This is a genomic window from Paraburkholderia sp. DHOC27 (assembly GCF_003429005.1).
Lineage (GTDB): Bacteria > Pseudomonadota > Gammaproteobacteria > Burkholderiales > Burkholderiaceae > Paraburkholderia.
In genome coordinates this window covers 512,482-613,708 of the sequence record NZ_QVQV01000001.1, presented here as the reverse complement: position 1 = coordinate 613,708, position 101,227 = coordinate 512,482, and the positions used below count along the sequence as shown (strand labels likewise).

The following is a 101,227-nucleotide window of genomic DNA, read 5'->3' as shown; positions in this document are numbered from 1 at the left end:
CTTCGGCCATCCGGTGTACACGATCTCCGATCCGCGCAACAAGGTCATCAAGGAAGTGGCGAAGAAGCTCTCGAAGGAAGCCGGCAGCACGAAGCTCTTCGACATCGCCGAGCGGCTCGAAACGGTGATGTGGGACACCAAGAAGATGTTCCCGAACCTGGACTGGTTCAGCGCCGTGTCGTATCACATGATGGGTGTGCCGACCGCCATGTTCACGCCGGTCTTCGTGATTGCGCGGGTCGCGGGCTGGAGCGCGCACATCATCGAGCAGCGCATCGACAACAAGATCATCCGGCCGAGCGCGAATTACACCGGTCCAGAGAATTTGAAGTTCGTGGCGCTAAATAGGAGAAAATAGCGTCCGCTGTGCGCTTTCCGAGGCGCGTGGTTCGATCTTGACGGCAGCGCAAAGACGCCGCCGTGCAGTGCTCAACTCATATTAGATAGAAAGGTTCTCTCCATGAATAAATTGCTGATCGCCGCCGTTGTCGGCGCCCTGTCCACCACGATGCTGGCCACCGCGACCGATGCTTCCGCGCAAACGACGACGACCACCACGGCAACCGCCAAGAAGGCTGCGCCGAAACGGCCGGCTCCGAAGCGCCTGATCAAGCGCAAGCCGAATCCGGCCAAGGAAGCCAAGGTCGATCCGGTGCCGGACGGCGCGGTGAAGTGGGCGTGTAACGAAGGCCTCTCGTTCGACCTGAAGGGCGACATGAAGCGTGACCAGATCGTCACGGTTCACTGGGCCAACAAGAACTACAACCTGCCGCGCGAAGCCACCACGACGGGCGCAGACCGCTTCCACGACGCCGCTTCGGGTCTGGACCTGGTCGTGATCCCGACCAAGGCCATGCTGTTCTCGGACAACGACGGCTCGCGCCTCGCGGACGAGTGCAAGACGCCGGAAATGGTGCAAGGCGCGCCGGCTCCGACGCAATCGAACGAGCTGATCAAGAACCCGCAAAACTGATTTTTGCCGGCTCATTCTCACTAGGGAAGCTTCGATGTCCGCTCCGATATCCAACGTAAGGCCCGCCCCGGACGATGTCCTGGTCGCGATCGCCGATTACGTGCTGGATTTTTCGATCGACAGCACGCTCGCGCTGGAAACCGCGCGTCACTGTCTGATCGATACGCTCGGCTGTGGACTCGAAGCCCTCACCTACCCGGCTTGTACCAAGCTGATGGGACCAATCGTGCCAGGCACGATCGTCCCCAACGGCGCCAAGGTACCCGGCACGTCGTTTCAACTGGACCCGGTTCAGGCCGCCTTCAACATTGGCGCCATGATCCGCTGGCTGGACTTCAACGACACGTGGCTTGCCGCTGAATGGGGCCACCCGTCGGATAATCTCGGCGGCATTCTCGCTACCGCCGACTGGCTGTCACGCACGGCCATCGCCGCGGGTAAAAAGCCGCTGACGATCAAAGACGTCTTGATCGCTATGGTCAAGGCGCATGAAATCCAGGGCTGTATTGCGCTGGAAAACTCGTTCAACAAGGTTGGGCTCGACCACGTGTTGCTGGTCAAGCTGGCTTCGACCGCTGTGGTCGGTCAGATGATCGGTCTTACGCGCAACGAGCTGATCAATGCCATTTCGCTCGCGCTCGTGGATGGCCAGGCGCTGCGTACCTACCGTCACGCGCCGAACACGGGCTCGCGCAAGTCGTGGGCAGCGGGCGACGCCACCTCGCGCGCCGTGCGGCTCGCGCTGATCGCCAAAACCGGCGAGATGGGCTACCCGTCCGTGCTCACGGCGAAAACGTGGGGCTTTTACGACGTGCTGTTCAAGGGCAATGCGTTCCAGTTTCAGCGCCCGTACGGCTCGTACGTGATGGAAAACGTGCTGTTCAAGATTTCGTTCCCGGCTGAATTCCACTCGCAGACTGCCGTGGAAGCGGCCGTCACGCTGCATGCGCAACTGCGCGCGGCGGGCAAGACGGTGGACGACATCAGCAAGATCACGATTCGCACGCATGAAGCGGCGATTCGCATCATCGACAAGCAGGGGCCGCTGCATAATCCGGCCGACCGCGATCATTGCATCCAGTACATGATCGCGGTGCCGCTGATCTTCGGCCGCCTGACGGCCGCGGATTACGAAGATGAGGTCGCGCAGGACCCGCGCATCGACGCGTTGCGCGACAAGATGATCTGCGTAGAAGACCCGCAGTTCACGAAGGATTATCACGATCCGGAGAAGCGTTCGATCGCCAATGCACTGACGGTCGAATTCAACGACGGCTCGACATTCGACGAGGTCATCGTCGAATACCCGATCGGACACAAGCGCCGCCGTGCAGACGGCATACCGTTGCTGGTCGAGAAGTTCAGGACCAACCTCGCGCGCAGGTTTCCGGTCAAGCAGCAACAAGCGATTCTCGATGTGTCGCTGGATCAGGCAAGGCTCGAAGCCATGCCAGTCAATGAATACGTCGATCTGTATGTCATCTAGTTCAGTACTGTAGTTCCGCGATCAAACCAAGGAAAACACCATGGCCCACAACCTCCACAAAACGCTCAAGGAATTCGACAGCGGCTCCGGCAAAGGCAAGTTTTATTCCTTGCCGCAACTCGGCAAGGCGCTGAACATCAAGATCGACCGCCTGCCGGTTTCGATCCGTATCGTGCTGGAATCGGTACTGCGTAATTACGACGGCAAGAAGATCGCCGAAGAACACATCACACAACTGGCAAACTGGAAGCCGACCGCAGCGCGCGTCGACGAAATCCCGTTCGTCGTTTCGCGTGTCGTGCTGCAAGACTTTACCGGCGTGCCGCTGCTCGCCGACATCGCAGCCATGCGCGGCGTCGCGCAACGCGCCGGCAAGAACCCGAAGTCGATCGAACCGCTGGTCCCGGTCGATCTGGTGGTCGATCACTCGGTGCAGATCGATTACTTCCGTCAAAAGGACGCACTCGACCTGAACATGAAACTGGAATTCCAGCGCAATAACGAGCGCTACCAGTTCATGAAGTGGGGCATGCAGGCATTCGACACGTTCAAGGTCGTGCCGCCGGGCGTAGGTATCGTGCACCAGGTGAACCTCGAGTACCTCGCACGCGGCGTGCACAAGAAGGCCGACGGCAGCGACACCGTGTACTACCCGGACACGCTGGTCGGCACGGACAGCCACACGACCATGATCAACGGTATCGGCGTGGTGGGCTGGGGCGTGGGCGGCATCGAAGCGGAAGCGGGCATGCTCGGCCAGCCAGTGTACTTCCTGACGCCGGACGTGGTGGGCGTCGAACTGACGGGCAAGCTGCGCGAAGGCGTGACGGCAACCGACCTCGTGCTGACCGTCACCGAACTGCTGCGTAAGGAAAAAGTGGTTGGCAAGTTCGTCGAATTCTGCGGCGAAGGCACGCGTACGCTGTCGCTGCCGGACCGTGCGACGATCGGCAACATGGCGCCGGAATACGGCGCAACGATGGGCTTCTTCCCGGTCGACGAAAAGACCATCGACTACTTCAAGGGCACGGGCCGTACCGACGCCGAAATCGCCGCCTTCGAAAACTACTTCAAGGCACAAGGCCTGTTCGGTGTGCCGAAGGCTAGCCAGATCGACTACACGAAGCTCGTGAAGCTCGATCTCGGTACGGTGGCACCGTCGCTGGCAGGTCCGAAGCGTCCGCAAGACCGTATCGAAATCGGTCACGTGAAGTCGACCTTCAGCGATCTGTTCTCGAAGCCGGTCGCAGAAAACGGCTTTGCGAAGAAGGTTGCCGATCTGGACGCGCAATACACGACGACCAACGGCGTGAACGTGAAGAACGGCGACATCCTGATCGCCGCCATCACGTCGTGCACGAACACGTCGAACCCGAGCGTCCTGCTGGCTGCCGGCCTGCTGGCGAAGAAGGCCGTGGAAGCTGGCCTGACCGTGGCACCGCACATCAAGACGTCACTGGCCCCAGGATCGCGTATCGTCACCGAATACCTGACGAAGACCGGCCTGCTGCCGTATCTGTCGAAGCTCGGTTTCGAACTGGCCGCTTATGGCTGCACGACCTGTATTGGTAACGCGGGCGACCTGACGCCGGAACTGAACGACGCCATCACGAAGAACGACATCGTCGCGGCCGCTGTATTGTCGGGCAACCGTAACTTCGAAGCGCGTATTCACCCGAACATCCGCGCCAACTTCCTGGCTTCGCCGCCGCTGGTGGTGGCGTACGCGATCGCCGGCAACATCACGCGTGACCTGATGACCGAGCCGGTTGGCAAGGGCAAGGGCGGCAAGGACATCTACCTGGGCGACATCTGGCCGACCAGCGACGAAGTCAACGACCTGCTGAAGTTCGCACTGGACGCCGACGCGTTCCGCAAGAACTACGCGCAGCTCACGAAGAAGGGCGATTTGTGGAGCAAGATCGAAGGCGAAGAAGGTCAAGTCTACGACTGGCCGAAGTCGACCTACATCGCCGAGCCGCCGTTCTTTGGTAGCGACTTCTCCATGAAGCCGGCCGATAGCATCGCAGCGGTCAAGAACGCGCGCGCGCTGGGCATCTTCGGTGACTCGGTCACGACCGACCACATCAGCCCGGCAGGCTCGATCAAGGAAGACTCGCCGGCAGGCAAGTGGCTGAAGGCAAACGGCGTGCAGAAGGCCGACTTCAACAGCTACGGCTCGCGCCGCGGCAACCACGACGTGATGATGCGCGGCACGTTCGCCAACGTGCGGATCAAGAACCTGATGATCCCGGCGAAGGCAGACGGTACGCGCGTGGAAGGCGGTCTGACGATCCATCAGCCGAGCGGCGAGCAAGAGTCGATCTATGACGCAGCGATGAAGTACATCGACGCCGGCACGCCGACCATCGTGTTCGCGGGCGAAGAGTACGGCACGGGTTCGTCGCGTGACTGGGCGGCCAAGGGCACGCAGCTGCTGGGCGTGAAGGCCGTGGTTGCACGTAGCTTCGAGCGGATCCACCGTTCGAACCTCGTCGGCATGGGCGTGCTGCCGCTGCAGTTCAAGGGCTCGGATAGCGTGCAGTCGCTGGGTATCACCGGCGAAGAAACGTACGACATCGAAGGCCTCGGCGCCGACTTCAAGCCGCAGCAGGAAGTGACGCTGGTGATTCGTGGCAAGGACGGCAAGGAAAAGCGTGTTGCCGTGCTGCTGCGTATCGATACGCCGATCGAAGTGGACTACTACAAGCATGGCGGGATCCTGCCGTTCGTGCTGCGTTCGCTGCTCGCCGCTTGATTTCGTTTGTGGCGTTGAGCTGAACGAAGGTGTTTTTGCAGGTGCTGCGTCGTTGTGGAAATGACGCAGCTCATTTGAAAAGCCCGACTTTGTCGGGCTTTTTTTTCGTGTTTTTCGCGCTTTTTTAGTTTGCGTTTCGGACGCTGCGGGCTAGTTAGTCGCGCAGCGGTTCGGGTGCGGACGTGTCAGTGCCCATGCTTGCAATGCGTGCGTGACTTCTTCGATCACTGGCGTCCAGTCGTTGAAGCGCGTTTGTCGAAACAGACGCATGGTCTCGGGATACCAGGGTGAATCCGCTCGGTCTGTCAGCCAGCGCCAATCCGTATGGAACGACGGAAGCAAAACCCAGCACGGCTTTCCAAGCGCGCCGGCAACGTGGGCCACCGCTGTATCCACGCAGATCGTGAGGTCGAGTTGCGCAACGATAGCCGCTGTGTCTGCGAAGTCTTGAATCTCCTCGCCGAGCGGAGTGATGTACTGTCCGGCAAGGGGCTGCCTCGCGTCCTGTCCCGCGTGATACTTCTGCAAGCTGACGAACGTGATGCCTGGAATCGACCACAGCGGCGCTAGCGTTGCGAGCGATGGCAGAGATCGGTGGACATCGTTCCCGTGATGCGGATTACCTTTCCATACCAGCCCAACTCGTATGCCATCCACGGGAAGTTTTTTTTGCCAGTGTTCCAGTTTCTCTTGCAACGGGACCACGTACGGGATGGTGGTCGGTATGGTTTCCAGCGTCGTGCCAAAGTAGCGCGGCAAGCTCATAAACAACGACCAGTAGTCGTGCGGAGGAACCGCGAAAGGATCGCTAATGACGCAGTCCACGCCGTCTACCGTTTCTAGCAGGGGCTTGAGCGCCTCGTCACAAACCAGCGTGATACGAGAGACGCCACGCTGCCTTAGCAGTGGCACATAGCGAGCGAACTGGATCTGGTCGCCGTAGCCTTCGTCCGCCCAGATCACCATCGACTTGCCGACAAGACGTTCTCCTTGCCATTGCGGAAACGCCAGATGACGCGGTAAGGCCGTTACGCCTGAACGAATGCTCGGATCGTAGCGAGATTCATAGTACTTCCAGGCATCTGCATACTGACCTGACCTGAGAAGGAGCAAGGCGAGATTGTATTGAGCGGTTGCGGAGGCAGGCAGCAGAGCCATCACGCGACGGTAGGCGACTTCGCCCTCTTTAAAGCGTTGGACATCGTCAAGCAGGACGCCCAAGGCGTTGAGTGCCTCGGGGAAGTCGGGCCTGATAGCGAGTGCGCGGCGCAGGCCACCCTCCGCTTCGGACAGGTTGCCTCTGCTTTGTTCGATCAGGCCGAGCAGGTAGTGGGCTTCCGCGTGACAGGCGTTCGCGGCCAGCACGATTCTGTAACCCGCTTCAGCCTCGACAATCCCACCGGCACGGTGCGCGCACAGCGCCGAGTCGAACAGCGAGTCGACTCGTGCTTCTGATGACGTGCTTTCCGGCGGCAAGGGGGTGTTGGTGGGTGGGATTGAGACCGGTGGGGCGTGGTGGCACATAAACGAACTTAGACATTGTCTGATTTGGAACGATTGAACAAGACCGGTCGAGCACTGCGTCCACGGCGCAGATGTGTGCGCGCCCGTCAGTGTGTGACGGGCGCGTCTTCGGTCTAGTCGATCATCCTGCTTACACCGCAGCACAAGTAGATATTGGGCAGCGGGTGTAAGTAAGGCATCTGACGAGTTGGCTATTGGCCGCTGCGATCGACGTGGAATGCGTCCGGATCGTCAGTAATCCGACGCTGTGTCATGTGATCGTTCCAGCTGTTGTCGCCCGGCAGCGGCACGGCCGCACGCATTGTTTGGACCGCGCGATTTTGCGGAGCGGACCAATTCAGCCACGGTGCGTCAGCGTTAGGAGCCTTGTCCTGGGACACGCTTTCGTCGTCGGCCGTATGTCTCGGTGTCAAGCGCTCGGGAAGCTGCTTCGTGGTCAGCTTCGCAACTCGATTCGAGGTACTCCGTTCGCCGACTTGCGAATCGTCGAACAAGCGGACGGCCTTGCGCGTCTTCGCAGCAGATTCAGATGACGTGCGGTTGCCTCCGCTTTGAGCGGTCGCCGATGCGACCTGCTTCGAGACAACGGAAGACGCGAGCGCAACATGCTTCGACACGGCGTACGACGGCGACGCAGCAGCGACAACCTGCGTCTTCGCGACGGGACCAGTTTGTGCAGCTTGCGTAACCCGATTCGGCTCGAGAGAACGGCTCGACTCAACCAGACCCGGCGCAGCAGGACGCGTCGGTTCAGCTTGCACGACCTTGCTTGATGCGGCAGGTTTAACAGACTCGACCTGCGTTGTCTGGCTCGGTACGGCGAGACTGCGCGACTTGATCTCCGAAACGGTCTCAGACGCGGAGGGCGTTGCCGGGATAGGCTGTGCAGCCATCGCGGTCGGCGTCGGCATTCCGGGCTGCTCATGCTTCGGCGCAGCGGTAGCGAGGGACTCGACAGACGCGGCAGATGCAATCTGCGGCATGGACGGCGCATCAGCGTTCTTCCGGTTGGCAAGCGTGCCACCATCGACCGCAGGCGTCGGCTTTTCGGCATTTAGCTCGGCCTTCCAGGCCGTGATTGCTGAGCTGACAGCCGCCGCGCGCGGCTTTTCCGCGTCCTTCATCGAACAGGTGACCAGCAGCCACGTCAGCGCGATCGAGCAACCCGTAAAGATTGCGCCGGCCATAATATGATCGGATCGTGACGACCGCGGGCGCGCCTTGCTCATTTCCAGATAGCGCTTCGCTTCTGCCATAGCCGCGTCGAAGCCATTGTCTTGTACGCGCTGCGGAGGCACCTTGTAGAAGAGCACGTGCTTCACGCCCGGAGGAAAACGCCGAGCCCGAGCCGGTTCAGCGATTTCGCTGACAGCGCGATGCACCGCCTCGCGCAATGCGCGATAACGCGAACCAAATGGCGGCGGCAGGCCGTCGAAGGGACGCGGCAGTGGGATCGTGAGGTCGCCCTCGATCAATGCGAGCGGTCGGCTCATGGCAGGTTGCTCCGTTGTGTGTCGATCGCTGTCTCAAGTTGATTGGCAAGAGATTGAACGCGGCGCGTGAGCGCATTTACGACGTCTGCTCCAGGTTTTGATTGGGCGACACTGGAACTGCGCAGCGACTCCATCAAGCTGCGTGCGCCAACCAGTCCGACAGCGCCACTCAATCTATGCAACACAGCGCGCACACCGACGACGTCGTGTTGGTCGCACATTTCGCGCATCCGCCTGAGGTCGTCATTAATCGACTGGCGCCACCCAAACAGGAACGTATGAAGGTCAATGCCCTCTTCTGACAACGCTTCGAGATAGTTCTGGTCAAACTGTTCGGGCCGCGGTTCTATGGAATTGGTTTGCGCTTGACCTGCCCCGGCTTCTTTAGGCACTGGCGAGTGACCCGATTGGAGCGGCTCTTCGGCCTCATGCACGTGCTCAACCGAAAATGGGGCGCTGAAAGTCCCACACGTTCCAAAACCGCGCTCGCTACTGATTGAGAGTTCGCCACCCATGCACTGTGCCAGTCGTTGACACAAGGCAAAGGACCCGTTGTCGTCATGCGATTCGCCGGCTGTTTCATCTGGCGACGATGACCAAGGCAGCTCGGGCTGAACCAGCGACGACGCCTGCCCGCTAACGTCTCTCACGCAGATGACGATACGCTGCGAACCCGCATTCAGCGGTTCTGCACGCACCGCAACTGTAAGCAACCCACCCTCGCTCGTCCGTATCGCGTGACTCAACAGATGGAAAACTATCTGGCCGAGCCGTGCGCTATCTGCAAACACGCGCGACGCAACGGATCGATCAATGCTGACGCTCAGATGCAGGCCTTTCTGGGCCGCAGCGGGAGAAAACAGCGCAACCACGCCGTCGATCAACTCGCGCACATCCATCAGATTCTCGTCGAGAGCGATGCTGCGGGATTCCACAGGCAAGGGCGTCAGCATGTCCTCGAGCGCGCGCAGGCATGTCTGCACAGCGGTCTGGATCTTTCCAACGAGAGACCGGTGAACCGAAGTCGAAGCGGCACCATCGAGCGCCTCTAGCAAGCCTGCGAGGGCAGCAAGCGGACCGCTAACAAAGTGCCGCATGGTTGAGAAGATTCGATCACGTTCCTGAGTGGTCGCCGTGGCCACGCGCGAAGCAATGAGAAGTTGCGCGGCCTGCTCTCTCATCTCAACCGCAGTACAGCGCCGCTGCCATTCGCTCTCCACAACGCGCATCTTGTCGTCCGCGCGCTTGAGCGCGAAGCGGGCGCGGTACCACCCACTCAAGGACGTGATGGTCAGAACGACGAGCGTGAACAAAACCGCTAGTAACGCATGCCAGGTCGTTGCGGCATGGTCCTTCCCGGACTCTATCCCATCGCCCAGCACGCCATTCTCGCTGCCCGAAGCGAGCCCCAGCGCGTCCGTTGCCAAGACGTCCTGGTGAACAATCGCCGGGTCTTGCTTGTTCTGTGCAATGGATGCATCGTGGACGGCCACCGCGGCCGCGGGATGGCTGACGCTCACACGTTGCGAGCGAGTGTCCGCTCTGTTTGGCGACGCGGCGTCGGCGTAAGCGGAAACGATGCACAGCAAAACAAACGCTAGTAGGATGCCGATCGCCGTTGCGCAGCGAATCGCTGCGCCATATGTCGATTTACTGGGGCGATGCAGGCAACTGTGCGCAGGGGTTGAGATACCAACCAGTCTCAGGATTTCCATACCAGACGTCACTCAGTCGATCAATTTTTGCAGTGACGCGAATTCGATCAGTGCGGCCAGGGAAGACAGGCCCAGTTTTTCCTGGATGCGGCTCTTGTACGTACTAACGGTTTTGTCGCTGATGAACAAGGCATCGCCAATCGCCTTGTTGGACATGCCTTTGGAAAGCATTTGCAGAATCATCAGCTCCTTGTCCGATAACTGCTTGAGCTTTTCCTCCTCATCGGCGGCGCCGGTTGCCATTCCCACACCGGCTCCACCCGTCGACATGGGGAACACGGTGTAACCCGCCAGCACCGCTTCCACGCCGCGCATGATCTCCTTCATCTCCTGCGACTTGCCGACAAACCCCTGTGCACCCGAACGCATCGCACGCGGCGCGAAGGTGGAGGGATCCTGACCAGACAGAATGAGCACACGAATTTGCGGATGCGCCATTTTCAGTCGCGGAATGACGTCCAGGCCGTTGACCCGTGGAATGTCGAGATCGAGAATGGCGAGATCCGGCATATGCTGCCGCGCAGCCTCCATCGCGGCTTGTCCGTTCTCGGCTTCGATCACCTCCGTAACGCCCAGCAATTGCAGCAGATGTGTCTTGATGACCAGTCGAAGCGCAGGATGGTCATCCACGATCAGAATAGTTGCCATTGAGTTGGCCTCCTAATGATGTTCGGTTTAGTCGGCGTCGCGTACGAAGTCGATCTCGACACGCCGGTTCGGTGCGAGACACTTCACCAGTTCGTCGCGGTTGGTTTGCGTGCACGCTACCAGTGGCTTCGCTTTGCCTTGCCCCGATACATTGATCGGCAACGTCACACCGCGCTTGATGAGATAGGTGCGCACGGTCACCGCGCGTTGCAGCGAGAGCTTTTGGTTGTAGTCGTCGCTACCAAGGCGGTCCGTGTATCCGCTGATATTCAGGCGGGTGATGTTTTTCGCCTTTTGCAGACCGGTCACCACCGCATTGAGCTGTTCCTGGCCGCTGGGCAGCAACGCTGCAATATCGCCGCCGTTGAAGCGGAACGACGAATCGGCTCGCAGCGTGATGGTCTGCGCCGGAGCATGCACGGGCGTCGAAGCGGGTAGCGCCGCTGTTTGCTTCGGCTGCGCGCACTGCAACGCCGCTTCTGCCGACTTGCGCAGCTTGTCCTGAATGCCCGGAATGGATTGTTCGGCCGCGGAAAAGTTGCGCGTCCACGCATGATGACCGGCGAGCATCAAGTCCACTTCGGCACACGCAAGCGGCTGCTGTGCCTCTGGACACTGCGCCGTGGCCGGATCGCTCTTGATCACGTTGACGATCTTCCACAAGTCAGGACGCACCGTTGATACCGTGCGCAATTCCGGGTTGGCAGCGGAGAGTTGCGTGTTGTTCTCCAGACCGAACGTGAGCATGGCCGCCTGGCCAATCGCCTCTTCAACGAAGCCCCACTGGTCATGCGCATGCCACTCTGCCTGGCCGGCGTCGATCCAGCATTGCGCCTTGGCATGGAAGTAGCCGTTCTTGTCGCCGGGCAGCTTGTCGAGCCGCTGCTGCAGTGATGCAAACGCTTCACCGCCACTGGTGATCGGCGCGTATGTGCTCAGCCATTGCGGCGTGACCGCGCCAGCAGCGATATCCTGGCTGGCGCCGACGCCCGTTTTGATGACGGTTGGGTCTTCGATGCCAAGTCGGTCACGCGCGGCCTGGCTCGCGCAGCCGGCCAAAGCCAGCGCGCACGCCAGAATCGTTAGCTGAAATTTCATTGCTTCCCTGCGTCAAAGCGCATTCATTCATTCTGTAAGAAGTCGCCAGTATGAAGAGGCGTGTATAAGCGCGGAATGGGAAGATTCCTGGAGTAACGGAAGATGTGTGGGACAAGTGAGGAAAAGTCCGAGGCGCCGCCCAGGAAACGACCGGGGGACGCTAATCGTCCGGAATGCCACGCGCGTGCGTAACATTCCGGTGGCTCATTTCACTTCAAGCCAAAATCCACGCGTGATGTCGCGCCTTTGTCCTTGATGCCTTGCGCATCAACCTTCGGCGCGACGATAAACACCCGACTGCTGTCGATCTTGCCATCGAAATACTGCTGCACGCTCTGCGCGCGCTGCTGCGCGAGATCACGCAATGCCGCTTCGTCGACGGGTGCATGCTCGGCGAGCGCGGTCTTCATGTCGTCGTCGGGCACGCTCTTGGTCAGGCCAACGATGTTGCGCGGCTTCTTGAAGTCGGCATCCTTGTAGGCTTTCGTGAGGTACTTGTCGTACTCGTTCGGATCGACCGTCACCGTGGAGAGGTCGATGCTCTCGCCATTGCCCACCATGCCTTTGATCTTCTCCTGCTTCACCAGTTTATCGACATAGGCCGTGCGCAACGCCGGAGTATCGACGGCCGGATCGGCGCGTCCGATCAGATCAATACGAATCGAAGACTTATCCGTCAGCGCCTTGGCGATGGTGTCCAGCTTCTTGTCCGCCGCATCTGACAGCTTGGCCGAGCCCGGATCGAATTCAACGTAGCCCATCTCCTCACCACCGCCGCCAAACGCGTTGGCCAGCAGCGTGAACGGCGCGGTCACCGCCTTTTCCAGCAGGTTCAGCACCGCATGCCAGATTAAACCGCCAAGGCTGAATTCCGGATTCGACAGCGATCCGGACACCGGAATATTCACGTCGATCTCGCCCTTCGAATTCTTCAACAGCGAAATCGCGAAACGCACCGGCAATTTGGTAGCCGTATTGTTGTCGACGTGGTCCCCGAACGTGAGCTGGTCGATGAACAGGTGATTGTTCGCGCTCAACTGGTCGTTATCCAGCTTGTAGTGCAGATCGACGTTGAGCTTGCCCTTGGTGATCGGATAGCCCGCGTACTTCGCCGAATAGGGTGTGAGATTGGTCAGTTCGATGTCGTGGGCGCTCGCGGTCAGATCGAGCGCCGGTTTGGGAATCAGCGGATTGACCGTGCCTTTGATCGAAAGCGGGCCGTTCGCCGCGAGTTTCGCGGCCACGTCCACCGGCGCCGGTGTGGTGGACTGCGTGCCGAATGCCCCAATGGTCCCCTGAATCGCGACCAGGTTGGCAGTGAAGTTTGGCTTGATGAAATTGTCGGTGTACGTGACGCGGCCGCCCTGCAGCACCAGTTGACCGAAGTGCAGCCGCATCGGGCTAGCCGGCGGCTGCGTTTGCGCGGTAGTGACCGCCGTGCCAGATGCCGCCGCTGCGGACGCCGCTTTCGGCTTCGAAGCCGCCGCCGTAGTCACCGTCGACGCCGGCACGGCCGCGGACGCCACCGCCGGTCCCGATGCCGGCACCACCGCCGCCTCGCCCGCGGAGGCCGGCACCGCTGGCGTGGCTGTCTCCGCCGCCGTACCCGGCGTCAACGGCACCGGCTCCGTTTTGCTCTTGCTACGCGTGAGCGATTGTTGCTTGCCGCCGCCACTCGCCACGACGTCCGTGAGGTTTAGCTTGCCTTGCGGGTCCAGCAACACCCGCCCATAGAAATTCGTGAAGGTGACGCGCGCCGCATCGACGTCCGTGCCGTGCTCGTCGTAGGTCGCCTTCAGGTTTGTGAGCGCCAGCGATCCCCAGCCTGCGAAGGAATCGGAAGTCACCTTGTCGAGCATCCGCACGTCGACGATCGCCAGATTGCCGTGATACGAGGCCTTCACCGCCTTGGACTGCTGCGCCATGACCACGTCGCCGTTCATGTTCAGCAAGGCGCTGGCGATCAGCGCGTTGAGCTTGTCGCCGAAGTACGGTTCGAACGCCGCTGCATCGAGGCGATTCGCGTCCACCTTCAGTGCGAGCTTGAGCGGGGTTGCCGTGACATCGCCTTTGACGCCGAGCGTGCCCTTGCGATTGAGCGTCGCTTGCAGATCGACTGGCAGCGGTTTGCCCAGATCGTCACTGATGTTCTGCACCTTCAATTGCAGCGGCGAAATGTCGAGATTCACCGGACGCGGCGTGCTGTTGTCCGTGAACTTCGCCGTCGCATCCTTCAGGCTCAACTCGCCAACCGTGTAATGCCACGGCGGCCCTTCCTCCTGAGCCTTTTTGGCGGCATGGATCGCGGTACGTTGCTGTGCTTCCTGATGCGGCCCGGCCAGCGCTGCGAGGTCGATGCTGCCGTCCTTCATGCGTTGCGCGTTGATCGCGAGTCCGGTGAGATCGACGCCGTTGATCGCCGCAGTGCGGCCCGGCACATCGACCTTGTTGACGTCCACATGGCCCTGAGCGAGTGTCACGGCGGGTTCCTTGCCGCCGCGTGCCGCCACCTTCAGCGATTGCAGATCCAGTTGCGTCGCGCCCACCTGGATGTCCGGCGGCGATTTGGCCCAATTGGCGCTCAGCGTCGTGTTCGCCGACAGCGCGCCGTCGGTCACCTGCGCCGCGGTCATGGTGTCGAGATACGGCTGGACCGCGGGCAACGCGAGCGTCTTAAGGTTGATTTTCGAGTCGGCGCTCTTCGCGACCAGCCCGAACGAGCCCGCCGCATCCAGCGAACCGGTGTTGTCCTTGAAGGCGGTGCTGACCGTATAGCGGGCGGGTGCCTTGTCCAGCGTCGAGAAATCCGCCAGCGACACCGCAAGGTCCTTCAAGCCCAACGAGACAGGCCGCGCCGCCGCTTCGTCCTTGACGTCGACCGTGCCGTTGTTGAGGGCGAAACGCTTGATTGCCAGATCGAGCGGCGCGGGGGGCTTGCTTTCCGCCGCCGTGGCCGAAGAAGCGCTCTCCGGCGCGCTGGCCGAAGATTGCGCCTGGGCCTGGGCAGGCGTCTGTTGCGCAGTGCCCTGCGCCTTGTCAGGCGCTGCTGCACCGCTGGCCGCTGCTGGCGGCGCGGCAAAAGTCCGCTCGACACTCAGCACCCCGTCCTTGTCCCGCGCCAGATTCACGGTCGGCGTGTCGAGTCGGATCTCGTCGAAGTGATACACGCTCTTCAGCGGTTCAAGCGTAGCCGCCGCGACATGCAGCGCGTGCGCCGCAAAGAACGGCTGCTTGTTTTCATCGAGCACGTCGATATCGTTCAGATCCACGGTGCCCGTCACCCGTAACGAGGGCGTGTCGTCCGAGACGATGAAGTTGAGCTTGAGATCCGTCGAGAGTTTGCCCGCCTGCACGGTCACCGGCAGTTTTTGCGGCGAATACGACACGAGGCGCGGCACGTCGAGGCCATCGAAGCGCAGCGACACTTCCGATTCACGCGACGCGGCAAACGGCTTGGTCTTGCCGTCGATGGCGAGCGGACTGCCGTCGATACGCGCGCGCAGCAACGGCTCAACGAAGATGTCGGTTTTGGAAGGCAGCGTTGCAATAAACGGAATGCCGAGCTTCCATTGATCGATGACGTGCTTGACGCCAAGCAGGCGGTCATCGAAGGTGATCTGTCCGTTCTCGAGCCGGATGTTTGACACGGAGAACGGCGTCGGCTTGCTGTTCGGTTTGGACGGCTGCTTGGCGAACTTGTCGATCAGATCAGTGAAATTGAAACGCTGCGCGTCATAGCGAACAACGGTGAAACGCGGAGAGTCGATCTGCACTTCATCCACGACCGGCGCCATGCGAAACAGCGAACTCCAGGACGGCTTGACGATGAGGCGCGAGATGTCCACGAAATCGCCCTGACCACCGCGCTCGCCAATATGGATGCGATCCGCTTCGAGTTGCAGCGTGTAGGGATTCAACGCGATGCGGCCAATCGTCGAAGGACGGTCGAGCTGCTTGCTGAGTTGCTGTTCAGCGATGTGGCGAATCAGCGGCGGCGCGGCAAAAAAGCCGAGCAAACCAAACAGCACGACGAAGATCAGCAGACCGATGACGACGCGTCGCGTACGAGGCGCCTGCGCGACACCGCGCACGGTTTGCAGGGAGGATGCGAAGGATGCCTTGTTAACGCTTGCCATGCCTGATCGTGAGTGATGCGGCAGCAAGCCCGCCGCGAAACTGAAGTCCTGCCTCGGCCAAGTATATGACCTGGATCGTTCGCGGTATAGAAATGTAAGCCAAAAGCAAACAATCATCTGCAATGCGTCAGATAAGTGTGGCCTTGTGCTAGTGACGTTGATGTGACGCGTGGCGACGTGCGATTGCAGCGTGCTGCGGTGCCACACGTGAGCAACACGAAGTGCGTTGCGCGGTGCACCGCAGATTGCGAAGGCATGGAAGCGATCTGCGGAAGTGCATGCGCGCCGCTAGTTCAGCGCGCATGCATCCATTACTGCCGCACGACGGGCGGCGGCTGCCAGCTACCGTCAGTGGCTTGCGGCCTCGGCGCGTAGAGACGCAGCACCAGTTGAAGATCCGTACGCGGCGCCGGTAACCAGTTCGCGGCCCGTACCTTGGCCGCTGACACGGTCACGTCGAGCGAACCATCGCGGTTACGGCGCACGCCATAACGGTCGCCCACGGCAAGCCGCGCCGGCGTGCTCTCGCCCAAGGCGCCATCTTTGGTGTAGGCCGTGATCGACCAGAAGCCCCGCACCGGCGGCAACTGGCTCGACGCGAAGTGGATCACGTAGCGGTTGGCGCCGTTCAGACGGTGACCGTCGCTGTCCTGCGAAACGGTGGCGCGCACCTCGTCGTCCTTGGTGGCGATACCCAGTTGCGAGTACGCCGCGTAGGCGCGCAACGCGTAGTCAGGACCGTAGTTGCCGACGCTGTCGCCAAACCAGCTCCAGCCGTTTGCGTTCAACAGGTTCGACGGCGGCGCGGCGACGCGGTCACGACCATCGGCCATGCCTGCGGCAATCGCATCGGCGGCATGCGATGGCAGCGCGACCGGCTGCCCCGGCGTGACACCCAGGTCCGCGAGGAATTTCAAGGCGTGCGGATCGTCCGGCACCGGCGGGTTGTCCTTCAAGCCTTGCGCGAGACGATCGAAGAACGCGCTCGCATCGAGCGCCGCGACCTGCGACGCCGTGGTACCCGTCGCGCTCGAAGCGCCGCCCGAGGGCGCCGCCGAGTCGCTGCTGTTCGACGCCGCTGCAGACGCCGCATGCGCGTCGCCGCTATACGCGGCGAGCGGCATCATCCGGATACCGCGTTGCAGCTTGCGCACCGCCGCGAAGTCACGCACCCCGCTCGCCTGCACGCGCACCGACACCCACGCGTTGCGGGTCGGCACGTTGACGCGCGTGACGTTGGCGGGCAAATCGCCCTGCCAGCCGGGACCGACGAAGGCAATCGTTTGCTCCTTGATGCCGTTCACACGGGGCGCGCTCAGCATGTTGGACGCATTGGTCGACCACACCACGTTGGTCCACATGTCGAGTACGCGGGCATCGACATAGCGGCCATGTGAATTCGGCAACGTGAGGATGACGGGACCGTCCGCGAGATCGAGCCAGCCGGTCGAATCCAGCGTGTCGATACCCGGCGTGGGCGGATTGACCGAGCCAACCGGCGGCAACGCCTGCGCCTGGCGCAGCGTGTTGATCGGTGCCTGACCCGGATCGTTACCCACCGCGGCGTCACGCGCCGTCTCCATCATGACGAGCGGATAGCCGAACACATACGAGTCGCCGACTTCGTCCTTGATCCAGCCCGTGGTCTTCGGCGAACCGCCGGGTGTCGCCGCGCAGCCGGCGAGGAAAGCAATCCCTGCGAGCGACGCGCAGGTCCTGTGAAGCGAAAATTGTTCTCGAAGATTTTTTATCATTCGTTCAGATGGCAGAACGTGCGGTCCAGGGAGATTCGCCGGGTATCAGCAGCTCTGGCCGCGCGGCCCCCAAGCCCATCGCGAACGGCTGCCTATCTCGATCCCGACAACAACGGGTTGTATCGTATCCTTGACAGAAGGCAAGCGCAAAGGCACAACGCACCTTTTCACGTCTTCGCCCCCTACCCGCATCCGGAGCGCTTCATGTACGTCCCCGCCCATTTCGAAGAGAACCGTCCTGAGGTTCTCCATCAACTGATCGCCGACCAGCCGTTTGGCGCGCTCGTCACGCACGGCCCGCAAGGTCTGGACGCGAATCACCTGCCGTTCGAATTCGAACCAGTCGAGGGTACGCATGGCACATTGCGCGCACATGTCGCTCGCGCTAATCCTGTGTGGCAGGAAGTGGCCGCGCAGCCGGAGACGCTGGTGATCTTCCAGGGGCCGGCCGCGTACATTTCGCCCAACTGGTATCCGAGCAAGCACGAGGCGCATCGGCAGGTGCCGACGTACAACTACATCGTCGTCCACGCGCATGGCCGTATCACCGTGCGCGACGACGAGGCGTTCGTGCGCGGTCTCGTCGCCCGGCTCACGAGGAAGATGGAAGCTGACCAGCCGCGGCCCTGGAAGATGGGCGATGCCCCTGCGGACTACATCAAGCAGATGCTGGGGGCGATCGTCGGCATCGAGATCGAGGTAACGCGGTTGGTGGGCAAATGGAAGCTGGGGCAAAACAAGGAAGCCCGCGACCGGCGCGGCGCCGCCGACGCCTTGCTGGCCAACGGCGGCGACATGCAGGAAGCGGTCGCCGAAGCCATGCTGAACGCGCCGCCGGCGTTTTGAAGGGCGGCTCGCGAAGTTGCCACATCGAGCGCTTGACCTTCCCATCATGGGAAGGTCAATACTGGGTTCATGATGCGGCCTGATGCCGCCCGAGCCCTGCCACCATGACTGAACTTGCCACGCCCGACCGCGCGTCCCAGACCCGCGCCGAACTCGATATCAGCGGCATGACCTGCGCGTCCTGTGCGATGCGGGTCGAGAAGGCGCTCGCCAAAGTGCCCGGCGTCAGCCGCGCCACGGTCAATCTCGCCACTGAAAGGGCCAGCGTCGATGTGGACGCCAGCCTCAACGTGGCTCCGGATGTGCTGGTGAACGCGGTCCGCAAGGCCGGCTATGAAGCCGCGCCTGTCGTGCCTGCGGTTTCCTCCGTCGGGACCGGGGCCGGAGCCGGGGATGTGGCCGAACTGGCGATTGGCGGCATGACCTGCGCCGCGTGCGCCACGCGGGTCGAAAAAGCGCTGGCGAAACTGCCCGGGGTGGCCAGTGCTTCGGTCAATCTGGCAACCGAAAAGGCCACCGTCAGCCTGGCCGCCGACGCCAACGGTGCAGCTACCGGCATAGATGCGCTCGTCGCCGCCGTCACCAAGGCGGGCTATCAGGCAACGCCCGTCGAGCAGGACCCCGCCCCGGCGGCGCCGTCAGTCGCACAGCGCGCGCACGAGCAAAACCGCCGCGAACTCGCTGCCGTGGTGATCTGTGCCGTGTTAACGCTGCCACTTCTGCTGCCCATGCTGAGCGCTGGGTTTGGCGGCGGCGCCGAGGGCGCCAGTTCCCTCGTACCGCCCTGGCTTCAGCTTGCCCTCGCCACGGTCGTCCAGTTCGGCTTCGGCGCGCGCTTTTACCGCGCGGCCTGGCGGGCGGTGCGGGCCGGCGCCGGCAATATGGACCTGCTGGTCGCGCTCGGCACCTCGGCGGCGTATGGCATCAGCGTGTACGAGCTCATCGCGCATCCCGGCGACGGCATGCATCTGTACTTCGAGGCGTCGGCGGTCGTGATTACGCTGGTGCGCTTCGGCAAGTGGCTCGAAGCGCGCGCCAAACGCCAGACCACGGACGCGATCCGCTCGCTGAACGCGCTACGGCCGGAGCGGGCGCGCATCCGCGTCGGCAACGAGGAACACGAGGTGCCGCTCGCGCAAGTGCGGGTCGGCACGATCGTGGTCGTGCGGCCGGGCGAACGGGTGCCGGTAGACGGCGCGGTGCTCGAAGGCCGCACGCATATCGACGAGTCGCTCATCACCGGCGAAAGCCTGCCTGTGCCGAAACAACCGGACGACGCGGTCACCGCCGGTTCGATCAATGGCGAAGGGGTGATTACCGTCACCACAAAGGCGATTGGCGCGGAGACGACGCTCGCGCGCATCATTCGTCTCGTCGAAACGGCCCAGGCCGAGAAGGCGCCTATTCAGCGCCTGGTCGACCGGGTGAGCGAGATCTTCGTGCCGGTCATTCTGGTCATCGCGGCCATCACACTGGGCGGCTGGTTGATCGCGGGCGCGCACGGCGAAACGGCTGTGCTCAACGCCGTGGCCGTGCTGGTGATTGCCTGTCCGTGCGCGCTGGGTCTCGCCACGCCGGCGGCCATCATGGCGGGCACTGGCGCCGCCGCCCGACGCGGCGTGCTGATCAAGGACGCGCTCGCGCTCGAAATCGCGCATAACGTGAACCTGGTCGCGTTCGACAAGACCGGCACGCTGACGCTCGGTCAACCGACCGTGACGGCCTTCGAGCCGATCGGCCTTGCGCATGACGAAGCCCTGGCGCTCGCGGCGGCGGTGCAGCGGCATAGCGACCACCCGCTGGCCAAGGCGGTGCTGAAGATTGCCGATTCGACGCGGCCGGCGGCGCTGGCGACGCCCGCCGCCGTTTCCAAAGCGCGCGCCGTGCCCGGCCGCGGCGTTGAAGCGGATGTCGATGGCCGCACCATCGCCTTGGGCAGCAGCGGCTGGCTGGCGGAACTGGGCGTCGTTTTGCCGTCCGCGCTCGCTGAACGCGCGCAGCAACTGGAAAACGCCGGCAATACCGTTTCATGGCTGATCGACCGCACAGCCACGCCGCCCGCCGCACTAGCTCTGATCGGCTTCGGCGATAGCGTGAAGCCGAACGCGCGCGCGGCGGTCGAGCGTCTGAAGACGATGGGCGTCAAAAGCGTGCTCGTGACCGGCGACAACCAGGGCAGCGCATCAAGCGTGGCTGCGTCCCTCGGCATCGACGAGTTTCATGCGCAAGTGCTGCCTGACGACAAGGCGCGCGTGATCCGCGATCTGAAAATCCGCACGGCCGGTGTCGTTGCAATGGCGGGCGACGGCATCAACGATGCCCCCGCCCTCGCCGCCGCCGACCTCGGAATCGCCATGGCGACCGGCACCGACGTCGCCATGGACGCCGCCGGCATCACCCTGATGCGCGGCGATCCAGCGCTGGTCGCGGACGCCATTGATATCTCGCGACGCACCTGGCGCAAGATCCAGCAAAACCTCTTTTGGGCGTTCGTCTACAACCTGATCGGCATTCCGCTGGCCGCCTTTGGCTTGCTGAATCCGATGATTGCGGGCGCGGCGATGGCGTTTTCCAGCGTAAGCGTGGTCGCGAATGCGCTGCTGTTGCGGAGCTGGCGTGCGGGTCAAAACCGGACTTGACGTGCACACATGTGCTGGCGGAAGGGACGAGCCGGGCGGGACCCGGCTGCTCGTCATCCGGACAACCCTTCTTCCTCAAAATTCCACGTCCAGTTCGTCGATCTCGTCCACTTCCTGCTGCGCGTCCGCCATCCACTGCTGCATCTCCGGCATGGCGAGGATGCGCTGACCATATTCCACGATGTCCGGATCGAGCTTGACATCGTAGGTAACGAAGCGTGTCACGACGGGCGCGTACATCGCGTCCGCCACGCTACGCTCGCCGAACAGGAACGGGCCACCGTACTGTTCGAGACACTCGCTCCAGATTGCAACAATCCGGTCAATATCGGACTGCGCACGCGCCCATACCTTGAAGCCCGGAAAATGCGCTTTCAGATTCATTGGGAGTGCTGAGCGCAGCGAGCCGAAGCCGGAGTGCATCTCGCCGGAGATGGCGCGGCAATGAGCTCGGGCGCGGCGGTCGTGCGGCAGCAAGTTCGCCTCGGGACAAACCTCGTTCAGATATTCGCCAATGGCCAGCGTGTCCCAGACCTTGATGCCGTCGTGCATCAGGCACGGCACGAGAATGGATGGCGACAGCAGCAAAAGCTCGGCGCGCGCGCCGGGGTCGTCGACGGGCATCACGATTTCTTCGAAGGGCAACCCGCTGAATTTCGTCAGCAGCCAGCCGCGCAGCGACCACGACGAATAATTCTTGCTGCTAAGGGTAAGCGTGGTGTTCGTCATGGGAATCTCCTCCGGAGCGGGCCCGTCGTCTCAACCATATCGCGTGCACGCTCGCGTGCGCCGGCGCACCAAATCACGGCAAAAGCAGCACCGTTGACGGAATAGCGCAAATGCTATGCCAACCTGAGCCGGTATCGGCGCGAGGCACGTGCCGTTGGCACACGTATTGCCTCTCTTCGGGCTCCTTCCTTTTGGGCATTCGTGCGAAGGCTATGAATCTGCTCGCCTACCCGGCTTATCAGGCCTTCGCCGACCTGATGCTGCCCGTTCGGCATGGCGCCGCACTCGTCAATCACGCGCTCGACGCCTGGCCGGCGATTAGCGACACGCCCCACGGCCGCTCGCTGCGCGCTTCGTGCGATCTGATCACGCTCGCCGGACTCACGCACCAGCGGCCGCCGTTCGCACTGGATTCGATCGAGGTGGACGGCAAGCCAGTGAGTCTCGTCGAGGAGATGGCCGCACACACACCGTTTTGCTCGTTGCTGCATTTTCGCAAGGACACGCCCGTTTCCCCCGCGCAACCGCGCGTGCTCGTGATCGCGCCGATGTCCGGCCATTTCGCGACCCTGTTGCGCGGCACGGTCAAGACCATGCTGGCCGACCACGATGTCTACATCACCGATTGGCACAACCCGCGCGATGTGCCGCTCTCACAGGGACGCTTCGGCTTTGACGAGTTTGTCCAGCACGTGATCGACTTCACCACCGTGATTGGGCCGGGCACGCATCTGCTCGCGGTCTGCCAGCCGACAGTGGCAGCACTCGCCGCGGTCGCAACGATGGCCGCCGACGATCATCCGGCGCAACCCGCCAGCATGACGCTCATGGCCGGCCCGCTCGATACGCGCATCAACCCCACCAAGGTCAACGCGCTCGCCAAAAGCAAACCGATCGAATGGTTCGAGCGCAACCTGATCAGCGCCGTGCCGCCAGGTTTTGCCGGAGCCCACCGGCGCGTGTATCCGGGCTTCGTGCAGCTCAACGCGTTTATGTCGATGAATCTCGGGCGCCATCTCGATTCATTCGAAACCATGTATTACGAGCGTGCCAAAGGCGATCCGGCCAAGGCCGAGACGATCCGTATTTTCTACGAAGAATATTTCGCGACGATGGATCTCACCGCGGACTTCTATCTGGAAACCGTCGAGACCGTGTTTCAGCGTCATGCATTGCCGCTGCACGAGCTGGAAGTGGGCGGACGTTTGATCGAACCATCGAAGATTCGCCGCACCGCTCTCCTGACGGTGGAGGGAGAGAAGGACGATATCTGTGCGATCGGCCAGACCCTCGCGGCGCAGGACATGTGCAACAAGCTGCGTCCTTATCTCAAGACCCATCATGTGCAGACGGGCGTCGGCCACTACGGTGTATTCAACGGACACCGCTGGGAGCGGCATATCTATCCGCGTGTGCGCGCCGTGATCTACGACAACGAGCCGCGCGCGGTGGTCGTGAATGCGCGGGCACGAGCGATCAAGCCGGGCGTGCCGGCTGCGGCCGCGCCGATTCCCGCGCCCGCCGCGACGGCCGTGGCCGGCGTGGATGCGGGCGCTGCTGGGGCTCCGGCGCAAGGTTAGTGCGGCGGCGGACGCGGCGCGCTCAGCGCGGGATGCGCATTGCGCGAGGGTCGCGGGGGTTCATGGTTCCCTTCGGCCCGGGCCCGGGCTTGTATTTCCTCCCGCCCTCGCCTACGCCTACGCCTGGTTGCGGATGCCTGCGCTCAAGCCGAGACGGTTTTCCACGGCGTCGAGGCCGGGACTTCGCATGGGCCCTCGACATCAATCGACTTGAAGTCAGCCGGCGAAACTATTTCGATGTACTCCATATCTTCCGAGTAGTCGAACAGGTAGTGAACGATGCCCGGCGCCTGATGGACACAATCGCCGGCCGCCACGAGCGTCTCCTTGTCGCCGTACATGAAGCGCGCCCAGCCCTTCAACATGATCACAATGTGGAAATCGGCCTCATGACGGTGCCAGCCGGTGCCTTCCTCTGGTGCATGGTTCGCCTTGACGAGTTGCGCCAGCACCTTGCCATCAGTCGCCGAAGCGATGCCGAGGTCGCGATAGAGAAAGAAGTCGCGCAGCCCCTCTCCCTCGTACGACGTGTCTTGGGGACGGACATGCGAGAAATGCGTGACGGTTTCGGTGGACATGATCGCGCTCCAGAAGGATGGGAACAGGCAGGAAGACGGCACGGTGAGCGCTTTTCCAAGCATCAAGTGTTCCAACTTCCGTCTGGAGTGCCAAGGTTCGGGGATTTGTCTGCGGGTGCGGGTGCGGGTGCGGGTGCGGAGCCGGAGCCGGAGCCGGAGCCGGAGCCGGAGCCGGAGCCGCGATCATGTTTGCGGGCGGCGCAAAGAGGAAGCGCCGAACGCGATGTGATGCAAGGTCACGTTTGCATTGAAGCAGGCCCACAGCGGTGGCGATGAGATCGTCTGTCAGCGCTGACGCCGGGCGTCACGTCCTGCGTGACGCGTCGTCGCTCATGCGGTGGGCCGGAACATTTCGAACATCTCGCCGATCTGCGCGTAATCCGCGCGGTAGCCGGCACGCATGACTGGCTGGGCCGCATGCGTGTCGAAGAGGCCGTCCTTCAGATAGGCGCTCTGGATATGCACGCCGACCACCTGGCCGAGCGCGAGGTAGTTGTCCATTGGCTCGCCTTCCAGATTGTGCAGCCGGACGATCTGCAACAGCTTGCATTCGAGCGATGCCGGCGATTCACCGACATGCGGCACGGCGACGTTGCGTCCCGGCGCGGCAGTGAGTCCAGCGAGCTCGAACTCGTTGACTTCGGGCGCCACCGGCGCGGAGCTGCGATTCATCTGCTCGGCGAGCGCTCGCGAGGAAAGATTCCACACGAACTCGCCGGTCGCTTCGATGTTGCCGATGCTGTCTTTACGGCCCTCGCTGCAAAAACCGATGATGGCCGGGAAGGTGGCAAACGCACCGAAGAAGCTGTACGGCGCAAGGTTCAACTGTCCGCTCGGACTGCGCGACGAGATCCAGCCGATCAGACGCGGCGCGACGATCGCCTTGAACGGATCGTGTTTGAGGCCGTGACCTTTGGCCGGGTCGTAGAAGTAGACGTCGTTCATGTGATGGATTCAGTTCTGGATAGGCATTCAGGACACGCGCGCTGGGTGCGATGGGCGCAAGACTAACGGCAAGCACCACGCGATGTGCGGCGATTTCGCTATTCCGCTATTCCGCTATTCCGCGACCTTGCGATATCACGATGCTGAGCGCGGCGACTTTTCTTGCGAGCTCTTACGATCCCGGATCGGCCAGGCTTAGTATGGCGACCGCCGTGACAGGGCGCGCAAGGCGGTAGCCCGTCGCTGTACTCGTTCAAGCGCAATCATGACTGATACGAGTGCATTTAGCTCGGCCCGCAATGGATTTTGCAATGCCCAAATGCAACGAGGTCGGCCTCTCGCGATGAGAGACCGACCTCGCGGGACTTCACGACGCGCTAACCGGCGTCCCGGTCGTCGTCGCTACCGCTGGATCAATACCCGTGCGGGTGATGATCGTCGTGATGATAGGGGTCGTGATCGTGCGGATGATGACGCATCCAGTCGTCATGCGCCCAATAACGGTGGCCGTCCCAGTAGCGGTCGCCGTGCCAGCCGATGTCAATCTGCACCCCAACCGGCATCATGCGCGGTTGTTCATACGTCGCCACCGGACCGGGGGCCGAAATGACCATGCGGTCTGCCTGTGCAAAGGCACTGCTTGCCGTGACGAGCGCACCACCGGCAACGAGAGCTGCGAGCAGGATGTTTTTCGAGGATTTCATCTTGGGACCTCCCAATCAAAGTTTGGTATCGAGCAGTACCGGCTGACCCAGACAACGTTCAGTGCCGTGTGCTTGAGACTGACTTTAACCAGGCGAATCGCTTAAAGACGTTAGCGCTTGTAAGAGGAAGTTTCAGATTGGGGGCCCGATGGTAAGGCGCCGGACAAGGCAAGCGTAAGGTTTTACAGCCGGAATGGGCGGCCAGAGGCAGCGAAAGCGTCGAGCAGCGGACAGTCCCTGTTACATTCATTTCGGCTCGGAAATATTTGCGGACGGGGCGTGGGCGATGTGGCGGTGCGCCGTGGGGTCGTGGAACTGCCGGGCTTCGGCTTCGGCTTCGGCTTCGGGCTTCGGCTTCGGCTTCGGCTTCGGCTTCGGCTTCGGCTTCGGCTTCGGCTTCGGGCTTCGGGATTCGGCGGCGGCCGGTAGCCGGTAGCCGGTGGCCGGCGGACTTGACGCGGCGGACTACCGGCCTTCGGCCTGCGGGGGCTACGGGCCGCCAGTCTTAGCGAGCGCCCGCAAACCGCTGGCCGTAAACGAACAAAAGCCACGGCAAATCCGTGGCCCCAGTTCTGGCGCACCCTCAATAGGGCCGCCCTTGCGGTCAATCCCGCCCTGCTTGACGATCCGTCAGGATCAGTCGCTCAGCTTGATACCGAACAACGTTGCTTGCGCTTGACGCTGACGATCAGCTTCACGGCGACGTGCTTCGTACGAGTAATCCGAATCCAGCGGCAGGTGGGGCGATGCGAAGAGGTCGCTGACCTTTTGGAACAATGCGAAGATAACGCTCATGGCGGCTCCCGGTTAAGTTGGACAGTAGGGTTTTCCCTTAAGAAGAATTATAGGGTTTTCCCTAGGCAAAAGCTAGTGCAATGCAACATTTTTTTAGGTGTGGCCTGTTGTCGCACTACATAAGGAATGTTGCGTTGCGCCATAACAACGATTCAGGCGCGGGAACGCGCGGTATTCCCGGGCAGGCAGGCTGCTCGCCGTGCGACTGAGGGCGGTCGTGGGGATGGAACAAGAGGTGAACCCGCTTGAAAAGGGGCAACCGGGCAAGGCCGGGTCGGCGGGTCGGCGGGTCGGCGGGTCGGCGGTTAGTCTGCCGTCACCCGAAATCCGTCGTCCACGCGCCGCCACCCATCGCGAAAGTAAGAAAACCGCACTCGGCGGCTTTCTCCAGCAATCACCTGGTAGTAGCGCCCACGGCTTTGGGCTTGTGAGGATGCACGCGCGTCTTCTCGCCGCGCTTTCCTGCGAGTGCGGTCGCCGCGCCCGGCTGTGTCTGATGCGGTGGGGCCGCCGTTACAGGCGCAACCGCTGCAGGCTGTGTGGCGACCGGCGCGTTGGCCATCGCCAGATGCGCGTCCAGCAAGCTGGTCATCGCCGCCTGCTGGGTTTGCATCATCTCTTCGATGCGGTGCTGTTGCGCGGTGGTTTCGCGCGTCAGACGCATGAGCAGCATTGTCTGCGTCACGCCGATCGCAACGGTCGCCAGCAGCGCGGCAACGACAATCGACAGCATCCATTTCATTCGGCGCGAATGGTCCGTCGCCGCGCGACGCTGATCCGAGATCACGCCGTAGAGGGCATCGACGGTGTCCGCGAACGCCGTCGCGCGCGCCCGGTCGAGTTCCGGCGCGGTGCGCGCCGCGTCCCGCGGCGGCACGACAAACGGCGCGCTCGCCTTGAGCCCCGCACCGGCAATCGCATCGTCCGACGCGTCGCGTGCTTTGGCCGCATTCGCCCGCATGGCTGCCGTTTGCGGCGCGCCATCACCTTCCGGCACAGGATTCGCCGGCGGATTCGCCGTCCCACTGCCCACCAGACTGCTCGCCGCACTTGCCGTCAGATGTTCTGCCGGATTACCCACGGTATCCGTCGTATCAACCGTATCCGCCATCAGGTTCGCCGAAGCCCCCTGCACCGCCGGATTCGCCCCAGCCTCGCCAACGTCCGCACTCCCCGCCACCTTCCCTGTCGCGTTGACCGCCATTTCGCGCGATGCCGTCGCGGCCTTCGCAAACTTCGTCGCAAACCGCTGCGATGGCAAGCCGCCTGTCGCGCCGGTCGCACCCGCATCGCCGGAAGACTCTGCCGCCTGCCGCAGCGCCGCCACACTCCGCGCGACCGTGGCGGCTGCCATCGCCGACGTCATCACGACGCTAGCGGGCGCAGACGACGACACCTCGCGCTCGACGTCCACCGCCGCGTCCTGCGCTCCAACCGCACCCTGCGCCGTGACCGGCATCGCTTCCGCTGCTGCATCCAGCATCGGCGCGCCATCGGCCGTCGCCTCATTAAGCGCCGCCGGCTCGATCCGCTCGAATCCAGCAAACGACGCCACCGCAGGCGCATCGCTCCGCTCACGCGCCACCCGGCGCGCCGCCTTTGCTTCGGACTGCGCGGCAGCGCCGTCCGCGCCCGCCCCAACCGCCGCCAACACCACATCCGGCAATTCGAAGCCATGCAGCGTGCCCTGCCGGATGTCGATATTCATCGCCTCCAGCGTCGCACGGGTGGGGTCATCGGGGAACAGATCGAGCGTGCTGTCGTCGCGCGACACATCGCTCAGTTGGGCAAGGCGCTGCGCCGACCGGGCGGCGCGCGCCAGCTTGTTTTCGGTCTCCGTGGAGACGGTGTTCGTACGGCGCCTGGTCGAAGCGCCGCGAGTTGTACGGGACTGCGTGGATGCTGCGGAATCTGCCATAGAGAGATATGCGGTCTTCGCGGGCCACCGGGCGCCGAACACGGTCGCACCAAGCCATCATTTTTTTCGAGACCGCATTGTCGCACGGCGATGCACGCCCGCAGAAGCCGTTTGCCGGGTCAGGCAGAATCAAGCCGTCCCGGCTCGGCTCTCAGCCATGCCCTCAGTCGCATCAATTGTTCGAATCGTCTTCGCGGCATTCCTTCACGCAAGGCAACTGACGCAAGCGGTCACGAATCGCCTCGTATTCAATGGTCGAGACGCGATGCAGCGTGATCATCACCACATCGTATTCGGGCGCGTCGTCACTCTGCTGCATCACAAATTGCTTGACGCGCGGACTCGCCGCGCCCAACGCGTCGTGCAGCGAATGAAACGTGAGCGAGCCGCGCTCCACCAGGAGCGTCAACTGACGCCGCTGCTTGACGGTGATGAAGCGTCGTTCGAGCGGCTTGATGCCCGCCAGGATGATCAGGATGATGATGGTCGCCGCAATGGATGCGGTGTACATACCGCCGCCCACCGCCAGCCCGATTGCCGCCACCGACCACAGACTGGCCGCTGTCGTCAGCCCGCGCACGATCTCCCCGCGCATCAAGATCGAGCCGGCGCCGAGAAAGCCGATCCCGGACACGACCTGCGCCGCCATCCGCGATGGGTCGAGCACGACGTTTTGCGCGCCGAGGACGTCCGCAAAGCCGAACGCCGAGACGATCATGATGAGCGCCGAGCCGACGCACACCAGCATGTGCGTACGCAGCCCCGCTGCCCACGAGAGCCGCTCCCGCTCGACGCCAATCACGCTGCCGAGCGCGGCTGCGAGAATCAGCCGTGAGACGAGTTCGATGTTGCCCAACATGGTCATTGCCCCTTCTCTGAAAGCCGTGGACGGGTGATGCGTCATGCCGACGGGTGCCATCCACGGCGGTTTGCTTTATCCTTGGTCGCGCGCCGCCCGCAGCAGCGCGACTTCTCCGAGACTTTTGACGAAGCGAATATCCAGCATGAATACACCCGCCTCAGCGCTCGCCGCCGGCCTACGCGATCACTACAACCGCGTCATCCTGCCTATCTGGCGCGGGCCCGGCTTCAATTCCGCGCTGAACCTGCCTTACGAAGCGGTCGATCCCGTCAGCCACGCGCCAATGCCCGTGGAACGCTACCGGGCGATGGCATGCGCGCGCCAACTGTTCGTTTTCTCCCAAGCGGGTGAAGCGGCGCACGCGCATGTGCTGTTCGACGCGCTCACACACTCATTTCAGGACAAGGAATCCGGCGGATGGTTCTACAGCGTCGACGCGCACGGCGCTCCGCTAGATACCACCAAGGACCTGTACACCCACGCATTCGTCGTGTTCGCGTGCGCGGAATACGGCGCGCGCTTTGCCAATGCCGCTGCGCTCGACATCGTGCGCAGCACCTCGGAGTTGATCGAAACGCGCTTCGCCGCGCCGGACGACCTCTTCAATGCGGCAATGGACGCAAGGTTCGGAGTGGTCAAGGGTACGCCCATCCAGAACCCGCTCATGCATCTCACCGAAGCCTGGCTCGCCGCTCGCGAGGCCACTCAGGACAGCGCCTTCGACACCGCGCTGCGCAAGCTGGCCTCGGCCATCGCCCGCACGTTCGTGCACGCACCGACCGGCTGTATCGCCGAGTTGCCGGTTGGCGCCGACGACAACCGTCTGGAGCCTGGGCATCAATTCGAATGGTTCTGGCTGGTCAAGCAGGCGGACGCGTTGCTGGACGGAACCGAGCTGGACGACGCGCTGTCACGCGCGTTCCTCTTCGCGCAGCAATATGGCGTGGATCAGACCACGGGCGGCGTGTGCGCGTCGCTCGATGAAGCGGGCAACATCAAGGACGCCACCCAGCGAATCTGGGCGCAAAGCGAGTATCTGCGCGCACTCGCCACCCGCGACGACGACGCAGCCCGCGCCGTGCTGCCCACGCAGATCGAAAAATTCCAGCAACGGTTTCTGCATCCGGCTGGCTGGTACGAATGCAAAACCGCCACGGGCGAAGTGGCGCGCGCCGACATGCCGTCCACCACGCCCTATCACCTCGCCACCGCATACGCCGCGTTACCGGTGTAAATGCCGTCGCCGCGTGCGCCCGCACGCGGCACCAACCCTCTGAGGCTGCTGCCTCTCCCGTTTGTCGCGCAGGGGCGGCCAAACGTACCAAAGCAACGCGCCTGGTACCCCGGCAATTGCGCGATTCACCTTGACTAAGCGTCGGCGCTTCCTAGAGTGGGTAGGGACGCCATCACGGGCATAGCCCCGAAGGAATCGACAATGACCGACCTACTGGACCGGGCGCGCGGCGCGCTCCACGCCCAGCCGTTCAGCATGCTGCTTGGCGCCGAGCTCATGCACACCAGCACGAACGAGCTGACACTGTCGCTGCCCATTCGTGACGAGCTGCGTCAGCAGCATGGCTTCGTGCACGGCGGGGTAATCAGCTATCTGGCCGACAATGCACTCACGTTCGCCGGCGCACTCGCATTGGGGCCGCGGGTCGTCACTGGCGAATACAAGATCAATTACTTGCGGCCGGCCATGAACGGCACGCTGCTCGCGCGGGCGCAGGTCGTCTACGCGGGGCGCCATCAGGCCACCTGTCAATGCAATATCTTCGTGATGGACGGCGGACGCGAACGGCTCGTAGCAGTCGCGCAAGGCACGATCAACCGGATCGGTGAAGGCGGGGAAAGTACCGCCTCGACGTGAGCTGTGCAAGTCACGTGAGGCGGCCATTGGAACGGGCGCGGCACCATCAGCGGAGAGGGCCCGCGCTTCGTCGAGAGCGGCTTATTCTGCCGCGTAGGTGGTTTGCTGCTGTTCGCCGAGGCCTTCAATGCCAAGGCGAATGGTCTGCCCTGGCTTCAGGAACACCGGATTCGGCTTCACGCCCATGCCCACGCCCGGCGGCGTGCCGGTTGAAATCACGTCGCCCGGTTGCAGGCTCATGCAGGTGGACAGATACGCCACCAGCTTCGCCACGGTGAACACCATCGTCTTGGTGCTGCCGTTCTGATAGCGATGGCCGTCCACTTCGAGCCACAGGTTGAGGTTCTGCGGATCCGCGACTTCATCGCGCGTGACCACCCACGGACCGATCGGGCCGAACGTGTCGAAACCTTTGCCCTTGTCCCACGTGCCGCCGCGCTCGATCTGCCACTCGCGTTCCGACACGTCGTTGATCACGCAGTAGCCCGCGATGTAATCGAGGGCGTTGGCCTCGTCGATGTACTTGGCCGGCTTGCCGATCACCACGCCCAGTTCGACTTCCCAGTCGGTCTTCTTCGAGCCGCGCGGAATTTCGACGTTGTCGTTCGGGCCGCTGATCGCGCTATTCCACTTGTTGAACACCACCGGCTCGGTCGGCACCGGCAGATTGGATTCCGCCGCGTGGTCCGCGTAGTTCAGGCCGATGCAGATGAACTTGCCGATCTTGCCGACACACGGCCCGAGGCGCGGATTGCCTTCCACCACGGGCAGCGTCGACGGATCGAGCGCGCGTAGTTTGGCGAGGCCAGCATCGCTCAGCGTTTCGCCGTCGATGTCCGCCACCACTTGCGACAGATCACGAATCTTGCCTTGTGCGTCGAGCAAGCCGGGCTTTTCCTGACCTTTCGGTCCAAAACGAAGCAGTTTCATCGTTGCACTTCCCTATCTATCCAGAGTGTTCAGTGAAAAAAACAGCGCGCGGCGCACCGCTGGCAACCGCTGGCGGCGCTTGCCGGACTAGTTCGACCAACCGCCGTCGATGACATGCGCGTGACCGGTCGTGAACCCCGACTCATCCGAGGCCAGATACAGCGCCAGCGCCGCGATCTCTTCAGGCTTGCCGACACGGCCCATCGGTTGACGGGCCACGAAAGCGGCCTGCACGGCATCCACGCTGGCGCCTTGCGCCTGAGCCTGCGCGGCGATCCGCTGTTCGAGCGACGGCGAGGACACCGTGCCCGGGCAGATCGCGTTACAGCGTACACCACGCGTGACGAAATCCGCAGCAACCGACTTCGTCAGGCCCAGCACGGCCGCTTTCGACGCGCCGTACACGAACCGGTTCGGCACGCCCTTCACGCTCGACGCCGCCGACGACATATTGATGATCGAGCCACCGCCATTCTCCAGCATGGCCGGCAGAAAGGCGCGAATGGTCCGGTACATGGCCTTCGCGTTCAGATCGAACGCAAAGTCCCAGTCTTCTTCGCTCGCTTCGAGAATCGTGCCGGCGTGAACGTAGCCTGCGCAGTTGAAGAGCACGTCGATGGCACCGAGTTCGGCGGCGAGCGCGTTGATCGCGGCAACGTCTCGAACGTCGAGCTTGCGTGCTTCGACAGGCTTGCCCGCCAGGTTGTCGATGCGAATGTCCGTGGCGATCACGCGGGCGCCTTCGCGCGCGAACAGCTCAGCCGTGGCGAACCCAATGCCTTGTCCCGCGGCGGTAATCACTGCCGTCTTGCCGGCCAGTCTTTGTGTCATCTACGGCTCCAGTTGAAATGGCGTTGAGTCAAATGGGATATTGCAAACCGCGCGCATTCACTCACATGCGCGCGTGTCGTGTTCACAGGCGATAGAACGCCGCGGCGTTCGCGCCGAACACCGCGGCGCGCTCTGCATCGGACAGCTCTGCCAGCAAGGTGTTCGCCACGGAATGCCAGAGCAGGTAATCGCCGTTCAGGTTGAGCACGGGCCAATCGCTGCCCCACATCAAGCGCGCAGGGCCAAACGCTTCCAGCAGATGATCGACATACGGACGCAAGGTGGCTTCGGTCCAGCCTGATGTGGCTTCGGTCGCGAGGCCCGACAGCTTGCAGTGCACCTGTGGCAGACGAGCCAGCCGCGTGATGCCGTCGGCCCAGCTTTGCAGGCCTGCGCTACCTTCGCGGATCGGCGGTTTCGCGCCGTGATCAACGACGATACGTAAATCGGCAAAGCGCGTAGCGAACGTTTCGAGAGCGCTCACATGACGCGTGAAAATCAACGCATCGAACGCGAGATCGTGCGCCAACAACGCATCGACGGCAGGCTTGAGCGCGGGATTGGCGATCCAGTCGTCATCGGGCAGGTCTTGCAGCATCGGGCGCACGCCCTTGAATTTCGCGTCACGCGCGAGTTCCGCGATCAATGCCGGCGCTTCGGGCTCAAGCAGCGGCACCCAGCCGACCACGCCCGCAATAGACGCTTCGTTACGCGCCAGATCTAGCAGATAACGGGTTTCCTCGACCGTGGGTGCCGCCTGCACGACCACCGTGCGTTGCACTTCGGCACGCTCGCGCAGCGGCGCGAGATCAGCGGGTCCGAACGAACGGTAGAGCGTAGTCAACTCCGGTGTGAGCCAGCCGTAGTCGCCACGCGCCGGGTCCCAGAAATGCTGGTGGGCGTCGATCTGCATAGGAGGTCAGTCCTTGGGTACGGGTGCGCGCGGGTCCAGCAGACCTTCGTCGCGCAATGCCGTCCACAGCGCCGCAGGAATCGGGCGCTCGAACGATGCGACGTTCTCCTGCAACTCCGTCACGCTGCGCGCCCCCGTCAACACCGTGGCGACAGCCGGATGCGCGTAGGGGAACTGCAACGCAGCCACGGCGAGCGGAACGTCGTGCGCGCGGCACACCGCTTCGAGGCGTCCAACCCGTTCGATCACGTCAGCCGGCGCCGCACCGTAGTTGAATTTGAGATCGCCCTGCACGCCGCGCGCGAGGATGCCCGAATTGAACGCGCCGCCCAGCAGAATGCTCACGCCGCGCGCTTCGCATGCCGGCAACAGATCGTCGAGCGTGGCCTGCTCCAGCAGCGTGTAGCGGCCGGCGAGCAACGCGCAGTCGATATCGAAATCCCTCAGTGCATCGAGAATCGGCGCGCCCTGGTTCACGCCCAGGCCCACGGCCTTGATCGCGCCGGACGAACGCAACGTATCGAGCGCGCGGAAGCCGCCGCCGTCAGTGAGCTGCTTCCAGTAGGTTGCGTATTTTTCGCCGTGCGTGGCGGGTTCCAGGTCGTGCACCAGCAGAATGTCGATCTCGACGATGCCGAGCCGCTGCTGGCTATCCTCGAACGCACGCAGGATGCCGTCGTGGGTGTAGTCGTAGATGGCCTGAAAGGGCAGCGGGTTTTGCCAGCCTTCGCTGCCGTCATACGGGGTGGTGCGCGGAACGAACCGGCGGCCCACCTTGGTGGACAGCACGAACTGATCGCGCGGATAGTGGCGCAGCGCATCGCCCAGACGGTGCTCCGCTTTCGTGTGGCCGTAGTGCGGCGCGGTGTCGAAGAAGCGCACGCCCGCGTCCCACGCGGCGGCCACGGTGGCGAACGCCTCCTCGTCTGTCAGATCGCGATAAAGGCCGCCGAGCGGCGCGCTGCCAAGACCGAGCCCGGTGACCTTCAGCCCGCGCCGGCCTATCGCGCGGCGCTCCGTAATCCGTGAACCAGCCGCCGCTGCCATGCTGATGTCTCCTTTTGGTTGCTCTTATGCCGCTCGTGCCGCTCGTGCTTCTCGCACCGGAAACGCCGGGATCAATGTGCCGCGATTCCCACCACCCGCTGATTCGACGCACCGCTCGACGGCAAGCACGCCGGGCCAACCGGTTCGAACGTCTTGTACACGAGGATAAACTCCTGGTGCCCCAGCGTTTCAGACTTCGATGCTGCGCCCTGCGCCACGGCGAGGGTCTTGTCGAACACCTCGCGGCCCACTTCCTCCAGCGTGCCGCGCCCTTCGAGAATCCGGCCCGCGTCGACGTCCATGTCGCCTGAGAGGTTGCGATAGGTCTGCGGGTTCGCGCAGACCTTGATCACCGGCGAGATGGCTGAGCCCACCACCGAACCGCGCCCAGTCGTGAACAGGATGACGTGCGCGCCGCACGCGATCAACTCGCCGATCTCCGCGTTATCGCTGATATTCGGAAAGCCGAAGCGCGGTTCGCCATCCGGTACCACGTCGAGCAGATAGAGACCGCCGGTGGGCGGCACGTCGCCGGGTTTGATGATGCCGACAATCGGCGAAGCACCGCTTTTCGCGTACGCGCCGAGCGATTTTTCTTCCTGCGTCGTGAGACCGCCATCTGCATTGCCGACCGCGAAGCTGCCGTGGCCGAGTATCGAATAATAGCGCGCGGCCTTCGCCACACACGCCACGATCTCGTCGCCCAGTTCCGGACGCGCCGCGCGCGTCTTCATATGGAATTCGCAGCCAACCAGTTCGCCCGTTTCCTCGAAGATACAACTGGCGCCCGCCTCGATAAGATGATCGAAGGCGCGGCCCACCGCCGGATTCGCCGTGATGCCGCTGGTGCCGTCCGAACCTCCGCAGATCGTGCCGATCACGAGTTCGTCGAGGCCCATCGGCACGCGCGGTTGCGCCGCGAGTTGCTGACGCGCGCCGCGCACCCAGTCCATGCCGTACTGAATCGTGCTGCGCGTACCGCCCTTCTCCTGAATGGTCAGGACTTCGACAGGACGGCCGCTCGCGCGCACCACGTCGACCAGGTAATGCTTGTTCATGCTCTCGCAGCCAAGCGACACGAACAGCACCGCGCCCACATTCGGATGCGTGGCGAGCCGTTCGAGCATCTTCTCGGCGTAGCTGTTCGGGTAGCAACCCGGGAAGCCAATCAGGTGCACCGGCGGCTCACGCTCGGCGCTCGGGTCGTCGAAGGCATCGAACGGTTCACGGAATTGCGTGACGATCTCACGCGCAACGTGGTGCGCGCACTCCACGAGGTAAGCCACCGCCACCACGTTGCGAATGCCCTTGCGGCCGTCGCTGCGCAAATAGCCTTGCAGCATGGGTGGCGCGGAGGCAGACGTAGCCGTCGCAGGGGTCGTTGCTTTGGAAGTATCGGTCATGATGGTTTCCGCGCGGTGTCAGGCCGCGTCAGTGTTGCACGTATGCGTGGCCGGCATCGTGCGTGTACGTGGGCAGATAGTCGCTTTCGAGGTTGTGCGTGTGCAGATGCTCGCCACGCGCCACGGTTTCGGTCACATGGCCGATCACCGCGCCGTAGCGCAACACCTTTTCGTCTTTCTGGATCGCGCCGCGCGCCACCTTGTGACCGAGGTCAATGGTCCTGGCGAGCGTCACCCGCTCGCCTTCGATCTCGACCGCCGTGCCGGCTTCCAGCCGCGCCGCCGCGATCAGACAGTTGTCCTGCGGACTCAGCAGGATGAGACGCGCATCGGTGTGCAATGGACTGCTCAAGATTGATGTCTCCGTGGTGCCTGCGGGTCAGTGCTGGCTGTTGCGTTGGCTGTCGCGTTGGCTATTGCCCTGGCTGTTGCCGCTCATGCGTCATGCATGCGTCTTTCTTCCGCCATCCTGTGCGCCCGCGTGGCTCCGTGCGAGCAGGACATGCGGCCAGCCGACGCCGCCAGCGCGCCGGGGATGAGCGCGTTGTTTCTAGGATACGCCTTCCATTTCGATTTTGGCGGATACTCATTCACCAATGAACGCAATATTCATATGCGGACTTTTGTAAGTCAAGGCGTGGAGACCCTGCTGTCGTCCGTAGTTTCCCTGGCCACGCGCTGTTTGTACCCCCTAAACTGATGTGCCGGACAACAATGACGCCTGCACACGGGAGCCCACTCATGATGGAAGCGGAAGAACGAGAAGATGCCGACCGTTATCGCGCACCCGCGCTGGACAAGGGGCTCGATATCCTCGAACTGCTCGCCGAGCAGAAGGAGAGTCTGACGCGGGCCGAAATCACCAAGCTGCTCGGGCGCAACGCGAGCGAGATGTATCGCATGCTGGAACGACTGGTGGCGCGTCAGTACGTGGTGCGCTCGGCGGCAGGCGACCGCTATTCATTGAGTCTCAAGCTGTATGCGCTGTCGCACCGGCATCCGCCGATGAACCGGCTGATCTCCGAAGCGTTGCCGCTGATGCAGCGTTTCGCGGATGCCGCCGAGCAGTCGTGTCACCTGGTGGTCTACGATCGCGGCAATCTGCTGGTGATCGCCCAGGTTGACGGTCCGGGGACGTGGGGGATGTCGGTACGGCTCGGCTCACGGGTGGGTTTGATCGACACCGGCTCCGGGCGCGTGATGCTGGCCTTTCAGAGCCCCGAGTTGCGTGAGCACATGCTCGCTGAGCATACCCAGGTGAAGGGCGAAGTGACGATTGATCGCGAGGCGCTCGAACAGACTTGCGAGCGCATCCGCACGGCTGGTTTTTCGCAGAAGGACAGCCAGCAGATTTTCGGTGTCACCGATCTGACGTTCCCGATTCTCGGCCCGTCCGGACAGGCTATTGCCGCCATGACGTGTCCATATCTGCGGCGCATTGACGAGTACATCCCGCCCACCATCGAGGCAGCCACTGCCTTGCTGAAGGAAACCATCGAGACGCTCTCGATGTTCCGCGAACGCGAGAGTTGAGTTGGTTTAGAATGGCGACCCTCTCAAAAAACGTCGCCGCGCGGGTCCGTCCCGCGCGCGTTACCGATACCTCATGGCCAAACTTCTGACCGATTCCGAATTCCAGCGTTTTTCCGAACTTCAGCAGAAGCAGGCGAGCTTCACGATTACCAGCGCGGAAGCCGACGAACTGCGCGACATCGTGGCGCGCGCGCAGCAGAAACGCGACGACCGCGCTGCCGCGATGCAAGCCATTGAAACGTATATCCAGCAATTCGACATCAGCCCGGACGAGCTGTTTTCGCCGGAGCAGATTGGCGAAGCCGCGCGCACTTACGGTTTGATCCCGGCGGCCAAGAAGGAACGCGTGCTGCCGCCGTCGTTCACGTACAACGGCAAGCCGTATCAATGGACCCGCACGCTGCCCGACGACATCCGCGTGCCGCTGTTCGATGCGTTCAAAGCCGGGCAGTCCGTCAAGGAATTCATTGCCACGCCGAAGGATGCGAGCCGTTGCGCCGCGACCATCGCGCGTCTGGAGCGTGAGACAGGCGCCGTGTACGCAGATGCGTGGCTGGAAGAGTTGTCCGTCACGCGGACTCAGGTGGATGAGGCGCTGACCAGGCTGGCTGCCTGATTTTTTCTCATTGATTTGACGCGCCCCAACGGCTCGCAGCGTTTAACCGTTGACGCTACGAGCCCTCGGCGTCCTGCCCGACGCTCTCGATATTGACGAGCATGGTGCCCGTGCGCTGCAAATTGAGCGCCGCGGCCGCCGCATACGAAAGATCGATCACACGACCGCGCGCAAACGGCCCGCGATCGTTGATCCGCACCACCACCGAGCGTGTGCTTCCCACCGCCGTGACCCGCACATACGAGCCCATCGGCAACGTGCGATGCGCCGCTGTCAGCGCATGTGCATCGTAGCGTTCGCCGTTGGCGGTGCGGCGTCCCTGAAACGCCTTGCCGTACCACGACGCCACGCCGGATTGCCAGAAATGCGCCTTGGGCGCGTGACCGTTCCGTCCTGCTGAGCCCTTCGCTTGCGAAGCCGGATCGACTGACGACTCAGGCGCCCATCCGGCACCATCCGTTTCAGGCGACGACGGAGACGTCGCAATGACCTCCGTTCGCGCCACGTCCTGCATTGCGGCGCTTCGTTGCGCGGTTAATTCTGGGCTTTGCGCGCATCCCGCGAGCAAGGCAAACAACAACACCATGCCGATCGGTCGGCAAACACAAACATTCTTCAAAACAGACAACCTGAGGATAGGACCGGCTCTGCCGGTGCAGCGTGCATGGCTGCGGGAGTTGTGAACCGGCGCGAGGGCCGGCCAGGAGAAGGCCGCGAGCGCGGCCGCACTAATTGATCGCGTCGGCTAACTGCGGGGCTTCGGCAGGTACGTCAGCGGGTCGACCGGCTTGCCGTCGTCGCGGACTTCGAACTTGAGCGCACCTTTGCCGCTGGCATCCACGCCCATCTCCGCGATGGTTTGTCCTTGCGTCACCACCGCGCCTTCGGTCACCAGCAGCTTGCGATTGTTCGCATAGGCGGTGACGAGGTGCGCATCGTGCTTGAGAACGATCAGCCGGCCATATGCCTTGATCCGGTCTCCGGCGAAGACGACCCGGCCGCCTTCCGCGGCCTTGACCGGTTCGCCGGGGCGGCCGTCGAGGACGATGCCCCTGGATCGCGAGTCCGAATATTTGCCTTTGACTGCACCGGACACGGGCCAAATAAAGCGCGCCGATTTTGTGGGCGACGTGGGTGGCGTGGGCGACGACTGCAGCGGGGGCGGTGCGGTCACTGCGGGTGACGCCGGGCCCGCTTTCGGACGTGGCGCGGCTTTCGCTGATGGCTCCGCAGGAGGTGCCACACGCAACACCTGTCCCGTGGTGACAGCATCCGTGACGGACAGGTGGTTCCAACGCGCAACCTGAGCGGGCGCGCGTCCGAACGCATTGGCGATGCCAGACAACGTCTCACCCGGCTTCACGCGATAGAACCCCGCGTTGGGATCCGCCACGGCTGACTGCGCCTCGACGACAGGTGCTTCGACGACGGCAGCCGACGGACCCCGCGCGCCCTTGGTTGCGCACCCCGCTAACCCCGCCGCCAGGGCAGACAACAGCAGGAGCCGACAGCCGAAAGGCACGCGGGGAGACAGGGTCTGGGTGAGATTCACAGCGTTCAGACGCGACGGATTACGCGCTTACGGCTTGGTGACCGGCGCAGCATCAGCAGCCGGTGCCGACGCTTCCGACACAGCCGATGCGTGGTGGCGGTTGTGATGCTTATGCGCATGCTTGTGGGCGTGCTTGTGCGTCACGGCCGACGCAGCGTCGGCAGTTGCCGGTGCCGGTGCCGGTGCCAGCGCCGATGCCGGTGCCGGTGCCGGCATCGCTGCCGGTGCTGCGTTATGCGTCACGACGGGTGCGGAGGCTTGTGCAAATGCGCCGAGCGAAAACAGCCCTGCGAGGGCGCCAACGATAATGTGCTTGTTCATCGACTGTATTTCCTGAAATAACCGGGTTGATTAAGCGACCGTGAGGAATGGTCGCCGGTTTAACGTTCGTGGAAACGAGCCGTTGACCTTATCGCAATTTAATCTGCAATCCTTGACGATTCTTTGCGTTGTCGCCAGAAAGAGCGGCATTACCACAACGCTTTTGATGCCAAATACGCAGTCCTCAAGAACCGACAATCGTGATGGCCCACGCAAACAGACAACCTGCCGGCGCACCGATGACGCGGCCCAGCACGCTCGCCTTCGTCAGCTCAGCTACACGGCTTTCAATACTGCCTTTCAGGATGCCGTAGTGGCGCAGCACCGGTTCGATGCCGCAGACGGCCATCGCAATAAGCCATGCCACGCCTTCGCGGCCCACCAGATGGTCGGGTTCAATCAGGTTCGTCAATTGCAGCAATGCAATCAGTACTGCGCTAAAGAGAAACGCGAACAGGAGTGACTTGATGAATTGGTCGGAGGCAGCGAAGTTATCCATGAAATATCGATCAGAGCGTTAATTGAGACTCGTCAGCGATATCCACTACTTCACAAAGATTGTCTGCCATGTGCATGGCGTGAAGGCGCGGCGCGACGCCGCGATGGGCATCGCTGAGGGAAACGAAAAATATAGTAAAGATCGCCGCGTCAGACATTCGGACGAGTCTCAAATGCGCCCGCAGTATTAGCCTGCACCTGCACCACAGCCACTTGCAGGTCTTTCCCAATGCGGTTTCGGATCAATCTGACGCAACGCGAGGCAAGCGGCGCGCAGAATCAATGCCCCATCCAACGCAGGCTTTATCGCGCTCACCGCCTCGCCCTTCCATGACGACCGCCTCCCTTCCGCACGCCGACGACATCCAAGCCTGGTATCACGAGGCGCAAACAGCGCGCGGCAAAGGCGACCTCGCAGGCGCGCAGGCAGCCGTCGAGCGGATCATCGAGCGTGACTCGCGACGTCCCGGCGCGCTCTATCTGCGAGGCCTGGTGGCGCACGATTCGAACCAGTTCGAGGCTGCGCGAGGCTGGTTTGAGCGTGCGATCGAGGTGCTTCCGCATCCGGACTTTTACATCGCACTGTGCGCGGCCCAGATCAAGTTACGCGCATACGCAGATGCAACCCAGACCGCCCGGCAAGGTCTCGCGCTTCAGCCGGACTCGCTCCAGTTGCGCTTCTACGAAGCCAGCACGCTGTTCGTGCAGGGCGTCTTCGACGAAGCCGCCATCAGTTATCGCGAGTTGCTGGAGCGCGATCCGGACCACGTGCAGTCGCGCACCAATCTCGGCATCGTGTCCAAGGCGCTCGGTGCGCTGGATGAGGCAGAGCACCACTTGCGCCACGCCATTGCGCGTGCGCCTGGCTCGCTCAGCACGCGCGCCCATCTCGGCACCGTGCTCTTGGCGGCGGGGCGTTACGAGGAGGCTTGGCCCTTGTACGAGGATCGCTGGGTCAACTTCGCAAGTGCCGATGGCCGGCCCGCTCCCGACTCGCGTCCAGAGGTTCCGCTGCCGCAATGGAAAGGTGAGAGCCCCGAATCCGTGTTCGGTGCAGCGCAATCCAACGCACGCGGCGCGCGCCTGTTGGTCATCCCCGAGCAAGGTCACGGCGACAGCCTACAGTTCGTCCGCTACCTGCCGCTCGCGTTGCGGACCTTTACGCGGGTGGGTCTGATGTGTCCGCCAGCATTGCGCCGTCTGTTCGAAGACTCGCTGAGCGCACGTTGGCCGGGTCTCGTCCTGCTCGACGACACATGCCCCGTGGACGATTGGGACTGGTACTGTCCGATGATGTCGCTGCCTTTGGCTTTCGGCACGCGGCTCGATACGATCCCCGCGGCAATGTCCTATCTGTATGCCGATCCTGCGCGTGCCGCGGCGTGGCGTGCGCGGCTCGACGCGCTGCCGAGCCGCGCCTTGCCGCGCGTCGGCGTGGTCTGGGCGGGCGGTCATTCCGGCATGATGGAAGACAAGATGCGCAGCCTGACGCCCACGCAGATCGCACCGCTGCTCGCGTTACCGCAGATCCACTGGATAAGTTTGCAGAAGACCGATGACCCGGCCAAGCGTGCGGATGCGGCAAGCCAGGCCGCGCTGACCGACTGGATGGATGAAGTCACGGACTTCGCCGACACCGCCGCGCTGATCGACAATCTCGACCTCGTGATCGCCGTCGATACCTCGGTTGCGCATCTGGCTGCGGCGATGGGCAAGCCGGTCTGGCTGTTCAACCGTTTTGCGGGTTGCTGGCGCTGGCTGCGCGGCCGCGAGGACAGTCCGTGGTATCCCACCGTGCGTCTGTTCAACCAGCAGCGGCGCGGTGACTGGGACAGCGTGCTCGCGGAGGTTGCTTCGGCGCTGCAACAGCGTTTCGCAGCGCATGCCGATCACACCGCATAACGCCGCCAGGTGACGCTAGCGAGCCGTCCCCGCTACGCCTCGCCTTCTTCGTCCAGTGCCATCCTGAACGCCACCACCGTGTGATCTTCGGTTGGCGTCACGGTAAATCCGCAGGCTCGGGCGAGCGCGATCATCGAACCGTTCTCGCGCAGCGCTTCACCTACCAGCCAGTGCGTCCCGCGCGAGCGCGCATAGGCAATGATCTTCTCCATCAGCAGCTTGCCGAGCCGCCGCCCCTTCTGATCCGAACGCACCGCCACCGCGAACTCAGCGGTCTCGTTATCCGGATCCGCCACCGCGCGCACGACGCCGAGCGTGCGCGTCATACCCAGCGCCGATCCCTCCTCACACGGCACGGTCGCGATCAGCGCCATCTCACGGTCATAGTCAATCTGCGTCATGCGTGCGAGCTGCGAGTGATCGAAGCTGCCCACGGCCCCGAAAAACCGCAGGCGCAGATCATCCGGCGTCATGGCCTCGACGAAGTCGTGATGCGCCGCCTCGTCCTCTGGACGAATGGGCCGCACCGTGATCCGCACGCCGCCCCATTCCAGCGTCTCCTCGTAGCGGCGCGGATACGGCATGATCGCGAGCCGGCTGCGCGTCGCGCCCAGATGGATCCGCGGTGCGACCACGGCCACGCGTTCAGGAAACACGCGCAGCGCCAGCGTCAATCCCACGATCTCGCGGACCCCGCAGACCGCTTCCGAGAGCGCCGTGAAAGCCGCCAGCACAGGTTCTGGCGCGGCGAGCCGCGCGTAAGGCGAGCGCGCCACCATCTCGCGCGCGAGCATGGGATTGAACGGCGGCAGCCCGAACAGCCGCTGCGGCGGCGAGACGCCGTCGACCGACGGCGTGGTAAAGCGAAATACCGGGCCGAAGTTGTCGTCGTCGTGCAAAGCGATGTCGATGTCGACGATCTTGTCCTGCGTCGTCTCCGCTGCCTCGACTTGCAAGCCGAAATGCGCCAGCAGACGCGCCGCAGCGTCCGCCGTCAGCGTGTCTTTCCCCGCTGCCAGCGCTGCGCGCGCCTGCGCCTGCGCGGCGTCGATTTCCTCGGGAATGTGAGCCGGCAGTCCCTCCGGCGTCTGCATCAACAGTTCGCGGCCGAGCCGGTAATCCACCAGACGCGCAAAGGCGCGCGCGAGCCGTTGTGGTGTGGTGTGTACCGGGATGCCCTGGGCATGCAAGGCGTCGCGCGTCGCCGCGTCCACGCCGCCGAAGAAACACGCCAGCAAACCACGGTAGGCAAAGCGCTGACTGGCGATCAGCGTCTGCGCCACCTCGCCGACCGGCGCATTGTTCGTGGACGCGTGGACGACGAACGCCGTACCCGTTGCGCGATGCGGGGCGAGCACCTTGAGCGCGATGCCAAAATCGTCCGCGTGCGCGCCGTCGCCGAGCAGCAGGGGGTTGCCAGCAACGGTGTGCGGCAGCGCCGTGGCGACCTCCTCGACGACCTCGCTGGGCCATTGCGCCAGGGTGTCACCGGCCGCCGCGAAGGCGTCGGAGGCGAGCGTCGCGACGCCGCTGTCGCTGGTGATGAGTGTCGCCGTGGCGCCGGCTGCGACGCGGCCTACGCCGAGGGTCTCGATTTCGTCCAGCAGATCGTCGAGAGAATCCACCCGCACCATCCCGGCGCGCCGGAAGGCGGCCGTGTACAGGCCGTCGACCGGGTCGGCGCGGCCCGAGCGCAAGGCCAGCACCGGCTTGTTGCGCGCCGCCGCCCGCGCCGCCGACATGAACTTGCGGGCCGCCCGCACGGTGTCGAGCTCGAGCAGGATGGCGCGGGTGCCGGGGTCGCTGGCGAGATAGTCGAGCACGTCGCCGGCATCCACGTCCGCTTCCTCGCCAAGCGCCACCGCATGCGAGAACCCAAGGCCGCGCGCATCAGCCCAGCCGAGCACGGCGTTGGTCAGTGCGTTCGACTGCGACACCCACGCCACGCCGCCCGCCTTCACCAGATGCGAAGGCGCGCCCAGATGCGCGCGCAGCGCCGGCGACATCACGCCGAGACTGCCGGGCCCGACCACGCGCAGCAGATGCGGCCGCGCCGCCGAAAGCGTGTGCCGGAGCGCAAGGCGGTCCTCGTCGCTGCGTGTCTCGCCTACGATAATCGCGGCCCGCGTGCCGAGTCCGCCTAATCGGTGGACGATGCCGGGCCATGTCGACGGCGGCGTGCAGATCACGGCCACCGTGGGCGCCTCCGGCAGATCGCCGACGTCGCCGATCACAGCGTGCCCGTCGAGGCTGGCATGCTTTGGATTGACCGGCCAAAGCGGCCCATCGAAACCTCCTTGCAGCATGCTTGCCCACACCATCGCGCCGACGCTGCGGGGCCGCGCCGAAGCGCCGATGACGGCGACGGATCTGGGTCGAAACAAGGCATCGAGATTGCGAACGGTCACGGGTGCTCCGCCTGATCGAAGTGGCGCGCATGACGCAATCACGCGCAATTTCATCAGGATAGGCGATCCCGGCGGCGGTGGTGATGGCCGCGACGGTTGAGACGGCAGCGGCGGCGCGCCGCCGTTCGTCGGCTGGAACGCCGTGACGCCTGGCTTGGTCCGGCTCCGAGTCATTTCGAGTTAAGGGGGTATGCGCGATCTCCCCCGCAAAGTGCGACAATCCGCGCCAGCCTGGTTCGCAGCGCTACCGGGCCGCGTACCTCGAATCGGATCAGTTCGGGTACAAAGCAGTAAGATGCACCGGCGACGTCGGCCGGTCTGCCGCGACCTGGCAGCAGGCGATGTACGGCCAACGTGCCAGGAAGATCCGACAGTCCGCCTGGCCGCGCAGGCGCGCCCGCGACGCGCCACCAGGCACTGTCCCAGAACGATGACGACCATAGCGAACGGCCGGCCCCGACCGCCGTTCCTCGAGAAAACACGGAAGGTGAAGTTATGCGGCGCTTGCCATCGCTGATCGCGTTGCGCTTCTTCGAAGAAACAGCACGTCATTTGAGCTTCAACCGCGCGGCGAGCGCGTTGTTCGTGACGCAAGGCGCCGTCAGCCGCCAGATCAAGATCCTCGAGGAGTCGCTGGGCGCGAAGCTGTTCGAACGGGACCACAAGGGCATCAAACTGACGGCGGCAGGCCTGCAATTGCTGCCGTGCGTGTCCGAAGCTTTCGACACCATCGAGCGGGGCACGCGGCAGATCACCACGGCCAAGGGCCGACGCCGCCTCGTGTTATCCGTGCCGCCCACGTTCGCGACACAGTGGTTTTCGCCCAGGCTCGGCTCGCTGGCGGTGGAGTTGCCGGACGTCGAACTGTCGATCCGCACCGAGCCCTCTGAGGACTGCCACTGCAATATCCGCTTTGGTCGCCACGCCCTGCCTGATGCGCATTCCGAGTTGCTGATGATCGAGCGCCATACGCTGGTAGGCGCGCCCCATCTGCTTGGACGCCCGCTCGACACGTTGCTGGAGCGCATGCCGGCATTGCATGTGTTGCATAACGAGACGCGGCTCGATCTCTGGCCGAACTGGCTTGCCACGGCGAACCTGCCAGCGCACTACGCCGAGAACGGGATCGAATTTTCGAACCTGGAGCAGGCCATCCACGCGGCGCGTAAAGGTGCCGGTCTCGCGGTAGTCGATCGCAACATGATCGTCGAAGAACTCGCGGACGGCAGCCTTGCGCGCATTTCCGAGATCGAAGTCAGCGGACCGTACGGGTATTGGCTCGATATCGCCTCGCGTCATGCCGCGCTCGAACACGTACAGGCGTTTGCAACATGGATGCGGGAAGAGGTTCTGAAGATGGGGTGAGCCGCGTCGTGCCGTGCTGACTGCGTGACGCGATTGACCTTCCATGCGAGGCATCCTGGCATACGTGAATCTCGACGCGGGCGCTATCTTCCCTACCCGAACGAACCGCCCGCGCGGGTGCTCTATACTTCATTGCCCTCTCTCTTGATCCGCTGGTTTGGCGTGACAGCCAGGTTCCCTCAAGGCCGAACCGGCGCCGCGCCGACAACTCCGGCCCTTATCATTGCGCATCAGACCCAAAGCTACAGCATGAGTAAACGCCCCACCACTCAACTTCCGAACGCGGTCGATCAGCCTGCCAATGACGAACTCATCGAGGGCATCCTCGACAATGCGGTGAAGGCTGCGCAACGCAACGCCGAATTGTTCGCCAAGCTTGCAGCGCTCGCGCGGGCCATCGAGCAATGCAATTCGTCACCCGCGAGGCGCGCGAAACTGCTGTTCACTTTCGAAGAACTCGCCATCAGCGCCGAAGCGGATGCGAAACTCGACACTGAGTTTTTCGAGGGTCTGCGAAACGGACAGGTGATGAAACAGCAACTACGCAGCGAACACCTGCAACAGGAAGAGGCAGTGCCCGAGTTCACAATTCTGGCGCCGTCTACAACGACGAGACATTAAGCGCTACTGGCTTGACCGTCTCTGTTTCAACGGCAGTGAGAAGTATAAAAATCCGGCTTCGATTCGAATAGCCTGTCCGAATGGCCTATGCCGATCGGCCTGCTAGCAGTTCACCGGCTTCGTCCCGTAGTATCAATGGCCTTACGTCACTGAGTTTCTGATCAGTATGAGCCAGCAAATGCGGGCGCGCCCCACCCATCACTCCGCGGCAATTGACCTGCCCGTTAACGCGAAAAGGCCCTGTACAGGGCCTTTGAACAAGTTAGCGGCCCTCATACGGGTCGCTAACTTCCTGCTCGTTCTGTGGGAAGCGCGCCGCTTACATCGCCTTCTTGAAGGGTGCGCCCGAATGTTCGCGCAGTTCGTTGAACACGATCTTCGGCCATGCCTTTTGCGCCACTTCGATTTCGGAAATGTGCGAAGCCAGGTACGTGGGTGCGTTCGAAGCATCGAGCGCAATCCGTGCCGCGTAGGCGTCATTGAATCGACGCAGTTCGGCGGCGTCGTCGCAGGTCACCCAGCGCGACATGCGATAGCGCGCGGGCGCCATCCGCACATCGACCTTGTATTCCGTCGAAAGCCGATGCGACACCACTTCGAACTGAAGTTGGCCCACTGCGCCGAGAATCATCAGGCCACCATGCACGGGGCGAAATACCTGAATCGCGCCCTCTTCGCCCAGTTGTTTGAGCGCTTCGCCGAGTTGCTTGGCGCGCATCGGGTCCACCACTTCAACCGTCTGGAAAATTTCCGGCGCGAAGAACGGCAAGCCCACGAATTGCAGCGTCTCGCCTTCGGTCAACGTGTCGCCCAGGCTCAGCGTGCCGTGATTCGGAATGCCGATGATGTCGCCCGGATACGCTTCGCTCACCGTTTCACGGCGCTGCGACAGGAACGTCACCACGTTATTGGCGCGGAAGGTCTTGTTGGAACGCGTCACCTTCAGCGCCATGCCGCGCTCGAAGTGGCCCGAGCACACGCGGATAAACGCCACGCGGTCGCGGTGCGCCAGGTCCATGTTTGCCTGAACCTTGAACACCACGCCCGTGAACTTGGGCTCGTCCGGTTCCACCGCCCGCTGCACGGCCATGCGCGCGGACGGCGGCGGCGCGAGGTCGACCAGCGCGTCGAGAATTTCCTTCACGCCGAAGTTGTTGATGGCCGAGCCGAACAACACCGGCGATTGCTGACCCGCAAGGAACTGCTCGCGGTCGAACTCGGGCGACGCGCCCGTGATCAGATCGATTTCTTCTTTCGCCTTCACCCAGCTATGACCGAAGCGGCGCTCGCCTTCTTCGTCACTCAGGGCGTGCAGCGTCTCGACCTCGCCGCCGGCCTTATCCTGCCCGGCGCGGAACAACCGCACCTGATCGCGCTGGATGTCGTAGACGCCCTGAAACTCTTTGCCCATGCCGATCGGCCACGTGAACGGCACTGCCGCCACACCCAGATGCTGTTCGATTTCATCGAGCAGTTCCAGCGGCTCGCGCACTTCACGGTCGAGCTTGTTAATGAAGGTGACGATCGGCGTCTTGCGGCTGCGGCAGACTTCGAGCAGCTTCAGCGTCTGGGCTTCCACGCCGTTCGCGCCGTCGATCACCATGACGGCCGCGTCCACTGCCGTCAGCACGCGATACGTGTCTTCGGAGAAGTCTTCGTGGCCGGGGGTGTCGAGCAGGTTGATGACGGCGTCACCGTACTCGAACTGCATCACCGAGCTGGCCACCGAAATGCCGCGCTGCTTTTCGATCTCCATCCAGTCAGAGGTCGCGTAGCGATTGCTCTTGCGGCCCTTCACGGTACCGGCAATCTGGATCGCGCCCGAAAACAGCAACAGTTTTTCGGTCAGCGTGGTCTTGCCCGCATCCGGGTGGGAGATGACCGCAAAGGTGCGGCGGCGTTTGAGTTCAGAGACTGACATCGGGTCTGGCGGTCACGGATAGGGGTTCGGGCGGTGTTCAGGAGCGTGCGGCCCCTGTTCCCGTCACGTCTGACGCGGCGGGCGGCGGCGAGCTGCGGCCGTCAGGCACGGAAACCCGGCTCATCGCAGAGCAAACGCGCCGCAACGCAAGCGGGTTGCGAACGAACGTTCTAAAAAACGGGGATAACCGGCGCGGAGCAGCGCAGGGAACGAATGATACACGTCATGGGGGTCGGTGTATGGAAACAGCCCGATGGATCCGGCCGGTTTCCGGCGCCGGATTCCGACCTTTCCGGTATGAGGCCGCGAATCTTCGCCTTTCCAGCAATCACTGGTAGGCCATGGTGAACGTGGCCAGCGCCCTCACCGTTCCGGCCGAAACCTTACCCGTACTGATGTATCGCGCGACCAACGGCACCTGCAAGGGCCCGCTGGGCGAACTTCCAATCAACCATTGGTTTTTGTTACCCACGGTGCTGGAGTCCGGGCCGAAAGAGACCGGCGAGCCGCTATTTAACACCTGAACTCCCACACCTTGCGCCGTCGAGTCCGCGGTCAGCTTGAGCGTATTGCTCTGGTTCGCCGGATTGACGTTATCGGTGAGCGTGATATACACCTTCGCGCCCGGTGAGCAACTGAATGACAGCGAGAAAGACGTCGCCCCCGCAGTTGCGCCGACACCCGAAGAAAGCGCCCCAGTGCCGACACCGGGGAGTGAAACGGCAACGCCCTGCTGGTTGACGGAACAGGTGGCCTGGGTGATGGTGCCGGTTGCGTTACCTGTATATAGCCACCCTTGGCCCCATGCCGTCGGGCTATCTGAATTGACGAAAGTGATCATGACCTCTGGCGCAGTGTTTAGGGTGGAAATCCCTCCCTGAATATGACCGGTTACGACCAGTTGCGCCGTTACGGTCATCGAGGCCGGCATAAACGCCCCACCAACTGGACCATTAAACACACATGGGACGGCGGCTGTTCCGTTCGTCATGGTGACGTTGGTTGCGCTGCACTGCGATGAATTGAATATGTACCGAATTCCCAAGCCGGGCACGGCGGTCTGGTAGACGTCCGTACCGAATCCGAGCGGTGAAGTCGTGCTGAAGTTTGCGGTATTCGTCCCGGTCGTCTCGGTCGGATTCGGACTTCCATTGACAAACCTGCACTGCTCTGAATATGTAATCGGCGCCAAAGTGGTCACTACAGTCCCAACGGTAGCATTTGCCGGCACAGAAATAGAGCCAACTGCCAACACCTGGTTATAGCCCGAAAGGGAGTAGCACTCAATTTTTGCATGCGCCGATAGCGACATCAATCCTCCAAAGAGAACCAGCGCGTAGCGCAAAAATACTCGCGTTAGCCAGCATACGAGACCGTCATGCCGAGTCCGCGCCGTGACGGACCGAAACCAGGTCTCGGCAGCGCGATATCTGATCATTGCCAATATCGATTTGACCATTTCATTCACCTTTTCGACTGATCCGATGTTGAATCGGCTGAGACTGTTTGACGGCCACCCACACAGTGCCCTTCAAACGACTGATACGCCGCACTGCTACTCGTGCCGCTCTGCTTCGGCAACACATAGTCAATGCGGCACTGCTCGGACCCGGCTTCGCCCCACTTCACGAACAACGAGCCCTTGTCTTCAAGCCCGCGCGCGAAAATGCGACTGTCCTGCGCGACTAGGCCGACGGTGCGTCCTTGCGCATCGACCACATCCACGCCGAACGGCAGCGCCTTGTCGCCCAGTTGGGGAGCACGAATCAGCGCGGCACGGCCGGTAACGGTCTTGTACTTCAGCATCACCACCGAACCCAGCCGCGGCGCGGTCTGTTCCGATGTCGATTCAAACTCGACGTCGGTAGAGGTGCCCTTGGGATCGATATCGACGGTGTTCATGCCGTACGGTGTCAAATACGGCACCACCGCATAGCCGTGGCTATTGACCTTGACGCCGGGCGAACTCGACACGCTTGCGCCAGCCGCGCCTTGAGCGTCGACGATGCCGAACGTATCGCCCACGGTTTGCGAGAACGTCACGCCGCCCGGATGCGCGACGATCGAGCCGCTGACGCCCGCGGACACCTGGCTCGTCCCCGCGCCCGAACTGGCCGACGCCGTCAACTGCGCATACGGTGCACGCCACGACCCGCTCACGCCTGCATTCGACGCGCTGCCGGTGCTTGCACCGTTGTATGTGCCGTAGGCGTTGTACGAGTACTGGTTGGCGTCGCCCAGCGAACCGCTCACGTTGGCCTGCATGTTCAACGCGCCGCCCGAACTCGACAGGTTCGTCGACAGCATCGGCGAATGCTGGCTGTGTCCGAGCGGAATGGTCGTGCTGACCATGTACAGGTTCTCCATCGTGCCGTCGGAATTCCGCGTACGCCCCGCAGTCACGCTGTAGGTGCCGTACTTGAAACTGTTCGTATAGCCCGCCTGGAAGAACGTATCGCTGCCGCCGCGATTCCAGTACTTCTGCGACGACGCGCTAAGGAACACCGTGCCGTGATCCTTGAAATTCTGGTTGACGGTGATCTGCAGGCGGTTGCGCTCACGATCCACGGTGTTGATGTCGCCGCCATGCAGCGCCATGTCGCGCACGGAGGCGGCGTCCGAGAGATTCAGAAAGCCCGCGGTCGAGTAGCGATAGGCAGCCACCGCGATGTTGGTATCCGTGGTGTCGATAAACTTGTTGTAGCCAATGCGCAAACTGGTGCCGTGCATCGTGCCATGCCCGGGCACTTCGGTCTGGGCGCCGGTGATATCCGCGGAGAATGCGCCGTATTTCGTATTCAGCGCCGCGCCGATATCCGCAGCCACATAGCCGTTCGATGCCACCGCGCCACCGTACGCGGTGACCGCGTTGGTCAGGCCGCGTTGCAGGGTGAACTGCGCGAAGGCGGGCTTGGTGTCGAGCGAGGAGTCGCGTAACTGGCCGGCCGTCGCGGAGAAGCGCGTGGTGCCCGGCCGCAGCGACTGGGAGACCGAGGCGAACGGCACCGTGAAGCTTTCGGTGTGGCCGTCCGCTTCGGTCACGGTGACTTCGAGATTGCCGCCGTATCCGGTGGCATACAGGTCCTTGATTTCGAACGGTCCAGGTGACACCGTCGTTTCATAGATCACCTGGTTGTTCTGACGAATCGTCACCCGCGCGTTCGATTGCGCCGTGCCACGCACCACCGGCGCATAGCCGCGCAGCGATTCGGGCAGCATGCGGTCATCGCTCGCGATCTGCACGCCGCGGAACGCGACGCTGTCGAACACGTCGCCGGTCGTGCTCGAATCGCCGATCGTCAGCTGCGATTTGAGCTTCGTCAGATCGTGCTGCACGTACGTGGCGATATTGTCGAACTGCGTGCCTTCGCCGGTGCCCGTCGTCACCGAGGACTGGTGGCGGAAATGCCAGCCGCCGATATTCAAACCCGCGTCGATCCCGAGATAGCTTTGCGTCGAATCAACGCCTGCGCCGCTCGTGTGATACGTGTTCGCGTTGTAGCTGATGAAGCCCGCATTGACGCCGGTTTGCCACATCTCCGGCGGTACATAGCCGCGCGCGGCGTTGCGCATGTATTTCTGCGGCACGCTCAATGTCAGCTTCTGCTCGGAGAAGTCGAAGTCAAACGAAGCACCCGGCACGACCGCGGCCAGATCAACACATTCGCTGGAGACGGCGGTGCCGGCCGGTTCGCTAGCAGGCGCCGTCGACGTGGCTTGCGGTGCGCTGTCTGTCTTGCCCGCTTCTGGCTTTGTGCCGTTATCGGCCCCCACCTTGGCGAAATCGACGCCGAAGCCTTCCAGCATCTGACGACTCAGACACGGCCGTGCGGAATCGCCGGCCTGTGCCGCCACGAACCGCACGTCCTGACGCGCAATACGGATATCGTTCATCCACACGTCGACTGAGTACACGCCCGGTGACACGGCGTTGCCGTGCGAGAAACGCGTGACGTCGACGGTTTCGCTCGGTGCGGTACGGAGAAACGAGGTATCGAACTGCACCGCCTCCGGGGCCGCCGCGGCCGTGACTTCAGACGCATTCACACTCGCCGACTGGACGCCGCTCACTACCGTGAACGCCGACAGTACGACGGCGGTAACCGGGTTCAGGCCAAACGGTCCAGACTCAACGCAAACCTGCGCGCGCAGCTGATATCGAGGTGAATGCTTCATGATCTGACTGACTTCCAAGGTCCTGCAAACAGGCATGCGTTGCCCCTGTGCGTTGCCTGTGCAACGCACACGAAGTGCGGGAATGTTTTGTCGTAGGGGCGGCGCGGGCCGCCCGGCCGGTGCGGCGCTAGTGCGCGCTATTGGCCGATGGTCGCGTCGCCAGTCAAGGCGCCGCCGTAATCACTGATCGCGGTGTAGTGGACCTTCGCGCCTGTCGCGACGGCGTTCATCTGCGCAACCGGCAAAACTTCAGTGGCACGCGGCGCGACCATGCCGCCGCGTTCGTTCTTGTAGGTGTGACCACCGCTTTCGACGTCGACTTCGCTGAACGACACGTAGTACGGCGTGGGATTCGTCACGCTCAGCGCTTCGCCCTTACCGCCCGGCGCCGCTGTAATCTTCCAGCTCAGTTGGGACGGTGCGTCTTCTGGCTTGCCGGCGAGTTTCGTCGGGCGCACGAACACCTTGATGCGCGTGCGATACGCAATCTGCAACACGTTCGCATCGTCCTTGTTCGCAGCCTTTGGCGGAATGTCCAGCACGTTGAGCCAGTAGACCGATTCGCGGTCGGTGGGCACGGCCTCGCCGCTATACATCACGCGCAGCGTCTGCGCCTTCTTCGGGTCCATGCGGAAGATCGGCGGCGTAATCACAAACGGCACCTTGATGTCGCCCGGCTTCGCATCCGGATGACCATCGTCGATCCATACCTGCACCAGCGACGGCGTCGCGCTGTCGTTATCCAGCTTGACGGTGACTTCGCGCTGATCGAGCGGATACACGACACGCGTCCCGCCAATCGTCACGCTTGCGCTTGCCGCACCCGCCATCAGCGCACAGGCAAGACCCACTCCCATTGCAATTCGACCGAGCTTCATCACACCCACCTTCTTTCAAAAATGATCTTAAAAATTGGCTGCAAAAAAGGCGTTCGCACGTGCGAACGCCTGAGCTATTCGCTTACTGGTACTGCATCGTGTACGAAACGCTCGTGTTCACCGTGCCGGCAGTCGCTGCACCGGTGGCGAAATACTCGCCGTAGTACTTGAGGCTGGCCGCGCCCGCGCTGATGGTTGCGCCATTAGCGGCGATATGGTTGTTTTCAGCGGTCAGAATGTTGATCGGCTGGAACGACGCGTTCAGCAAACGCACGTCGACGTTCTTGGCAGTGCCGCCCGTGTTCGTCAAATATCCGTTGGCCTGATCGACATTAGGACTGCTTTCGAAATAGGCCACGGCTTTGGTCGCGGTACCCGAGCAGCCGGTCAATTCCAGCGGAATCGGAGCCGAACGGCCGGCGGTTGCACCCGCGACACCCAACGTGGAAGCCGACACTTCCGGCAGCGTGACCGCCGAAGTAACGGGCGTGCCCGAGGCGATGCCGTTGATCGAGCACGTGGTATCCGACAGCGTGCCTGTGAACGTGATCGTGCCGTCCGACGCCTGTGCGCCGAACGATGCGAGACCGAGCAAACCGCCAGCGGCGATTGCAATAGCGGGGATCAGTGATTTCATGGTGACTACTCCAGTGACTAAAAACGTTCTTGCGTTGAATTCGACGCGGCGCCGTGTTCATTGCGACGCGCCTCTTGCGTATGCCCGGTGGCGTTGCCTTGGGCGTTCCAATGTTCATCGCCGGAAAGGCGGTCTTGTTTTGAAGCATTGGCCTATCGTTCAGGCGCCCATTAATGATATGGAGCGGCGATTCTTAAGTACCTAGGACCATTCTTATTTGAGTGGGATTGTTCTGACTGCAATGTAGGAATCTGGATGAACCAGATTCGGCTCGCCATGACGGGCAATGGAATCAAAGCCCACACATCAACCGAAACTGCGATGCACGTAGGGGATGCGCGCCTGACGGTGATAGCTCAATCCATCAACTACACGAGAAACCAGCAACAATTCCGCTTGATATTTCATTAATCATTTCGGGTTCCTTCCAGTTTCGAAAACTGGTCGTACCCCAAGTCCATTGCGGATCATTTCTCGTTAACCTAGGATTAAACGCGACCGCCTCATCGCCCGATGGCTACCACGCACTTGAATCGGTCCACGGGTGTCCTGGAAAACATGGAGGATGTATGTCCGACGAAAGCAATCCGGCTTCCGGAACAAAACGTAGAGACTTTCTGAAAGGCGTCGCCACGGTTGGCATCGCCACGGGGTTTGGCACGGTCGTCGGGGAGGCCATCGCGCAGAATCCCGCGAGCCCCAAGCCTACCGGCATCGGTGCAAAGCCACCCACCCAGGCCACTCGCGAAGCCAACGCGGTTTATGCCAATCAGCTTTCATTTAGCGATACTCAGGACTTTCAGGACGCCACGCGTGGGTTGATCGCCACACTGCCCGATCCCGGCATCATTCCCAGTTCGAAAGGAGGGGCTGCGTGGGATCTAAACCAGTTCGCATTTATTAGCGGCGGCCCCGAGAACAACGCGCCGGACTCGGTCAATCCAAGCTTGTGGCGCAATGCCAAGCTGAACATGAATCACGGGCTGTTCCAGGTGGTGGACGGCATCTGGCAGGTGCGCGGTTACGACCTGTCGGTGATGAGCATCATTCGCGGCGACACGGGCTGGATCGTGATCGACCCGCTCATGACCGAAGATGCATCGGTCGTCGTCTGGAAGCAGCTCGTGGTGCCGCATCTCGGCGAGCGGCCCATCACCCACGTCATTTACACGCATAGCCACGCAGACCACTACGGCGGCATTCGCGGCATCATCGACGAGGCCGATCTCAAAGCCGGCAAGGTGAAGATCTACGCGCCCGCGGGCTTTACCGAAGCCGCGGTGGGCGAGAACGTGATTGCCGGCAACGCCATGAGTCGACGCGCCGCGTACATGTACGGCAATCTGTTGCCGAGAAATACGACCGGCGTCGTGGATGGCGGCCTGGGCAAGACCACGTCGATCGGCGCCATCACCATGCTGGTCCCCACGGATTTCGCCACTTCCACCGGTCAGAAGCTCACGCTGGACGGCGTGGACATGACGATCATCATGGCGCCCGAATCCGAAGCGCCCGCCGAGTTCATGTTCTACCTGCCGAAGTTCAAGGCCTTCTGCGCAGCCGAAGACGCCACCCACACGCTGCACAACCTCTACACGTTACGTGGTGCGAAGGTCCGCGACGCGCTGTTGTGGTCGAAGTACCTGCAAGCTGCCATCGACATGTTCGGCGGCGAGATGGAAGTGCTGTTCGCGTCGCACTACTGGCCGACGTGGGGCAACGAACGCATCGTCGCCTTCCTGCGAGCGCAGCGCGACATGTACCGCTATCTGCACGATCAGACCATGCGGCTCGCCAACACCGGCTACACGCCGCTCGAGATCGCGGAGTCGTTGCGGCTGCCCGATTCGCTCGCCAAACAGTGGTATTGCCGCAGCTACTACGGCACGGTGTTTCACGATCTCGTCGCGCAGTACAACCTGCGTCTGGGTTTCTTCGACGGCGTACCGGCCAATCTGCACCGCCTGCCGCCCGTGGAAAACGGCAAGCGGTATGTCGAGTTCATGGGCGGTTCGGCGGCGGTCCTGCAAAAGGCTCAAGCGTATTACGACAAGGGCGAATATCGTTGGGTCGCGGAAGTCGTCAATCACGTGGTTTTTGCCGATCCGCAAAACGTTTCCGCCAGGCATCTGCTCGCGGATACCTACGAACAGCTCGGCTACCAGGCGGAGTCCGCGCCGTGGCGCAACTTCTATCTGACCGGCGCCATGGAATTGCGCAATGGCGTGCACAAGGTTCCGTTCGGCAGTTCGCAAAGTCCCGATACGATCAAGGCCATGCCGCTGGAAATGTTCCTTGATTACCAGGGCGTGCGTCTGAATGGCGATCGCGCCGCCGGCAAGTCCATCACGTTCAATTTCATCATGACGGATACGAACGAGCGCTACCTGGTCGGCGTCGAAAACTCCGCGCTGCACTATTCAAAAGGCAAGACTTCGGATACCGCAGATGCCTCGGTGACAATGACGCGCGCCGATCTCAACGAAGTCATGATGGGCAATACGTCGATGGAAAAGCTGGTCATGGGCGGCAAGGCGAAGATCAGCGGCAGCGCGCCGAAACTGGGCGAGTTCGTCTCGTGGCTCGACAACTTCGATTTCTGGTTCAACATCGTCACGCCATAACGGGAGGCCCGATGTGCGCAATCTGTGAACTGAAGATCGAATTCAATATCGGGCATCCCCAGGCGCTCGCCGTTGCGGTTGCGACGCGCGAAGCGATGGAAAGCGGCGTATTGCCGGAGACTCCTGTGGACGGCGCGTTGAGCAACATGAAGCTGCGCCTCGCCGCCATCGACGCCCTCAAAGGTCTGCAAAGCCGCCTCGAAGCAGCCGTGCCCGTGAGCCGTTTGATGGCATTGCCGGACTTCTATGTGCTGCTGATTGAAATCGGCACCTGGGGATTTTTTCACGCCACCGAAAACGGCTTCGATCCAGATATCACGCCGGAGCCGCCCGATGTGACGTCGGAAAAGCAGGAGGATCGTGACGTGGTACTGGTGTCGTCGGAGGCAACGCTAACGGCGATTCTGGACGGTCAGCTACCGCTGGACGTTGCGTTTGAAGACAGTCTGATGGTGCTGGATGCCGGCGACGCCCACACGCAGTTGTTGCACGCGGTGCTCGGCGCGGCCTTTCCTGAAGACAGCAAACGGGAGAACAATCGCGCAGTCAACTTCTAAGCGAAGACGCCACGCTGCGGTTTAACGCGGCAGCAAAAAATAAGGCCGAACGCGGAAGCGTTCGGCTTTATTTACTTGCACTTCGCTTTGATCAGAAAACTAGCTTCCGCTCGCCTGATTCAGCGTCAAATGCTTCGTCTCAGGTGCCCACGCGATCGAGACCACCATGCCGATCAGCAGCACTGCGGCCAACACCATCATCGTTGCGTGAAATCCCAATTGGGCAATACCGAGTGGCAACAAGAACGTGCCCACTGCTGATCCCAACCGGCTGCAAGCGATAGCCAGGCCCACGCCACACGCCCGCACTTCGGTGGGGAAACACTCGGGCGGAAACACGCCCACCAGATTCGAGAACGCCGACATGGTCAACGTGAAGACCGCAAATGCCACGATCATCGCCAGCGTCGCTGATTCCGGCAGCACGCTCAACGCCACCAGCGAGAGACACGTCACGGCGAACGAGCCAATCAGGAACATCCGGCGCGACAGTTTGATCGTGAGCCAGATGCCGATCAGGGCGCCGAGCACGAGGAATCCGTTCAGCAGGAAGTCCGCGCCCGAGCCGTCGTTCAGATGAATCGCCTTGAGGATGGTCGGCAAGAACGTGTAGATCGCGAAATACGGAATCACGAGGCACACGAAGAATGCGCAGTTGAAAATGGTCCGGCGAATCAGATCCTTGCGGAACAGCCGCGCAAATCCTCCTGACAGGCGCGTGTGTTCGTCATCGCCACCGTCGATCGTCACGTTAGGACCAAAGTGCTTCAGCACGATGGCTTTGGCTTCCGCCACCCGGCCTTTGCCGTGCAGCCAGCGCGGCGATTCCGGCGTACCCATGCGCGCGATCAGCACGATCAACGCAGGCACCCCAGCCGATGCCAGCAGCCAGCGCCACGCGTCCGGCGAGGCGTTGGCGTACTCCATCCCGAGCACATTGGCGACCACGTAGCCAACGGTCCAGATCACGCTGAACGAGCCTAGCAGCGTGCCGCGCTGCTTGCGAGGCGAAAATTCCGCGAGAATGGCGTGGCCCACCGCGAAGTCACCGCCCATGCCGAAGCCAATCAGCACGCGCAACAGAACCAGTTCCAGCGGCGACGTCACGTAGAACTGCGCGAACGCCGCCAGCGTGATAATCAGAAAGCTCAGCAGGAAAATCTTTTGCCTACCCAGCTTGTCGGATAGCCAGCCGAATACCAGGCTGCCCAGAAAGATGCCCATCAACGCCGAACTGCCAATCATGCCCGTCCAGAACGTATCGAGCGGCATCTGACGGTTGAGCGAAGTGAGGGCATAGCCGATCGTGCCGAGCGCGAAGCCTTCCGTGAAGTGCGCGCCAAACGTCAGACCGGCAATCTTGACGTGAAACCGGTTGAGCGGAACGTCGTCGAGCGAGACGGGGCCGTGTGCAGGGGCGTTGCCCCTGGTGTGTGGCTGGGCGGGGCTAAGACCAAGCGTGCCTGCCGGGATGTCCTGATTACTCAAGGTGTCTCCATTCTTGTTGACGCCGGTCGCGCGCTGTCAGCCAAACTGCGGGCTGACGGCGCGCGCCAACGTATCGTCCGTTTCGCGCATGGGCTGCGCGAAATCGGACGGTGTTGCAGGGTCAGCGTCCGAGGCCGCCCATCATCGTGTACTTCAACTCCATGTACTCATCCAGCCCGTACTTCGATCCTTCGCGGCCGAGGCCGGATTCCTTGACGCCGCCAAACGGCGCGACTTCCGTGGACAGAATCCCTTCGTTGACGCCGACCATGCCGCTCTCCAGCGCTTCGGACACGCGCCACGCACGAGCCAGATCGCGCGTATAGAAGTAGGCAGACAGACCGAACGGCGTGTCGTTGGCGGCAGCAATCGCTTCGTCTTCGGTCTTGAAGCGGAAGCATGCGGCGACCGGACCGAAGGTTTCTTCTTCCGCGATCAACATCGACTTCGACGCGTCGACCAGCACGGTCGGTTCGTAGAACGTGCCGCCGAGCGCGTGACGCTTGCCGCCCGTCAACGCTTTAGCACCCTTCGCAAAGGCGTCCGCGACGTGGGTTTCCACCTTCTTCAACGCGGCAGCGTTGATGAGCGGTCCCTGTTCGACTTCGCCTTCGAGCGCGTTACCCACGCGCATCTTTTGCACGGCCTTTGTCAGCGCCTGAGTGAAGGCGTCGTAAACGCCGTCCTGCACGTAGAAGCGATTAACGCATATGCAGGTCTGCCCAGTGTTGCGAAACTTTGAAGCCATCGCGCCTTGCACGGCGGCGTCGATATCGGCGTCGTCGAACACGATGAACGGTGCGTTGCCACCCAGTTCGAGCGACAGCTTCTTCAGCGTATCCGCGGATTGCTTGGCGAGCAGCTTGCCCACGCGCGTCGAGCCCGTGAACGAGAGCTTGCGCACCACCGACGATTCGGTCAGCGCACCGCCAATGGCCACGGCATCACCGGACACGATGTTGAGCACGCCAGCGGGGATGCCCGCCTGTTCCGCCAGCACCGCCAGCGCAAACGCGGACAGCGGTGTTTCTTCGGATGGCTTGAGCACCATCGTGCAGCCGGCCGCGAGCGCCGGTCCGGCTTTGCGCGTGATCATCGCGAGCGGGAAATTCCACGGCGTGATCGCAGCGACGACACCGATCGGCTCACGCGTCACGATGATTTTGGCTTTCGGATTCGGGCTCGGAATCACATCGCCATAGGCACGCTTTGCTTCTTCAGCGAACCATTCGAGAAAGCTCGCTGCGTAGCCTACTTCGCCACGCGCTTCGGCGAGCGGCTTGCCTTGTTCGCGCGACATCAGTTCAGCCAGCGCGTCGCGATGCTCCAGCATCAGCTCGCCCCAACGCCGCACTTTTGCGCCGCGTTCCTTCGCGGTCAGCGCACGCCAGGCGGGAAAGGCGCGTTGCGCGGCGGCGATGGCTTCCTTCGTTTCCGCTGCGCCGCCCTTGGCGACGTTGACGATCAACTCGCCCGTGGCGGGATTGGAAACGGGATACGTGGTGGCGCTTTCGTGCCACTCGCCGTTGATGTAGTGCCCGGTACGGAGAAATTCTTTCATGCTGCTTTATCCAGAGTTTGAGCGAACACACCTTGCGCGGCGCGCGGCTCGCGCGCGATGCGCTTGCCTGCCGTGTAATCGTTGATCAGATCGCACGGCGTGTAGTTACGCTCGAGTTCGTAGAGTTCGTCGGCGGTCAGCTTCGTGTCGAGCGCGGCGAGCGCGCTATCGAACTGCGCGGGCGTGTCCGCACCCACCAGCATGCTGGAAACGCCGCCGTGATTGAGCACCCACGCCTGGGCGATCTGCGCGGGCGAGACGCCGCGTGCCGCTGCCACACGGGCCACGGATGCCGCCACTTCACGCGAGGCCGAGTCGCCGTACATCTGCGCGGTGAAGAAGTCGGTTTGATTGCGCGTCGAATTCGGATCGCTCGTCAGCAGACCGCGTGCAAGCGGGCTGAATACCGACACACCCACGCCCTGATCCTGACAATACGGAATCATTTCGCGCTCTTCCTCGCGATACGCCAGGTTCAGTTGCAACTGCATGTTGATGGGCTTGTGCCAGCCGTTGCGTTCGCACACCTGCATGATCCTGGCGAACTGCCACGTGTACATGGTCGACACGCCAATGTAGCGAGCCTTGCCCGCGCGCACGATATCGTTCAACGCGCCCATCGTTTCTTCGACGGGCGTGTTGACGTCGAAGAAATGCAGCATGTAGATATCGAGGTAGTCCATGCCGAGACGCGTCAGCGAACCGTCGATCCCGTCCATGATGTGCTTGCGCGAGTGGCCGCCGGCGTTCTGATACGTGCCCATGTCGTAGCCGACTTTGGTGGTCACGACGAGTTCTTCACGACGCGCGAGGCGCTTCAGAATGCGGCCCACCACTTCTTCGCCGACGCCGGTCGAGTAGAAGTCCGCGAGGTCGATGAAGTTCACGCCTGCTTCCAGCGCGTGGCGCACGATCGGCTCGCTCTGCGCTTCGTCGAAAATCCACGGCTTCCAGTCCGGCGTGCCCATGTTCATCGTGCCGAGGCACAGACGCGAAACCTTCAGGCCGGATTGGCCGAGGCGAATGTATTCCATTGAGGTGTCTCCTGATGGCGGCAGTCGCGCGGCGTTCGTAGCGCTATGTGCAGGGATGGCGCGCGACTGGTGGCTGCTGTTCGATAATTTGTGTTGCCCTAGCGTTGCCGCAGTGTCGGCTTAGCGCTGCTTGGGCGTATAGAACGGGTTCGACACCTCACGCGCGGCGGCGAACACTTCATCGCGATGCGGCAGACCCTTCATCGCGGCGAGGATGGCGTTCTTGCAGGCGCGGTAGTTGTTCTCGAACACGGCGTCCAGATCGTCGGTCTTCGGATTGACCCAATTTGCCGACACGACGACCCAGTCGTTTTCCGCTTCCGGCGGCAGCGTGCCGTTCTCGAGCGACTCGGCCACTGCTTTGGCGATACCCGCTTGCGAAGCACCCCACGTCGCGTTGCCGTGGAAGTCACCTTCGATCTGCGCCTTGTTCACGTACAGCGTGAGCGGCTTGGTCGGCACACCCGGACGGGCGATGACGACGAACGGTGCGTGACCGGCGGAAGGCGTGGACAGCGCAGTGGCGAATGCCTGGCCTGCCGGGCCGTTACGCGGGCCGACCAGTACGTTGATGTGCGCGAGATTCACGCCCGGGCCTTCGAAACCTTCACCGATATACAGCTGCTTTTCCGTCGATACGCTCATGTCTTATCCCGTCAAGGGTTGGGTGGATGAGACGATTGTGCTACCCGGTTCAAGCGCGGATGAATCGATGATTTTTGATCCGGGGTATGAGACGGACTCAACTCCGGGTTTCTCCCAGGCGAGCGATGCAATGGCGTCAGTTGCGCCGGTTGCGTCGTTAAGGTGAGCGTTTTCGGGACCCGTGCGGAATCGCGCTTGCGGTGATGCGAATTTCCATTTCGCGCGCACCGGACGTTCGGGAGTCCGCGCTATTTGCGCATCGAAGCAGCGGCCGCTTTTGATAGCGAAGCGAGATGGCATTCGCGAAGTAAAGCGGCCAGGTCACCGCGCGCAAAGCCTTATCAGACAAGGCGTTGCGGCATTCTAATCGGGACGTGAGAGATTCAGATGGTGTCGCGAAGGAATGAAACCGTCGCCCACAGTTCCTCACTGAAAGCGACGCGGCAAGACGCGACGTGCAATGCTCGAAAGGTTAGCAAACGTGGACGGCCGCGTGAGATGCGCTGACGAAAGGTGAGCGTTTTCGGGACTCTGCTCGCGGTGCGCGAATCGCAAGGCATTCGCTCACTGCACGCTATCGAAGGACGGACAGCTCACCGATTAGCCCCTGAATCAAGGGATGAAATGAATCAAGAGACGTGAGTTGCAATGCGACGCTGCACGTCTTTGAGCGAAAGCCTCACTCGGAAATCAGGAAGCGTTCGCGATTCTTGCCTGCGAGCCAGGCTGGCGCACGGCCGCGCCCGCTCCAGGTTTCACCTGTCTTGGGGTTACGGTATTTGGCCGGCAACGGCGCTTTCTTTACGGACGTTCGTTTGCTCGAAAAACCCAGTTCTTCTGCGGTGATTCCATAGTCCGCAATGGTCTGTTTGATATCGGCAATCGCCTGCTCAATTTCCTTCTCGCGCGCCGCCGCCATTTCCTTATGGAGCTTTTCGAGTTGTGCAGTCAATTGTTTGTAAGTGGCCATAGACGCATCGCTCCAGTCGGTTCAGATCACAGCAGTGTGACCCTTTCAGATCGAAAAAGTGCCGCGAAAGGCTTACCGTAGATTACGACGACTCTCTCACGAGACTACGCTGCGCTACTCGTCGATGGCGTCGTACAGGCGCCGCTCGAAGTCGAGCGGCATGGCGAACGGTTCGACGGCGCGACGCTGGATCAGCATCATGCCGATCAGATCTTCGACGGGGTCGCCAAACCAGCTCGTGCCATAGGCACCTGGCCATCCGAACGAACCGGTGGACCGATAACCGAGCGGCAGTTGCTGCGCGGGATCGTCGACCACTGACAAGCCGAGTCCAAAGCCCTGTCCCGCCCAGACGATGTGTCCGAACGCGGGTGCACGCCGCTGATCGCGACTCAGGAAGTTGGAGCGCATCAAATCCACCGAACGATGCGAGAGCAGCCGCACATCGCCAACGCGCCCACGCCCGAGCAACAGCCGCGCGAACTGAAGATAGTCTTCCGCCGTCGACACCAGCCCGCCGCCGCCGCCCTGGAAACGCTGCGGATTCGCCCAGCGGCTGTCGGGCGCCCGGTCGTCGACCACGCGCTTGCGCGTGCCGGGATCGATGCTGTAGGCCGTCGCCAGTCGCGATAGCTGGCTTTCGTGGACCCAGAAGGCGGTATCGCGCATGCCGAGCGGCTCGAAGATACGCGTACGAAAGAAATCACCGAGTGTCAGTCCGCTGATGCGCTGGATGAGAATGCCGAGGATATCGGTGGAGATGCCGTACTGCCAGCGCGCGCCAGGCTGGAACATCAACGGCAGCGTCGCGACGCGCGCCAGCCAGGCATCCGGGCCGGAGGACGATTCGAAACCGTTGAACACCGCTTCATACGCGTGCGCGAGCGGACCTGTGGCGGTGAAGTGATAGGCGAAACCCGAGCGGTGCGTCAGCAGATCGAGCACCGTGATCGGCGCGCGCGCCGCCTCGGTATGATCGAGCGCGCCAACCGGATCGCGCAGCACGCGCGGCTCCGCGAGTTCGGGCAGCCATTGGGCGACCGGTGCGTCGAGCGCGAGCTGGTCGTCTTCGAGCAGCATCATGATGGCGGCGCTCGTCACCGGCTTGGTCATCGAAGCAATGCGAAACAGCGTGTCGCGCTGCATCGGCAACTGCCCGGCCTCATCGCGCAAGCCGAGCGCTTCGAAGCAGGCCGTCTCCCCACGCCGCCAGGCCAACGTCACCACGCCGGACACTTCGCACCGGTCGACATAGCCCTGCATCGCGGCCGTCACACGCGCGAGCCGCGCCGTTGAGAATCCTGCTCTTTGCATCGGTTGTCCTGATTCCACGTTGGAGCGCGGCGGGTCGAGTCGCGACGTTCGCGCGGCTCGACCGGCATGGGTCACGTCGATAGATTGCGACCGTGTGCTACGTAACGTTCGCCGGACGTTACCGCGTGGTGGTTGAGTTTGCGGCCAGTTCTTCGCGTGCTTCCAGAGCACGCAGCGCTTCATTGAGCCGTTTGACACGACTCGCCTGCGACGGAATCAAAATGCCGTCGGATACGGACTTGATACGGTTACGCCAATATGACAACGGAATCCGGTCGTCTGCGGAAATACGTGAGATGACATGCTCGAGATGCTCAAGATCTTTTTCGAGTTGCTGGTGATTCATTGCTTTTCCCCGGTATGACTCGTTTTTGAATCAAACAAAGCATGAAACGTGCCGCGAGTGACCCGCTCGTTACGTGCACCGATATTGCTTTTTCGATGCCGCATTCCAATCTGTGTTGGCGCGCTTTGATATCAGCGCGAGTGCGGGGCCGCTCGTGCAACAGAAGATAAACAAAGGGTTTGGCGCGTTCCGTTAGCCGCCGCACGGAAGCAAGCCGCTTCGTGATTAAAACAACGTGGATGCGCTAACGCGGACAAGGGAAAATAACGGCGAGCGCGTCAATTGTATATTCCCCATTTTTATAAAATCGTGCTGTGTCTCGATGAATTGCGGGTAACAAAACATCGCGACACAGGCTCGCTACGGTATTAAGCCCTCAGCAATATGACGGTTTTATGCAATGGCTTGCTGATGATATCTAGCAGGCTACTTGGCGGGGCAAGCGTAGATCAGGCTGACCGTGCCGTTTTCGCTCGACTGGCGCACGGTGTCGAACTGTCCGCCGCAACTGACGCGCGCCTGCTGCACGCAGGAATCGGAGCCTTCCGGACATTGGACGAGCGTGGTCGGCCGACCGTCCGAAAGGAACAGCGGCGGACTGCTGCTGCAGGCGCTCAGCCCGGCCAGCAACACAAGCGCCGTCACGCACGACGATGCGCGCGCGAGACGACCCGATCGAACAGACGATGCATAGCTGCGTTTCATGTGAAAACCCCGATCCTTTTCTATTTCTTCGGTTCAGCGATTGTGCCATGCGCACGCCGCAGTGCGTCATTCGCAAGCGCGCTTGCCGGTAACGGGCAGCATCAGTTGGCGGGTTCGCTCAAGGGCGCATCGGGCGCCGCGAGCGTCTTGTAAGGCAGCGGCCCGCGCGGCGTCGTGCTGACGCGCATGAACACCTGCTCCACATCCGGAATGGCTTCGAGTTGCTGCTGCAAGGCATGCGTATCGAACGAAGCCGGCGCGCATCCTTCGGCGTAGACGAAGCGGCGTTGCACCGTAATCCACAGACTCGTGCCATCGAACGCATGGGGGTCGGTGAAGTGCGCGTGGATCGCCTCGGCAATCGGCGCGTCGTACATATAGGAATTCGGCTTGGTGCATTTGTGCGCCAGCCAGCAGGTCGTGCCGCGCTCGACGCGGTAGTGCGCGTCGTCTTCCATTTGTGCGCGCGTCATGAACGGGCCGAGCGGCACGGGGCAATCGGCAAACCCCTGCGACAACGTGAAGAACGGGTCGTTGTACCAGTTCTTGAGATCGGCAGACTGGGCGCACGCGGTTCCGCTCCATATAGCGGTCACGCCAGCCACGCTCAGTGCGACTAACAGAATGCTGACAGGCCAGGACTTCATCCATCCTCCCGACTAGATCGCTCGCTTCCCGTTCCAGCGCAGCGCCACGCAGAACAATTATTTCGAACTCGGCTAGCGTGTCAGGAATTGTACAATCGCACGGACCGCGTGCCCGTGCCCAGACCGACACAACAGGCTGCACGCCGGTCCAACAACAAGCGTACAAAGTCTGCCTGCGCAACCGGGTCATTGCCCTGCCCCACCCGGCTCGCAGCGCAGACAGACGTAGAACAACCCGTCACGGAGACTCAATGTCCTTTGTTATCGTCCTCGCCGCTTTGGCGTTTCTGATGTTTGCGGCCTACCGAGGCTACAGCGTCATCCTCGTTGCACCTATCGCCGCGCTCGGCGCGGTGCTGCTGACCGACCCCGCTGCCGTCGCGCCGGTGTTTTCCGGCATCTTCATGGAGAAGATGGTCGGCTTCGTGAAGCTGTACTTCCCGGTGTTCATGCTCGGCGCGGTGTTCGGCAAGGTCATCGAACTGTCGGGCTTCTCCGAATCCATCGTGGCCGCCGCGATCCGCTACATTGGCCGCTCGCGCGCCAACGCCGTGATCGTCGCCGTGTGCGCGCTGCTCACCTACGGCGGCGTGTCGCTGTTCGTGGTGGTATTCGCGGTGTATCCGTTCGCCGCTGAACTGTATCGCCAGAGCAATATCCCGAAGCGGCTGATGCCGGGCGCCATCGCGCTGGGCGCGTTCTCGTTCACGATGGATTCGCTGCCGGGCACCCCGCAGATCCAGAACATCATCCCGACCACGTTCTTCAAGACCACGTCGTGGGCAGCTCCTGCTTTGGGCACGATCGGCTCGCTGTTCATCATCATCGTCGGCCTGACCTATCTGGAATGGCGCCGGCGCGCGGCAATGGCCAAGGGTGAGGGCTACGGCACCTCGCTCGTCAACGAACCGGAGCGCATCGAGTCGAAGCAACTGCCGCATCCTTTGCTGGCCGTCGCGCCGCTCGTGCTGGTGGGCGTGGCGAACTTCGCGCTGACCAAACTGATTCCGGACTGGTACGGCGCGTCGTACACCGTCGCACCGGAAGTGCTGCCTGGCATCCATGCGCCCGTGACGACGTCGATCAAGGCCGTGGTCGGCATCTGGGCCGTCGAGGGTGCGCTGCTGCTTGGCATCGTGCTGGTTGCGCTGACCGCGTTTGGCCGGATGCGCTCGCGCTTCGCAAGCGGCACCCGGGCGGCGGTGGCCGGTGCGCTGCTGGCGTCGTTGAATACGGCGTCGGAATATGGCTTTGGCGGCGTAATTGCCGCCTTGCCTGGCTTCCTGGTGGTGAGCGACGCGCTGCGCAGCATTCCGAACCCGCTGGTCAATGCGGCGGTGTCGGTCAGCTCACTGGCGGGCATCACGGGCTCGGCCTCAGGCGGGATGAGTATTGCACTCGCGGCGATGTCCGACTACTTCATCCAGGCCGCCAACGCTGCGCATATTCCAATGGAAGTACTGCACCGCGTGGTGGCAATGGCGAGCGGCGGCATGGACACGCTACCGCACAACGGCGCCGTGATCACGCTGCTGGCGGTAACGGGCTTGACTCACCGCGAGTCGTATCGCGACATCTTCGCGGTGACGATCATCAAGACGCTGGCCGTGTTCTTCGTGATTGCGGTGTACTACACCACTGGCCTGGTCTGAGACGCCGGCTCATCTGATTGCTGTGCAGGACGCCGCGCAAACCGTGCGGCTCCTCACTTGCACAACGAAAACGCCTCGCGGCTCGCAATGTCGCCGTTGCCGTAGATCCCCACTACGGTGCAATCCGAGGCCACACACTCGAACGTGCTGTCCTGAAACGTCAGCACGTAGTGACGCCGCCCTTCTTCGACCGCCTCGGGCCCCCAGGCATCCAGCACCAGTGACGAGTTCGCGATCTCATGCGCCGCATCGGGTTCCAGGCCCCGCTCGGCTAACGGATGCGCGTAAAGATTGTCGCCATTGGGCGGCCCGAACTGATGAAACGCCGCGGCGGCGAATTCAACCGTACAGAACGGATCGTCGTCATCGGCGAAGGGGCCGAAGCGGTCGAAATCGGCCGTGGCGATCCGATACGCGATCACCACGCGCCGCTCGTTGGCGACGACGAATGGCTCCGGCGATTCCGTGGCCGGGCGCGGTACTTCATCGAGCAGAACGACTCGGTCCTGCTCATAGGATTCGAGGGGGCTGTTCATCTGCTTCGCTTGACTCCTTTGCAGTCACTCGTGGATGGCTCGCACTATGCCATGAGCGGCGCGGCCACAGAGGCGATTTGCGCGCCCACAAGGCGCCTCGCCCGACTCCGACGTTATCTTACATAAACCCGACAACGCCGCGCAGAGCGGCCGACGAAATCGATTGACTTCCCAAAATTACCCCGTACAATGGGTTTTGTTGCATTGCAGCAATTTGACTTCTGGCCCTAGCGGCGCGCGGATTCCGGTTTTAAGCCAAGCCTCTCGCACTCGCCGCCTTACCCTTTCTGGAGTAGTGATGAGCACGCTTACCCCCCAACAACTGATCGCCGCGCAGCAAGCCAATCTGAATGCATTTTTCGGTTTCGCGAACCAGGCCTACGCCGGTTTCGAGAAGCTCGTCGAACTGAACCTGCAAGTCGGCAAGGTCAACCTGGCCGAAACGCAAGCCATCGTCAGCAAGGCCGTCACCGCCAAGGATCCGGCTGAACTGTTCGCGCTGGCCAGCAGCCTGTCGCAACCGGCATCGGAAAAGCTCGCCGCCTACGGCCGTCACGTGCATGAAATCGTCTCGACCAGCCAGGCTGAATTTTCGAGCGCTGCCACGGCTCAATTCCAGCAGGCTCAGAAAGACGCGCAAGGTTTCATCGAAAGCCTCGCGAAAAACGCTCCCGCCGGCAGCGAAGGCGCGGTTGCAGCGTGGAACTCGGCTTTCTCCGCCGCTAACGCAACGTACGAATCAGCCAACAAAGCGGCCAAGCAATTCGTCGCTACGGTTTCGGCTGGCGCGTAATACCCCGCTCGCTTCGTGCGAGCGCGCGGTCACTGCAAAAAAGCGGACTTCGGTTCGCTTTTTTTCGTTTGTACAGTGGCCCCACGCATCCTCACGCCGGCGCGAAAATCACCGCTTGCCGGTCGGCGATATAACGGTGCGTCCGCGTGAAGCGATAGACCTGACCATCGGCGGTGATCCGGTTCAAACCCGGCTCGGTGAGCGCCAGCATCTCGTCGGCGAGGTGAGCGGCCAATGCATCGCTACTCGACAACTCATCCAGCGAACTACCGGGGTTGCCGATAAAAACCAGACGTTCGCTCGACCCATAGCGCATCACGACCACGGCCTGACCCGCGTCCAGCGCGAGTTCCAGGTAATTGGCGAGCTCCCGCAACGATGCCGGTGTACTCGCGCGCACCGCGTAGGCTGAACCGGCTGCTGTTGTCATCGCACCGTTCCCCCGTCAGATTGACGCGTCAAAAGAGAGCAGATTCGTCCGCTCCCAGGCTTGACTCCTGAATGAGCCCCGCGTGAGCCCACGCGACCCTTGGGTGACGCTTGAGTGATCCTGAGTGGCCCGTATGACTGCTCTTCTACTATAAGCAAATGACAGCCACTGGGTGACGCTGTTTTCAGCGAAATGCGAGGCGCCCGCTCAGCTCAGCGCGGCATGCCGCACTTTTCTTCAACAAGTTGCGACACGTCCCGCAGCACGTGTTAATCTGCACGCATAGCTATAGGAAACGCGGAGCCATTCCGTGCTTCTCGCTGCGCACATTCGCTTGCCCGGGTCATCCGTCATGAACGGCTGTCCCTTCCAGATGAGTCCTTTCGCTTACGCTCTGCACGACTGCCTCCCCTGCGCGAGTAAGGTCGGGTCTCATCGCACGTTCCAGCAACCATCATTGAAATAGTGGCCTCGCCAATCTGTTCACGCAGTAGCGAACGGTTGGCTAAATCGCTTCCATACGTGGACGGCAGGTCCGTTCGCATGTGTGGTGATCCAGTTCGCCATGTTTGAACTTATGTGCCCGTCTGTGTCCATACGAATAGCAACGCTGCTTCGCAGGCCTGCAAACTGCGAAGCGCCGTCGTATGCGCGACGCGCAGCAAGACGTGCTGTGCGCCCGAAAAGGCATTAACGATTCCTTGATGGGTTTTACAGAACACCTGTTTTACATCGGTATTGTCGTTACGGTCGAATCAATCGTTACACATGCCCCGCGGGCAAACCATTCCATGGAGACACTCAATGGATGAAATGAAACGCGATCGGATCGTGGCGTATCTGCGCCATCGAATGGAAGAGTTTGGCATCAAGCCGGAAGACCTCGCGCCCGACGCGGAGCCGAAAACATCCACGCCGTCCAAAGCGCAAGGCGCCGACCGATACCGCAGTGCCAACGGCGATCGCTGGGATGGCGAGGGCGAAATGCCGGAATGGCTGCGTCGCGCCATCAGCGCAGGCCAGTCCATTGATCATTTCGAAGTCGCACCGCCTGTGCAGCACGCGCACGCAGGACGTTGAAGTGCGGTCGCGCTCCGACGCGAGCGTTACAGCACGCGTCAATGCATCGAAGCCACATCGAGTCCGAAGTGTTGCCGCAAGCCTTCGTGGAGTGTCATGGCGAGTGTCGCCATGTGCGCATTCCAGTGTTCGTCCGTTTGACACAGGTTTTGCAGCTCACGGCATTGCGCCGCAAAGCGCGGTTCACCGACAATCAGAAACGCCCCGGCCGCACTATGCGCCCAGTCGCGCAACGCCGGCCGGTCACAACGCTCCACGATAGCGGATAGCCGCGGCAGATCCGTGCCCAGATGATCCTTTAGCATTGCCACATAACGCGCCTGGGTCGCCGCATCGAGTGCGAGTCCGATGTCCGTGCCAGCATCAGGCGTTACGCTCGAAGCCGCAGACGCCGCCGTGGACAACGGCTCGCTCGCGCCCAATGCATCGAGCGCGGTCTCGAGTTCCTTGAGCGAGGTCGGTTTGGAGATGTGCCCGGTGAAACCGAGTTGCTGCCATTCGTCGGCTTGCTGCACATCGGTGACGGCGCTGAAGGCCATCACCGGCAAACCCGGGTACTGGCGGCGCAGTGCGGCGAGAAGTTCATAGCCATCCATCACTGGCATGTGAATGTCGGTCAGCACGACATCCACTTCATGACGTTCGAGCATGGCCAGCGCCTGCCGGCCGTCGCCCGCAAGGATCGGCTCGCAACCGAGCGCCGTGAGTTGCTCGACGATCAGCGTCTGATTCAGCGGGTTGTCCTCGGCCACCAGAATCGCAAGCCCTTGCAGCGGCTTCTCGGCAGATGAATCCATCTGCAACGGGGCATCATTCTCGTGCGGCAGCACTGCGCGGGTAGCTACGTCCGGCGCAGACGCAACGGCGGCATTGGCGACACTCATATCATTCGCAACGGCACGATCCCACTGCTGCTGAACTGCCATCTCCACAGCCGAGAGAATCGCACGGTGACTGAACTCGCTCACTTCGAGCACGCCCGCGACGCGCAGCGTGGGACGATGCGGGCCGCGCCGCGTAATCCACACCGCCCCCACCTGCTGCACCGCGCGCAACGCGGTGATTACCTCGACGTCATGCTCGCCTGTGACGACCAGCACATCGGGACGGTTCGCCCGCAGCGATTCGTCAGCGGTGCGCACTGAACTGACGCTGCGAGCGAACCATCCGGCACTGTCGAGCCAACCGCTGATGATCTCCCCCGACTCGATCTCCTGACACAGCACCAGCGCGTTGCCGCGCCGTGCCGGCAGGGCAACGGGCACGCGTTCGTTCTCAGGCGGCAGCGTGAGCGGGATCGACACGCTGAAAGCCGTGCCGACACCCTGCACGCTTTCCACAGAAATCTGGCCGCCCATCAGTTCACACAGGCTTGCGCAGATCGACAGGCCAAGCCCGGTTCCGCCATAGCGGCTCGCGGTACTGCTCTCACCCTGCACGAACGGATGAAAAATTCGCGCGACCTGCACCGGGTCCATGCCGATGCCCGAATCGTAGACGCGGCAATGCAAAACACTGCGCTCCTGGGCGTCTTCGTGCACTTCGGCATTCAGCACGATCTTGCCGCACGACGTGAACTTGTAGGCATTGCTTAGCAGGTTGTTGACGACCTGCGCGATGCGCGTGCGATCGCCGCACAACACCTGATCGAGCGTCGGCGAGAGGTGCGAGTAGAAACGGATTGGCCGTTCCGCGAGCATCGGCGCATACGACAGCGCGAGATTTTCGAGGTCGTCGATGGGCCGGAACGATTCGATCACGAGCTTCATTTCGCCCGCGTCGATCTTCGAGAAATCGAGAATATCGTTGACGATGTGGCGCAACGACCCGGCGGCGGTCTTGAGCGACAACAGGCGCTGCTCGTGCGCCTCGAGACCGGGCGCCAGCGCCAGCATTTCCAGGTTACCGAGCAGCACGTTGAGCGGCGTGCGGATCTCGTGGCTCATCGAAGCAAAGAAGGTGGACCGCGCCCGCATGGTGGCTTCGGTTTCCTGCTGCGCAGCGCGCAGTTGCGCTTCCAGCGTGTGCTGCGTGGTGACGTCGAGCACCGCGCAGAACAGCACCGCTTCGCCGCCGTAGCGCGCGGGTGCGCAGGTCCATTGCAACACCTGCGGGTTCGCGTCGCCAGCACTGGCTTGCCCGGCCAGCGCAGGCGCCCTGAACACAACGACACCCGCGTCATCTGCGGCGCCGACTTGCATCGTGGTATGCGCGTCATTGGCCGCCATCAGCATCTCGGTCTGAAAGACCTGCGCAAGATGCGGCGGCAACGCGACGCCGGCCGGTTCGAGATGCAGCAGTTCTCGCGCCAGCGCATTGGCGGTGAGGATCGAAAAATCGCTGCGCCTGACGATACACAATCCAACCGGCGTCACGCTGACGAGCACATGATTGATCGCTTCGTTCTCGAGCGCGCGCACCGCTTCTTCATGCGACCGCGCCAGCAGGCGCAGTCCCCAGAAACGCGCCGTCAACGCAATGCCGACGAGCAGGATCAACGCCACGCCCGCGATGACCCCGAGCTGCCAGCCGAGCGTCGCGGCCAGTGCGCCCCATGCGAGATACCCGACCAGCGAGCCGAAGCCCGGCATGATCGACTCGCGGATCAGCGCGCCATCGCGGGTGTAGATGTAGTCGCCATCCGGCAGCGCGGCCGCGGTCGCCGCCATCATGTCGCTAGTGGCAGCGTCCACTGGCGGGGACGCCACCACCACCCGGCGCTGGTCCGACAACAACGCCAGCACACCGGCGCCGGATGGTCGGTGGAGCCGCGCGATCAGTGTATCGACCGGCAGGCTGATCGCAAGCAACATGGCGGGCGTGTCGCCGTCGTAGTAGAAGGACAAGGCCGTGATCACCGGCACGCGCAGCAGTGGATCGACGTACGGGCCCACCCACAGCCGCCGGTTTTTAGCGAGCACGCGCAAGCCAGTCTCGCTTTGCAGTTCGTGCAGCAGGACGCTGCGCAACGTGACGGCATCGCCGGGTTGCAGCGGGGGCACGCTGCCATCTGCCTTGACGACAGACGGCATGATCAGCGCGTAGTCGTCACGCAACCCGATCAGCATGGCTCGATGATTCAGATCGAAGGTTTGCTGCGTGACGAGGGTGGACTGTCCCGACTCGTACAGCCGCCACAGCTTCTCGTCGAGTGCGTCCCCCCAGGTCTCACGGGTGCGGGACGGGACCAGCACGTCGAAGCGCGTACCCACGGTGCCGCCGTCGCCCGACGCAACACCGCTCTGGCGGATAGCGGCGTCCACGCCCGCCGGCAGACTGCGCGGCGCGTCGGTCTGCTGGTAGTACGACACGGTAAGTTCGGTGCGGCGCAGGAACGACACTTCGTCATGGAGAAGCAGCGAAATGTCCGCTGCATACTGGGTGACGAGGCTGCGCCGATAGTCGAGTTGCCGGTTGATGGCGAGCGCCGCGAGCAGCAGCGCGGAGACCACCACGATGACCATCAGCGTGACGATTGCGCTCAGGTAGAGCGTGCGTTGGCGCCGGGCATTCCTTGCCAGAGAGGCGAAGGACCCGGCCAGCGACCCCTGCGTACCATCGAGGATCTTCTGCATCGGCTTACGTCGTTCACTTCGTTCACGTCGTGCGCGCAGACACATCACGTGGCTAGCGTGATTTCCGTTCAAGCCGGCAGGCAGCAGGGTCTGCGGGGCGCCCCGCGCCTGGAAAGCGCAGTGTAGCGCGGCTCGCCCTGCTTTGGTCTGATGATCTATTGAATGGTGTCGAGCAGGTCGAGCTGCCGTGGAAACGAGCGCGCCGGCCGTTCGAGCGTCAGCAGCGCGGCCTTGCGCTCCACGCCGCCCGCATAGCCGGTCAGGTCGCCGGCAACACCGATCACCCGATGACACGGCACGATGATCGCCACCGGGTTACGCCCGTTAGCGGCGCCCACGGCGCGCGCGCTGCCCACCGGCAGACCGAGCCGCTGCGCAAGCCGCCCATAGCTTTCGATCTCGCCAAAGGGAATCTGTATCAGCGCGTTCCACACCTGCTGCTGGAACGTGGAACCCGCCATGCGCAGACGGACCGTGAAGTCCTGTCGTTCCCCCGCGAAGTATTCGGCAATCTGTTGCGCTGTCTCTTCCAGTACGCGGGGCGGCTTGCCGCCGGCGGTATCCACCGCACCTCGCGGAAAATACTTCTGGCCGTCGAAGTACAGACCGGTGAGCGCATCGTCCTCGGCACGCAAGAGAATCGCGCCGAGCGGGCTGGGAATGAATAGATACTGGTTCATGTGGCGATGCCTCTCGATGCCTCTTCTATATAACCGGCGCAACATAACCGGCGCACGACGCGTTGCCGCCAGGCGGACCGGCAATTTGCACGCATCCATGCGCAAAACGGCCATGGCCAGCCGGCAATAAATACTCGTGATCACGGCCCGGACACATGCCGTCAATGTAGCGCATCCGCTTCTCGACAGGCCGGTCAACGAAGGCGAAACCCGCCTCGTTTACTGCTTGAGGCCAGCGCGCCCTAACCGGCTTGCGCGTCACGGACATGACAAAACCGGACTCGGCGGCTGCACCGCAGCGGGGCATGAAAAATGCAGCCGTCCACGCAGGGAGTCGCGTTAAACTGCCTGAAACGATCGGGTCGCGCGGCGCATATCACCGCGTGGCGCGCCTGTCAGCGGCATGTGGGGTGTCACGCTGTCAGCAGGACGCGACACGCAGCGCGCCAACCACCCGTACAATGGTTTGCTAAACAACGGAACGAGGACAACTTCGATGCGCACTACCGGGTCTTCCGGGGCTATGGCCCTGCTCACCGAATACGACGACGCAACGGCGCGCGAACTTCGCTCGCTGCGCCTCGAATCGACAGAAGACGGCAAGGGTATTCTTCTGATCGAAGTCGACGAGCGCAAGCCTGGCATCCATCGCGAAGTACGCTATGAAATCACGCCGGCAGAACTGATCGCGGCCATTCGCGCGCACGGTGCCGAACTGCCTGGCGAACAGCACAATCACCGTACCTGACTTCACCTCAGGCATGCGCGGCAAGCGCATGCCGTCACACGCCGCCGGTCGTCTCGCAACACGGCTCCACCGGCCGGCGGGGCTTGCGCCAACCTGCTGCATCGGCGCGTAAAGCCTGCCTCACCGACATTTCTTCTGCCCGATTTACCTGCTGCCTTTCCGGACGCTTGCACGTCGTCAAAATGCGTCCATAATCGACTAGTTACCTCTTCGCTTCCCGCCGGAAACGGCCGCGGAAGTAAGCCGATGCTACATGACCTCGTGGAACAATACGGGCCAGCACTCGTCTTCGCCAACGTGCTGGCCGCGTCGCTCGGGTTGCCCGTGCCTGCGATGCCCGCACTCATCCTGTTCGGTGCGATGGCGGCCACGCATCCGGCCACCGTCGGCTCGCAACTGGCGTCGGTGCTGATCCTTGCCATCTTTGCCACGCTGATTGGCGACAGCGTGTGGTATCTCGCCGGCCGCATCTACGGCGGCAATACGCTGAAGACACTGTGCCGTCTTTCTCTCTCGCGTGACACCTGCGTGAAGAAAACCGAGCGGTTCTTTGGACGCTGGGGCGTGCGCGTCCTCGCAGTGGCCAAGTTCGTCCCGGGCCTCTCGATCGTCTCCATTCCGATGGCCGGCGCAATGGGCACCGCCTATCGCACCTTCCTGACCTACGACAGCGTCGGCGCCGCACTCTGGTCCGGCACGGGGCTGATCATCGGCGCCATCTTCGCGCAGCAGATCGACATGTTGATGGCGGGCGCGAGCCGCCTCGGCCGCATGGTCATGGTGGTGGTGGTTGCGTTGCTGCTGCTGTACGCGGCGTACCGCTGGATCCGCCGGCGCCAGCTCATCAAGAAACTCGCCACGGCGCGCATGGAAGTGGACGAACTCGCCGACCTGATGGCGGCGGGCCGCGCGCCGGTGCTGTTCGACATCCGCTCGCGTGAGAAGCGCAAACTCGACCCTTTCGTGATTCCCGGCACCCAGTTTGCGGACGAGCGGCAGTTGAACGAAATCATTGCCAAGTACCCTCCCGACCAAAAGCTCGTAATCTATTGTTCCTGCCCGAACGAGATCTCGGCGGCATGGATGGCCAAGCAACTCAATGAAGCAGGCTTTAGCGACGTGCTGCCCTTGCGCGGTGGACTCGACGCATGGCGCGATGCCGGACGGCAACTCGAGCCGCTGGAAGACGAGCCGGCACCGGAAGTACACGCCGGAGTCGCTCCCGCGGTGTAGCCAGGCCGGTCGCTTCCCCTGCTGAACCAGACGACAGAAGGAGCGGTTTGATGATCGAGATTCAAGAAGCCGAATCGCAACAATGCGTGCAGCCTGCGCCGCCCGTCGTTGCCGATGCGCCTTTTTCTTCGCTTTCCACGCGAATGCATCAGATGTTCCCCGAACTGACGTGGGAGGAAATCGACCGCCTGCGTAAATTCGGCGAAGTACAACGTTGGCAGTCGGGCGAACTGCTGTTCGAGACCGGCCACATCGGGCCGGGCATGTTCGTGCTGCTGTCGGGACGCGTGAAGATTTTTCAGCGCGACGGGCTGGGACGCGAGCGGCTGGTATCCGAGCAGGGTCCACGAAAATTTCTCGCGGAAGTCGGCCAGTTGTCGTCGCGGCCGTGCCTGGTCAGCGGCCTCGCGCTGGAGCCGGTCGAAGCCATTCTGATTCCGCCGGTGCGCCTGCGCGCGCTGATCGTCTCCGAAGCCGAGCTTGGCGAGCGCATCATGCGCGCCTTGATCCTCCGGCGCGTTTCGTTGATCGAAAAGGGCGCGGGCGGTCCGATTCTGGTGGGCAAGAGCTACGACCCGCGACTGGTCTCGCTGCAAGGCTTCCTCTCGCGCAATGGACACCCGCATGCGGTGCTCAACGAGCGCGACGAGGAAGCCGTGACGCTGATCGAACAGTTCGGCGCGCGGCACGAAGACCTGCCGCTCGTGATCTGCCCGGATGGCTCCGTGCTGCGTCATCCGAGCGACCCCGAACTGGCCACCTGCCTCGGCATGCTGCCCGAACTGGACGCCTCGCTGGTCTACGACGTGGCGATTGTCGGCGCGGGCCCCGCAGGCCTTGCCACCGCCGTGTATGCGGCCTCGGAAGGGCTCTCCGTCATCGTGATGGACAGCCGCGCACCCGGTGGCCAGGCGGGCGCGAGTTCGCGCATCGAAAACTACCTCGGCTTCCCGACCGGCATCAGCGGCCAGGCGCTGGCCGGACGTGCGTTCGTGCAGGCGCAGAAGTTCGGCGCGCACGTCGCGATTCCGGTGAAGGTCAAAACATTGCATTGCGATGAGACGCCCCACCGCCTCGAACTCAAATGCGGCGGCAGCGTCAAGGCGCGCAGCGTGGTGATTGCCAGCGGCGCGGTGTACCGGCGCCCGGCGCTGGAAGGCCTCGACCGTTTTGACGGACGCGGCGTTTACTACTGGGCGTCGCCCGTGGAAGCCAAGCTCTGCAAGCGCGAGCAGATCGTGCTGGTGGGCGGCGGCAACTCGGCTGGCCAGGCCATCGTGTATCTGGCTACGCACGCGGCCAAGGTGCATGTGCTGATCCGCCGGAGCGGTTTCGAGGCGACCATGTCGCGCTATCTGATCGACCGCATCAGCTCGCTGCCGAATGTGTTCGTCCATCCCTATTCGGAAATTGGACGGCTGGACGGCGACGACAGCGGACTCTCCTCGGTCGTGCTCAAGGAGCCGTTGCCTGACGGCACCACCCAGTTCGACACGCGCCATCTGTTCCTCTTCACCGGCGCGGATCCGAACACCGAGTGGCTGCAAACCTGCGGCGTGCAGCTGGACCAGAAAGGCTTCGTGCAGACCGGCGCGAAGGGCCTGAATTCCACCTGCGATCTCGGCACCAGCGTCGACGGTGTATTTGCGATCGGCGATGCGCGTGCCGGCTCGACCAAGCGGGTGGCGGCCGCCGTGGGCGAAGGTGCAGCGGTGGTGGCGCAGATCCATCAAATGCTGGCCGTCACTGCCGACGACGCCGTGGCGCTGGGGGCGTAAAACCGGTGGTAGCCCGCTCTCTCTGCTTCCTGGCAGCGTGAAGACACTCACCCTACCCGCTGCGCGCACCCTTCATCTGGCCGCGCAAGGTCTGCTCGTGCCGCCGCGCCGCAAGCCCACGAAAGCCGACGTGCTCGATGCAATTCGCCGCATGGCGCAACTGCAGATCGACACGATCCACGTAGTCGCGCGCAGTCCCTATCTCGTCCTGTTCAGCCGCCTCGGCGCTTACCCGCCGCAGTGGCTCGACGAACTTCTCGCGCAAGGATCGTTGTTCGAATACTGGGCCCACGAAGCGTCGTTTCTGCCCATTGAAGACTACGGGCTGATGCGTCACCGCATGCTGGACCCGAGCGGCATGGGCTGGAAATACGCGGCCCAGTGGCACGACCAATACCGTGCGGAGATCGACACGCTGCTCGAACACGTGCGCGCGAATGGACCGGTGCGCTCAGCGGATTTCGCTCGCGAGGCGGGCAAGAGCAACGGCTGGTGGGACTGGAAGCCAGAGAAGCGTCACCTCGAAGTGCTGTTCGCCATCGGTCAATTGATGGTGGCCGAGCGGCGCAATTTTCATCGGGTCTACGATGTCAGCGAACGTGTGCTGCCGAGCTGGGACGACGCACGCGATCTGCAGCCGCCCGAAGCCGTTGCCGAGGAACTGTTGCGTCGGACCTGCCGCGCGCTCGGCGTGGCGCGCGCCGACTGGGTGGCCGACTACTACCGCCTGCCGCGTCGGCCGTATGGGGCCGAACTGCACGCGCTGGCCGAGGCCGGTGACCTCGTGCAGGTGAAGGTGGACGGCTGGAAACAGGACACCTTCGTGCATCGCGAATTCGCGCCGTTGATCGACGATGCCAACAGCGGCAAGCTCAGCTCGACGGTCACGACCGTGCTATCGCCGTTCGATCCGGTGGTGTGGGATCGCAAGCGCGCCGCGGCGCTGTTCGACTTCGACTACGTGATCGAGTGCTACACGCCGGCAGCCAAACGCAAATACGGCTACTTCGTGTTGCCCATTCTGAACCGGGGCAAATTGATTGGCCGTGCGGACGCGAAAGCCCATCGAAGCAGCGGCCTCTTCGAACTGAAGGCGGTGCATCTGGAGCCTGGCGTGCGTGTCAGCGCGCGGCTCGCCACGGATCTGCGGCGCGCCTTTCAGCGTTGTGCGGATTGGCACGGCACGCCCGAGTGGCAGATTACCTCGGGGCCCGCGGATTTGATGGAGGCACTCGCCGCGCAGACAAGCGCGGCGGCGTAAATCTCCCGACGAATCGCCTCAATGTTCGATCTTGAGGCGCAACTCACGCGCCGTTTCCAGTAAGCCCTCATAGCCCGAGCGAGCGTGCTCCGGCAAATCCGGATCGCCCACCAGCGTGCCCAGCGTCTCGATCAGGCTGTACAGCAATCCTTTGGCTGCGCCCGAGGCAATGCCGCCCGAGCTCACGAGATGGTCGACGTGGCTGATGGCGGCGTCGAGGTGTTCGAGATCGGGCCGTTCGCCCGCTTCCTGCTTTTGCGAAACATCACGCGTCATGATGGAGCGTCTCTCCTGTGAATGGATGCCTGACGTTGTTATATACCCATCGTGATCGGTCGTCCATTCATCCATTCGGCCATGCATGCCGGTGCACTGCGACAGCGATGCTTCACGGTGTCCAGCGGTACATCAGAATCTTGGCGCGCGCGTCGTCCTCCACCAGCACCACGTATTCGCCGTTGTCGCGCTCCACGGCGCTAATGCCAAGATACACGTCCACCCAGCCACTCGTATTGCCGACGCTCGCGCCTGGTGTCATGTAGCCCACTGCCTCGCCACTGCGCAGGTCGTAGACGTCGATCTTCTGCGTGTACAACTCCGCAACAAATATGTAGTTGCCCGCCACCGCGACACCCACGGTGGTCAGTGGCGGATCGGCGGAGGGGTCCCACGGCAGCGCGATCGTGTAGAGCAACGTAGGATTAGGGCTACTCCAGTTGTCATAACGCGCGAGCAGCGGACCCGCCTCTTTCCACAGCGTGGTGTTCCACGGATTGGCGCTCGTGAAGCCGGTGACGTACATGGTGTCGCTCGACGCGTCGTACACGATGCGGCCGAGCCGCGTGAACGGCGCAGGCATGGGAAACATCTTTGCGTTGGCGTACTGATAGATCGGATTGCCAAACGAATCGAGACCTTGCAACGGCATCTCACGGATACCGCTGAGAGGCGTCGCCAGCCAGACGTTGCCGGGCGCGTCGACCCACCAGTAGCCGTCGCCCACGGTGCTGCCCGTGGAGGGATTGCTGGTGATCTCAGCGGCATCCACCACGCCGTCGCCATTGCTGTCGCGCCACATCCACTCGCCGTACGAGGGTTGTCCCACTGGCCAGTTACCGGGGATCGGATTCTGCGCCAGCAGGCCCGACGGAATCGCGGTCTGCCCCTGCGTCGCGTCGAAGCGATACACGCTCAGGTAGTGCGCGTAAGGATCGAGCGCATATAAAAACAGATTGCCGTCGATGCGCCGCATCATCGGCTCGCCGCGCATGCCGCGCGTCAGATGGAACGAGGGATCGTCCGGATAGGCGAAGCGGTTCAACGTGAACGCCGCGTACGACCATTCGTGCCCGGTGGGTTGCGTGTAATCGAGCGCGAAGCGTTTCGAACCGCTGTAGACATAGTTGGTCGAGGCCGGATCGAAGTCGCCGCTATCCACGAACGTGAGGCCGTAGAGCCTCCAGTTGAGTTGTTGCGCGGCGAAGGCCGGGGTTAAACCATAGCTTTCGAGCACCGCCCCTTCGCCGACCGAAGCGGAGCCGACAGGACGCGGTCCCTCACCGTTTTGCGACACATACAGATTGCCGGCTTGATCGAAGCCGAGACCCGTGATGCCATTGAAGCGCCAATTACCGGGCGTCCCCGTTACTGTGTGATAGATGCCGTTACGCGTGCCGAGTGTGCTGGCGAGTTGCGTGTCGCCGGAAGCACTTTTGGTGAACACCAGGATCTGCTGGGAAGGGCCGTTGTCGGCGACCAGTATCTGACCCGACGGCGCAATGGCAAGCGCCGCGGGGATCGCGCCCGCAGGCAGCGGCAGCATGCCCGGCAGCACGGCACCCTGCTCGGAATAATGCGTGACGCTCATGCCGCCCGTCGATCCCACGCCGCAGATTACCCATAGTGTTGCGTCCGAGTCGATGACGATGCGTCCCGGCGATGGCACTGTCCAGGAACGCAACTGCCGCATGGTTTGCGCGTCGAACACGACGATGCGGTTGCCGTAGGTGTCGGCGACGTACACTTCGCTATCCGTTGCGGCGAGTCCGCGAATGCCCGCATCCACGCCGCTCACCACGTCGTCGACGCGCAGGAAGCTGTTCTTCGTGACGTTCGCGCTATTGCCGATGCCGGAGGCGAACGGCGCGCCGGTGGCGATATTCGACAGCAAACGGCGCGTGATGCCGAACCACGTCTGGTTGGCGGGCGGATAGTCGGCACCGACGAGCGCGTTGCTCTCATTGCCGATCGACATGGCCGCGTACAGATAGGTGTCGTTCACCGCGATGGCGTCACCGCCCGCCGCGCCCCAGCCGTGCGTATTGCCGGCTACCGCGAGCTTGTTGCCGTTTTGATAGGCCGCGATTTCACTGCCGCTCTCGTCCCACGGCGCGTTCGTATAGACGGTGCCGTCAGGGGCGACGCTGATGTTCTGAATGTCCTGCTGCACCCACGTGCCGTCGCCGAAACCAAACGTATTGCCGATCCACGATGTGGTGTAGGTCAATTGCGACTGCGCGAACACAGCGCAGGGCCACGAGACATGCAACATCAGCAAGGCCGCGCCAAAGCGGGACAACAATTTCACAATCGGCTCCTTGCGAGGCGGCACGCCAGCATGCATACGCTGTCGTCGTCACGCCTCTCATGCGAATGCCGCGCATGACACATCACGTTCACGTGTCATGCAGACAGGAACGCGCATGCTGCGGCGAATGGCGTAGCTATCCTCGCACGGTTCCGATGGAAATTAATCGACAATAAATCACGCAAAAATGCGGACGGCGCGTGTGAGCAATCTGATCCGCATAGCGCTGCGCTGCTCGCAACCGTGAGAGCGGGAACTCAGCTACACGTGGAGCGGCTCCCGAACCCTCTCACCTTACGGCGCAAATGCCACGGACGTTCGCGCGGTGTGCTCCCGAACCTTCTCACCGTTCACGCGGTACGGTGTGCGAAGCCACGCTTTTGTGCTTCACCTTTGCCCGTCGTTTCCAGCCCGCACGATTTCGCCGGACACGCCTCAAGACACCCGCACCGGCCGTGTGAAAATGCGCCGCGTCAGATCGAACGCAACCAGGTTGCCGGCCACCACCAGCACGAGACCGATCACCGCCAATGCCGACCATTGATACCCTTCGAACACCGTCGACACCGCCAGCGCGACGAACGGAAACAGCACCGTGCAATAGGCCGCGCGCTCGGGTCCGATGCGCCCTACCAGCATGAGATACGCGGTGAAGCCGATCACCGAGCCGAACACCGCCAGATAGCCGAGCGCGCCGAGATAACGGATATCCGGTTCGAGCGCGAATGAATAGCCCGCCGCAGCGCTGCCTATGGTCAGAATGGACGCGCCGATCAGCATGGCCCAGCTATTGGTGACGAGCGGGTGCAGGCCCATCGACTGCATGCGGCTCGACAACAGATTGCCGGTCGAAAAGCACAACGTACCGAGAAACGCGACCGCCAGCCCCAGCAACTCCGTGTGATCGTTCAGGTGTCCGCTCATCTGCTGGACGGCCAGACACACAATGCCCGCGAGCCCGAGCAGTGCGCCGGCAATCGCCGTTGGCTGCAACGGACGGCCCATGAACAGCCTGCCGTTGATGGAATTCAGCAGCGGCGCAATTGAAAACACCACGGCCACCAGCCCGCTCGGCACCACCTGCTCAGCGTAGTAAAAGCACAGAAAATTCAGGCAGAACAGCGCGAATCCCTGCGCGAACAGGAAGCGCCATGCCGCGCGCGGCGGCCAGATGGGCCGGCGCATGATGCGCAGCAGTGCAAACAGTAGCAACGCAGCCAGCCCAAACCGCCAGGCAATGGACACGGGCGGCGGCACCACGCCGAGTTGCCATTTGATGGCGATCCAGGTCGTGCCCCAGATCAGGACGGTAATGGCATAGAGAAACAGATTCATGACAGGTCAGCCCGGCGGAAAGGGCACAATAAAGCGCAAAAAGTAAGGGTGGTGGAACTTCACGCCCTCACTGTGCGCTACCGGCATCACCCGGACTTGTCCAGGATTGCGCACTTTTCCGCAGCCCCAGGCAGACCTCGGGCCGCTCGCTCTATACTGTCAGCACCTGACCCTGTCATTTTCGCAAGCCGTGAACCCTACCCTGCCCGCCGCCGTGATCGAACCTGCCGAGACGCCCTTTGGCTTGCACTCGGTATGTCGGACGCTGCGCGACGCCAACGCAAAGCTGGAACGCTTCGCGTGGCTGGGCGACCAGTTGGCGGTGGCCGAATGGACGCGCGAGACAAAGGAAGCGGAAACGGTCTACGAGCAGCCCGGCCACCATACGCTGTCGTGCTATCTGGACGGCGGCTACCGCACGGAACGCCAGAAGCTGCCGGGCCGCTTTGGCGCGCCCACGCGGCTGTGCGCGTTACCTGGCGATCACGAATCGCGCTGGTGGGTGCGCGGCCAGATGCATTTCATGCACCTGTATTTTTTGCCCGAACACTTCACGCAGCGCGCCGTGCGCGAACTGGACCGCGAGCCGCGTGAGATCACGCTGGCAGATCGCACGTACTTCGAAGACGCCCGCATGGCGAGTCTCTGTCAGTCCATTACGGACGAGCGCTGGGACGATCCCGATGGTCTGCTGCGCACCAACGAAACCGCGCACGAAGTGATGAGCCTGCTGCTGCAATCGCAGGGCGTGAGTCGCGCGGGGATGACGCTGAAGGGCGGTTTGTCGGTTGCAACGCGTCGCCGGCTGCGTGACTACATCGAAGCGCATCTGGCCGAGACACTCACGCTTGGCCGTCTGGCGGAAGTGGCCTGCTTGTCGGAGTACCATCTCGCGCGCATGTTCCGCACTTCGTTCGGCTTGCCGCCGCATGCGTGGATTGCGCAGCAGCGCATCGAGCGGGCGCGCCTGTTATTGCGCGTCACGACGTTGCCGCTGGCACAGATCGCGGCACGCTGCGGGTATGCCAACGCCAGCCATTTCAGCCATCGCTTTCGCGAAGCGCTGGGCGTGGCACCGGCGGTGTATCGGCAGGTATTGAAGGCGGCGTGAGCGTCACCAATGCGGGCGGGCTGAAGGGCCCCCGGAGCGTGACGCTGGGCGGCATCTCAACGCCGCTCGCAACGTCACGCGTGGCACGCCTTCATTTCAACGCACGCGCCAGCACCCGCGCTACGTGCACCGCATCGACACCAGCGCCGTCGTGTATCTGATGCCGACAACTCGTGCCATCCGCCACCATCACCGTGTCGCTGTCCAGCTTGCGCACGGCGGGTAGCAGCGACAGTTCTGCCATAGCCTGCGAGGTTGCATAGTGCTCCGCCTCGTAGCCAAAGCTGCCGGCCATGCCACAGCACGATGACTCCACCGTCGCGACGGTCAACTCAGGAATCCACTTCAACACGGTTTGCACCGGCGTGAAGGCATCGAACGCTTTCTGATGGCAATGGCCATGCACCAGCGCTTTTTGCGTGGGCAACGGTTTGAGGTCGAGCGTCAGACGCCCCGCCTTTTGCTCGCGCACGAGAAACTCTTCGAACAGGAATGCGGACTTCGCCAGCCGCTGCGCTTCCTCACCAAAACCGTAGTGAAGAAATTCGTCGCGCAACGACAGCAGACATGACGGCTCCAGGCCCACGATCGGCACACCGCGTTCGACGAACGGACGGAACGTGTCCAGCATGCGTCGCGCTTCCTCTTTCGCCTGATCGACCAGCCCGGCTGCCAGGAAGGTACGGCCACAGCACACCGGCCGCTCGCCCGCCCGCGTGTTGAAGTGCACCGTATAGCCTGCAGCCTCGAGCACCTGCTGCGCAGCGCGCGCGTTCTCCGGTTCCATGTTGTTGTTGAACGTATCCACGAACAACAACACTTCCTTCACGGTGCCATCGGCGGTAGCACGTGGCTTCACGGTCGTCGATGCTGTGGACAGAAACGGCGTGCGAAAACGCGGCAGCGAGCGCTGCGGCGCAAAGCCCACCGCGCGTTTGAACCACGTGGACAGCAACGGCGCGCGGTCGGCGAGCGCCAGCAGCCCCGGCACCTTGCCTGCCAGCGGCGCATAGCGCGGCATGAAGGCCACCAGCTTGTCGCGCATCCTGATACCGTGCCGGCTCGCGCGCGCCGCACGCGCTTCGATCTTCAGCTTGGCCATGTCGACGCCAGTCGGACAGTCGCGCTTGCATCCCTTGCACGAGACGCACAGGTCGAGCGTGTCCTTGACGTCATCACTCGCAAGCCCGTCTTCACCCAGTTGGCCTGAGATCGCGAGCCGCAAGGTATTCGCGCGTCCACGCGTGACGTGCTGCTCGTCCTTGGTCACACGGTAGCTCGGACACATCGTCCCCGCATCGAATTTGCGGCAATGGCCGTTGTTGTTGCACATCTCGACCGCTTTGGCGAGGCCGCCAGAGAGGTCGTTGCCGGTGCCCGGCAAGGTCTCGCGTCCCGTGAGCGGATCGCGTTCTACGTTCCACGCAGACCAGTCGAGCGCAGTCGTGAGCGTCCGCTCCTTGTAGCCTGGAGCGAAGCGGAAATTGCGCGCGTCGTCCATCTTCGGCGGCCGCACGATCTTGTCCGGATTGAAGCGATTGTCCGGGTCGAAGAGCGCCTTGATCTCGCTGAATGCCTCGTTGATGCGCGGCCCGTACTGCCAGGCCACCCACTCGCCGCGACACAGGCCGTCGCCGTGTTCGCCCGAATACGCGCCCTTGTATTCCTGCACCAGCGCCGCCGCTTCTTCGGCGATGGCGCGCATTTTCAGCGCACCGTCGCGCCGCATGTCGAGAATCGGCCGCACGTGCAGCGTGCCGACGCTCGCGTGAGCATACCAGGTCCCTTCCGTGTGATGCCGGTGGAACACCTCGGTCAGCTTGCTGGTGTATTCAGCGAGGTGCTCGAGCGGCACGGCGCAGTCTTCGATGAAGGACACCGGCTTGCCGTCACCCTTCATGCTCATCATGATGTTGAGCCCCGCCTTGCGGACTTCCCACAAGGCCTTTTGCTCGTTCGCGTCGGGCATCTGCACGACGGAATCCGGCAGGCCGAGATCGGCCATCAGCTCGGTCAACTGTTTGAGGCCGGCGAGTTGCGTAGCGCGGTCTTCGCCCGCGAATTCCACCAGCAGGATCGCTTCCGGCTGCCCCACCAGCGCCTTTTCGATCACCGGACGGAACGCCGGATTGCTGATCGCCAGATCGATCATCGTGCGGTCCACCAGTTCCACCGCCACCGGCTTCAGTTTGACGATGTGCTGGGTCAGGTCCATCGCCTGCCAGAAGGTCGGGAAGTTGACCACGCCGAGCGCTTTATGCGCGGGCAATGGTGCAAGCTGCAACGTCAACTGCCGGCTGAAGGCGAGCGTGCCCTCCGAGCCGACCAGCAGATGCGCGAGGTTGGCGACACCATCGTCGGTATAGGCGCGTGGGTTCTGGCAGTCGAACAGGTCGATGTTGTAGCCCGCTACCCGGCGCAGCACTTTGGGCACCCGCGCCACGATTTCATCGCGCTCGCGCTGTGCAATACGCTTCACGCCTTCGACGATCTGCTGCAGACGCGCGCCTTGCGGCGTCTCGTGCAATGACGCGAAGCGCGCTTCGCTGCCGTCGGCGAGGATGGCGTCGATGGCAGCGACGTTGTGCACCATGTTGCCGTACTCGATGGAGCGCGAGCCGCACGAGTTGTTGCCGGCCATGCCGCCAATCGTGCACTGCGCGGCGGTCGAGACATCCACCGGAAACCACAGGCCGTGCGGCTTCAGCCACGCGTTCAGATGATCGAGCACGACGCCCGGCTCGACCGTCACCGTGCGGGCTTCGGCATCGAACGAGACGATATTGTTGAGCCACTTGCTGGTGTCCACCACCAGCGCTTCGCCGACCGTCTGTCCGCACTGGCTCGTGCCGGCGCCGCGCGCAAGCAGCGGCACCTTCTCGCTGCGCGCCACTTCAAGCGCCATGCGCAGGTCATCCTGATCGCGCGGCACCACCACGCCGATGGGCGTGATCTGATAGATCGACGCGTCCGTTGCATAGCGGCCGCGACTGGCCGCATCGAACAGCACGTCGCCGCGGATGGCGCTGCGCAGCCGGTTGGCAAGCGGCGTGGTCAGGCGCGCGGTGGATGGAACCAGATGAATCGGTTTGACGAGCAAGGGGGAAGCGGCATTCGTCATAGCGTCGGCTCGCAAAAAGCTTTTAGTAGAGCGTCACGCTGATGGGCGCGAATCCTTCGATACGTCCATGCGCGGTACCTGCGCTCTGCGGGAAGAACATGCCGGTGTAGGAACCGGTGGTGATGACCATGTCAGGCGTGACAGCAAGACCGCGCTCCACCGCGCAGTGATTCACGAGCCACGTCAGCAGACGGCGCGGATCGCCACACGGATTGGCTGGTGTTGCGCGCACCACGTCTTCGCCTTTGAAACTGAAGCGCAGCGACGGCGCCTCAAACGGGAAATCTTCGCGGTACGGAATGAACTCGCCGAGGATCAGCGCGCCGTTATTTTGCAGATCGGCCAGTTGCGCGAGCTTGTCGACATTCGGCCAGGCCGCGAAGCGGCTCGCGACGATTTCGATGGTCGTGCCCATCGATTCGATGCCGGCATGCACCTCGGCTTCGCTATACGGCTCGCTGGCCGGCTCGAAGCGACGGCCGAAGCGGAACGCAATCTCCAGTTCGAGGCCGAGCGGCGTGAATGCATCGCGCCGCAGATTCACGCCGTCGCGATAGATATCGTGGTCCGGCAGCGGCGCGCCCTGAATCGGGCCGCTCGCCGACTTTGCGCCAATCTTCCAGCCGCCGATCTGCGCGTCGATACGCTGCAGGATGTCGTGCTGGATCGTGTAGGCGGCGTTGGCGTCGACGGGCGTCAATTCCGCCGGCAGTGCGTCGAGCGTCTGATGGTCGCGTCGCGCGGCGGCGAGGCGTTCGCTCAAGGTTTCGATCGTGGTCATCGTCTTGCGTGTCTTGCGTGAATAGTGAAAACGAAAGCAGTCGGCGCAGCTCAGGCCTCGAGGGTCGAAGCAGGTTGCGCGGGATGAGCAACGGCGCCCGCGAAACGGCTTTCCGGTTGCATGCGAAACGCCAGCACCACGCCCACGGCCATCAGCAGCATGCTGCCGAGAAACGGCAGTTCCCAGCTACCAAAGCGGTCGATCAGAAAACCGCCGACCACCGGCGAGATGATCGCGGCGAGCGCCGAGCCGGTATTCATCATGCCGCTCGCGGTGCCCGCATATTCCGGCGCGATGTCCATCGGAATGGCCCACATCGGACCGATCGTCATCTCGGCAAAGAAGAAGCCAGCCGAGAGACAGGCCATCGACACATACAGGTTGTGCGCGAACATCAACGGCACCAGCACGGCCAGCGTGCACAACATGCACAACGACACCATCCAGCTACGCGCGCGCTTCAGGCTGCCCGTGCGCGTGTAGATCCAGTCCGTCACGATGCCGCCCAGCGTATCGCCGAGCACACCCGCAAAAAACACGGTGGATGCGAACAGCGCGGACTTCTGCAGTTCGAGGTGGTAGCTATGCAGGAAGTACTGCGGAATCCAGCTCAGGAAAAGCCACAGCGTCCAGCCATAGCAGAAGTACACAATCGTCACCGGCGCCATGCGGCGAAACAGCGCCTTCCACGGCACGTTGGCGGGCTTCGATTTGGGGAGCGGCAACACGTCCAGCTCGGCCCGCGTGATACGCGGATGGTCCTTCGGATGCTCCGTGAAGGTCAGCGACCACACCACCACCCACAGCAGACTGAACACGCCGCAGATGTAGAACGATTCACGCCAGCCCCACGTCGCCATCACGAGCACGATCACACCTGGCGCGACCGCATTGCCGATCCGCGAGGCGGCATGCGTGATGCCCTGCGCGAAGCCGCGCTTTTCCTTGGCGACCCAGCGCGCCATCGCGGCCGTGGAAGCGGGAAAGGTAGCGCCTTCACCGAAACCGAGCAGCAGACGCGCAGCGAGCAGTGACAGCAGACCGCCGGCAAGACCGGTCAGGATGGTGGCAACTGCCCACAATGCGCCGCAGAAAATCAGCGTGCGACGCGCGCCGAAGCGGTCACTCACCCAGCCGCCAATCACCTGAAACACGAGGTACGGGTACGCGAATGCGGAAAAGACCAGGCCGATCTGCGTATGCGAAAGATGGAATTCCTTGCCGAAGCCAGCCGCTGCGGTGCTGACGTTGACGCGGTCAAGGTAGGTGATGAAATACATGATGCATAGCATCACTAAAACGATACTGGTCGCACTGGTCACACGAAACCGCTTCATCGTCTGTCTCCGTTACTGGGTCGGCCGTGCGCGTCGAGGGCGCGCGGCGTCAGGATTCCCCGAGCGTGCGCGGCAGCGACGCGACATTGCGCGTCGCCCCTGCCACCGCACGGTTTCTCAAGGAAGAGGCTGGGCTTTCTGCTTTACGTCTTCGCCCCGGTTTCCTTGAGTCCCTTCTCGCTCTTTTTAAACAAAGCTTTTGATGCTTTCGATGGCCTGGCGCTTTGCCCATGCCTGGTCACGTGCTCAGTTATGTGCTCAGTTACGTGCTCAGTTATGTGAGCGGGCGCCCGGCTCAGCGTGTGAGTCAGGCAGCCACCTTCAGACTGGTGGTTTGCGGCTGCGACGCCAGCCATTCCATTGCGGCCGGCAAGCCGCTTGCAGCAACCGGAACGCCTGCCAGTTTCAGCCCCATCTCGCAACCGGCCAGCGTAGCGAGCAAGGTCAGATCGTTGCAATCACCCAGATGGCCGATGCGGAACATGCGCCCCTTCATCTTGCCGAGCCCGGTGCCGAGCGACATGTCGAAGCGCTCGTAGATGGTCTTGCGCACCGCGTCGGCGTCGATGCCCTCGGGCATCATCACGCCCGTCAGGACCGGGCTATACACCGCAGGGTCCGCACATTGAATCTCGAGGCCCCACGCACGTACCGCGCGACGGGTCGCTTCGGCGAGGCGCTCATGGCGCGCGAACACGTTGTCGAGCCCTTCGCCGAGGATCATGTCGAGCGCTTCGGAAAGGCCGTAGAGCAGATTCGTGTTCGGCGTGTAGGGCCAGTAGCCGGACTTGTTCATCTCGATGATGTCGGTCCAGTCCCAGAAGCTGCGCGGCAGTTTGGCCTGCTTGCCGGCCGCGATGGCCTTCGGCGACACCGCGTTGAAGCTGATGCCCGGCGGCAGCATCAAACCCTTTTGCGAGCCCGACACGGTGACGTCCACGCCCCAATCGTCATGGCGATAATCCGCGCAGGCGAGACCCGAAATCGTGTCCACCAGCAGCAGCGCCGGGTGACCGGCCGCGTCGATGGCGCGGCGCACCGCAGCGATATCGGACGTGACGCCCGTCGAGGTTTCGTTGTGGACCACACACACCGCCTTGATGGCGTGCTGCGTGTCTTCGCGCAGACGCGCTTCGATCATTTGCGGCTGCACGCCGCGGCGCCAGCCTTCGATGCCCGGCAAGCCGAGGAACTCCGGTTTGAGGCCGAGACTCTCGGCCATCTTTTTCCACAGCGTGGCGAAGTGGCCGGTCTCGAACATCAGCACGTGATCGCCGGGGCTCAGCGTGTTCGACAACGCGGCCTCCCATGCGCCCGTGCCGGACGCCGGATAGATCACCACCGGTTGTTGCGTCTTGAAGATCTTCTTGATGCCCTCGAGCACCTTCAACCCGAGCGCGCCGAACTCCGGACCGCGGTGATCGATGGTCGGATAGCTCATCGCACGCAGGATCCGGTCGGGCACCGGGCTCGGGCCGGGGATCTGCAGGAAGTGGCGGCCAGCGGGATGAAAATCTAACTTGAGCATCGGTCTTCTCCAATTGAATTTTGCATTCAAAAAACTATATCAGACGATCGGTGACACTCCCAAGACGAAAATCGCAGGACGGCACGGGTGTTTACCCTCCGTATTACAATGGGATGAGGTTCCGATAAAATCGGCTCCAACAGAATGTGAGGGCTTTTTGTATGCAAAATTCGGAGTTCGATGCGGGCGCTGCCGCCTCCGCGCTGATGCCGAAAGTCGAGCGGCAGCGGCTGCACGACACGGTGGTGGAGCACATCCGCCGCTTTATCGTCGAGGGCGTGCTGGCGCCGGGCAAGAAACTGAACGAGCGCGAGTTATGCGAGACGCTCGGCATCTCGCGCACGCCGTTGCGCGAAGCGCTGAAGGTGTTGGCGGCAGAAGGCCTGATCGAAATCTGGCCGAATCGCGGCGCGTCCGTGTCGAAGATGTCCGAGGCCGAGTTGCGCGAGACCTTCGAGTTGATGAGCGGTCTCGAAGCGTTTTCAGGCGAGCTGGCCGCCGAGCGGATGACTGCCGTGGAGCTTGCCGAGATCAAGGCGCTGCACTACGCGATGCTGGCGTGCCGCGCGCAAAACGATCTCGCGGGTTACTACAGCCGCAACCAGGCGATTCACGACAAGATCAACGAAGCCGCACGCAACTCGGCGCTGCGGCAAACCTATATTTCGGTGAACCGGCGTTTGCAGGCGTTGCGTTTCCGCTCGAACTTCCAGATTCCGAAGTGGGACCGCGCGATCCATGATCACGGGGAGATGCTCGAGGCACTCGAGGCGCGCGATGGCAAACGGCTGAGCGCGATCCTGCGGCAGCATTTGCTGGATAAGCGTGATGCGGTGTTGCAGGTGCAGTCGCAAGAAGCGGTGGTGGCGGAGGGCGAGCAGCCGTCGTGATGGGGGTTGTGAAGCGTTCTCCGCTCATATCTTCGGCACTCCGCAACGATCTCGGAACGAACGCGAACCCGTCATCAAGGTTGTGAGAATGTCGCGCTGTGCAGTGCGCCAACTTCTGACGAACGCTCTGTTCGCCACTCACACGGAAGCAACTTCCGTATCCCACTTGTCCACAGAAATTGTTCGCAACCCTGTGGACAACTCACGCACAGCTACTCCAAGTATCTGACGCATCACGACTATCCTCCTGAGGCCCAGACGCAGGCACGCTGTCGGCATGCGCACTGTCCTATGGTAGAACGTCAGTTCCCTCCATGACGTGACCTTGCCGAGCTAGCCTATGTCCACTGTCGCGGCCTTCAAACTCGTGCTGCTGTCTCTCATCGCGATGATCGCGCTCCAGCTTCTCGCGAAGCGCCTGCGCTTTCCGCCCGCTGCCGCGCTGTTGATCGGCGGGGCCGCGATGGCCTTCGTGCCGGGACTGCCGCCTGTCACGCTCGATCCCGCGCTGGTGCTAATCGTCTTTCTGCCGCCCTTGCTGATGGACGGCGCCTACTTCTCGGTGTGGGCCGAGTTCAAACGCAATCTTGGCGGCATCCTGCTGCTCGCGATCGGCGCAGTCGGCTTCACGACGCTGGTGGTGGGCGTGGTCGTCCACGCGATCGCGCCGGGTCTGCCGTGGGGCGCGTGTTTCGCGCTCGGCGCCGTGGTCTCGCCGCCTGACGCCGTGGCCGCGAAAGCAGTGCTCGAACGCGTCGCGCTGCCGCAGCGTCTGATGGTCCTGCTCGAAGGCGAAAGCCTGCTCAATGACGCCGCCGGCCTGGTGCTGTTTCGCTTCGCGGTCGCCGCCGCGCTCACCGGCACGTTCAGCATCCAGCACGCGGTCGCCAGCTTCGCAATTCTTGCGGTGGGCGGCGTCGCAGTTGGTGTCGCGATTGGCTTCCTCGTGGTGAAGCTGCTGCGCTATCTCGACGACGGCTATCTGATCATCACCGCTTCAGTTCTCTCAGCGTGGATCAGCTACATCGTCGGCGATATGCTCGACGTGTCGAGCGTCATCGCCACCGTGAGTTGCGGCATGATGCTCGGCTGGTATCAGCACGAAATCTTTTCCGCTGCGGTGCGCACGCGCGGCGTCGCCTTCTGGCAGGTCGTGATCTTCCTGATGGAAGCGCTGGTCTTCATTCTGATCGGACTGTCGCTGCGCAGCGTGGTCATGCGCCTGGGCGGCCTCGGTGATGCGTTGATTGCCTTCGCGCCAGCGGTGGGCGCAGTGCTCGCGGCCGTCGTGCTGTCCCGCTTCGTGTGGGTGTTCGGCGTCGAATCATTGCAGAGTCTCGTCTGCAAACTGTTGCGCCGCGCCGATGGCACACCCGACTGGCGCGCCGCAACCGTCACGAGCTGGGCGGGCATGCGCGGCGTCGTGACACTCGCGGTTGCGTTGTCATTGCCCGATGCCATGCCGGGACGCGACCTGATCCTCGTGTCCGCATTCGCCGTCATCCTGGTGACGGTGCTTGGCCAGGGGACGACGATTGGTGCGCTGATCCGCTGGGTTCAGCCAACTGGCGCAGGCCAGCATGAATCACACTATCTCAGCGAGCCGCGCGCGTGGGCACGTCTGGAAGCCGCGCAACTCGCCGCGATTCAGCCGCTCGTACACGGCGCCGATGGCAGTGTGATTCATCCACGCCTGCTCGAACAATACAGTTACCGGGCGCGTATCACGGCGGCGCATCAGGATGAGTCGGCGTTCCCCGCTGATGCACGCGCGGCCCATTACGATGTCGTGCTCGCCGCGGTCGCCGCGGGACGCGTCGAACTATTGCGCATGCATCGCTCGGGAGAGATCGGCGACGATTTGCTGACCATCCTGGAACACGATCTCGATCTGCAAGAGATTGCCGCGCAGCACGGGCGTGGATGAGTTTGTTTGTGGATCCATTGCAAACGCAGTGATTGCGCTCCTGAAAAGTCTCACCTTTCGCGCGCCGCGTTCTGCGAGGTGCGAAGATTGCCTTCGCCGAAACTCACCGCTTCATAACGCTGAACGGCGCAGAAAACTGCTTGTACGAGGCACGATTTACCTTTTGTGACAGCGCTTTCTCGACCCTGTGAGCGTTCGACCCGAGTTCATAGGTGAGGATATTCGGGAGCACGGTGCTGATGCGAGGGGTAACCAGACGATTACATTGAGTGAAGCGCCGATACCTGGAAATCCTCACCTTTATGGTCTGGAGACTTGCCTCTGTTGAGAGCGCGACGTACCGGGACCTTTGCTATGCTCATGCGTGTTCAGTGTCGGCATCCTGATCGCCATGACAGGGCGCGCCGACTTTTGGCTTACGCGCTTCCTTCGCAAACGTCCTGCGCAAACACAGGCCCGAGCCAATCACACGACAGCTTCAAACCATAGCGCGCTCATCGGCCCGCTGACTGAAGCATCCCAGTTCTACAAGAGGTTCATTCGATGCGTACTGTCGCCGTTGCGATCTTTCCTGGCGTGCAAGCGCTCGACGTCGCCGGGCCGGTCGATGTCTTCGCTGAAGCCAATCAGTTCGTGCCAGCCGACCAGCGCTACGAGGTGACCTTGCTGGGCGCCGAACGCGGCACGGTACGGGCCTCCAACGGCATGACGCTGGTGGCGGACGACACCTTTGAGCAGACCGGCCCGACTTTCGACCTCGCGCTTGTGGCAGGCGGCCCGGCGCTGCCGGATAGCACGCCCGACGCCCGGCTCACCGACTGGCTCGCCAACGTGGCCGCGAAGTGCGAGCGGTACGGCTCCATTTGCACCGGCGCCTTCGCACTGGGCCACGCGGGCCTGCTCGATGAGCGCAACGTGACGACGCACTGGCAACACGCGGCACAACTGGCCACGCAGTTTCCACGCGCACGTGTCGACTACGACCGCATTTATCTGCGTGACGAAGCGCTCGTGACGTCAGCGGGCGTGACGGCGGGTATCGACCTTTCGCTTGCACTCGTCGCCGAAGATCATGGGCCGCGTACCGCGCTTGCCGTGGCAAAGCGTCTTGTGGTCTTCGCACAGCGGCAAGGCGGACAGTCCCAGTTCAGCCCGTACCTGACGGCACCCGCCGACGAAACCTCAGCGGTGGCACGCGTCCAGGCGCACGTGATGGAACACATCGGCGAAAGCTTCACCGTCAAGCAGCTCGCGGACGTGGCCGGTATGAGCGCGCGCAACTTTGCCCGCGTGTTCGTGCAGGAAACGAACGTCACGCCGCACGAGTTTGTCGAGCGTGCCCGAGTGGATGCGGCACGCAAGCAACTCGAAAGCACGGCCGCTGCGCTGAAGACAATCGCCTACGATTGCGGCTTCGGCACTGCGGACCGCATGCGCATTGTGTTTGTACGACGTATCGGCGCGACGCCGATGCAGTATCGCGAGCGGTTCCGGTCAGCCTGATTTGACCTGACGTGAGAAAATAGCGGTCTGCTTTGCCCGCTGTACCGCTCGATTCTCTCCCCCCCTTTTTGCCTGCTGGCACGATCATCACCATGTCCTCATCCACCTCATCCACCTCAACTATTACTCGCGCCATCGTTACCGGACACACTCGAGGTCTCGGTGCCGCACTCGCCGAACAACTGCTTGCCCGCGATATCGCCGTGCTGGGCCTGTCCCGCACGACCAATGTCGCGCTCGCCGGGCAATTCCCGCAGAACTTGCAGCAAGTGGAGCTCGATCTCGCCAACTCCGCGGATGTCGCGCACTGGCTTTCGGGCGACACGCTCAGCCAATTCGTCGACGGTGCCAACACCGTGCTGCTCTTCAACAACGCGGGCACCGTGCAGCCCATAGGCCCGGCCGAAGGTCAGAATGTCACCGCGATTGCAACGGCGGTGAGCCTGAATGTCGCCACGCCGCTGATGCTGGCAAGCGCCGTCGCGGCGACCAGCGTTTCGGCGACCGACCGTCGCATCGTCCACATTTCGAGCGGCGCAGCCCGCAACGCCTACGCGGGCTGGAGCGTTTACTGCGCGACCAAGGCGGCGCTCGATCATCACGCTCGCGCGGTTGCGCTCGATGCAAACCGCGCCTTGCGAATCTGCAGCCTCGCACCGGGTGTGGTGGATACCGACATGCAGGCACAGATTCGCAGCAGCGGCAAAGAGCAATTCCCACTGCGCGAAAAATTCGAAGAACTCAAGCGTAATGGACAGCTCGTTTCACCTGAGCAGTGCGCCGCTCAACTGATCGACTACACGTTGAGCGAAGCCTTCGGCCACACGCCGGTTGCGGACATACGTGAGGTCGCGCAGCGCGGCTGACGCACCGTACGTTTCGCGTGCGCCGCTCCCGAATATCCTCACCTGTCCGCCGTTCGCGCGGTTGAGTGGGTCAGGATGTGACTTGCGGCGGACGCGTTGGTGAGCCTTCTTCAATTGCTGCTTTCCTGCTTCATCGCATTACCCAGGCACGTGCCACGTCGAACTAATCCGGCGCATCTTTCGTGAGACTTGAATTTAGCACCGCGAGGCACGCTCGCCTACCCCGTTAGCCATTCGGCCAGGGTCTTGTATACACAACGATGCGTTGGCACTTTCGCCCCGCAGGTTGTGACATTTTCCAAATATTTTCGCACTCCCGAAAATACTCACCCTTCCGGTTTTTTCAAACGAATCTTGCCAAATAATTAGGATATCGAATTTTACAAACAATACTGTATTGCCATCCTGGCCGAACGGCCTGGTTGACGGAATCCAAGGCGGCTCGTAAAGTCTTTTCTCCAGGCGGCAGCAAAGCCGCGGCACCCCACCGGATGAAACGAGGGCCGAAGCACCCAGCTTCGTCGCCGTTCATTCGTTCCACGTATATGAGGAGACGTCCATGAGCACTGTCACCAAAAAGCCGCTGCGCAGTCAGGCCTGGTTCGGGAAAGCTGACAAAGACGGCTTTATTCACCGCTCGTGGATGAAAAACCAGGGTTTGCCGCATCATCTGTTCGACGGCCGACCCGTCATTGGCATCTGCAACACGTGGTCGGAACTCACACCGTGCAACGCGCACTTCCGCGAACTGGCGGAGTACGTCAAGAAAGGCGTGTACGAGGCGGGAGGCTTCCCGGTTGAATTCCCGGTCATGTCACTGGGTGAGTCCAACCTGCGGCCCACGGCCATGCTGTTTCGCAACCTGGCGTCGATGGATGTCGAAGAGTCCATTCGTGGCAATCCCATTGACGGCGTCATCCTGCTATGCGGTTGCGACAAGACCACGCCCGCACTTCTGATGGGCGCGGCGTCGTGCAACCTCCCTTCGCTCGCCGTCTCGGGCGGCCCCATGCTCAATGGCCGCTATCGTGGCCACACGCTTGGATCGGGCACAGGCGTATGGCAGATGTCCGAGCAGGTGCGCGCCGGCACGATGAAAATGGAGGAGTTTGTCGAAGCGGAGAGTTGCATGAACCGCTCGCGCGGCCACTGCATGACAATGGGCACGGCATCGACAATGGCAAGTATGGTCGAGGCGCTCGGCATGGGACTGCCGCACAACGCGGCCATTCCGGCGGTTGACGCGCGCCGTCAGGTGCTGGCTCACATGGCGGGGCGGCGCATCGTCGAGATGGTTCACGAAGACCTCACCATGAGCAAGATTCTGACGCGCGAAGCGTTTGAAAATGCCATTCGCGCCAATGCCGCGATTGGTGGTTCGACCAACGCCGTGGTGCATCTGCTCGCCATTGCCGGGCGCATCGGCGTCGATCTGAAGCTGGAAGACTGGGAGCGCGGATCCGAGGTGCCTTGCCTCGTGAATCTGCAACCCTCGGGCGAGTTTCTGATGGAAGACTTCTATTACGCAGGCGGCTTGCCGGCCGTGTTGCGCGAGCTTGGCGAAGGGCAGTTGCTACACCGCGATGCGTTGACGGTGAACGGCAAGACGATCTGGGACAACGTCAGTCAGGCCGAATGTTTCGACCGCAAGGTTGTCTTTCCGCTCGCGGAACCCTTCAAACCCAAGGCGGGCATTGCAGTGCTCAAGGGCAATCTTGCACCGGACGGCGCAGTCATCAAACCGTCCGCAGCCACCGCGGAATTGCTGCAACACCGTGGTCGCGCCGTGGTGTTCGAAAGCGTCGAAGATCTGCACGCCCGTATCAACGACGAGAGCCTCGATATCGACGCTAACTGCGTCATGGTGCTCAAGGGAGCGGGTCCGAAGGGATACCCCGGTTTCGCGGAGGTCGGCAACATGCCTTTGCCGCCTAAGGTATTGAAGCAAGGCATTACCGACATGGTGCGCATCTCCGACGGGCGCATGAGCGGCACCGCGTACGGCGCCGTGGTCCTGCACGTCGCCCCGGAGGCTGCAGCCGGTGGCACGCTCGCGCTGGTTCAGGACGGCGACATGATCGAACTCGACGTTGCGGGAAGGCGGCTGCATCTCGACGTCGACGACGCCGAACTGGCGCGTCGCCGCGCGGCGTGGAAGGCGCCCGAAGCGCCCCAACGCGGCTGGTACAAGCTCTACGTCAATAGTGTCCAGCAAGCGAATCTGGGCGCCGATCTGGATTTCCTGGTCGGGTCGAGCGGTGCGGCAGTGCCGCGGGATTCGCACTGAGGGTCGGGTAATGTCGACGCAATCGCTCCCGGCGGGCATACCGCGACCTAACATCGCCGGTATTTATCCGATCCTTTATGCATTCTTCGATCGCGACAACCGCCTTGACCGGTCTGCGATGCGTCGGCAGATGCAGGCCATCGTGCGCTCGCAAGCGCCGGGCGCAGCCATGCTCGGCCTTGCTACCGAGGTCAACAAACTCTCGCAATCCGAACGGGAGCAGGTCATCCGCTGGGCGATCGAAGACAGCGAAGGCGCGTTGCCGCTGATGGTCACCATCAGTGGCGCAACGGTCGCCGCGCAGCGCGACCTCGCGCATTTCGCGGTATCCGCAGGCGCGACGCAGTTGATCCTGCAACCGCCAGCATTGCCCGCCGGAGAGACACCTCGCCCCGAAGCGTTCTATTTTGATTTCTTTGCATCAGTGATGCAGGGGTTCGACGTGCCGGTGGGCATCCAGAACGCGCCCGAGTATCTCGGCGTGGGCCTCTCGTCCGAAAGCCTCGAACGATTGGCCATTCAGTGTCCGAATTTTCGTTTGCTCAAAGGCGAAGGGCCGTCAATCGTGCTGGCAGAAACTGTCGCGAGAGTTGGACACTTGATGCCTGTGCTGAACGGGCGCGGCGGTCTGGAGCTGGTCGACAATCTGCGCGCCGGATGCGCTGGCATGATCGTGGCGCCGGATTGCTTCGACTGGCAACAACGCGTCTACGACGCGTTCGCAGGCGGAGACATGGCTCGCGCACAACAGCTCTATCAAGAAGTCCTGCCGGCCATCGTATTTGTCATGCAGTCGCTCGATACGCTGATCTGTTACGGCAAACGTATCGCCGCCTGGCGGATGGGCTTCGACGTAGAGCACGACCGCAACACGGCAATGCGTCCAACCCGCTTTGGGCTCGATGCGGCGCGGCGCTTTGCTCTGTGGCTCGGTCCGTTGCCGTAGTTTTGCGTTGCCGTTGTGCAGCGCCCGCCTGTTAACGAAGTGCGCTGCGCCGGAGCCGCGCCCCCCGAAAAAGCTCACCTTTCGCCCGGAAAGCTGCGCCAGAGCGCGATGTCATCCCCCGAATATACTCACCTCAACGCGTACCGCAGAACGAAACACGTCATACCGGCTTACCTGGCAATCCCAGGTAACCCTCTGAATTAAAGGCAGATCGTCTTGTGGCGCGCGCTCGCCGTACGGCGTTTCATGATGATTCCGCGACGGCTCCCGAATAACCTCACCTTTACTCGCGCCGGTCATTTGCGTCGTTGTTAAAGCGCAGGCTTCGAACGGTGAATGACTTCTGGTGAGCGTTCCACTAGCAAAACATTCACTCCGGTGCAGTCATGTATCCCGCTGACTTCACCTTCGGCGAGAACGCAGCATCTCCTGGAACTCCTCACCTTTCCGAGCCGCGAGCCTTCGTGCGTCGCACGTCGCTCACAGACCGCCAGAGCGTCGCATCGATTCGAGACGAACCGCTGCTTTCAAGCGGAGGTCGATGAGTCTCGCTCTCTTTTCCTCGAAGGACGGAGCCGAACTGGGGAGGTTCGCCAGTTCGTCCTGCAAGGCGGCGATTTCCTTCAGCATCTCGACCTCGGGAGGAATGTAGCCCGCATCCTTCAGCATTTTGAACGGCAGACGGAATTCATCCGGCGTGTCAGCGAAGGCCCGGTCCTCGCGCAATGGCTTTCCCCAGCTTTTTGCG

81 protein-coding genes and 1 pseudogene (1 of these 82 cut by a window edge) are annotated in these 101,227 nt (G+C 62.5%); 31 read left to right on the top strand and 51 right to left on the bottom strand.

The annotated features are described in order from the left end of the window. The 4 genes from D0B32_RS02705 to acnA form a co-directional block, all read left to right on the top strand. The coding region (locus tag D0B32_RS02705; protein ID WP_310591175.1) for a citrate/2-methylcitrate synthase at positions 1 to 358 on the top strand (358 nt) is incomplete at its 5' end. Between the two features lie 102 nt (positions 359 to 460). Continuing rightward, complete coding sequence (locus D0B32_RS02700; RefSeq protein ID WP_117332131.1) at positions 461 to 973, top strand: hypothetical protein; 513 nt, start codon at positions 461 to 463, stop codon at positions 971 to 973. A 34-nt stretch (positions 974 to 1,007) separates the two neighbouring features. Beyond that, positions 1,008 to 2,459 carry a bifunctional 2-methylcitrate dehydratase/aconitate hydratase gene (locus tag D0B32_RS02695; RefSeq protein WP_117332130.1) on the top strand — a complete coding sequence of 484 codons (1,452 nt, stop codon included), beginning with the start codon at positions 1,008 to 1,010 and terminating at the stop codon, positions 2,457 to 2,459. A gap of 40 nt (positions 2,460 to 2,499) precedes the next feature. Beyond that, on the top strand, positions 2,500 to 5,217 hold the full coding sequence (gene acnA / locus D0B32_RS02690) for an aconitate hydratase AcnA (protein WP_117332129.1): 2,718 nt from the start codon (positions 2,500 to 2,502) through the stop codon (positions 5,215 to 5,217). Positions 5,218 to 5,367: 150 nt separating this feature from the next. On the opposite strand, the gene D0B32_RS32220 is transcribed toward acnA, so the two are convergent. The 7 genes from D0B32_RS32220 to D0B32_RS02650 all read right to left on the bottom strand — a co-directional run bounded on the left by D0B32_RS32220 (position 5,368) and on the right by D0B32_RS02650 (position 17,585). Beyond that, the gene (locus tag D0B32_RS32220; RefSeq protein ID WP_147329481.1) at positions 5,368 to 6,693 is read right to left on the bottom strand and encodes a hypothetical protein; all 1,326 of its coding nucleotides are present in this window, start codon (positions 6,691 to 6,693) and stop codon (positions 5,368 to 5,370) included. Positions 6,694 to 6,932: 239 nt separating this feature from the next. Next, complete coding sequence (locus tag D0B32_RS02675) at positions 6,933 to 8,234, bottom strand: hypothetical protein (RefSeq protein ID WP_117332126.1); 1,302 nt, start codon at positions 8,232 to 8,234, stop codon at positions 6,933 to 6,935. After that, positions 8,231 to 9,949: a HAMP domain-containing sensor histidine kinase gene (locus D0B32_RS02670; protein WP_117332125.1), complete on the bottom strand. Its 1,719-nt coding sequence runs from the start codon at positions 9,947 to 9,949 to the stop codon at positions 8,231 to 8,233. Before D0B32_RS02670 ends, D0B32_RS02675 begins: the two co-directional genes overlap by 4 nt. A gap of 12 nt (positions 9,950 to 9,961) precedes the next feature. Continuing rightward, positions 9,962 to 10,597: a response regulator transcription factor gene (locus tag D0B32_RS02665; protein WP_117332124.1), complete on the bottom strand. Its 636-nt coding sequence runs from the start codon at positions 10,595 to 10,597 to the stop codon at positions 9,962 to 9,964. A 27-nt stretch (positions 10,598 to 10,624) separates the two neighbouring features. Next, a complete protein-coding gene (locus tag D0B32_RS02660; RefSeq protein ID WP_117332123.1) occupies positions 10,625 to 11,695 on the bottom strand; it encodes an OmpA family protein in 1,071 nt (356 codons plus the stop codon). Between the two features lie 209 nt (positions 11,696 to 11,904). Further along, positions 11,905 to 15,831, bottom strand: a complete 3,927-nt coding sequence (locus tag D0B32_RS02655) for a DUF748 domain-containing protein (protein ID WP_117332122.1) — start codon at positions 15,829 to 15,831, stop codon at positions 11,905 to 11,907. A 311-nt stretch (positions 15,832 to 16,142) separates the two neighbouring features. Beyond that, a complete protein-coding gene (locus tag D0B32_RS02650; protein ID WP_117332121.1) occupies positions 16,143 to 17,585 on the bottom strand; it encodes a DUF1254 domain-containing protein in 1,443 nt (480 codons plus the stop codon). A 204-nt stretch (positions 17,586 to 17,789) separates the two neighbouring features. On the opposite strand from D0B32_RS02650, the gene D0B32_RS02645 reads away from it, so the two are divergent. After that, entirely contained in the window at positions 17,790 to 18,431 is a 642-nt protein-coding gene (locus tag D0B32_RS02645; protein WP_117332120.1) for an FMN-binding negative transcriptional regulator, read from the top strand. Between the two features lie 104 nt (positions 18,432 to 18,535). Further along, entirely contained in the window at positions 18,536 to 21,070 is a 2,535-nt protein-coding gene (locus D0B32_RS02640; protein ID WP_117332119.1) for a heavy metal translocating P-type ATPase, read from the top strand. A 75-nt stretch (positions 21,071 to 21,145) separates the two neighbouring features. Here the strand turns inward: D0B32_RS02640 and D0B32_RS02635 are convergent, their stop codons facing one another. Next, positions 21,146 to 21,799: a glutathione S-transferase family protein gene (locus D0B32_RS02635; protein WP_117332118.1), complete on the bottom strand. Its 654-nt coding sequence runs from the start codon at positions 21,797 to 21,799 to the stop codon at positions 21,146 to 21,148. A 212-nt stretch (positions 21,800 to 22,011) separates the two neighbouring features. On the opposite strand from D0B32_RS02635, the gene D0B32_RS02630 reads away from it, so the two are divergent. Beyond that, entirely contained in the window at positions 22,012 to 23,379 is a 1,368-nt protein-coding gene (locus tag D0B32_RS02630) for a polyhydroxyalkanoate depolymerase (protein ID WP_117332117.1), read from the top strand. 143 nt (positions 23,380 to 23,522) lie between these two features. Here D0B32_RS02630 and D0B32_RS02625 read toward each other — a convergent pair whose 3' ends face one another. From D0B32_RS02625 to D0B32_RS02615, 3 genes are all read right to left on the bottom strand, one after another. Then, positions 23,523 to 23,957 carry a cupin domain-containing protein gene (locus tag D0B32_RS02625; protein ID WP_117333427.1) on the bottom strand — a complete coding sequence of 145 codons (435 nt, stop codon included), beginning with the start codon at positions 23,955 to 23,957 and terminating at the stop codon, positions 23,523 to 23,525. A gap of 330 nt (positions 23,958 to 24,287) precedes the next feature. Next, positions 24,288 to 24,902 carry a flavin reductase family protein gene (locus tag D0B32_RS02620; protein WP_117332116.1) on the bottom strand — a complete coding sequence of 205 codons (615 nt, stop codon included), beginning with the start codon at positions 24,900 to 24,902 and terminating at the stop codon, positions 24,288 to 24,290. A gap of 413 nt (positions 24,903 to 25,315) precedes the next feature. Beyond that, the gene (locus D0B32_RS02615) at positions 25,316 to 25,606 is read right to left on the bottom strand and encodes a hypothetical protein (RefSeq protein ID WP_117332115.1); all 291 of its coding nucleotides are present in this window, start codon (positions 25,604 to 25,606) and stop codon (positions 25,316 to 25,318) included. Positions 25,607 to 25,907: 301 nt separating this feature from the next. On the opposite strand from D0B32_RS02615, the gene D0B32_RS32845 reads away from it, so the two are divergent. After that, on the top strand, positions 25,908 to 26,042 hold the full coding sequence (locus D0B32_RS32845) for a hypothetical protein (RefSeq protein ID WP_259294858.1): 135 nt from the start codon (positions 25,908 to 25,910) through the stop codon (positions 26,040 to 26,042). Positions 26,043 to 26,242: 200 nt separating this feature from the next. Here the strand turns inward: D0B32_RS32845 and D0B32_RS32445 are convergent, their stop codons facing one another. From D0B32_RS32445 to D0B32_RS02605, 3 genes are all read right to left on the bottom strand, one after another. Then, positions 26,243 to 26,401, bottom strand: coding sequence for a hypothetical protein (locus tag D0B32_RS32445; RefSeq protein WP_181969697.1), 159 nt, complete (start codon positions 26,399 to 26,401; stop codon positions 26,243 to 26,245). A gap of 394 nt (positions 26,402 to 26,795) precedes the next feature. Continuing rightward, positions 26,796 to 28,319, bottom strand: a complete 1,524-nt coding sequence (locus D0B32_RS02610) for a hypothetical protein (protein ID WP_117332114.1) — start codon at positions 28,317 to 28,319, stop codon at positions 26,796 to 26,798. Between the two features lie 172 nt (positions 28,320 to 28,491). Next, positions 28,492 to 29,178 (bottom strand): MgtC/SapB family protein, encoded by a 687-nt coding sequence (locus D0B32_RS02605; RefSeq protein ID WP_117333426.1) that lies wholly within the window; start codon positions 29,176 to 29,178, stop codon positions 28,492 to 28,494. 145 nt (positions 29,179 to 29,323) lie between these two features. On the opposite strand from D0B32_RS02605, the gene D0B32_RS02600 reads away from it, so the two are divergent. Together D0B32_RS02600 and D0B32_RS02595 are read left to right on the top strand one after the other, a co-directional pair. After that, positions 29,324 to 30,415: an AGE family epimerase/isomerase gene (locus D0B32_RS02600; protein ID WP_117332113.1), complete on the top strand. Its 1,092-nt coding sequence runs from the start codon at positions 29,324 to 29,326 to the stop codon at positions 30,413 to 30,415. Between the two features lie 201 nt (positions 30,416 to 30,616). Further along, on the top strand, positions 30,617 to 31,051 hold the full coding sequence (locus tag D0B32_RS02595; RefSeq protein WP_117332112.1) for a PaaI family thioesterase: 435 nt from the start codon (positions 30,617 to 30,619) through the stop codon (positions 31,049 to 31,051). A gap of 81 nt (positions 31,052 to 31,132) precedes the next feature. Here D0B32_RS02595 and D0B32_RS02590 read toward each other — a convergent pair whose 3' ends face one another. The 6 genes from D0B32_RS02590 to D0B32_RS02565 form a co-directional block, all read right to left on the bottom strand. Then, complete coding sequence (locus D0B32_RS02590; RefSeq protein WP_117332111.1) at positions 31,133 to 31,981, bottom strand: ureidoglycolate lyase; 849 nt, start codon at positions 31,979 to 31,981, stop codon at positions 31,133 to 31,135. A gap of 87 nt (positions 31,982 to 32,068) precedes the next feature. Next, positions 32,069 to 32,812 (bottom strand): SDR family oxidoreductase, encoded by a 744-nt coding sequence (locus tag D0B32_RS02585; RefSeq protein WP_117332110.1) that lies wholly within the window; start codon positions 32,810 to 32,812, stop codon positions 32,069 to 32,071. Between the two features lie 82 nt (positions 32,813 to 32,894). Next, positions 32,895 to 33,725 carry an amidohydrolase gene (locus D0B32_RS02580; RefSeq protein WP_117332109.1) on the bottom strand — a complete coding sequence of 277 codons (831 nt, stop codon included), beginning with the start codon at positions 33,723 to 33,725 and terminating at the stop codon, positions 32,895 to 32,897. A gap of 6 nt (positions 33,726 to 33,731) precedes the next feature. After that, a complete protein-coding gene (locus D0B32_RS02575) occupies positions 33,732 to 34,772 on the bottom strand; it encodes an aldo/keto reductase (RefSeq protein WP_117332108.1) in 1,041 nt (346 codons plus the stop codon). A 71-nt stretch (positions 34,773 to 34,843) separates the two neighbouring features. Then, on the bottom strand, positions 34,844 to 36,175 hold the full coding sequence (locus D0B32_RS02570) for a UxaA family hydrolase (protein ID WP_117332107.1): 1,332 nt from the start codon (positions 36,173 to 36,175) through the stop codon (positions 34,844 to 34,846). A gap of 28 nt (positions 36,176 to 36,203) precedes the next feature. Then, the gene (locus tag D0B32_RS02565; RefSeq protein ID WP_117332106.1) at positions 36,204 to 36,527 is read right to left on the bottom strand and encodes a UxaA family hydrolase; all 324 of its coding nucleotides are present in this window, start codon (positions 36,525 to 36,527) and stop codon (positions 36,204 to 36,206) included. 392 nt (positions 36,528 to 36,919) lie between these two features. On the opposite strand from D0B32_RS02565, the gene D0B32_RS02555 reads away from it, so the two are divergent. Continuing rightward, the gene (locus D0B32_RS02555; protein ID WP_117333425.1) at positions 36,920 to 37,708 is read left to right on the top strand and encodes an IclR family transcriptional regulator; all 789 of its coding nucleotides are present in this window, start codon (positions 36,920 to 36,922) and stop codon (positions 37,706 to 37,708) included. A gap of 73 nt (positions 37,709 to 37,781) precedes the next feature. Beyond that, positions 37,782 to 38,324 carry a hypothetical protein gene (locus tag D0B32_RS02550; protein ID WP_117332104.1) on the top strand — a complete coding sequence of 181 codons (543 nt, stop codon included), beginning with the start codon at positions 37,782 to 37,784 and terminating at the stop codon, positions 38,322 to 38,324. Positions 38,325 to 38,379: 55 nt separating this feature from the next. Here D0B32_RS02550 and D0B32_RS33080 read toward each other — a convergent pair whose 3' ends face one another. The 4 genes from D0B32_RS33080 to D0B32_RS02530 form a co-directional block, all read right to left on the bottom strand. Further along, positions 38,380 to 38,838 (bottom strand): septal ring lytic transglycosylase RlpA family protein, encoded by a 459-nt coding sequence (locus tag D0B32_RS33080; RefSeq protein WP_310591174.1) that lies wholly within the window; start codon positions 38,836 to 38,838, stop codon positions 38,380 to 38,382. A gap of 231 nt (positions 38,839 to 39,069) precedes the next feature. Beyond that, positions 39,070 to 39,717, bottom strand: coding sequence for a peptidoglycan DD-metalloendopeptidase family protein (locus D0B32_RS02540; protein ID WP_259294857.1), 648 nt, complete (start codon positions 39,715 to 39,717; stop codon positions 39,070 to 39,072). Positions 39,718 to 39,903: 186 nt separating this feature from the next. Then, positions 39,904 to 40,197, bottom strand: a complete 294-nt coding sequence (locus D0B32_RS02535) for a hypothetical protein (RefSeq protein WP_117332102.1) — start codon at positions 40,195 to 40,197, stop codon at positions 39,904 to 39,906. 184 nt (positions 40,198 to 40,381) lie between these two features. Then, positions 40,382 to 40,696 carry a hypothetical protein gene (locus tag D0B32_RS02530; RefSeq protein WP_117332101.1) on the bottom strand — a complete coding sequence of 105 codons (315 nt, stop codon included), beginning with the start codon at positions 40,694 to 40,696 and terminating at the stop codon, positions 40,382 to 40,384. A gap of 329 nt (positions 40,697 to 41,025) precedes the next feature. Here D0B32_RS02530 and D0B32_RS02525 point away from each other — a divergent pair, with 329 nt between their 5' ends. Further along, complete coding sequence (locus tag D0B32_RS02525) at positions 41,026 to 42,597, top strand: tetratricopeptide repeat protein (protein WP_117332100.1); 1,572 nt, start codon at positions 41,026 to 41,028, stop codon at positions 42,595 to 42,597. 32 nt (positions 42,598 to 42,629) lie between these two features. On the opposite strand, the gene D0B32_RS02520 is transcribed toward D0B32_RS02525, so the two are convergent. Next, the gene (locus D0B32_RS02520) at positions 42,630 to 45,005 is read right to left on the bottom strand and encodes a GNAT family N-acetyltransferase (protein WP_117332099.1); all 2,376 of its coding nucleotides are present in this window, start codon (positions 45,003 to 45,005) and stop codon (positions 42,630 to 42,632) included. Between the two features lie 495 nt (positions 45,006 to 45,500). Here D0B32_RS02520 and D0B32_RS02515 point away from each other — a divergent pair, with 495 nt between their 5' ends. Both D0B32_RS02515 and D0B32_RS02510 read left to right on the top strand, forming a co-directional pair. Beyond that, positions 45,501 to 46,370 (top strand): LysR family transcriptional regulator, encoded by an 870-nt coding sequence (locus tag D0B32_RS02515; RefSeq protein WP_117332098.1) that lies wholly within the window; start codon positions 45,501 to 45,503, stop codon positions 46,368 to 46,370. 144 nt (positions 46,371 to 46,514) lie between these two features. Further along, the gene (locus tag D0B32_RS02510; RefSeq protein ID WP_147329479.1) at positions 46,515 to 46,991 is read left to right on the top strand and encodes a hypothetical protein; all 477 of its coding nucleotides are present in this window, start codon (positions 46,515 to 46,517) and stop codon (positions 46,989 to 46,991) included. A 319-nt stretch (positions 46,992 to 47,310) separates the two neighbouring features. Here D0B32_RS02510 and D0B32_RS02505 read toward each other — a convergent pair whose 3' ends face one another. The 5 genes from D0B32_RS02505 to D0B32_RS02485 form a co-directional block, all read right to left on the bottom strand. Continuing rightward, the gene (locus tag D0B32_RS02505; protein ID WP_117332096.1) at positions 47,311 to 48,912 is read right to left on the bottom strand and encodes a peptide chain release factor 3; all 1,602 of its coding nucleotides are present in this window, start codon (positions 48,910 to 48,912) and stop codon (positions 47,311 to 47,313) included. Positions 48,913 to 49,240: 328 nt separating this feature from the next. Then, positions 49,241 to 50,371, bottom strand: a complete 1,131-nt coding sequence (locus tag D0B32_RS02500; RefSeq protein ID WP_117332095.1) for a fimbrial protein — start codon at positions 50,369 to 50,371, stop codon at positions 49,241 to 49,243. Positions 50,372 to 50,376: 5 nt separating this feature from the next. Then, the gene (locus D0B32_RS02495; protein ID WP_117333423.1) at positions 50,377 to 53,088 is read right to left on the bottom strand and encodes a fimbria/pilus outer membrane usher protein; all 2,712 of its coding nucleotides are present in this window, start codon (positions 53,086 to 53,088) and stop codon (positions 50,377 to 50,379) included. A 137-nt stretch (positions 53,089 to 53,225) separates the two neighbouring features. Continuing rightward, positions 53,226 to 53,966, bottom strand: coding sequence for a fimbria/pilus periplasmic chaperone (locus D0B32_RS02490; protein WP_117332094.1), 741 nt, complete (start codon positions 53,964 to 53,966; stop codon positions 53,226 to 53,228). An 82-nt stretch (positions 53,967 to 54,048) separates the two neighbouring features. After that, complete coding sequence (locus tag D0B32_RS02485; protein WP_117332093.1) at positions 54,049 to 54,603, bottom strand: fimbrial protein; 555 nt, start codon at positions 54,601 to 54,603, stop codon at positions 54,049 to 54,051. A gap of 569 nt (positions 54,604 to 55,172) precedes the next feature. Here D0B32_RS02485 and D0B32_RS02480 point away from each other — a divergent pair. Both D0B32_RS02480 and D0B32_RS02475 read left to right on the top strand, forming a co-directional pair. Beyond that, positions 55,173 to 57,227, top strand: a complete 2,055-nt coding sequence (locus D0B32_RS02480) for an alkyl/aryl-sulfatase (RefSeq protein ID WP_117332092.1) — start codon at positions 55,173 to 55,175, stop codon at positions 57,225 to 57,227. 11 nt (positions 57,228 to 57,238) lie between these two features. Then, a complete protein-coding gene (locus D0B32_RS02475) occupies positions 57,239 to 57,784 on the top strand; it encodes a hypothetical protein (protein ID WP_117332091.1) in 546 nt (181 codons plus the stop codon). 99 nt (positions 57,785 to 57,883) lie between these two features. Here the strand turns inward: D0B32_RS02475 and D0B32_RS02470 are convergent, their stop codons facing one another. The 9 genes from D0B32_RS02470 to D0B32_RS02430 all read right to left on the bottom strand — a co-directional run bounded on the left by D0B32_RS02470 (position 57,884) and on the right by D0B32_RS02430 (position 66,494). After that, on the bottom strand, positions 57,884 to 59,272 hold the full coding sequence (locus tag D0B32_RS02470; RefSeq protein ID WP_117332090.1) for an MFS transporter: 1,389 nt from the start codon (positions 59,270 to 59,272) through the stop codon (positions 57,884 to 57,886). A 121-nt stretch (positions 59,273 to 59,393) separates the two neighbouring features. Continuing rightward, positions 59,394 to 60,833, bottom strand: coding sequence for an NAD-dependent succinate-semialdehyde dehydrogenase (locus tag D0B32_RS02465; RefSeq protein ID WP_117332089.1), 1,440 nt, complete (start codon positions 60,831 to 60,833; stop codon positions 59,394 to 59,396). Further along, on the bottom strand, positions 60,830 to 61,867 hold the full coding sequence (locus D0B32_RS02460) for an aldo/keto reductase (RefSeq protein ID WP_117332088.1): 1,038 nt from the start codon (positions 61,865 to 61,867) through the stop codon (positions 60,830 to 60,832). The genes D0B32_RS02465 and D0B32_RS02460 overlap by 4 nt, the downstream gene beginning before the upstream one ends. A gap of 120 nt (positions 61,868 to 61,987) precedes the next feature. Continuing rightward, positions 61,988 to 62,512 carry a formaldehyde-activating enzyme gene (fae, locus tag D0B32_RS02455; RefSeq protein WP_117332087.1) on the bottom strand — a complete coding sequence of 175 codons (525 nt, stop codon included), beginning with the start codon at positions 62,510 to 62,512 and terminating at the stop codon, positions 61,988 to 61,990. Between the two features lie 679 nt (positions 62,513 to 63,191). After that, complete coding sequence (locus tag D0B32_RS02450; RefSeq protein WP_117332086.1) at positions 63,192 to 63,482, bottom strand: H-NS family nucleoid-associated regulatory protein; 291 nt, start codon at positions 63,480 to 63,482, stop codon at positions 63,192 to 63,194. 114 nt (positions 63,483 to 63,596) lie between these two features. After that, on the bottom strand, positions 63,597 to 64,796 hold the full coding sequence (locus D0B32_RS02445) for a serine hydrolase (RefSeq protein WP_117332085.1): 1,200 nt from the start codon (positions 64,794 to 64,796) through the stop codon (positions 63,597 to 63,599). 118 nt (positions 64,797 to 64,914) lie between these two features. Further along, positions 64,915 to 65,142: a hypothetical protein gene (locus D0B32_RS02440; RefSeq protein ID WP_117332084.1), complete on the bottom strand. Its 228-nt coding sequence runs from the start codon at positions 65,140 to 65,142 to the stop codon at positions 64,915 to 64,917. Positions 65,143 to 65,568: 426 nt separating this feature from the next. Further along, positions 65,569 to 65,847: a hypothetical protein gene (locus tag D0B32_RS02435; RefSeq protein WP_117332083.1), complete on the bottom strand. Its 279-nt coding sequence runs from the start codon at positions 65,845 to 65,847 to the stop codon at positions 65,569 to 65,571. 101 nt (positions 65,848 to 65,948) lie between these two features. Next, positions 65,949 to 66,494 (bottom strand): BON domain-containing protein, encoded by a 546-nt coding sequence (locus D0B32_RS02430; RefSeq protein ID WP_117332082.1) that lies wholly within the window; start codon positions 66,492 to 66,494, stop codon positions 65,949 to 65,951. 251 nt (positions 66,495 to 66,745) lie between these two features. On the opposite strand from D0B32_RS02430, the gene D0B32_RS02425 reads away from it, so the two are divergent. Beyond that, positions 66,746 to 68,146 carry a GntP family permease gene (locus D0B32_RS02425; protein WP_117332081.1) on the top strand — a complete coding sequence of 467 codons (1,401 nt, stop codon included), beginning with the start codon at positions 66,746 to 66,748 and terminating at the stop codon, positions 68,144 to 68,146. 53 nt (positions 68,147 to 68,199) lie between these two features. Here the strand turns inward: D0B32_RS02425 and D0B32_RS02420 are convergent, their stop codons facing one another. Next, positions 68,200 to 68,682, bottom strand: a complete 483-nt coding sequence (locus D0B32_RS02420) for a hypothetical protein (protein ID WP_117332080.1) — start codon at positions 68,680 to 68,682, stop codon at positions 68,200 to 68,202. Positions 68,683 to 68,980: 298 nt separating this feature from the next. Between D0B32_RS02420 and D0B32_RS02415 the strand changes: the two genes are divergently transcribed. Beyond that, entirely contained in the window at positions 68,981 to 69,475 is a 495-nt protein-coding gene (locus D0B32_RS02415) for a phasin family protein (RefSeq protein WP_117332079.1), read from the top strand. Positions 69,476 to 69,566: 91 nt separating this feature from the next. Here D0B32_RS02415 and D0B32_RS02410 read toward each other — a convergent pair whose 3' ends face one another. Further along, positions 69,567 to 69,905, bottom strand: a complete 339-nt coding sequence (locus D0B32_RS02410; protein ID WP_117332078.1) for a hypothetical protein — start codon at positions 69,903 to 69,905, stop codon at positions 69,567 to 69,569. 804 nt (positions 69,906 to 70,709) lie between these two features. Here D0B32_RS02410 and D0B32_RS02405 point away from each other — a divergent pair. Further along, positions 70,710 to 70,952, top strand: a pseudogene (locus D0B32_RS02405) (H-NS family nucleoid-associated regulatory protein); the annotation flags it as partial. Between the two features lie 71 nt (positions 70,953 to 71,023). Here D0B32_RS02405 and D0B32_RS02400 read toward each other — a convergent pair. Further along, entirely contained in the window at positions 71,024 to 74,560 is a 3,537-nt protein-coding gene (locus tag D0B32_RS02400) for an ATP-binding protein (protein ID WP_117332076.1), read from the bottom strand. A gap of 155 nt (positions 74,561 to 74,715) precedes the next feature. After that, positions 74,716 to 75,240 (bottom strand): methylated-DNA--[protein]-cysteine S-methyltransferase, encoded by a 525-nt coding sequence (locus tag D0B32_RS02395; protein WP_117332075.1) that lies wholly within the window; start codon positions 75,238 to 75,240, stop codon positions 74,716 to 74,718. Positions 75,241 to 75,736: 496 nt separating this feature from the next. Here D0B32_RS02395 and D0B32_RS02390 point away from each other — a divergent pair, with 496 nt between their 5' ends. The 4 genes from D0B32_RS02390 to D0B32_RS02375 all read left to right on the top strand — a co-directional run bounded on the left by D0B32_RS02390 (position 75,737) and on the right by D0B32_RS02375 (position 80,260). Then, positions 75,737 to 75,988: a hypothetical protein gene (locus D0B32_RS02390; protein ID WP_117332074.1), complete on the top strand. Its 252-nt coding sequence runs from the start codon at positions 75,737 to 75,739 to the stop codon at positions 75,986 to 75,988. Positions 75,989 to 76,234: 246 nt separating this feature from the next. Beyond that, the gene (locus tag D0B32_RS02385) at positions 76,235 to 77,221 is read left to right on the top strand and encodes a DedA family protein/thiosulfate sulfurtransferase GlpE (RefSeq protein WP_117332073.1); all 987 of its coding nucleotides are present in this window, start codon (positions 76,235 to 76,237) and stop codon (positions 77,219 to 77,221) included. A gap of 50 nt (positions 77,222 to 77,271) precedes the next feature. Continuing rightward, the gene (locus tag D0B32_RS02380) at positions 77,272 to 78,999 is read left to right on the top strand and encodes an FAD-dependent oxidoreductase (protein ID WP_117332072.1); all 1,728 of its coding nucleotides are present in this window, start codon (positions 77,272 to 77,274) and stop codon (positions 78,997 to 78,999) included. 37 nt (positions 79,000 to 79,036) lie between these two features. Further along, positions 79,037 to 80,260 (top strand): winged helix-turn-helix domain-containing protein, encoded by a 1,224-nt coding sequence (locus D0B32_RS02375; RefSeq protein ID WP_117332071.1) that lies wholly within the window; start codon positions 79,037 to 79,039, stop codon positions 80,258 to 80,260. 18 nt (positions 80,261 to 80,278) lie between these two features. On the opposite strand, the gene D0B32_RS02370 is transcribed toward D0B32_RS02375, so the two are convergent. The 3 genes from D0B32_RS02370 to D0B32_RS02360 all read right to left on the bottom strand — a co-directional run bounded on the left by D0B32_RS02370 (position 80,279) and on the right by D0B32_RS02360 (position 84,182). Next, positions 80,279 to 80,536 carry a hypothetical protein gene (locus tag D0B32_RS02370; protein ID WP_117332070.1) on the bottom strand — a complete coding sequence of 86 codons (258 nt, stop codon included), beginning with the start codon at positions 80,534 to 80,536 and terminating at the stop codon, positions 80,279 to 80,281. Positions 80,537 to 80,648: 112 nt separating this feature from the next. Beyond that, on the bottom strand, positions 80,649 to 82,811 hold the full coding sequence (locus D0B32_RS02365) for a hypothetical protein (RefSeq protein ID WP_259294922.1): 2,163 nt from the start codon (positions 82,809 to 82,811) through the stop codon (positions 80,649 to 80,651). 471 nt (positions 82,812 to 83,282) lie between these two features. After that, a complete protein-coding gene (locus tag D0B32_RS02360; RefSeq protein WP_117332069.1) occupies positions 83,283 to 84,182 on the bottom strand; it encodes a DMT family transporter in 900 nt (299 codons plus the stop codon). Between the two features lie 190 nt (positions 84,183 to 84,372). Between D0B32_RS02360 and D0B32_RS02355 the strand changes: the two genes are divergently transcribed. Next, a complete protein-coding gene (locus D0B32_RS02355; protein WP_181969696.1) occupies positions 84,373 to 85,293 on the top strand; it encodes a helix-turn-helix domain-containing protein in 921 nt (306 codons plus the stop codon). 91 nt (positions 85,294 to 85,384) lie between these two features. Here D0B32_RS02355 and D0B32_RS02350 read toward each other — a convergent pair whose 3' ends face one another. The 4 genes from D0B32_RS02350 to D0B32_RS02335 form a co-directional block, all read right to left on the bottom strand. Continuing rightward, positions 85,385 to 88,414, bottom strand: a complete 3,030-nt coding sequence (locus D0B32_RS02350; protein ID WP_117332067.1) for an FAD-binding and (Fe-S)-binding domain-containing protein — start codon at positions 88,412 to 88,414, stop codon at positions 85,385 to 85,387. A 22-nt stretch (positions 88,415 to 88,436) separates the two neighbouring features. Beyond that, entirely contained in the window at positions 88,437 to 89,195 is a 759-nt protein-coding gene (locus D0B32_RS02345) for a 2-keto-4-pentenoate hydratase (RefSeq protein WP_117332066.1), read from the bottom strand. A gap of 50 nt (positions 89,196 to 89,245) precedes the next feature. Then, the gene (locus D0B32_RS02340) at positions 89,246 to 90,532 is read right to left on the bottom strand and encodes an MFS transporter (RefSeq protein WP_117332065.1); all 1,287 of its coding nucleotides are present in this window, start codon (positions 90,530 to 90,532) and stop codon (positions 89,246 to 89,248) included. Positions 90,533 to 90,839: 307 nt separating this feature from the next. After that, positions 90,840 to 92,060, bottom strand: a complete 1,221-nt coding sequence (locus tag D0B32_RS02335; RefSeq protein WP_117332064.1) for an alanine--glyoxylate aminotransferase family protein — start codon at positions 92,058 to 92,060, stop codon at positions 90,840 to 90,842. 161 nt (positions 92,061 to 92,221) lie between these two features. Between D0B32_RS02335 and D0B32_RS02330 the strand changes: the two genes are divergently transcribed. From D0B32_RS02330 to D0B32_RS02305, 6 genes are all read left to right on the top strand, one after another. Continuing rightward, positions 92,222 to 92,950, top strand: coding sequence for a GntR family transcriptional regulator (locus D0B32_RS02330; protein WP_117332063.1), 729 nt, complete (start codon positions 92,222 to 92,224; stop codon positions 92,948 to 92,950). Positions 92,951 to 93,290: 340 nt separating this feature from the next. Further along, positions 93,291 to 94,877, top strand: coding sequence for a Na+/H+ antiporter (locus D0B32_RS02325; protein ID WP_117332062.1), 1,587 nt, complete (start codon positions 93,291 to 93,293; stop codon positions 94,875 to 94,877). A 543-nt stretch (positions 94,878 to 95,420) separates the two neighbouring features. Next, positions 95,421 to 96,380: a GlxA family transcriptional regulator gene (locus D0B32_RS02320; protein WP_117332061.1), complete on the top strand. Its 960-nt coding sequence runs from the start codon at positions 95,421 to 95,423 to the stop codon at positions 96,378 to 96,380. A 92-nt stretch (positions 96,381 to 96,472) separates the two neighbouring features. Beyond that, positions 96,473 to 97,246 carry an SDR family oxidoreductase gene (locus D0B32_RS02315; protein ID WP_117332060.1) on the top strand — a complete coding sequence of 258 codons (774 nt, stop codon included), beginning with the start codon at positions 96,473 to 96,475 and terminating at the stop codon, positions 97,244 to 97,246. 559 nt (positions 97,247 to 97,805) lie between these two features. Continuing rightward, positions 97,806 to 99,533 carry an IlvD/Edd family dehydratase gene (locus D0B32_RS02310; protein ID WP_117332059.1) on the top strand — a complete coding sequence of 576 codons (1,728 nt, stop codon included), beginning with the start codon at positions 97,806 to 97,808 and terminating at the stop codon, positions 99,531 to 99,533. A 10-nt stretch (positions 99,534 to 99,543) separates the two neighbouring features. Beyond that, positions 99,544 to 100,479 (top strand): dihydrodipicolinate synthase family protein, encoded by a 936-nt coding sequence (locus D0B32_RS02305; protein WP_181969695.1) that lies wholly within the window; start codon positions 99,544 to 99,546, stop codon positions 100,477 to 100,479. Positions 100,480 to 100,959: 480 nt separating this feature from the next. Here the strand turns inward: D0B32_RS02305 and D0B32_RS02300 are convergent, their stop codons facing one another. Beyond that, positions 100,960 to 101,227 carry the 3' portion of a DnaJ family domain-containing protein gene (locus D0B32_RS02300; RefSeq protein WP_117332058.1) on the bottom strand. It continues 68 nt past the right edge of the window, so the window shows 268 of its 336 coding nt (coding positions 69-336); the start codon falls outside the window, past its right edge; it ends in the stop codon at positions 100,960 to 100,962.

What these genes read in the sequence shown, in the direction of transcription:
- D0B32_RS02700 (WP_117332131.1), top strand. Translation starts at nt 461, where the DNA reads ATGAATAAATTGCTGATCGCCGCCGTTGTCGGCGCCCTGTCCACCACG.
- D0B32_RS02695 (WP_117332130.1), top strand. Translation starts at nt 1,008, where the DNA reads ATGTCCGCTCCGATATCCAACGTAAGGCCCGCCCCGGACGATGTCCTG.
- acnA (WP_117332129.1), top strand. Translation starts at nt 2,500, where the DNA reads ATGGCCCACAACCTCCACAAAACGCTCAAGGAATTCGACAGCGGCTCC.
- D0B32_RS02675 (WP_117332126.1), bottom strand. Translation starts at nt 8,234, where the DNA reads ATGAGCCGACCGCTCGCATTGATCGAGGGCGACCTCACGATCCCACTG.
- D0B32_RS02670 (WP_117332125.1), bottom strand. Translation starts at nt 9,949, where the DNA reads ATGGAAATCCTGAGACTGGTTGGTATCTCAACCCCTGCGCACAGTTGC.
- D0B32_RS02665 (WP_117332124.1), bottom strand. Translation starts at nt 10,597, where the DNA reads ATGGCAACTATTCTGATCGTGGATGACCATCCTGCGCTTCGACTGGTC.
- D0B32_RS02660 (WP_117332123.1), bottom strand. Translation starts at nt 11,695, where the DNA reads ATGAAATTTCAGCTAACGATTCTGGCGTGCGCGCTGGCTTTGGCCGGC.
- D0B32_RS02655 (WP_117332122.1), bottom strand. Translation starts at nt 15,831, where the DNA reads ATGGCAAGCGTTAACAAGGCATCCTTCGCATCCTCCCTGCAAACCGTG.
- D0B32_RS02650 (WP_117332121.1), bottom strand. Translation starts at nt 17,585, where the DNA reads ATGATAAAAAATCTTCGAGAACAATTTTCGCTTCACAGGACCTGCGCG.
- D0B32_RS02645 (WP_117332120.1), top strand. Translation starts at nt 17,790, where the DNA reads ATGTACGTCCCCGCCCATTTCGAAGAGAACCGTCCTGAGGTTCTCCAT.
- D0B32_RS02640 (WP_117332119.1), top strand. Translation starts at nt 18,536, where the DNA reads ATGACTGAACTTGCCACGCCCGACCGCGCGTCCCAGACCCGCGCCGAA.
- D0B32_RS02635 (WP_117332118.1), bottom strand. Translation starts at nt 21,799, where the DNA reads ATGACGAACACCACGCTTACCCTTAGCAGCAAGAATTATTCGTCGTGG.
- D0B32_RS02630 (WP_117332117.1), top strand. Translation starts at nt 22,012, where the DNA reads ATGAATCTGCTCGCCTACCCGGCTTATCAGGCCTTCGCCGACCTGATG.
- D0B32_RS02625 (WP_117333427.1), bottom strand. Translation starts at nt 23,957, where the DNA reads ATGTCCACCGAAACCGTCACGCATTTCTCGCATGTCCGTCCCCAAGAC.
- D0B32_RS02620 (WP_117332116.1), bottom strand. Translation starts at nt 24,902, where the DNA reads ATGAACGACGTCTACTTCTACGACCCGGCCAAAGGTCACGGCCTCAAA.
- D0B32_RS02615 (WP_117332115.1), bottom strand. Translation starts at nt 25,606, where the DNA reads ATGAAATCCTCGAAAAACATCCTGCTCGCAGCTCTCGTTGCCGGTGGT.
- D0B32_RS32445 (WP_181969697.1), bottom strand. Translation starts at nt 26,401, where the DNA reads ATGAGCGTTATCTTCGCATTGTTCCAAAAGGTCAGCGACCTCTTCGCA.
- D0B32_RS02610 (WP_117332114.1), bottom strand. Translation starts at nt 28,319, where the DNA reads ATGGCAGATTCCGCAGCATCCACGCAGTCCCGTACAACTCGCGGCGCT.
- D0B32_RS02605 (WP_117333426.1), bottom strand. Translation starts at nt 29,178, where the DNA reads ATGTTGGGCAACATCGAACTCGTCTCACGGCTGATTCTCGCAGCCGCG.
- D0B32_RS02600 (WP_117332113.1), top strand. Translation starts at nt 29,324, where the DNA reads ATGAATACACCCGCCTCAGCGCTCGCCGCCGGCCTACGCGATCACTAC.
- D0B32_RS02595 (WP_117332112.1), top strand. Translation starts at nt 30,617, where the DNA reads ATGACCGACCTACTGGACCGGGCGCGCGGCGCGCTCCACGCCCAGCCG.
- D0B32_RS02590 (WP_117332111.1), bottom strand. Translation starts at nt 31,981, where the DNA reads ATGAAACTGCTTCGTTTTGGACCGAAAGGTCAGGAAAAGCCCGGCTTG.
- D0B32_RS02585 (WP_117332110.1), bottom strand. Translation starts at nt 32,812, where the DNA reads ATGACACAAAGACTGGCCGGCAAGACGGCAGTGATTACCGCCGCGGGA.
- D0B32_RS02580 (WP_117332109.1), bottom strand. Translation starts at nt 33,725, where the DNA reads ATGCAGATCGACGCCCACCAGCATTTCTGGGACCCGGCGCGTGGCGAC.
- D0B32_RS02575 (WP_117332108.1), bottom strand. Translation starts at nt 34,772, where the DNA reads ATGGCAGCGGCGGCTGGTTCACGGATTACGGAGCGCCGCGCGATAGGC.
- D0B32_RS02570 (WP_117332107.1), bottom strand. Translation starts at nt 36,175, where the DNA reads ATGACCGATACTTCCAAAGCAACGACCCCTGCGACGGCTACGTCTGCC.
- D0B32_RS02555 (WP_117333425.1), top strand. Translation starts at nt 36,920, where the DNA reads ATGGAAGCGGAAGAACGAGAAGATGCCGACCGTTATCGCGCACCCGCG.
- D0B32_RS02550 (WP_117332104.1), top strand. Translation starts at nt 37,782, where the DNA reads ATGGCCAAACTTCTGACCGATTCCGAATTCCAGCGTTTTTCCGAACTT.
- D0B32_RS33080 (WP_310591174.1), bottom strand. Translation starts at nt 38,838, where the DNA reads ATGCAGGACGTGGCGCGAACGGAGGTCATTGCGACGTCTCCGTCGTCG.
- D0B32_RS02535 (WP_117332102.1), bottom strand. Translation starts at nt 40,197, where the DNA reads ATGAACAAGCACATTATCGTTGGCGCCCTCGCAGGGCTGTTTTCGCTC.
- D0B32_RS02530 (WP_117332101.1), bottom strand. Translation starts at nt 40,696, where the DNA reads ATGGATAACTTCGCTGCCTCCGACCAATTCATCAAGTCACTCCTGTTC.
- D0B32_RS02525 (WP_117332100.1), top strand. Translation starts at nt 41,026, where the DNA reads ATGACGACCGCCTCCCTTCCGCACGCCGACGACATCCAAGCCTGGTAT.
- D0B32_RS02515 (WP_117332098.1), top strand. Translation starts at nt 45,501, where the DNA reads ATGCGGCGCTTGCCATCGCTGATCGCGTTGCGCTTCTTCGAAGAAACA.
- D0B32_RS02505 (WP_117332096.1), bottom strand. Translation starts at nt 48,912, where the DNA reads ATGTCAGTCTCTGAACTCAAACGCCGCCGCACCTTTGCGGTCATCTCC.
- D0B32_RS02500 (WP_117332095.1), bottom strand. Translation starts at nt 50,371, where the DNA reads ATGGTCAAATCGATATTGGCAATGATCAGATATCGCGCTGCCGAGACC.
- D0B32_RS02495 (WP_117333423.1), bottom strand. Translation starts at nt 53,088, where the DNA reads ATGAAGCATTCACCTCGATATCAGCTGCGCGCGCAGGTTTGCGTTGAG.
- D0B32_RS02490 (WP_117332094.1), bottom strand. Translation starts at nt 53,966, where the DNA reads ATGAAGCTCGGTCGAATTGCAATGGGAGTGGGTCTTGCCTGTGCGCTG.
- D0B32_RS02485 (WP_117332093.1), bottom strand. Translation starts at nt 54,603, where the DNA reads ATGAAATCACTGATCCCCGCTATTGCAATCGCCGCTGGCGGTTTGCTC.
- D0B32_RS02480 (WP_117332092.1), top strand. Translation starts at nt 55,173, where the DNA reads ATGTCCGACGAAAGCAATCCGGCTTCCGGAACAAAACGTAGAGACTTT.
- D0B32_RS02475 (WP_117332091.1), top strand. Translation starts at nt 57,239, where the DNA reads ATGTGCGCAATCTGTGAACTGAAGATCGAATTCAATATCGGGCATCCC.
- D0B32_RS02465 (WP_117332089.1), bottom strand. Translation starts at nt 60,833, where the DNA reads ATGAAAGAATTTCTCCGTACCGGGCACTACATCAACGGCGAGTGGCAC.
- D0B32_RS02460 (WP_117332088.1), bottom strand. Translation starts at nt 61,867, where the DNA reads ATGGAATACATTCGCCTCGGCCAATCCGGCCTGAAGGTTTCGCGTCTG.
- fae (WP_117332087.1), bottom strand. Translation starts at nt 62,512, where the DNA reads ATGAGCGTATCGACGGAAAAGCAGCTGTATATCGGTGAAGGTTTCGAA.
- D0B32_RS02450 (WP_117332086.1), bottom strand. Translation starts at nt 63,482, where the DNA reads ATGGCCACTTACAAACAATTGACTGCACAACTCGAAAAGCTCCATAAG.
- D0B32_RS02445 (WP_117332085.1), bottom strand. Translation starts at nt 64,796, where the DNA reads ATGCAAAGAGCAGGATTCTCAACGGCGCGGCTCGCGCGTGTGACGGCC.
- D0B32_RS02440 (WP_117332084.1), bottom strand. Translation starts at nt 65,142, where the DNA reads ATGAATCACCAGCAACTCGAAAAAGATCTTGAGCATCTCGAGCATGTC.
- D0B32_RS02435 (WP_117332083.1), bottom strand. Translation starts at nt 65,847, where the DNA reads ATGAAACGCAGCTATGCATCGTCTGTTCGATCGGGTCGTCTCGCGCGC.
- D0B32_RS02430 (WP_117332082.1), bottom strand. Translation starts at nt 66,494, where the DNA reads ATGAAGTCCTGGCCTGTCAGCATTCTGTTAGTCGCACTGAGCGTGGCT.
- D0B32_RS02425 (WP_117332081.1), top strand. Translation starts at nt 66,746, where the DNA reads ATGTCCTTTGTTATCGTCCTCGCCGCTTTGGCGTTTCTGATGTTTGCG.
- D0B32_RS02420 (WP_117332080.1), bottom strand. Translation starts at nt 68,682, where the DNA reads ATGAACAGCCCCCTCGAATCCTATGAGCAGGACCGAGTCGTTCTGCTC.
- D0B32_RS02415 (WP_117332079.1), top strand. Translation starts at nt 68,981, where the DNA reads ATGAGCACGCTTACCCCCCAACAACTGATCGCCGCGCAGCAAGCCAAT.
- D0B32_RS02410 (WP_117332078.1), bottom strand. Translation starts at nt 69,905, where the DNA reads ATGACAACAGCAGCCGGTTCAGCCTACGCGGTGCGCGCGAGTACACCG.
- D0B32_RS02400 (WP_117332076.1), bottom strand. Translation starts at nt 74,560, where the DNA reads ATGCAGAAGATCCTCGATGGTACGCAGGGGTCGCTGGCCGGGTCCTTC.
- D0B32_RS02395 (WP_117332075.1), bottom strand. Translation starts at nt 75,240, where the DNA reads ATGAACCAGTATCTATTCATTCCCAGCCCGCTCGGCGCGATTCTCTTG.
- D0B32_RS02390 (WP_117332074.1), top strand. Translation starts at nt 75,737, where the DNA reads ATGCGCACTACCGGGTCTTCCGGGGCTATGGCCCTGCTCACCGAATAC.
- D0B32_RS02385 (WP_117332073.1), top strand. Translation starts at nt 76,235, where the DNA reads ATGCTACATGACCTCGTGGAACAATACGGGCCAGCACTCGTCTTCGCC.
- D0B32_RS02380 (WP_117332072.1), top strand. Translation starts at nt 77,272, where the DNA reads ATGATCGAGATTCAAGAAGCCGAATCGCAACAATGCGTGCAGCCTGCG.
- D0B32_RS02370 (WP_117332070.1), bottom strand. Translation starts at nt 80,536, where the DNA reads ATGACGCGTGATGTTTCGCAAAAGCAGGAAGCGGGCGAACGGCCCGAT.
- D0B32_RS02365 (WP_259294922.1), bottom strand. Translation starts at nt 82,811, where the DNA reads ATGTTGCATGTCTCGTGGCCCTGCGCTGTGTTCGCGCAGTCGCAATTG.
- D0B32_RS02360 (WP_117332069.1), bottom strand. Translation starts at nt 84,182, where the DNA reads ATGAATCTGTTTCTCTATGCCATTACCGTCCTGATCTGGGGCACGACC.
- D0B32_RS02350 (WP_117332067.1), bottom strand. Translation starts at nt 88,414, where the DNA reads ATGACGAATGCCGCTTCCCCCTTGCTCGTCAAACCGATTCATCTGGTT.
- D0B32_RS02345 (WP_117332066.1), bottom strand. Translation starts at nt 89,195, where the DNA reads ATGACCACGATCGAAACCTTGAGCGAACGCCTCGCCGCCGCGCGACGC.
- D0B32_RS02340 (WP_117332065.1), bottom strand. Translation starts at nt 90,532, where the DNA reads ATGAAGCGGTTTCGTGTGACCAGTGCGACCAGTATCGTTTTAGTGATG.
- D0B32_RS02335 (WP_117332064.1), bottom strand. Translation starts at nt 92,060, where the DNA reads ATGCTCAAGTTAGATTTTCATCCCGCTGGCCGCCACTTCCTGCAGATC.
- D0B32_RS02330 (WP_117332063.1), top strand. Translation starts at nt 92,222, where the DNA reads ATGCAAAATTCGGAGTTCGATGCGGGCGCTGCCGCCTCCGCGCTGATG.
- D0B32_RS02325 (WP_117332062.1), top strand. Translation starts at nt 93,291, where the DNA reads ATGTCCACTGTCGCGGCCTTCAAACTCGTGCTGCTGTCTCTCATCGCG.
- D0B32_RS02320 (WP_117332061.1), top strand. Translation starts at nt 95,421, where the DNA reads ATGCGTACTGTCGCCGTTGCGATCTTTCCTGGCGTGCAAGCGCTCGAC.
- D0B32_RS02315 (WP_117332060.1), top strand. Translation starts at nt 96,473, where the DNA reads ATGTCCTCATCCACCTCATCCACCTCAACTATTACTCGCGCCATCGTT.
- D0B32_RS02310 (WP_117332059.1), top strand. Translation starts at nt 97,806, where the DNA reads ATGAGCACTGTCACCAAAAAGCCGCTGCGCAGTCAGGCCTGGTTCGGG.
- D0B32_RS02305 (WP_181969695.1), top strand. Translation starts at nt 99,544, where the DNA reads ATGTCGACGCAATCGCTCCCGGCGGGCATACCGCGACCTAACATCGCC.